This window comes from Lujinxingia sediminis (assembly GCF_004005565.1).
Lineage (GTDB): Bacteria > Myxococcota_A > Bradymonadia > Bradymonadales > Bradymonadaceae > Lujinxingia > Lujinxingia sediminis.
Window position 1 is genome coordinate 1 of record NZ_SADD01000009.1, and the last position, 115,343, is coordinate 115,343.

At 63.8% G+C, this 115,343-nt stretch carries 88 protein-coding genes and 2 tRNA genes (1 of these 90 running past the window's edge); 39 read left to right on the forward strand and 51 right to left on the reverse strand.

Translation table 11 applies throughout. From position 1 onward, the window contains the following. Positions 1-1,079: 1,079 nt before the first annotated feature. From EA187_RS14360 to EA187_RS14405, 10 genes are all read right to left on the reverse strand, one after another. On the reverse strand, positions 1,080-2,786 hold the full coding sequence (locus EA187_RS14360; protein ID WP_127780725.1) for a hypothetical protein: 1,707 nt from the start codon (positions 2,784-2,786) through the stop codon (positions 1,080-1,082). Then, positions 2,783-5,038 (reverse strand): hypothetical protein, encoded by a 2,256-nt coding sequence (locus EA187_RS14365; RefSeq protein ID WP_127780726.1) that lies wholly within the window; start codon positions 5,036-5,038, stop codon positions 2,783-2,785. Before EA187_RS14365 ends, EA187_RS14360 begins: the two co-directional genes overlap by 4 nt. Position 5,039: 1 nt before the next feature. Further along, positions 5,040-5,918, reverse strand: a complete 879-nt coding sequence (locus tag EA187_RS14370) for a hypothetical protein (RefSeq protein ID WP_127780727.1) — start codon at positions 5,916-5,918, stop codon at positions 5,040-5,042. Position 5,919: 1 nt separating this feature from the next. Further along, complete coding sequence (locus EA187_RS14375; protein ID WP_127780728.1) at positions 5,920-8,577, reverse strand: hypothetical protein; 2,658 nt, start codon at positions 8,575-8,577, stop codon at positions 5,920-5,922. 213 nt (positions 8,578-8,790) lie between these two features. Next, positions 8,791-9,264 (reverse strand): hypothetical protein, encoded by a 474-nt coding sequence (locus EA187_RS14380; protein WP_115608475.1) that lies wholly within the window; start codon positions 9,262-9,264, stop codon positions 8,791-8,793. After that, on the reverse strand, positions 9,261-10,274 hold the full coding sequence (locus tag EA187_RS14385; protein WP_115608473.1) for a phage tail tube protein: 1,014 nt from the start codon (positions 10,272-10,274) through the stop codon (positions 9,261-9,263). Before EA187_RS14385 ends, EA187_RS14380 begins: the two co-directional genes overlap by 4 nt. A 259-nt stretch (positions 10,275-10,533) precedes the next feature. Further along, positions 10,534-10,800 carry a hypothetical protein gene (locus tag EA187_RS14390; RefSeq protein ID WP_127780729.1) on the reverse strand — a complete coding sequence of 89 codons (267 nt, stop codon included), beginning with the start codon at positions 10,798-10,800 and terminating at the stop codon, positions 10,534-10,536. Further along, the gene (locus EA187_RS14395) at positions 10,797-11,249 is read right to left on the reverse strand and encodes a hypothetical protein (RefSeq protein ID WP_115608470.1); all 453 of its coding nucleotides are present in this window, start codon (positions 11,247-11,249) and stop codon (positions 10,797-10,799) included. Before EA187_RS14395 ends, EA187_RS14390 begins: the two co-directional genes overlap by 4 nt. Before the next feature lie 48 nt (positions 11,250-11,297). Then, the gene (locus EA187_RS14400; RefSeq protein WP_127780730.1) at positions 11,298-11,567 is read right to left on the reverse strand and encodes a hypothetical protein; all 270 of its coding nucleotides are present in this window, start codon (positions 11,565-11,567) and stop codon (positions 11,298-11,300) included. Positions 11,568-11,684: 117 nt separating this feature from the next. Beyond that, on the reverse strand, positions 11,685-12,209 hold the full coding sequence (locus EA187_RS14405; protein ID WP_164856288.1) for a helix-turn-helix transcriptional regulator: 525 nt from the start codon (positions 12,207-12,209) through the stop codon (positions 11,685-11,687). Between the two features lie 198 nt (positions 12,210-12,407). On the opposite strand from EA187_RS14405, the gene EA187_RS14410 reads away from it, so the two are divergent. Both EA187_RS14410 and EA187_RS14415 read left to right on the forward strand, forming a co-directional pair. After that, positions 12,408-12,914 carry a helix-turn-helix transcriptional regulator gene (locus EA187_RS14410; RefSeq protein ID WP_241250204.1) on the forward strand — a complete coding sequence of 169 codons (507 nt, stop codon included), beginning with the start codon at positions 12,408-12,410 and terminating at the stop codon, positions 12,912-12,914. Positions 12,915-13,069: 155 nt separating this feature from the next. Beyond that, entirely contained in the window at positions 13,070-14,050 is a 981-nt protein-coding gene (locus tag EA187_RS14415) for a hypothetical protein (protein ID WP_127780733.1), read from the forward strand. Here the strand turns inward: EA187_RS14415 and EA187_RS14420 are convergent. Further along, entirely contained in the window at positions 14,041-15,141 is a 1,101-nt protein-coding gene (locus EA187_RS14420; protein WP_127780734.1) for a baseplate J/gp47 family protein, read from the reverse strand. The two genes, EA187_RS14415 and EA187_RS14420, sit on opposite strands and share 10 nt — an antisense overlap. 164 nt (positions 15,142-15,305) lie before the next feature. Here EA187_RS14420 and EA187_RS14425 point away from each other — a divergent pair, with 164 nt between their 5' ends. Together EA187_RS14425 and EA187_RS14430 are read left to right on the forward strand one after the other, a co-directional pair. Continuing rightward, positions 15,306-15,974, forward strand: coding sequence for a hypothetical protein (locus EA187_RS14425; RefSeq protein ID WP_115605813.1), 669 nt, complete (start codon positions 15,306-15,308; stop codon positions 15,972-15,974). Continuing rightward, positions 15,971-17,407 carry a golvesin C-terminal-like domain-containing protein gene (locus EA187_RS14430; protein WP_127780735.1) on the forward strand — a complete coding sequence of 479 codons (1,437 nt, stop codon included), beginning with the start codon at positions 15,971-15,973 and terminating at the stop codon, positions 17,405-17,407. The genes EA187_RS14425 and EA187_RS14430 overlap by 4 nt, the downstream gene beginning before the upstream one ends. Before the next feature lie 77 nt (positions 17,408-17,484). Here EA187_RS14430 and EA187_RS14435 read toward each other — a convergent pair. From EA187_RS14435 to EA187_RS14450, 4 genes are all read right to left on the reverse strand, one after another. Continuing rightward, positions 17,485-17,556 (reverse strand) — tRNA-Gly (locus EA187_RS14435). A gap of 60 nt (positions 17,557-17,616) precedes the next feature. Continuing rightward, the gene (locus EA187_RS14440) at positions 17,617-20,403 is read right to left on the reverse strand and encodes a tetratricopeptide repeat protein (RefSeq protein ID WP_127780736.1); all 2,787 of its coding nucleotides are present in this window, start codon (positions 20,401-20,403) and stop codon (positions 17,617-17,619) included. A 210-nt stretch (positions 20,404-20,613) separates the two neighbouring features. After that, a complete protein-coding gene (gene efp / locus EA187_RS14445) occupies positions 20,614-21,177 on the reverse strand; it encodes an elongation factor P (RefSeq protein ID WP_115605809.1) in 564 nt (187 codons plus the stop codon). 174 nt (positions 21,178-21,351) lie between these two features. After that, the gene (locus tag EA187_RS14450; protein ID WP_115605807.1) at positions 21,352-21,708 is read right to left on the reverse strand and encodes a roadblock/LC7 domain-containing protein; all 357 of its coding nucleotides are present in this window, start codon (positions 21,706-21,708) and stop codon (positions 21,352-21,354) included. A gap of 293 nt (positions 21,709-22,001) precedes the next feature. On the opposite strand from EA187_RS14450, the gene EA187_RS14455 reads away from it, so the two are divergent. After that, on the forward strand, positions 22,002-24,608 hold the full coding sequence (locus EA187_RS14455) for an ArnT family glycosyltransferase (RefSeq protein WP_127780737.1): 2,607 nt from the start codon (positions 22,002-22,004) through the stop codon (positions 24,606-24,608). Beyond that, positions 24,608-26,662, forward strand: coding sequence for a hypothetical protein (locus EA187_RS14460; protein WP_127780738.1), 2,055 nt, complete (start codon positions 24,608-24,610; stop codon positions 26,660-26,662). Before EA187_RS14455 ends, EA187_RS14460 begins: the two co-directional genes overlap by 1 nt. Before the next feature lie 42 nt (positions 26,663-26,704). Here EA187_RS14460 and EA187_RS14465 read toward each other — a convergent pair whose 3' ends face one another. From EA187_RS14465 to EA187_RS20660, 3 genes are all read right to left on the reverse strand, one after another. Further along, the gene (locus EA187_RS14465) at positions 26,705-27,577 is read right to left on the reverse strand and encodes a beta-keto acid cleavage family enzyme (protein ID WP_127780739.1); all 873 of its coding nucleotides are present in this window, start codon (positions 27,575-27,577) and stop codon (positions 26,705-26,707) included. Positions 27,578-27,896: 319 nt separating this feature from the next. Beyond that, complete coding sequence (gene ahcY / locus EA187_RS14470; RefSeq protein WP_115605837.1) at positions 27,897-29,378, reverse strand: adenosylhomocysteinase; 1,482 nt, start codon at positions 29,376-29,378, stop codon at positions 27,897-27,899. A gap of 322 nt (positions 29,379-29,700) precedes the next feature. Next, positions 29,701-30,252 carry a hypothetical protein gene (locus EA187_RS20660; protein WP_206524372.1) on the reverse strand — a complete coding sequence of 184 codons (552 nt, stop codon included), beginning with the start codon at positions 30,250-30,252 and terminating at the stop codon, positions 29,701-29,703. 380 nt (positions 30,253-30,632) lie between these two features. Here EA187_RS20660 and EA187_RS14480 point away from each other — a divergent pair, with 380 nt between their 5' ends. Genes EA187_RS14480 through EA187_RS14490 form a run of 3 tightly spaced genes read left to right on the forward strand, consistent with a single transcriptional unit; the run spans position 30,633 to position 35,628 of the window. Continuing rightward, complete coding sequence (locus tag EA187_RS14480; protein WP_127780740.1) at positions 30,633-32,555, forward strand: serine/threonine-protein kinase; 1,923 nt, start codon at positions 30,633-30,635, stop codon at positions 32,553-32,555. A gap of 49 nt (positions 32,556-32,604) precedes the next feature. Further along, positions 32,605-33,603, forward strand: a complete 999-nt coding sequence (locus EA187_RS14485; RefSeq protein ID WP_164856290.1) for a PEGA domain-containing protein — start codon at positions 32,605-32,607, stop codon at positions 33,601-33,603. A gap of 6 nt (positions 33,604-33,609) precedes the next feature. Further along, positions 33,610-35,628 carry an Eco57I restriction-modification methylase domain-containing protein gene (locus EA187_RS14490; RefSeq protein WP_115605795.1) on the forward strand — a complete coding sequence of 673 codons (2,019 nt, stop codon included), beginning with the start codon at positions 33,610-33,612 and terminating at the stop codon, positions 35,626-35,628. Between the two features lie 14 nt (positions 35,629-35,642). Here EA187_RS14490 and EA187_RS14495 read toward each other — a convergent pair whose 3' ends face one another. The 11 genes from EA187_RS14495 to EA187_RS14545 all read right to left on the reverse strand — a co-directional run bounded on the left by EA187_RS14495 (position 35,643) and on the right by EA187_RS14545 (position 47,465). Continuing rightward, the gene (locus EA187_RS14495; protein WP_115605793.1) at positions 35,643-36,383 is read right to left on the reverse strand and encodes a hypothetical protein; all 741 of its coding nucleotides are present in this window, start codon (positions 36,381-36,383) and stop codon (positions 35,643-35,645) included. 66 nt (positions 36,384-36,449) lie between these two features. Continuing rightward, entirely contained in the window at positions 36,450-37,289 is an 840-nt protein-coding gene (locus EA187_RS14500; RefSeq protein ID WP_115605791.1) for an OmpA/MotB family protein, read from the reverse strand. A 177-nt stretch (positions 37,290-37,466) separates the two neighbouring features. Next, the gene (locus EA187_RS14505; protein WP_115605789.1) at positions 37,467-38,885 is read right to left on the reverse strand and encodes an SDR family oxidoreductase; all 1,419 of its coding nucleotides are present in this window, start codon (positions 38,883-38,885) and stop codon (positions 37,467-37,469) included. Continuing rightward, complete coding sequence (locus EA187_RS14510) at positions 38,860-40,620, reverse strand: ATP-binding protein (protein ID WP_115605787.1); 1,761 nt, start codon at positions 40,618-40,620, stop codon at positions 38,860-38,862. The genes EA187_RS14505 and EA187_RS14510 overlap by 26 nt, the downstream gene beginning before the upstream one ends. Positions 40,621-40,780: 160 nt before the next feature. Next, positions 40,781-41,590 (reverse strand): CheR family methyltransferase, encoded by an 810-nt coding sequence (locus EA187_RS14515; RefSeq protein ID WP_115605786.1) that lies wholly within the window; start codon positions 41,588-41,590, stop codon positions 40,781-40,783. Beyond that, positions 41,590-43,239: an amidase gene (locus EA187_RS14520; RefSeq protein WP_115605784.1), complete on the reverse strand. Its 1,650-nt coding sequence runs from the start codon at positions 43,237-43,239 to the stop codon at positions 41,590-41,592. The genes EA187_RS14515 and EA187_RS14520 overlap by 1 nt, the downstream gene beginning before the upstream one ends. Further along, complete coding sequence (locus EA187_RS14525; protein WP_115605782.1) at positions 43,239-44,030, reverse strand: enoyl-CoA hydratase-related protein; 792 nt, start codon at positions 44,028-44,030, stop codon at positions 43,239-43,241. The genes EA187_RS14520 and EA187_RS14525 overlap by 1 nt, the downstream gene beginning before the upstream one ends. Before the next feature lie 106 nt (positions 44,031-44,136). Continuing rightward, positions 44,137-45,246: a tRNA-queuosine alpha-mannosyltransferase domain-containing protein gene (locus tag EA187_RS14530; protein ID WP_127780741.1), complete on the reverse strand. Its 1,110-nt coding sequence runs from the start codon at positions 45,244-45,246 to the stop codon at positions 44,137-44,139. A 6-nt stretch (positions 45,247-45,252) separates the two neighbouring features. After that, positions 45,253-45,822, reverse strand: a complete 570-nt coding sequence (locus tag EA187_RS14535) for a hypothetical protein (RefSeq protein ID WP_127780742.1) — start codon at positions 45,820-45,822, stop codon at positions 45,253-45,255. Positions 45,823-45,941: 119 nt separating this feature from the next. Continuing rightward, on the reverse strand, positions 45,942-46,553 hold the full coding sequence (rpsD, locus tag EA187_RS14540) for a 30S ribosomal protein S4 (RefSeq protein WP_115605776.1): 612 nt from the start codon (positions 46,551-46,553) through the stop codon (positions 45,942-45,944). Positions 46,554-46,808: 255 nt separating this feature from the next. Then, positions 46,809-47,465, reverse strand: coding sequence for an SDR family oxidoreductase (locus tag EA187_RS14545; RefSeq protein ID WP_127780743.1), 657 nt, complete (start codon positions 47,463-47,465; stop codon positions 46,809-46,811). A gap of 199 nt (positions 47,466-47,664) precedes the next feature. Between EA187_RS14545 and EA187_RS14550 the strand changes: the two genes are divergently transcribed. The 4 genes from EA187_RS14550 (at position 47,665) to EA187_RS14565 (ending at position 59,397) form a co-directional block, all read left to right on the forward strand. Then, positions 47,665-49,065: an NERD domain-containing protein kinase family protein gene (locus EA187_RS14550; protein WP_115605772.1), complete on the forward strand. Its 1,401-nt coding sequence runs from the start codon at positions 47,665-47,667 to the stop codon at positions 49,063-49,065. Between the two features lie 517 nt (positions 49,066-49,582). Beyond that, on the forward strand, positions 49,583-53,800 hold the full coding sequence (gene rpoB / locus EA187_RS14555) for a DNA-directed RNA polymerase subunit beta (protein ID WP_127780744.1): 4,218 nt from the start codon (positions 49,583-49,585) through the stop codon (positions 53,798-53,800). 90 nt (positions 53,801-53,890) lie between these two features. Next, positions 53,891-58,051 carry a DNA-directed RNA polymerase subunit beta' gene (gene rpoC, locus EA187_RS14560; protein ID WP_115605768.1) on the forward strand — a complete coding sequence of 1,387 codons (4,161 nt, stop codon included), beginning with the start codon at positions 53,891-53,893 and terminating at the stop codon, positions 58,049-58,051. Between the two features lie 275 nt (positions 58,052-58,326). Next, positions 58,327-59,397 carry a hypothetical protein gene (locus EA187_RS14565; protein ID WP_115605766.1) on the forward strand — a complete coding sequence of 357 codons (1,071 nt, stop codon included), beginning with the start codon at positions 58,327-58,329 and terminating at the stop codon, positions 59,395-59,397. 74 nt (positions 59,398-59,471) lie between these two features. Here the strand turns inward: EA187_RS14565 and mtnC are convergent, their stop codons facing one another. Both mtnC and EA187_RS14575 read right to left on the reverse strand, forming a co-directional pair. Beyond that, a complete protein-coding gene (gene mtnC / locus EA187_RS14570) occupies positions 59,472-60,218 on the reverse strand; it encodes an acireductone synthase (protein ID WP_115605764.1) in 747 nt (248 codons plus the stop codon). A 53-nt stretch (positions 60,219-60,271) separates the two neighbouring features. Continuing rightward, positions 60,272-60,529, reverse strand: a complete 258-nt coding sequence (locus tag EA187_RS14575) for a hypothetical protein (protein WP_115605762.1) — start codon at positions 60,527-60,529, stop codon at positions 60,272-60,274. 164 nt (positions 60,530-60,693) lie between these two features. Here EA187_RS14575 and EA187_RS14580 point away from each other — a divergent pair, with 164 nt between their 5' ends. Further along, positions 60,694-61,554 carry a class II glutamine amidotransferase gene (locus EA187_RS14580; RefSeq protein WP_115605761.1) on the forward strand — a complete coding sequence of 287 codons (861 nt, stop codon included), beginning with the start codon at positions 60,694-60,696 and terminating at the stop codon, positions 61,552-61,554. Between the two features lie 52 nt (positions 61,555-61,606). Here the strand turns inward: EA187_RS14580 and EA187_RS14585 are convergent, their stop codons facing one another. Both EA187_RS14585 and murI read right to left on the reverse strand, forming a co-directional pair. Next, positions 61,607-62,749 (reverse strand): PEGA domain-containing protein, encoded by a 1,143-nt coding sequence (locus EA187_RS14585; RefSeq protein WP_115605759.1) that lies wholly within the window; start codon positions 62,747-62,749, stop codon positions 61,607-61,609. Positions 62,750-62,752: 3 nt separating this feature from the next. Beyond that, entirely contained in the window at positions 62,753-63,601 is an 849-nt protein-coding gene (gene murI, locus EA187_RS14590; protein ID WP_115605757.1) for a glutamate racemase, read from the reverse strand. A gap of 294 nt (positions 63,602-63,895) precedes the next feature. Here murI and EA187_RS14595 point away from each other — a divergent pair, with 294 nt between their 5' ends. The 7 genes from EA187_RS14595 (at position 63,896) to EA187_RS14625 (ending at position 71,949) form a co-directional block, all read left to right on the forward strand. Further along, on the forward strand, positions 63,896-66,244 hold the full coding sequence (locus EA187_RS14595) for a LemA family protein (RefSeq protein ID WP_115605756.1): 2,349 nt from the start codon (positions 63,896-63,898) through the stop codon (positions 66,242-66,244). 130 nt (positions 66,245-66,374) lie between these two features. Then, positions 66,375-67,100 (forward strand): RomY N-terminal domain-containing regulatory protein, encoded by a 726-nt coding sequence (locus EA187_RS14600; RefSeq protein WP_115605754.1) that lies wholly within the window; start codon positions 66,375-66,377, stop codon positions 67,098-67,100. A gap of 53 nt (positions 67,101-67,153) precedes the next feature. Next, the gene (locus EA187_RS14605) at positions 67,154-67,813 is read left to right on the forward strand and encodes an ATP-binding cassette domain-containing protein (protein ID WP_164856291.1); all 660 of its coding nucleotides are present in this window, start codon (positions 67,154-67,156) and stop codon (positions 67,811-67,813) included. Then, positions 67,807-68,718, forward strand: coding sequence for a cell division protein FtsX (locus EA187_RS14610; protein WP_115605751.1), 912 nt, complete (start codon positions 67,807-67,809; stop codon positions 68,716-68,718). The genes EA187_RS14605 and EA187_RS14610 overlap by 7 nt, the downstream gene beginning before the upstream one ends. Then, a complete protein-coding gene (locus tag EA187_RS14615; protein ID WP_115605750.1) occupies positions 68,715-69,788 on the forward strand; it encodes a murein hydrolase activator EnvC family protein in 1,074 nt (357 codons plus the stop codon). Before EA187_RS14610 ends, EA187_RS14615 begins: the two co-directional genes overlap by 4 nt. Before the next feature lie 94 nt (positions 69,789-69,882). Then, the gene (locus EA187_RS14620) at positions 69,883-70,719 is read left to right on the forward strand and encodes a glycosyltransferase family 2 protein (protein ID WP_115605748.1); all 837 of its coding nucleotides are present in this window, start codon (positions 69,883-69,885) and stop codon (positions 70,717-70,719) included. Between the two features lie 6 nt (positions 70,720-70,725). Then, positions 70,726-71,949, forward strand: coding sequence for a glycosyltransferase (locus EA187_RS14625; protein WP_115605746.1), 1,224 nt, complete (start codon positions 70,726-70,728; stop codon positions 71,947-71,949). Positions 71,950-71,966: 17 nt separating this feature from the next. Here the strand turns inward: EA187_RS14625 and EA187_RS14630 are convergent, their stop codons facing one another. Beyond that, on the reverse strand, positions 71,967-72,524 hold the full coding sequence (locus EA187_RS14630) for an isochorismatase family protein (RefSeq protein WP_115605745.1): 558 nt from the start codon (positions 72,522-72,524) through the stop codon (positions 71,967-71,969). Between the two features lie 209 nt (positions 72,525-72,733). On the opposite strand from EA187_RS14630, the gene EA187_RS14635 reads away from it, so the two are divergent. Next, positions 72,734-74,974 (forward strand): L,D-transpeptidase family protein, encoded by a 2,241-nt coding sequence (locus tag EA187_RS14635; RefSeq protein ID WP_115605743.1) that lies wholly within the window; start codon positions 72,734-72,736, stop codon positions 74,972-74,974. 70 nt (positions 74,975-75,044) lie between these two features. Further along, positions 75,045-75,118: transfer RNA gene (locus EA187_RS14640), tRNA-Arg, on the forward strand. A gap of 93 nt (positions 75,119-75,211) precedes the next feature. Here the strand turns inward: EA187_RS14640 and EA187_RS14645 are convergent. After that, a complete protein-coding gene (locus tag EA187_RS14645; protein WP_164856292.1) occupies positions 75,212-75,475 on the reverse strand; it encodes a site-specific integrase in 264 nt (87 codons plus the stop codon). A gap of 439 nt (positions 75,476-75,914) precedes the next feature. On the opposite strand from EA187_RS14645, the gene EA187_RS14650 reads away from it, so the two are divergent. Continuing rightward, positions 75,915-76,829 (forward strand): hypothetical protein, encoded by a 915-nt coding sequence (locus EA187_RS14650; protein ID WP_115605740.1) that lies wholly within the window; start codon positions 75,915-75,917, stop codon positions 76,827-76,829. Between the two features lie 787 nt (positions 76,830-77,616). On the opposite strand, the gene EA187_RS14655 is transcribed toward EA187_RS14650, so the two are convergent. Further along, the gene (locus EA187_RS14655; protein ID WP_115605737.1) at positions 77,617-79,167 is read right to left on the reverse strand and encodes an FAD-dependent oxidoreductase; all 1,551 of its coding nucleotides are present in this window, start codon (positions 79,165-79,167) and stop codon (positions 77,617-77,619) included. Between the two features lie 358 nt (positions 79,168-79,525). On the opposite strand from EA187_RS14655, the gene EA187_RS21155 reads away from it, so the two are divergent. The 6 genes from EA187_RS21155 (at position 79,526) to EA187_RS14685 (ending at position 85,768) form a co-directional block, all read left to right on the forward strand. Beyond that, the gene (locus EA187_RS21155; RefSeq protein ID WP_283808555.1) at positions 79,526-80,953 is read left to right on the forward strand and encodes a YecA family protein; all 1,428 of its coding nucleotides are present in this window, start codon (positions 79,526-79,528) and stop codon (positions 80,951-80,953) included. A 147-nt stretch (positions 80,954-81,100) separates the two neighbouring features. After that, positions 81,101-81,988, forward strand: a complete 888-nt coding sequence (locus tag EA187_RS14665) for a CE1 family esterase (RefSeq protein ID WP_115605735.1) — start codon at positions 81,101-81,103, stop codon at positions 81,986-81,988. A 142-nt stretch (positions 81,989-82,130) separates the two neighbouring features. Then, positions 82,131-82,886 carry a PAQR family membrane homeostasis protein TrhA gene (trhA, locus tag EA187_RS14670; RefSeq protein WP_206524377.1) on the forward strand — a complete coding sequence of 252 codons (756 nt, stop codon included), beginning with the start codon at positions 82,131-82,133 and terminating at the stop codon, positions 82,884-82,886. A gap of 426 nt (positions 82,887-83,312) precedes the next feature. Then, the gene (locus EA187_RS14675; protein WP_115605733.1) at positions 83,313-83,753 is read left to right on the forward strand and encodes a hypothetical protein; all 441 of its coding nucleotides are present in this window, start codon (positions 83,313-83,315) and stop codon (positions 83,751-83,753) included. Positions 83,754-84,113: 360 nt separating this feature from the next. Then, positions 84,114-85,220, forward strand: a complete 1,107-nt coding sequence (locus EA187_RS14680; RefSeq protein ID WP_115605731.1) for a hypothetical protein — start codon at positions 84,114-84,116, stop codon at positions 85,218-85,220. Between the two features lie 59 nt (positions 85,221-85,279). Further along, complete coding sequence (locus EA187_RS14685) at positions 85,280-85,768, forward strand: tetratricopeptide repeat protein (protein ID WP_115605730.1); 489 nt, start codon at positions 85,280-85,282, stop codon at positions 85,766-85,768. On the opposite strand, the gene ccoS is transcribed toward EA187_RS14685, so the two are convergent. The 7 genes from ccoS to ccoN form a co-directional block, all read right to left on the reverse strand. After that, positions 85,765-85,923 (reverse strand): cbb3-type cytochrome oxidase assembly protein CcoS, encoded by a 159-nt coding sequence (ccoS, locus tag EA187_RS14690; protein WP_115605728.1) that lies wholly within the window; start codon positions 85,921-85,923, stop codon positions 85,765-85,767. The genes EA187_RS14685 and ccoS overlap by 4 nt on opposite strands. After that, positions 85,920-88,508, reverse strand: coding sequence for a heavy metal translocating P-type ATPase (locus tag EA187_RS14695; RefSeq protein ID WP_127780745.1), 2,589 nt, complete (start codon positions 88,506-88,508; stop codon positions 85,920-85,922). The genes ccoS and EA187_RS14695 overlap by 4 nt, the downstream gene beginning before the upstream one ends. Beyond that, positions 88,505-88,978: a FixH family protein gene (locus EA187_RS14700; protein WP_164856293.1), complete on the reverse strand. Its 474-nt coding sequence runs from the start codon at positions 88,976-88,978 to the stop codon at positions 88,505-88,507. The genes EA187_RS14695 and EA187_RS14700 overlap by 4 nt, the downstream gene beginning before the upstream one ends. A 1-nt stretch (position 88,979) precedes the next feature. After that, on the reverse strand, positions 88,980-90,413 hold the full coding sequence (gene ccoG / locus EA187_RS14705; RefSeq protein ID WP_164856294.1) for a cytochrome c oxidase accessory protein CcoG: 1,434 nt from the start codon (positions 90,411-90,413) through the stop codon (positions 88,980-88,982). 73 nt (positions 90,414-90,486) lie between these two features. Beyond that, entirely contained in the window at positions 90,487-91,023 is a 537-nt protein-coding gene (locus EA187_RS14710) for a cbb3-type cytochrome c oxidase N-terminal domain-containing protein (RefSeq protein ID WP_115605721.1), read from the reverse strand. Next, positions 91,020-91,205 carry a hypothetical protein gene (locus EA187_RS14715; RefSeq protein WP_115605719.1) on the reverse strand — a complete coding sequence of 62 codons (186 nt, stop codon included), beginning with the start codon at positions 91,203-91,205 and terminating at the stop codon, positions 91,020-91,022. Before EA187_RS14715 ends, EA187_RS14710 begins: the two co-directional genes overlap by 4 nt. After that, on the reverse strand, positions 91,205-93,457 hold the full coding sequence (gene ccoN, locus EA187_RS14720) for a cytochrome-c oxidase, cbb3-type subunit I (RefSeq protein ID WP_206524387.1): 2,253 nt from the start codon (positions 93,455-93,457) through the stop codon (positions 91,205-91,207). Before ccoN ends, EA187_RS14715 begins: the two co-directional genes overlap by 1 nt. A gap of 395 nt (positions 93,458-93,852) precedes the next feature. On the opposite strand from ccoN, the gene EA187_RS14725 reads away from it, so the two are divergent. From EA187_RS14725 to EA187_RS14735, 3 genes are all read left to right on the forward strand, one after another. Continuing rightward, a complete protein-coding gene (locus EA187_RS14725; RefSeq protein WP_115605717.1) occupies positions 93,853-94,659 on the forward strand; it encodes a sulfite exporter TauE/SafE family protein in 807 nt (268 codons plus the stop codon). A gap of 123 nt (positions 94,660-94,782) precedes the next feature. Continuing rightward, positions 94,783-95,397: a PNPOx family protein gene (locus EA187_RS14730; RefSeq protein WP_164856295.1), complete on the forward strand. Its 615-nt coding sequence runs from the start codon at positions 94,783-94,785 to the stop codon at positions 95,395-95,397. A 15-nt stretch (positions 95,398-95,412) separates the two neighbouring features. After that, positions 95,413-95,991, forward strand: coding sequence for a DNA-3-methyladenine glycosylase (locus EA187_RS14735; protein ID WP_164856296.1), 579 nt, complete (start codon positions 95,413-95,415; stop codon positions 95,989-95,991). A 26-nt stretch (positions 95,992-96,017) separates the two neighbouring features. On the opposite strand, the gene EA187_RS20665 is transcribed toward EA187_RS14735, so the two are convergent. The 3 genes from EA187_RS20665 to EA187_RS14750 all read right to left on the reverse strand — a co-directional run bounded on the left by EA187_RS20665 (position 96,018) and on the right by EA187_RS14750 (position 99,792). Then, positions 96,018-97,556, reverse strand: a complete 1,539-nt coding sequence (locus EA187_RS20665; RefSeq protein WP_206524389.1) for a hypothetical protein — start codon at positions 97,554-97,556, stop codon at positions 96,018-96,020. A 91-nt stretch (positions 97,557-97,647) separates the two neighbouring features. Continuing rightward, positions 97,648-98,940 carry a HEAT repeat domain-containing protein gene (locus tag EA187_RS14745; protein ID WP_127780748.1) on the reverse strand — a complete coding sequence of 431 codons (1,293 nt, stop codon included), beginning with the start codon at positions 98,938-98,940 and terminating at the stop codon, positions 97,648-97,650. Between the two features lie 87 nt (positions 98,941-99,027). Then, complete coding sequence (locus EA187_RS14750; protein WP_115605707.1) at positions 99,028-99,792, reverse strand: SDR family NAD(P)-dependent oxidoreductase; 765 nt, start codon at positions 99,790-99,792, stop codon at positions 99,028-99,030. Between the two features lie 214 nt (positions 99,793-100,006). Here EA187_RS14750 and EA187_RS14755 point away from each other — a divergent pair, with 214 nt between their 5' ends. Next, entirely contained in the window at positions 100,007-102,028 is a 2,022-nt protein-coding gene (locus tag EA187_RS14755) for a cation:proton antiporter domain-containing protein (protein ID WP_115605705.1), read from the forward strand. Here the strand turns inward: EA187_RS14755 and EA187_RS14760 are convergent. Then, positions 101,971-103,821 carry a hypothetical protein gene (locus tag EA187_RS14760; RefSeq protein ID WP_127780749.1) on the reverse strand — a complete coding sequence of 617 codons (1,851 nt, stop codon included), beginning with the start codon at positions 103,819-103,821 and terminating at the stop codon, positions 101,971-101,973. The two genes, EA187_RS14755 and EA187_RS14760, sit on opposite strands and share 58 nt — an antisense overlap. A 496-nt stretch (positions 103,822-104,317) precedes the next feature. On the opposite strand from EA187_RS14760, the gene EA187_RS14765 reads away from it, so the two are divergent. The 5 genes from EA187_RS14765 (at position 104,318) to EA187_RS14785 (ending at position 110,339) form a co-directional block, all read left to right on the forward strand. Continuing rightward, positions 104,318-105,847, forward strand: a complete 1,530-nt coding sequence (locus EA187_RS14765; RefSeq protein WP_127780750.1) for a hypothetical protein — start codon at positions 104,318-104,320, stop codon at positions 105,845-105,847. Positions 105,848-106,169: 322 nt separating this feature from the next. Beyond that, positions 106,170-107,252, forward strand: a complete 1,083-nt coding sequence (locus tag EA187_RS14770; protein WP_164856297.1) for an endonuclease/exonuclease/phosphatase family protein — start codon at positions 106,170-106,172, stop codon at positions 107,250-107,252. Then, positions 107,249-108,094 carry a hypothetical protein gene (locus EA187_RS14775; protein ID WP_127780752.1) on the forward strand — a complete coding sequence of 282 codons (846 nt, stop codon included), beginning with the start codon at positions 107,249-107,251 and terminating at the stop codon, positions 108,092-108,094. The genes EA187_RS14770 and EA187_RS14775 overlap by 4 nt, the downstream gene beginning before the upstream one ends. A gap of 69 nt (positions 108,095-108,163) precedes the next feature. After that, positions 108,164-109,264 (forward strand): pectin acetylesterase-family hydrolase, encoded by a 1,101-nt coding sequence (locus EA187_RS14780; protein ID WP_164856298.1) that lies wholly within the window; start codon positions 108,164-108,166, stop codon positions 109,262-109,264. Then, positions 109,245-110,339, forward strand: coding sequence for a pectin acetylesterase-family hydrolase (locus tag EA187_RS14785; RefSeq protein WP_127780753.1), 1,095 nt, complete (start codon positions 109,245-109,247; stop codon positions 110,337-110,339). Before EA187_RS14780 ends, EA187_RS14785 begins: the two co-directional genes overlap by 20 nt. A gap of 440 nt (positions 110,340-110,779) precedes the next feature. Here EA187_RS14785 and EA187_RS14790 read toward each other — a convergent pair whose 3' ends face one another. The 4 genes from EA187_RS14790 to EA187_RS14805 all read right to left on the reverse strand — a co-directional run. Beyond that, the gene (locus EA187_RS14790; protein WP_127780754.1) at positions 110,780-112,489 is read right to left on the reverse strand and encodes a bifunctional metallophosphatase/5'-nucleotidase; all 1,710 of its coding nucleotides are present in this window, start codon (positions 112,487-112,489) and stop codon (positions 110,780-110,782) included. 651 nt (positions 112,490-113,140) lie between these two features. Beyond that, positions 113,141-114,280 (reverse strand): acyl-CoA desaturase, encoded by a 1,140-nt coding sequence (locus EA187_RS14795; protein ID WP_115605689.1) that lies wholly within the window; start codon positions 114,278-114,280, stop codon positions 113,141-113,143. Positions 114,281-114,386: 106 nt separating this feature from the next. Further along, positions 114,387-115,148 (reverse strand): DNA repair protein RecO, encoded by a 762-nt coding sequence (gene recO, locus EA187_RS14800; RefSeq protein ID WP_115605687.1) that lies wholly within the window; start codon positions 115,146-115,148, stop codon positions 114,387-114,389. A 12-nt stretch (positions 115,149-115,160) separates the two neighbouring features. Then, positions 115,161-115,343: the 3' end of a DUF6918 family protein gene (locus EA187_RS14805; RefSeq protein WP_115605685.1), read on the reverse strand. It continues 270 nt past the right edge of the window; 183 of the gene's 453 nt are visible here — the last part of the coding sequence; its start codon lies beyond the right edge, outside the window — the gene reads right to left on this strand; the stop codon is at positions 115,161-115,163.

A 115,343-nucleotide genomic window follows, 5' to 3' on the forward strand; every position in this document is an offset into this window, starting at 1 on the left:
GGCAGCTCCTTGCCCTGCTGCTTGTTCCAGTTCCAGAAGCCCGGGTCGAGAACATCTGGCGAGACGTACGAGCGCATCGCAACAACCAGATAATCCCAGCGCCCGGCGGTGCCCGGATCGGGATGATTCAAGCCGCGGTGGTCATCGCATAAAGACACCGAACGCGGTATATGTTGCGAGGCAAAGGGTGGACGACTCCCCCTACGTTTAGGTAGGGTCTGCGCGATCAACGCCGGTACCCACGGGGACACACAGGAGCTTTAAATGCGCACACTCATAGCACTACTCGCAGTCGTTACTCTCACCGCCTGCGGTGCCGACGAAGACGTCGAGCAGCGTGACCCGCGTTGCGATTACGAGGATGATCGGGAGTGGGTGCTTCTGAAAGCCGACGATAATTCGGGCGCGTCATGTATGTACCCTTACCTACCAGATGAATGCAGCGGGACAGGATGCCCTGTAAGGTGCGGCGGCTTCCGTCCTGATGAACGTCAGACAGTAGGTGGTCTTGTTGATGTATTAGCCGCCCCAAACATGACCATTTATGTCGAGTGTGCCGACGACAACGGCGAGGTAGTTCGGTTCGCCTGCAAAGAAAGTGCAGTGGTCCTTGTGGGTCCGGAGGGTTGCGCCATATCAAGCTACTTCGTACCGACGGCACCCAGGGATCTAAGCACCCAGTCAGTACCAGGCCCACACAGCAAGGTTTGGAAGGTTCCCGCGCAATAGCTCACACACCTACCTCCACATTTTTTAGCGTCAAATAGTCCATATATGAGTCCATCGTGTTCACCGCGGCAGCGGGTGTTTTTGTGGGCTTTATTGGGGTATTTTTACCAAAACGGTACCGGATGACTTCCACATGCTTTAAATAACCGTCGCGTTCCGGTGCACATTTTTAGCGACCACCATCGTTTATTCTTGGTGTCGTTTGTGGTGAGCCACGCGAAACGGCGGGGGGAGAGGAAAGACGTTCCCGCCTTTTTATAGGTGTCCAGCCGCCACCCCAAGAGCGTCTCGTCTCTATAAGTGCGGACCGTGTTGTGTTGTGTCCGGGCATAGGGCGTGTGTGTCGCGAATTATGCAGCTACCCCCTGGGAATCATTCCAGATAGAGTAGCCGAGGACGTGGAGACTGCAGTGTTCACGTTTGGGTATGCGATTTGACCCGTTTTGTTCGCCGGGCCTGTCGGAGCCCGAGCCGTCCAACCACTCTAGCTCAGCCTCTGCGGGGATCGTAATTTCGATACGCCGCATGTCCCATGGAAGTTCGATCTCCACCAGGTCCCAGCACTTGCCGTCGCGAGCGTGTGAACCGAAGTCGAGCATGCCCTCACGAAAGCACTGCTCAGTGCCATTTGGTCCTGTCGGATCTATATCACCGGGAAAGTTGTGATACTGGCGATGTTTCATTTCCAGCATATGTGAGCCACCCACACAATAGGGCACAAACACGATCTCGTGTTCCTCCCCGTTCACCAGGATGGTGCCTCGCGCGCCGGCCTGTCGAGCCTCCTCGTAGTCGGCGTAAGTCGTGGCGGTGTTGCGGTAGAGCCCCGCGATCATGATGCGCGCGATACGCCTCTGCGGCACTGCCGGAGCAATAGAAGGGGCGGGCAACTCCAGCGTTACCGGATCGTCGGCGAGTACCTCAATATGCGGGTGATGCTGCCGGTAGTTTCGATCGGAATACCAGTTGCTGTAGGTCGGTGCCTGAACGCCCGGCGTGCCCGCCCACAACAGACGTGGGCGCCGCGCCGTGGACTCCATCGACTGACGTATGGATTGAAGCGCTCGCGCGTCGGGAGACTTCCGTGCCTGCAGCGCCTCTCGCCGCACACTCTCCAGTCTCCCGTATTTCTCTCGTACCCCGATGCTACGGAACTGCGCGTAGCTGCACCACACCTTGGCCACGTAGCGGATGTAGCTGTTGCCATCCTGCCCGGTGAGCTCGGGCACGTGGGGGTAAATGCGCATCACCCGGGGTAAAAACGCCCCGACGTGGTCGACGACCTGCACACCCTGAGCATACCACCGGGGAATCTCGTTGGTGGTGATGAGCGCTGCGCACGTGGTGTGGTTGGCGTCGGGATCAAACTCAGGGCCTCCGCTCTCGCCATAAATGGGATCGGTCTCCTGCACCACGACCTGGTCAGGTCGGCGAGTCTGTTGGATGCCGTATACTTTATCGTCGATGCTCGGCAGGTCCTCCCCCAGCTGCTTATTCCAATTCCACCGGTTCGTATTGAGAACCTCTGGCGAGACGTACGAGCGCATCGCAACAACCAGATAATCCCAGCGCCCGGCGGTGCCCACGGACTCCCGGCAGTCCCAGGTGTGGTTTACGCGTTGCCAGACGTGGTCGAATTTGCCTGGCTTGGCACCTTCGCCGCGTTTCGGGTAGACATCAAACACGCCTCCTTGAGTGGGATTGCTCGCGAAGCAATAGCGTAAACTTACAGGTGAGGGGATGCCGATTTTATCATATGGGCCGTGTCCCACCCGGATGTTGAGACTGATTAGAAGCTCGTGCAATCCGGGGTTAACATAATAAGGGATCACCATGACGGTGGCCCAGCTCGCAACCGAGGCAAACGCCCGGTGATTCCCATACGCGTTATCATCCACGCCGGATCCGGAGAAAAACGAGTGGGTATGCGATGTGCCCCCGTACATATGTAATTGTTCGGCGTTATCGAACATCGTCTGGAGGCTGTACTGGCCATAAGGCCGACCGGGCTGGCGTCCCTCAGTCGATTGAAGGCGAAATTGGCGTTTATTGGTCATGACGTTGTCCAGGAGTCGGGAGAGGGGTCAGCATCCCAATACGTCCAAATACGGTAGCGGTTATCAGGTTTCTGCAAGGGTGAGGATTGGCCGGTAAGGCTATTCCACCAGTCGTTTTTATAGTCGCCGAGGTCAGCGAGTTTGAGCACGACGCCGCGCCCGTACTCACCCATATATGCGTCCAGCAGGTCGGCATCTTCGTCTTGTAGCGAAGGGAATAATGCTACGTCCGAAGTCGACACAGGCTTAAGTACTTTATACACCGTTGAGCTTATGGGCTGGTTGTCGCGGTCGTAGAACTGGACCTGGTCACCGACCATAAACATGTTTTCTTCGAGACTCCCCCGCACTTCAACAACCTGTTTTTCAGGCCTATCATTGTAGACCTTCACTACCATCTCCGGCGCGATGACTCGGGGTAGTACGTCGTCGCCGTACCAGTTGCTCATCATCAGCTCGACCTCGGCGGTGTGCCGCACGCGGTCGAGCCTGATAGCGGTAACCAGGCCGATGAATCGCACATCATCTTCATCGGGCAGGATACGTGTGCCTTCTGGACCAATGACGCCCGTCTCAGGCCCGCCCTCGATGCGCAGCCACTCCCCAACCGGGGGAAGCTGTCGATGGTCCGCGGCGCTGAAATCGTCGAGAGGTACCTCTACCGTCATCGTTGGTGCGCGACTCAGCGCTGACTGTGCTTCTACGAGTAGCAGCGACACAAAATCACGCCGCCCACGGCTGAACGCCCGGAAGTCAAAGCGCCGCTCCGAGCTGGTGTAGCGAGGAGCCGGATCCGTCGGAGCTCGCCGTCGACGAACTTCAATCACATCGGGCTCGATGCGCGAGACCACGCCGCCCACTTCCGCCACGTAGGTAGCCTCGATGGCGCGCACCGGGTCGCTGATATCGATACGCGAGGGGAGCATCGCCAGTCGGTGCGCCGGCGTCTTTGGGTCAGCACCGTAGACATTTAAAAGGTCAAAGGGCGTTAGAAAGCGTCTGCGAGCGACGCCCAGCGCTCCGTCGTTGCGCAGACGCAAGAAATAGCCCTGGGGAGAGAGCGCCCAACCTGCGAGCTCCGACAGGCCCATCTCCACATCGATTAGCGAATGGTCCAGCTGCTCGGCAGTCTCTTCAAGCGTGTCGAACTCTTCGATGGCAATCAGGTCCTTCCACGGCGAGCCATCGTAGGTGATCAGTCCGCCTACGATTTTGGGCGACTGCTGAAAGAATCGCAGCCAGTCGCGTACAAGCCCCAGGCCTGTGCGCTGCGCGATCGTTTGCGTGCCCAGCAGTCCGCTTTGATCGTGCGCGTAAACGACCCTGGCGCGTCCGTCGACCACACCAACCTCGTCATCACTGGCCAGCATAGACGGGGTGTTAATGAGCCCGTTTCCGATAAAAACACCGCCCTGCCCGGGCACGAGTACGACGTCGTCGAGCTCCACGACGGGACGTCCCGGAGGATCGTTTCCAGACGGGGGCGGCGTTATGGCCTCACCCGTCTCAAGCTGCACGGTGCCGATCCAGCGGCCAAAGGGCTGTAGTGCGGCCTGAACGTGTGCGTATCGCCTCTCGTCGACCAATCCCTCCAGGGGGCGCATCGGGTCGACTGCGGTGATCTCCACCTCGTTTTGCTGCGCGCTGTAGGCGCGGCGCTCAATAAACTGCCGCCACACCCAGCGTACCTTGCCGCCAACGTAGTCGATGATCAGCATACGGCGCCCGGCGAGCGGGGGAGAGCCGACGTAGGCGACGACCTCGGTCGCGTTTTTAAAGGGCAGAGGGAGGCTTGCCATAAGGTTGTACTCTCCACCTCCCAGGTCCTTTACCGCATAGGTCGTTGTGGAGGTGTGAAACTCGGAATGCGGCGGAGCCTCGCCAGAGACCCGGTAAACGTAACGCCCGGGCGCAGCGACAAACCCTTCCACCTCGGAGAGCCCGGGCATGGTCCACTGGAACGCCTCGCCATAGTCCTGCACCGCGCGTGCCTGCTCGATGGCCTGGCAGACGCGCTCAGACGCCACAAAGGTCGCCGTCTGCTGCGAGATGGTCATCGAGCCCGTTACCATGTCGACTCCCGTGCTGGGGTCGCTCGGAGGCCCCACAAGCTGCGCCACGTCGCCGAGATCCAAATCAGCCGGCACATCACCATAAGTGCCGATGAGCGAGACATTACCCGTGCCCGCGCGCACGCCTTCCAGGACAACGACGCAGCCTTTGTTCAATCCTTTGTAGCGTCTCAACGTCATGTTAACCCCATGTGTCATTGCCGCCGATCACCCGCATGGCAAACTCGACGTCGTAATACTCTGCGGATCTGCTCGCGCGGCTGATGCAGCTCTCGAACTCATCGGCAAACTGGCTGCCCTGGGGTGACTGCAAGACCTCCCAGCGCGCGGCGGTGGTGATGTCCGTGGGCATCGTCCTAAGGTTGTAGGCGGCGTACACCGGCTGGTAGCGGCTGATGCCCCGGTCCCACAGGTCGCAAAATTGATTCTGCGTCCAGCGGGTGCCGAGGTTGGCCACGTCGGCATAGGCCGGGATGTTGGCGCGCCCCTCAATCACGTGGGCGGCTGCCACATTGCGATAGGTGACCGAGCGAACGCGGTCAGTTCCCCACCGGGTGAGGTGCAGACCCTGCCCGCGCCCACCGCTCACATACTGCTCCGCGATGGTATTGAGCGGGCGCCTCGCCGGAGCCCGAAGAGAGCGCCAGCAACCCCCGAAGGGCTCGTCGGGAGAGACAACCCAGCCATAGCCGGTGTCGACGGCATCCCGGGTCTCAAAGTCCATCCCGAGGAGCTTTGTCAACATCGGCGTAGAGCTCGCCGCATCTACGCGAAACGATGCGTCGCTGGTGAGCTGCACTCCCCACCCCGGCATGAGCACGTCGTTGACAACGTATCCGATGGGACTCCAGCCCCACGACTGCCCGGGAAATGTAGTGTCAAGCAAATCAACAATATACGAAAACAACGAGGGATACTCGGTGCCCTCACACATCGCATACAAATCGGGCTCAACCGTGATCCCGAAAGAGTTCCAATTATCGTCGCGAACATAGAGTTGTTCACCTCCCATCTCCAGGGGGTAAAAATACGCATCAAAACCTGTATCCAAGTGGGTCATATCAACCTCTCAAAGCGCTACCGCCAATGGTGAGTTGCGCAGCCCGCTCTAGCTCGCTGGCGACGCGCTGGGTGCTGGCCGTCTGACGCTCGAAGAAGTTGGCGCCCTGGTTGTTGACGTTGATGACGATCTGCTGCCCCTCGCGGTCATACTCGCGCAGGGCCTCCAGATAGGCCTGGGTCTGGTACTCCTTGAGCTCCTGCGGATCGGGAGTGTGGATCGGACCGCCGCTACTCGATCCCCCACCGGAAAGGGCTGCAGACGACGTGCCAGCCGAAGAGCCTCCTCCGCTTCCAGCCCCGGCTGCGACTGCCCCATACATGGTCGCGGCCACCCCGTGAGCGATGGCGCCAGGGATGTTGCCCGTCGCACCGGCTGCTACAGCCGCAGCAGCCTCAAACGCTGCCTGAATGCCCGCCGTCTCCTGCACACCCAGCCCCAGCGCTTCCATCGCCCCTTTGGCTGCTGCCGATCCCGCGGTCAAAGACCCCTCCAGGGCGACAGCGGACTTTTTCCCGGCGTCCCGCAGCGTAAAGAACTCATCGCTCATGCCGGAGAGCGCATCGACTGTTTCGCCGATACCGCTGACACCCAACGCATCGAAGGCGCCCGCAAGAGAGCCTCCAAGTTTGTCGGCATACTTGAAGTGCTCCTGCAGCGCTTTCCTTGCCTTTTTGCGCTCCTCCTCTGCTTTTACTCGTTCCTCGTCTGCCTTCTTACGTTCGGAGTCTTTGATCTCGGCCAGCGTCTCTTCGTAGCCGATCTCAATGCGCGCGTACTCCAGCCTGCGCTCCTCGTCGCTCATTTCCTGCTGTGCGACACGCATCAGGGCCAACTCGCGCTCGGCACTGGCGCGCTGCAACTCGTCGCGTGTGTTAAGGATCTCCAGCTCTTGGTTCGCAAGGTCGATGGCATTTTGTTTGGTCTTCGCCTCCTCCTCGGCCTCTTTCTTGCGCTTCTCACGCTGCTCATCCATCTGAGCTGTGGCGACGTCGATCGCCAGCTCTTCTTCGGCGTCGCTCAGGCCGCGGTGCTTAATCTCGGCGATCGAGCGCTTAAGCTCGATATTCTCGCGCTCCTCATCTGTCGTGGCTTGCAGCGCCTCCAACTCCAGATTCATCAGAGCGATGCGCTGCTCGCTCTGTTTACGTTCTTCGGCGGCGCGTTCTCTGCGCTCCCTCGCTCGATCAGCGGCACGTTCGCGTTCTATGCGTTCGCGTTCTTCCGCCGCACGTGCGTCTTGATCGTTGAGCGTGTTATTCAGTTTAAACTGTGCATCACTCGGCGCCGGCGACTCGACGAAGTCCTTCATCATACGTTGCACATTGTCTGGGATAAATAATCCGGCAAAACCATCCCAGATGCTTTCGAGCTCTTCGCGGCTTCCTTGCTCTCGATCTGCACGCGCTTTGGCACGGCGCTCGTGTTCCTCCGCTTCCGCCTTGGTCATCAAACCCTGGCCATCGGCATAATAAGAGGCCATCGTGTCACCGATAAACTGCCATGGAGTAGTATATTTAAAGACAAGGTCGAGAACGCTTTCATTCGCAGTTTTGCCAATTTGTTCGAAGGCGAATCCGAAATGATCGACCATGTTTTTGGTGCGTTTTTCATCGTCTCCGAAAAAGTTATATAGCGCTTGCGTGCCAGTATTGAGATTGTTCGCAAACGTGCTGAGATGACTCGCCCCTTCCTCCAAATCACTACCCAGTGATATTACGGCAGCGCCACCTTCTAGAAGCGCCAACGCCAGCCCGCCTAGCGCCTGTCTGGCGTCTCCAAAATCGTTCTCCAGCTGAGCGACCTTTTGGAGCGTCGGATCGATGCTTTCAGCGGCCCCCTCGGTGCGCTCGCGCACGATGTCCATCGCGATGCTGGCCCGGATGCTCGCGTCTTCCACCCGCGTCAATTTTTCTGCTTCTTCCTTACGAAGCAGATTCATCTCTTTGAGCTTTTTGATGTCGCCGGTCATGGCTTGACCGATGGCCACCGAGACTTTTTCGAGATCGCTTCCGCTATGTTGCGCAGCGTCGAGTGCCGTGCCTAATGTAGCGTAGGCCGACTCGGTATTTCCAGTGATGTTAATCAGGTTGGTAAGGGCCGCGGCCTGGGCCTCATCACCGAACACGGTGCGACTCTGCGCATCTGCGAAGAGGGCGTTGGCCTGGCTCATGCGCTGAGCAACCTCTTCCGCAGTGGCACCGGTAGACTCCAACGAGGAGCGCAATCGGGCGTCAATGGCGAGTTGCTCTCGTTGTTCGTTAACCATGGCTTTGATGGTATCACCCGCAAAACCATAGGTCTTGTAAACAGCTGTCATTGCCGGTTTGACGTTTCTTTCCACCGCATTTATAGCCTTTTTAAGATAGGCGTTAGCTTTGCTAAGCTTCCCGACCTTATCTGCCGCATCCTCAGCTTCGTCGCCCGCCTTCTTGACGCCTTCCGCTTGAGCCTCGGCAGCGCGCGCGCCGCTCTCCGAGTTTGCTTGGAGATGTTCAAGAGGAGGCGTCAAGGCTGCGGTGGCAGCAGCCGTATGTACCGCGGCACGTTCTAGTTCGTTTGAACTCTGGGAGAGTGCCTTTGTAGCTTCCGTGATCAGGAGGAGCTCGTCGGCCCGCGCCTCGAGCTCCTCCTGAGTTATGTAGACGTTATCTGACATCGCTTCACCTCACTCCGATGCGCTCCAACAACTGACGTTGTTTTTTGCGCTCATAGGATTTGTTGCTTTGTTTGGCCGCACCCAACGCGCGCCAATAGCGAATCCGTTGCCCCACGGTGGCAACCCAACGTGGTAGCGCAGTGAGGGGCACGTTTCCGTGCTGCACATATGTAAAGTATGTGGCGACCAGCCCGTCGACCTCGCCGTACCCGCTTAGCTGGCACTCCCCGTGTTCGAATCCTCCGCATCGCTCGCATCTGCAGGGGGGCTCGCAGTAGATTCGCTGGAGGTACGCGTCGAGGATTTTCCCAACGACGGGGGCAGCTCTCCGTGCCGAATGGCGTAGTAAAGATCCAGCTGTTGCGAGCGTGAGAGCGAGTTGAGCACGCGGCTGCGCATCGCTTCGCTCAAGTCCACCCAGGGGTTGCCGCCGACCTCGACGAGGTGAGCATCGATCACCGACATGATCTTCTTGAGCTCATCAGGCTTCAGAAAGGGATCTTCGCCGCGCTCTTCGCGCTCGCGACGAGTCGCTTCTACCTCCAGGCCGAAGCGGGCGAGTTCGAGGTAGGTCGCGTGACCCGCGACGTTGTGGCGAATCTCAACGGGTTGGCCTCGCAGCTCGAGCGTCATGGAGCGGTCAGCGCCCCCGTTGAGAAGGTGTTCCAGATCGATGGCGTTGTTCATGCGCTCCTCCCGAAGTTCAGAGTCAGTTCGTTTTCACCGGCATCGGTGCCATTGCAGTGGATGGGCACATCGAAGGTCATCGCCCCGTCACCGCCGCGTCCAAACGATCCGAACTGCATCGAGGGGGCCGTGATCGTCAGGGTGTCGCCGTTGCTGTTCTCCAGGCTCACCACAAGCTCAAACGCCGTGCCGGCCTCAATGGCGGGTAGAAGCGTATTGAGAGCCGCTGAACGCCCCTTAAGCGTCATGCTTCCGGTGACGCGGTCCCCGGGAGAACGCTCAAGATGAACGTAGGAGAGGGTGGTATCGGCGGTGGTGCCGTCGCGGTCTTCACGCACCTGCCAGTTGGTGCTGAAGTTCACACTTTCGACGGGATAGCTGACCGCATCCGCGGTGAGTTCTGCACCGACCATGATGAAGCGGTTTTCCTCTCCGCTGTAGACCGCAGGGGTGGCCGGTTTTGGCGTTGCCGAGGAGGGGAAGCTGGCGAACTTGCCCGTGAACTCGCCAGAGAGCCGAACCGGCTGTCCCATCTCGAGCGTGAGCGTCGAGTTGCCGCGCATGCCGGTGTAAACAACTTTTCGGGCGTTCTCTCCGTCATGCTCGATGAGGTATTCAACGAAGGTGCAGCTCGGCACCTTCGTCATGTTGTCGCCGGTGACGAGGTTGTGCTCGTACGAGGGCGGCGGCCCAACGATGGCTTGCTGCGCCCAGTTGCTGGCGAGCAGCAGAGGGGTGACGGGCAGCGCCGGAGTTCCATTTGGATCCACGATGCCGGTCAGCGCGATTTCCCAGCTCACCGAAGCGCCGCCCTGGAACACGTCGTGCGATCTGCCGCTGTGCGTGGCGCGCATGCCTGCATCGGGCACAATCTCGTTGGTGGTGGTCGGGTTAAAGCTCAGAAATGCCAGAAACTCGGCGGGGTCACTCCCGACAAACGCGTCGTCTCCGTAGCTGCTTTCAGAGGCCACTGCCGTCAGGCGATTGACCAGGCTCAAGGTGCCTTCCATACGTCTCCTTGTGGGGCAAATCCCCACGGGTTGATGGTGACGTGTTCGCTATAGAACGCCGTCACCGTGTTATGGGCCCCATGGCCCGGTTGTCAGAAACTCAACGCTGCTTCACGCTGCGATCACCTGCGCTTTGTGTTGCGTCGTTGTGTGTTCCCTTCACAATGAGTCGGGAGCTGCACGTTTGAGCAGGTGTCGATCGGCGTTCGACCTGGTTTTATGCGGGTGATCAAGGGTGGGACAGGGGCCAAAACGTCGTCTAATGGTGCGACGACACCGCCCGCTCCAGGAGTTTTGCGGCGCGCATGGTGGCGCGAAGCTCGCGGACCTCTTCCTCGCGCTCCTGCAACCGGCGCTCGATCCAGCGCGCGCCGTCGGGCATCGCGCGTAACTCGCGCACCCGCTCGTAGAGGCGCAGCGCCGTGGAAGGGGGGCGCCCCCCGGCGTAACCCGCCTGACGGGCGGCCTCGCGGCTTCCGGCGCCGTTGAGCTTTGCGAGCACGTAACGTTCCGCCTTGCTGCTCATGCGCCCTCCTTGATGTTCGCGGCGTGCTCCATACGGTGGCGGGCCAGCATCCGACGCTCGGCCAGGGCCTCCTCCACTCGCCCGTCCACCCGCTCGACCTTGCGGCCGACGGTGGTCTTCGACCATCCCTGGATCTCGCGGTAGGAGCGGTGGTGGATGCGCACCTCGCACCACACCGTCCAGTCCTCTTCCAGGCTGCGGTCGCGCGCCTGGGAAAACGCCGCCTCAAGCTCCCAGCGGGTGCTTAAGTCACGGATATGGCCGGGCTCCGGGGGAGGGGCGTGTTGAATGAAGAGGCCCACGCTGCGGTAGTCCAGCGCCGAGAGCCCGCCGCATTGCAGCGCCAGGCGCAGGTAATGGTCGACGGCGTGCTCGGCGCTCACATAGCGGGGGAGGCGCTCTTCGCGCAGGGCGTCGGTGGAGAGGGTGAGGCTATTTTCAATAAACATGCGCATGCTCCTATGCGTCGAAGTTGAACTGAGGAGCTGAACATGTTGTCAGTGTCTGCGGGGCTCGTCACGCGAAGTAACGTTACTTGAGTCGTTCGAATTCGAATCGCCTTCCGCAAGCAAGAGCTGGCGCGCTGCCTGCAGGTGGGCGATTGGAGTTCGCCTCAGGCTGGCGATCTCATGAAGATCGAGCGTGCGCAGGAGCTCGGGCTGCCCCAGCCAGGGCAGAAGCCCCACCAGCGCCAGACGCACCTCCGCCGAGAGGTCGCCGGTGAGCAGGCGGGTTGCGAGCGCAGTCTGTGTGGAATCCCCGGACATCATCACCTCAGTCATCTAAACAGGTGAGCAGTATGCGGGGACGATAAACCCGGGGTCAACGCCTGGAAAGGTGTCAGGATCATCGTATAGCGATAAATAAAGCCTAAGGCGCTGACATTAAAGCGGGTTTTTCTGCAGAAATTCGGGGGGAAAGGTCAATGTGAAGACCCATTCGACCCGGCCGATGCGATCGACCCAGGGGCTGTCTACGACCGCTGGAAGATGGGTTTGAACCCACTCGGGAGGCAGATTGGCGCGTTCATAGAGCTCGGCGGTGGTGACCACGACCACGCCGGTCTCCGCGTCTAGAAATGCCGGCAATGTCGCCAGGATCAACGCGACGTGCGGATCCAGACCGGCCAGCGCGATGGCGTTTCGCCAGGCGTTGATTCCGGCGTCGCTGCGCACGAAGGTGGTGGTCTCGGCCTGCGCCTGAGCCCGGGTGTTGAGCCCTGCCGCCAGGCGGCGTAGATGGGTCACGCTGATCTCCAGCGCCCCGGCGATCTCGCTGACGCGATTGTCGGGAGGATCGCTGGCCTCCCACCGCGAGATCGTCATCTTCGAGACACCCAGCCGATCGCCGAGTTCTTCCTGGCTGTAACCCTTCTCCGTTCGAAGCTGGCGTATCGCGAGGCTAAGCATGGGGGGCTCGGGGCGGGATGGATGAGTATCAACGCGGGAATCGCGCATCTCGGATAGTACCGATTCGAGAGAATTGCAATCCGCTCTTGCTGTGTAACGTGGCTAACGGTACATGTGTTCAGGTTGCTATGACGAGGCCGGATGAGCTGGCCTTGCTGGCGACGTCCTGATGCACGAGAGATAGGAGGTGCCATCGTGATGCATTCAAGCGTGAGCAGGGAGCAAGGGCCACAGGAGCTGTCGGATCTGCGGGCCCGCGAGGGCTGGACCCAGAGGGAGCTGGCAAAGAGGCTCGGGGTGAGTCACACCACGGTCAGCTACTGGGAGCGCCACGGTTTACCCCGGGGGCGACGAGGAGATATCGCGCGCGTTTTCGGCCTCAACGCTACGCAGATTCGGTGCCTGACAGCTTCCGCTGAGGTTTCGGGAGCTGGCCGAGAATCCCTCGTCCCGCTCGGCCAGCTGGAGCTCGCTCGTCTTGAGCGTGACGCCGCCCGCCGCGCCTACGACGAGCTGGCCGATGACCTGAACACCACCATCCGCGAGCTTGTCGATGCCCTGGAGTTTTACGCCGACTACGCCACCTACATGATCCCGGACGAGTCCCGACTGAGGATCGTCAAGGCCGGCTACCGTCGCCCCATACTCGCCGACGGGGGCTGCAGAGCGCGTGTAGCGCTGGGGGAGGAGGGGGGAGGGAATTGAGCAGGAGACCTGACTCCGTATGTGTGTAGGCTGAGTTTTGACCACACACCTCGAAGGTGAAGACATATTCTGCTAAGAATCTCAGCGCTCTCTAAACGTTGTCTGATTTCCAAAAAAAGACATGATTCGACCTCACCCGAACCCGGGGTTTCACCATGCTTCTCCGCGTCCTGATGCTCACGCTACTCGCCCTCTCGCTCGCCTGCGGAGACTCCGAGCCCGGCACCCAATCGCAACCTCGCGACACCGGAAGCGACATCTCCGAGCCCGATACGGATACTTCGCCCGACGCTGACACGGGCGAGGAGCTTGACGCGGGCGAGGAGCCTGACGCGGGCGAGGAGCCTGACGCGGGCGAGGAGCTTGACGCGGGCGAGGACACCGACACGAGCGATGAACCCGACGCGGATGCCGATGTCGACGCCCCTGACTGCACCTGCGACGCCGCCACCGAGTGCTGCGACGGCTGCGACCCCATCAACGCCGGCACCTCCTGCGACGATGGCCTGGAATGCACCCTGGGCACCACCTGCCAGCCCAACGGCACCTGCGGCGAACCCACCGGCTCCCCATGCGACGCGCTGATCGACCACCCGGAATGCCAGAGCGTGAGCTGCGACGAGGTTACGGGCTGCAGCGCCGTGCTCCCCGCACGCAACGGGTTCGCCTGCGAGACCGACACAGAAGATCTCCGCGTCATCGACGGCACCTGCCAGGCCGGCGAGTGCGTCGGCCGAGTCTGCACCTGCGATGAAGAGAGCTCATGCTGCAACGGCTGCGAGCCGATCGCAGAGGACGAAGCCTGTGACGACGGCAACCCTGACACCGGTGGAGATAGCTGCCAGGCCGGGGCGTGTGTGGGTGAGCCTTGCAATTGTGATGAGGAGACGGCGTGTTGCGATGGGTGCTTTTTGGAGCCGGCTGGAACGCAGTGTGGGGAGGAGATGTTGGACTGGTTCTATGAATGCGCCAGCCACAACACGCGTTACCGATTCCAGCGTTATGCGGGCTGCACCGGCGACTCACCGATATGTTCCGAAGAGCCAGAGCATAGGGTGGCAATCCAACAACCTTATGAGCGTGACTGTCCACTTGGTGAGGTTTGTTATCCCCATGGCGGTTGCGGTTATCCCTGAATGACGGTTGCGCCACTTTGCGCAGCGAGCTGGTAAGGCTCGACGGCGACATCATCAGGCTGACCGTCGAAGAGCACCTCGACACCCGTGATCCCTTCAATCTTTGCAATCTCCACGATCAGGGGCAGACGTCGAGCAGTGTCACCCACTCCCAATGACTCAAAATACTTTTCGACGGTGCTCTCTACTTCTTCACTCACGCTCGCTGCCGTCACACCTTCAACTTCCACCGTCACATCGACGGTGACTGCCTCGGCATAGCTCCACTGCACCACGGTCTGGGCCCCGTCGGCGGTGGTCACCGTCCATTTCTCGTCGTTGCCAGCGGTGCGCACGCCTGCGGTCAGCGCGTGATATAACAGCTTGGCCACCTCCTCTGTTTGGGTGGAGTTCTCCAACGCCCCGTCGATACCCTGCCCGTAGATGTAGACCACTGCGCTATGCGGCGGCGCCTCTACCCCGGCAACCATCCTGGTGCTGTTGGTGGGGTTGTCGAAGACCTGGGCGCTGGTGATGAAGCTGAACTCCAAGAGCTTCCCGCGAATCACCGCACAACTCGACCCGCCCTGAATCTGCAGCGAGAACGCCCGACGCTGCCGAAGCTGGGCATCAGTCTCCCGGTCGATGCCCCGGGTAGCAGCCTGCGGGTTGGTGACGCTGAGCCAGCCCGCCACCGGGGTGACGATCTTGGTGATGGTGCCGGGTTCTGCGCCGAGCTCGCCCACCACTTCCGAGCGCGCGGCCACCAGCGCCACGCCCTGTCCGGTTCCATCGTCGGTAAGGGGGGCGGCCTTGGTGGTGCGCCAGCGCTGGCGAGCGGTGTCCTCGACAATCTGCCCGGCTGGCACCGTCACACCGCTATCACCTGTGAGCTTGAGCTCCACGGTCGCTGGCTGGGCTTGCCGGCGAATCACTCGCGTCAGCGCACAGCGCTTGTCCAGATGAATGCCCGACGCCGTGGCCGGGTCCTGCGCGTCGTAAACGGCATGCAGAAGCTGCGCGTTCTGGTCGAGCTGCTGGGCCATCAACGCGGTGATGTTGCCCAGGAAGGTGTCGCGTCCCCGGTCGATGTGAAGACGGGGCTCAGCCACCTTCCCAAACAACCCCGCCGGGGCTTATGCTTAAGCTCGGGGTTTCTCCACCCCACTCCGATACACCTCTGGCGCTGCTTTGTATCAAAATGCTCCGGCCGACCTTGCACCTGTCCGACTGACCTCGCCAGGGCACCGCCGGCCCCCCCGACTCGGGAGTTTGAATGGATGTTGCTACTCGCCACCGCGATCCCCGGCTGCGATATGCCTTCTCTGGCACTGTCAGCACACTGGCCATGAGCGTTGTCTGCACCCTCGGCGTGGGCTGCGCCGAACCCGGGACCGAGACGTCGCCAGCGCATGCCTCATCCCAACCCCTCGTCACCCTGGAGCGCTCCGAGCCCCGGGCTGAGGCTGCGGCCGACGCGTCATTCAAAACCATCGAGCCTGACCGGGAGGCCGCCGCCCGGGCCGAACGCCTCTCCCCCGAGCGCGTCTCGGAGGACGTGCTCAAACTCGCCGTCGCCTCACCGGTGCCGGTGCTGCTCCCCGACCATGACGCGCTCCTGGCCACCCTGCAGCTGACCACCGGCCCCACCTGGTATGGTGCGTCCATGCGCGGCGAGGATTTTGGGGTGGTGATCCACGGCACCAACGCCCGGCACAGCCTGCCGGGAAGCGGCCTCAAAGAACATCCGGACGCGCAGGCCGGCCGCCCCGTCTTAAGCCGCACCCACGCCATCGTCACTGTAAGTTTTGAGAGCTTCGACGTGGCCTATTCGCTGGATATCGACTGCCAGGACCCGCTCAAGAACCCGCGCTGCGCCGAAGACGCGTTTGCCTGGGAGTTGGTCGAAGGGCTGAAGCTACTCGGAGCGGAGGCCACACGATGAAGTCAATGACGTTGAAGACCTTTAAGACGTTCGTATCTGGCGCCATCTTCGGCCTGGGCGCGGCACTCGTTGCGATGCCGGCGCAGGCCGAAGAGTTCACCTACCAGCCTCCCGGTCAGCTCGTGGATGGCAGCGGCACCGGGCGCGTCGACTACACGGTCCACGTGCCCGGAATGCGTTTTCCGATCGAGCAGGCCCCGGCCTACCCCAACTCCCAGGTCTGGGGACACGGGGGCATGAACGGCCCCGGCGGCGGCCAGTGCGACCCGGGCAACTACAGCTACCCCTGGTGGGATAACTACTGTGAGACGCGCTCCTGGGATATGCCCCTTTGTCCGGGAGGCCAGGGCCACCAGGGGCAGGACATTCGCGCGGCGACCTGCGATAACAAGACCCACTGGACCGTGGCCGCCGAGGCCGGCACGATCACCAACGTCGGCACCTACTCGGTCTACCTGATGACGGCCGACGGCACCCTGCACCGCTACCTGCATATGGACCCGGCCACCCTGGCCGTCTCCACGGGCGATACGGTTGCGGCCGGCGACAGGTTGGGGCTTGTCTCCAACGCCTTCGGTGGCACGCCCACAACCATTCATCTTCACTATGACATCCGCCGCAATGTCAGCCCGCACGGCCAGGTCTACATCCCCGCCTACATGTCGCTGGTGACCTCCTACCAGGAACTCATCGGGCAGCCCGCCGAGCCCTGCGGCCTCATCGGTGCTGAGGGCGGGGTGATCGACAATGACGACGCCTGCTTTCAACTTCTGGGCAATGCCGGGACCTGGCGCACCGAAGAGGTCGGCCACGGTGGAAGTCTCAACTGGACCTATGCCTGGGACTCCCCGGACCCCGATGGCTACGCCCGCTGGAGCCTGCACGTCGAAGAGCCCGGCGACTATGAGCTGGAGGTCTACATCGAGCCGACCATCGCCAGCAGCGCTCGGGCGCGCTACAGCCTCTTTGCCGATGGTCAGCAGCACGATCTTCGTCTCGACCAGGGCGCGGCCAGCGGGTGGACCTCCCTCGGAACCTTTCGCTTGAGCGGGGAGAGCGGCGAACGCCTGGAGATCTACGACAACAGTGGCGAGGCCTTTGCGGATCGTCTGCAGTTCGTGGCGGACGCGTTGCGGCTGACGCGTCAGGGCGTTGAGGAGCCCGAGGTTGACGCTGGCGAGACCGACGCGGATCAACCTGATGCCGGCCAGAGCGATGCGGGGCAGGGCGATGGAGGAAGCGGGGATTCCGACGCCGGCGCTCAACCCGACGCCGGCGCTCAACCCGATGCCGGCGACGGGTCCGACGAGCGCATGCTCGACGAGAACTCCTGCGTGGGCTGCTCCTCCACCGACGCCGGCGGAACCTCGGTTCTGATGCTCGTGGTGATGGTCGGGCTGCTCGCCAGGCGGCGCGTACTGCGTACGCGCTGAGCGCGTACAAGGCCTTCCCAAATGAAAAACCCCCGACGCCGGAAGGCGTCGGGGGTTTTTCGTTTACGCTCTGTGTAAGCGGGTGATGGGATTTGAACCCACGACCTTCAGCTTGGGAAGCTGACACTCTACCGCTGAGTTACACCCGCAGATCGTCCGATTAGATTAGGCAGTTGTGCGGAAGCGTCAAGCCTAAAGTGCGTTGGCCCTCAGGTCTGTGCCCCGAGGGCTTCGAGTTGCTCCTCTACCGTCCGGCGCATATCGGCGCTGAGTCCCTGGCGTGCATGAAGTTCGGTGAGGGTATGACGAGCCTCTTCGGTCAGCCCCAGCTCCAGCTCGCAGAGGGCGATCTGGTAGGCGGCGGCGTCCCGGGCATCGGGGTCGTCGGCGGCCTGGCGGAACTCGTCGAGGGCCTCGTTGAGAAGCCCCATCTCGCGGTAGGCCACACCCAACTCGAGGTTGGAGTTGACGACTTCTCCGAAGTTCGGAGCGGGGACCTTGCTGGTCGCGTTGGCCGCGTTGGGATTGAACTTCTGGGAGAGGCTGCGCGCGCCGAAGGGGTTGTCGGCTGCGCCCAGGCCGCCGCGCACCTGCATCAGCTGCGCGCGTCGCTTGGCCAGACCCGGATGGTTGGGGTGCTGGTCTTCAAAGGTGTTGATCGCCTCGGATGCCTCTTCGGTCAGCCCCTGCTGAATGAAGAAGTCGATCTCGGCCATTTCACCCATCGGATCGTCGCCGCCGATGTTGACGTCGCCGCCGGAGAACATGTCGCCGAAGAGGTCGTCGAAGAGGTCGTCGGCTTCCACGTCGGCAAAGAGCGCGTTGACGCTGGGAGCTTCACCGCTGGCCGGCGCGTCATCGAGCGCCGAGAAGTCCATCTCGACCATCCCTGCGACATCCTGACTCAGATCCATATCAACGACGTCGTTGGTATCGAAGGCCAGCTCATCGTCGGAAACCACGCTGGAGGCGAAGTCCAGCCCGTCCATCAGATCCGACGCATCGACGCTCTCAAAGGCGGCGATGTCGGCCACGTTGATGTCATCGAAGTCGGCGATCTCCTCGATCGACTCGATGTCACCCAGGGAGAGAGGTTCGGCCTCGGTGGCCTGCGCCAGGCTGCTCTCGGGCGCGTCGCCAAAGGCGTCGAAGGCCGAGTCGAGGGTCTCCAGCGCGGCGTGCACCGCTTCGTCGGCTTCAAACTCCTCGGAGGGAGGCAGAAAGTCGACGACCGCCTCATCGAGAAAGTCCAGAGAATCGGAGACGGGGTCGGGCTCTACGCTTACGAAATCGTCGATGGCATCGACATCGACCTGCATCGTGCCCGGCTCGTCGCTGACCTCGACCACCTCAATGGCGTCGATTGAAATCTCGGCGATGCCCTCGGTGGGGGGCGGGCCGTTGAGATCGATCCCGAGCGCCTGCGCGCGCACATGCACCGCCTGCGGGTTGGGAGCCACCTCCAGCGCCTCGATCAAAAACTCATAGGCCCGAAGAGGCGTCTCGGCGGTAAGCTCGGCCAACGTGATCAGCATGCGGTAGGCACCGGTCTGATCGCGGGTGGCACGCGCAAGATCCAACTTCTGCTGATGGGCCACGACGCTCTTAGGAGAGCGTTCCAGGGCGGCCTCAATGGCCGCCACAGCCTTGTCGTAAAGGCCGTATTTTAAGAAGACCTGGCATTCGCTGAGCATCTGCCGGATCTCGTTCTCGCTGGCCGGCGCGGCTTCGACCGCCTCGATCTCAATGAGCCCTGAGGAGGTCCCATCGTCGAGAAACTCCACTTCGTTGGTGATGTCGACAAAGGCTTCCACCGATTCGGCCACCGGCACCTTCGGCTGATGCTGATGGGGCTGCGGAGCGCTCGGACGGGCGGGCGGCACCTGCGGCGCTGGCGAGCGGTGGGGCGCCGACGGTGCTGCAGCCGCGCTGGTTGTGGCCGGCGCGAGCGCCACTTCCAGATCGTCGTCGAGAAACTCAATGTCGTCGTCGAGGAACTCCACGTCGCCGAGATTGTCGGCCGGAGCCGGCGTGCTCTGGCGAGCGCGCAGCGCGTCGGTGGAGGGCGCAGCGGCCAGCACGCCGCTGTCTTCGGTGGAGCTGGCGAGCCCCAGTGCCTCTTGCGCCTGTGCGTTCTTCGGGTCGAGGCGAGCGATACGCCGCCAGGCGTTCTCGGCGTCGGCGCGTCGGCCCGCCGCGCTGTAGAGCGGCGGCAGGGAGAGCAGCACCATCACCGCTTTATCGTCGCGCCCGAGTCGCTCAAAGGTGTCGCTCAGAAGTTCCAGCGTCTCCACATCTTCGGGGGTCTCCCGAAAGAGGATCTGAAGATGCTGCAAGGCGGTCTGCTCGTCGCGACGCTCCAGATGCAGGCGCACCACCTGCTTGCGCAGATCGTGGCGCTGCGGCGTCAAAAAGAGCACGCGCTCCAGCACCTGCAAAAGCTCATCGTGGCGCCCTTCCTCCTCAAGCTTCGCAGCGCAGAAGCTAAAGGCTTCGATGGCCTGGGCGTTGAGCCCGTCGCGGGTGTAGCGCTCGGCGAGCTGGATGCGCAGACCGACGTCCTCGGGGTCGATGCGCGCCATCTGTTCGAGCATCTGGCGCTGGCGCTCGCCATCGCCCAGCTCTTTGTACATGCGCTGGGCGTGATGGAAGGAGCGCACCGCGTCTTTGAGGCGCCCCAGCCGGAAGTAGCACTCCCCGATGGCGTGGTGCAGAGCGACATCGCTGTCGTCGAGGCGCTGGGCCTGCTTGTAGACGGCGATGGCCTTCTCGTACATGTCTTGCTGGGCGTAGCGGTCGGCTACCGTCTTGTAGGCCGAGAGCGCCTCATCGACACGATCGAGCTTGACGTAGAGGTCGCCGCACTTAAGCAGCGTGCGCAGATCGGAGGGATCGTCTTCGGCCAGGAGAATATACTCCTTGAGGGCCTTATCCCAGTTGCCTTTGCGGATGTGTTTCTGAGCCGCGTTGAGCACTTTGTTGCGGTTGATCGCCACGGAGTTCCCTGCGCGTCGCAAGACGATGAAGCCGGGGGACGGGACGGCAATGGGTGCGGCCGCCCGGCGAGAGTTTCAATAGGCTTCGGGGGGGGTAAAGGCCGATGATACGTTGGCCCTTTCGAGAGCGTCAAGGTGGCCGGTGAGCGCACGCTCACCGGCCCGAAGCCGGGGATAGAATGCATAACCTCGGCTCTTTATTTTCAACGCTTACTTGTTGACGCGCTCCACAAACTCGCCGGTGCGCGTATCGACTTTCACCATCTGGCCGATCTCCATGTAGAGGGGCACCTGCACAGTCAGGCCCGTCTCCAGGGTCGCCGGCTTGGTGGCACCCTGGGCGGTGTCGCCCTTAAAGCCCGGATCGGTCTGGGTGACTTCCAGCACCAAAAAGGTCGGCGGTTCCACGCTGATAGGCTTGTTGTTGTGGAAGAGCACGTCCACCTCAAGGTTGTCTTTGAGGTAGGGGAGCACGTCTTCAACCGCGTCTTTGGACAGGCGAATCTGCTCGTAGGTCGAGGTGTCCATAAAGACGTAAAACGTGTCTTCGGGGTAGAGGTACTGCATGGTGCGAGACTCGAGGTTGGGCGCCTCGACCTTATCGCCAGAGCGGTAGTTCTGGTCGAGTACTCGCCCCGAGATCAGGCTCTTGATGCGGGTTTTGACAAAGGCCACCCCTTTGCCCGGCTTGACGTGCTGGCAGTCGATGATGACGTAGGGCTCACCATCGATCTCGATCTTAAGGTTTTTACGAAAGTCCTGGGTGCTGATCATGGCTCGCTCTCAAAAGGTAGGCGTGCCCCGGCCGGGGGCGTCGTCGGGTGTGGATGAGGCAGGGCAGGCTGGCCACGCGTGTCGGCAGCGCCGCGCGCCGCGTCTCAAAGCAAGCCCCTTCACTTCATTCCGGTTTAGGTGGCCCGCTGCGGGCCTGACTGCTGCGCCATAACTTCAGCGCATCTCGCGCTCAACAAATGGCGAGATCAGACGCAACATCGTCTGACCCCGGTTGACGTCTCCCTCAGCGGTGAGGGCAAGAATAAGCAGATATTCTTCGGCGACCACCTTGGCCAGCGCCGTAATCGATCCGGCGGTGATACTGACCTCGTTGACCTCGCCGACGTCGTAGATCTGCAGGCGGCGAAACTTGTCCAGGAGGTTGCTCAGCTCGATGGCGACTGCGCTCATCTGCGGCAGCTCTTCGTCTTTGTAGACGCTGTCGATGGGAATGCCGTCAAAGCCAATGAGCAGGCAGCCGATGGCGCCCTCGACGTTGTTGACCACGCTGGTCAACTTCTGCTTGAACATGAAACCTCCAAATCTGGCAAACCCCCGGTCTTTGCCGCGGGGCTTTTACGGCGGTGCAGCCGGGCAACTCTCCAACAGAGCGGTGTTCAAGGTCAAGAGCCTACCGCGTCAAATAGGAGCCTGTACAGCGCATTAGCAGGCGGTGACCGCCCCTCAATTGCTTGAGCCTTGCCCGCTATGATACCACCGGCGCCCCCGGCCACACCCCGCGCGCGCGAGGATCGCGCTCGGGCGCCGGCAGGCAACGACTACTGAGACGTAAAGACGCGGCGCGCAGCCGCGATGAGGATAGCATGATGGCGAGAATCGCAGCCGCACTTGTGGTGGCCTTGAGCGCGGTGTTGGTCTTCTGGAGCGCGGGAAACCTCGGGATCTGGGAGCCCTGGGAGTCCGGCGCGCTGCGCCTGGCCATTGAGGTCAGCGAGCCTCCGAGTTCCGCCGCCGGCGATGTCTCCGACGCGTCGGAGGAGGAGCCCGGGGGAGCCGAAGAGGTCGTGGAGAAAGAGGCCTCCGAAGTCTCAGGCAGCCAGGGGCTTGATGCCCGCGCCCGGGCGGTGCTCGGCGAGGAGGAGGGGCGTTTTTCGGGATTGCGTCTGTGGTGGCTCACCCAGACGGTGGATGATGAGCCGGTGGTGGAGTCGGGCGAGGTCGGCCAGGCGGAGCGCGGTGTGCGCGCGTTGATGATGCTCATGGCGCTCTTGCTCGTGGTGGGTGTGGGCCTGTGGGCTCGACGTTATCTGGGGGAGCGGGCCGCGTTGCTCAGCGCAGTGGTGCTGGCGACGACGCCGGCGGTGCTCCTGGGCGCGGTCTTCGTGTCGGGTCCTGTCGCGATGATGTTCAGCTCGGCTCTGGCACTGCTCGGCGTTGTCGGCGCAGCGCTCGAAGAAGCCCGCCGTCGCGAGCGGGGCGAGCTGGCGAGGAGTCGCCCGGCCTCGGTCCTGCTCGGTGTGGGAACGCTGGGGCTTGTGCTCTCGGCCTGGGAAGGTGGCGTCTTCGGCGCGCTGGTGCCCGTGCTCACCGCGCTGGTGGTTGCGCTTCTGGAGTGGCGCAGCCCGCAGGCGGACCGCCCTCTGGTCAGAACGCTCATCGGTTGGCGCGGCGCCCTCTGGGCGGGGGCCGGTCTGATCACCCTGGTGGTACTCGCCGGTCAGACCGGCTGGGCCCACCTGCTCACGCAACACGGCTTTGCCGACAATGTGGACTTCTCCAGCCGCTTTGGCTGGTGGTTGCGCCAGATTGGCTTTGGCTTCTTCCCCTGGTTTGCGCTGGCCTTTGCAGGTTACGGCTACATGAGTCAGCGCCTGGCCGCGAGCGCGCCCGTTGAGGGGAGCGCCACACACTCGGATGCCGACGCTTCGACCGTCTTGATGGCGCGGGTGTTGATGCTCTGGCCGGCGCTTGCCTTTGTTGTGATGGCGGTGGCCGGGCGTTTGGGTCACGCCACCTTTGCGGCCTTTGTACCGCTGGCGCTCGGCGTGGCCTGGGCGCTCTCCGATAAAGACTACTGGGCCAAACTTCGGTTGAAGCCGCAGCTCTATCTTCTGATCGCTCTCAGCGCGATCTTCGTCGTGATGATGCTCGGCAAAGATATCGAGCGCTTCCCGCCGCGCCTGATCGAGCTTGTGACCGCCGGTCAGGACGAGCTGGGCCTGGGTGAAGACTATGAGTACGGCCGCGCGCTCAAGCTCTGGAAGTATGGCTATGTCGCGCTGCTCGCGGCGTATTTTGCCGGGGCCATCAGCTGGCTGGTCTTCTTCTGGCGCGATCTCAAGGTCTTCTGGGGATGGCTCAAGCGGACCTGGCGCGCCTGGCGAAACAAAGGTGAAGGCAGCGCGTCCGATGCGGAGGCGCATCGCGCCGTGGCGGCTGGCGCGGAGATGTCCGACGCGATGTCTTCAACCTCAGCCACACCGATGAGCCCGGGGGAGGCTCGCGCCGCCGAGCGCGAGGCCTACCGCCAGGAAGATGGCAAGCTGGCGAGGCTCGCCGCCTTTGCCGAGGGGTATACTGGTCTGCTCATTGTGGCGACGCTCGGCGCGGTGAGCTGGGCGGTGATTATGATGGGAGTGTTCTTGCCGGACCTCGATTCCAACCTCTCCAACCGCAAGATCGTGGCGAGCTATCTGGAGGCTCGTCAGGATGATGAGCCCCTGCTGCGCTACGGGTATGACACCAGCGACTCCGACTTTTATCTGCGCGGGCTCGAGTCGATCGCGCACGCCCGGGCGTTCAACGCGCGTTTTGAGGATGAGGAGCGCTTCTTTGCGCTGATTCCGCGCGACCGCCTGGCGGCAGTTCACTCCGATGTGCGACGCGCGCATAAGGCCGACCTTGTGGTGGTCGACAACAGCTCGGCCTCCATGGTGCTGGTCAGCAACATGCTCGGGGAGGGCGAAGAGGATCAGAGCCCCCTTGCCGGAGCGCTCCTCGACGAGCTGCCCGACTCGGCCACCCCCCTGAGCGTGAAGGGCGACCCGCAGAGTTCCCCGGCGTTCAACCGTCAGATCGAACTGATTGGCTACGAGCTCAACAAAAAGGCCGAGGGCGATGGGCGACCGCGCTACAGCTGGGGCGAAGAGCTGACGATGACGCTCTACTTCAAGAGCCTGCGACGAGTGACGAGTGAGCAGGAGATCTTCGTGCATATCGATACGCCTGGAAATCGTATCGGCGCTGACCACGATCCGGTGGGTGGCAACTACCCCACCAGCCGCTGGCTTCCCGGCGACATCGTGCGCGACGAACACACGTTGACCATCGATCGCTACTCGACGCCGGGGACCTACACCATCTGGATGGGCTTCTATAAAGGTTCCAACCGCATGGAGGTCTCACCCGACAAGGGTCACGACGGGGAGAATCGGGTGAAGGTGGCGGAGATTGAGATCGAGGCGTTTTGATGCGGCGATTGCATCAGGTGTACGTGGGTTGCCTGGCTCTGGTGATGGTCCTCTGGACCGCTTCTGCTGCGGCTGAAGCGCAGGTTGATGAGGAGGCCATTGAGGCTGATGCTGCGTCTGGCCCCTGTGTGCTGGAGGCGGTCGAGGGGGGCGTGCGCTGCATGGTCGGCGCGCGCGAGGTGGTGGAGCTTGAGCACCCCACGCTCTACGGCGATCCCACGCGCTATCGCGAGCGCCAGGGTGGGCTCCTCCCGGTGGGGCCGGTGCGTCTTGGCGAGCGTTATTATTACGGGGTGCGCGCCGAGCTTTTGGTCTTTGATCCGCACGAAGGCGCGGTGGTCGAGCGCGTGGCGCTGCCCACCACCCTGCGCGAGATCGAGGCGGTGCGGGAGGGTGATACTCCCTATCTGCGACTGCACCTCCAACGTGATCCCGCCCTCGCGCTCCGATACACCCCCGGCACCACCTCCACCGCCGCGGCCTACGGCGGCCCCTGGTCCTGGCCGGAGACGCTCGGCGCGATGCAGGACGCCCTCTGGCGCGAAGAGGTCGCGCTCGGCCGTGAGCCCGGAGCCGTGGAGACCCCCGATCCCGAGCTTGAATCGCAAGAATCCGACGACGCCGCGCTGCTCGAAGCGATGAGCGCGCGCGCCGAGCGCGACCGCACCAACATCTACTACGCGCTCTACCGCGCCGAGGCCTTGCTGCGACTTGCCCGGGGTGAGGAGGCCGAAAGCACCGCATGGCAGGCCGCTGAGCGCGATGCGCCCTGGTACGATCTTCTGCGCGCCAGCGCCCGACTGCATTACCTCGGGCTGGATGCGGCCGCCGACCTGGCGATGGGGCGCGGCATCGACGCGATGCATGAGGCCGGTGTGCGCTCCGGGGCGATCACCAGCCCGGTCGCGGCGAGTTTTATGTTCATCTGGTTGCGCGAGGCCCTGGATCGTATCGCGGGCGCGCCACGTGGCGAGGGCGACGATGCGGTGGCCGCAGCGGCCGAGGTGTTGAACCGGGCCGAAGAAGCCATGCCCAACGCCGAGGGGTTGCGCGCGGCATGGCGGGCGCTTGACGCCGAGAGCGTCGCGCATCTGACGCGCCCCGGTCTCGGCGCGATGGTGGAGGAGGCGGTCGACGACGTTGATACTCACCTGGTCATCGGTCTGGGGCTTTTGCTGGCGATGCTCGGTGGTGGCGCGGTGGTGGGGCTGGGCCGCGGTCGCGGCCGCTGGGTGGCAGCCGATGTGGTGGTGTTAGCCTCATTGCTGGCGATCAGCGCCTGGAATCTTGGCGAGTTGGGGAGGGCGGCGCAGCGTGCGGCCGTTGTGTGGGAGGCGCCGGTTGAGATCGGCAGCGACGCGCTCAACGCGCCCGGGGCCCGGGCCTGGATCGACGGGTTGGCTGACTCCGGCGCGAGCTCCCAGCTCCGAGAGATCATTGGCGCGCAAGAACTCGCCATGACCCGGGGGCGACCCTTTGATGAGGGCATCGAGGACACGACCCTGGTGCGCCTGCTCGAAGACGCCCTCCACGCTCACCTTGACGTCTACGCCATCGATTCGCCGGCGGAGCTCGAGGTGTCGCCGGCGTTGCGTGAGGAGTTCGGGTGGCTCGATGCGGTGCGCGCCATCGATCTTCGGGGCGCACGAGGACTGCTTGTGGCTGGCGGACTCGTGCTCAACGCCTTGATGCTGGGCGGACTTGTCTGGGTGCTTCTGGGTCGATCGCCAGCGCTGGGTCGCAGGTTGCGGGGGTGGTGGCCCGGAGCGCCGGCGGCGCTGGGACCGGCGCGCGTGGGCGTGTGGGCGGCCTTTTGTGTGGGCCTGGTCGGGGTGACGCCGCTCGCCAGCGCGGTGCACGGGGTCTGCGGAGAGGTGTGGGCCGGCTACTACGGGCTGGCTCCTCTGGCCGAGGCCCCCGGGCCTCAGTCCTGGGCGGTGATGCTTCTGGTCGGCGCGCTGGGTCTGCACCTGGGGGCGGTGGTCTGGGAGCGGAGCAATGAGGCTCGCCGGGCTCGCCGGATGCCCTCCGAAGCCCCTGTTGACGCGACCTGAGGCAGGTCGACGTCGTTTGCGCTGAGCGTTGCTCCCCGACGCTCAGCGTTCTTGGATGCCCAGAATCTCGCGGGCCTCAGCCGGGGTGGCCGGCTCCCGACCCACCTCCCGGGCCAGCTGCGCCATCGCCTCAATGAGCGGGCCGTTGCCGTCGACCTTGCCGCCATCGGGCAGGTAGAAGGTGTCTTCGACGCCGGTGCGCAGGTTACCCCCGAGCTCGGCGGTGCGCCGGTGAATCGGCCAGACCTCCTGACGCCCGATCACGATCGACTGCCAGGGGCGCTCTCCGGGCATCTCATCGAGAAGGATCGGTAAAAGATCGACGCGGGCGGGCATGCCGCTTGCTACCCCCTGCACCAGGCTCACGGTGTAGGGGGGCTCTAAGATGCCGTGGGCCTCAAACATCGCCAGCGAGCGCAGAATCCCGGTATCAAAACACTCGCACTCGGGAACGATGTTGTGGATGTGCATCACCTCCAGAAAGGCGCTGATCTTGGAGACCGGGTTGTCAAAGAGCATCGGCGCCCAGGCCCATTGCCCGTCGCTGCGTACCTTGAGGTAGTTGAGTGAGCCGGCGTTGAGCGCCGCCATCTCCGGCTCAATGGCCTCCAGGCAGGCGCGCGGTCCGTTGATCTCGTCGCCCACCACCCCGGTCGTCAGGTTAAGGATCAGGTCGGGCGCGGCCTCTTTGATCGCGTCGACCACCTCTCGGGCAAGCTCAACCTCCCAGGAGGGAAGCCGCCCGCTGGCCTGATCGCGAAGATGCAGGTGCACCACCGATGCCCCGGCGTTGTAGGCCGCGCGCGCCTCGGCGGCCATCTGCGCCGGGGTGTAGGGCACCGGGTGCTGCGCCGGGTCGGTGAGCACGCCGTTGAGCGCGCAGGTGATCACAACGGTGTCGGGGCTCGCTGCCATATCAGGTGCTCCGCAAATCAGGCCAAGACGTCGGCGTGCTCTAAGGTGGAGGATGCGCGATCGTTTTTATCGAAGAACGTCATGCTGCGGTAGGGGGGGAGGGCATCTCGATGCAGGCATCATTGAGTGCGTACTCTTTAAACTCCGGTGAGAATTCGCTTTTCGCGCACGTCATCCTCTCCGCGAAGCGCGCGATGTGAAAGACGCAAGCGGGATCGTTTCAGGCAAAAAACAACGGCCTCCCCGAAGGGAGGCCGTTGTTCATGACGCTATGTCGAAGCTGCAACGCATCGCGAAGACGCGATGCGTTGCCCGCCGATCAGTAGCGGTAGTAGTCGGGCTTGAAGGGGCCCTCGATGTCCACGCCGATGTACTCGGCCTGGGAGTCGTTGAGTTTGGTCAGCGTGGCGCCGAGCTTGTCGAGGTGCAACTTCGCGACCATTTCATCGAGGTGCTTCGGAAGGGTGACAACATCCTTACCGTAGCTCTCGGCGTTGGCGTGAAGCTCCATCTGCGCAAGCACCTGGTTGGTGAACGAAGCGCTCATCACGAAGCTGGGGTGGCCGGTGGCGCAGCCCAGGTTCACCAGGCGGCCTTCGGCCAGGATGATGATGGAGTTGCCCGTTTCCTTGAACTTCCACTCGTGGACCTGCGGCTTGATCTGGATCTTTTCGACTTCGCCGCGCTCGCGCATCGCTTCGAGACCGGCCATGTCGATCTCGTTATCGAAGTGGCCGATGTTGCAGACGATCGCGTTATGCTTCATCCGCTTCATATGGTCGGCGGTGATGACGTTGAAGTTGCCGGTGGCGGTCACGTAGATGTCGTAGCCCAGCTCCAGAGCCTGCTCCATCGTGATGACGTCGAGGCCGTGCATGCAGGCCTGCAGCGCGCAGATCGGGTCGATCTCGGTGACGGCCACGCGAGCCTTCTGGCTGGAGAGCGACTGCGCCGAGCCTTTGCCCACATCGCCGTAACCGGCGACCAGGGCGCGCTTGCCGGCGAGCATCACGTCGGTGGCGCGCATGATGGCGTCGACCAGGGAGTGACGGCAGCCGTAGACGTTGTCGAACTTGCTCTTGGTGACCGAGTCATTGACGTTGATCGCCGGGAAGAGCAGCGTGCCGTCCTTTTGCGACTGGTAGAGACGATGCACGCCGGTGGTGGTTTCCTCGCTCACGCCACGGACGTTGGGCGCGGTGCGGCTCCAGTAGCCCTTATCGAGGGTCTGAAGCTCCTTGAGCACCGAGAGCACCACGCGGAACTCCGCGTTGTCGGTGGAGGAGGGGTCGGCGCTGATGTTGTTCTGCTCAAACTCATAGCCTTTGTGCACGAGCAGAGTGGCGTCGCCGCCGTCGTCGAGGATGAGGTTGGGGCCCTTGCCATCCGGCCAGTTCAGGGCCTGGAAGGTGCACCACCAGTACTCTTCGAGCGTCTCACCCTTCCAGGCGAAGACGGGCACGCCCTGAGGGTTATCGACGGTGCCTTCGGGGCCGATGGCCACGGCGGCAGCAGCGTGATCTTGCGTCGAGTAGATGTTGCAGGAGGCCCAGCGCACGTCGGCACCCAGCGCGACCAGCGTCTCGATGAGCACGGCGGTCTGAATGGTCATGTGCAACGAGCCCATGATGCGCGCACCTTTAAGAGGCTGCTCGGCACTGTGCTGCTCGCGAAGGGCCATCAGACCGGGCATCTCAGCTTCGGCCAACTCGATCTCTTTACGGCCAAAGGCCACCGTTTCGGGGCTGAGGTCGGCGACCACAAAGGGGTCGTCGCTCAGGAGCGGGCGGCCGGTGTTCATGAAAGGGGGGATGGCATCGACGGGCGAGCTGGTCATGTGAAGCTCCCTGCAAAGAGGTGGGTATAGTGTAAGACGCGCCGGGGCGCGGAAGTTCTGAGGGCTCTGGTCTCGCGGATCAGGGGCCGGTGCTCTTCGCGAAAGTGCAAGGCACCGCAAAGCTGTGCAGCAACTCGCCGAAGTCAACACCTTTCGCGAAAGCGGCCAGCGACTCTGGCCAAAGGGTTGACCAAAAGTGCTTATTCCTGTCAAGCACGCGCCTCAGATCACTGCGTTGACGGCGGCCTGAGTAAGATCGGAGACCGGGTTGGCATCGCGATGAAGATCACCGGTTGCCGGCGTGCTGACAGGTGCCCACATTCTCGCCGACCTCTTTGAAACAGACCTGTAATTCGGTGCAGTTATGCTCCGAGAGGCACCCTCCGCTGCACTGCCCGAAGTAGTCGCTGGAGCAGTACTGGGAGGGGTGGCAGATCGCAAAGCGTGAGGGGTTATCCGGGTTGCCGCAGGCGGTATAGCCCGGCTCTAGATCTTCGCCGCGGCGCCGCTCCTCATAGGTGGTGTGGTCGATGCAAGTGCCCACGCGCTGGCTGCCTGTCTTCAGGCAAAACTGCTCGTGGCTGCAGTTATCCTGTGAGAGGCATCCGTTGTGGCAGATGCCCAGAATCTGCGAGCTGCAGTACTGAGAGGGGTGGCAGATGACCCCGCGGCTCGGCTCGGGGAAGTCGTTGCAGGGGGTGTAGCCCTGGGCCAGCGCGCGGCGCTCGTTTCCCGGGCCGGACTCGGCGTCCATCAGGGGGCCGCAACCGCCTGAAAGCAGTGCGATCCACGAGCTCGTCAGCAGCAGGGCGAAGTTAGAGCGCAGGAGGGTGAGCATCATTGACTCAGTGCGAAATTCGCCAGGGGCGAAGTGAATAGGGGGCAAGGTGTCATCGTTGGTATGTGCGCATCAGACGGTGTGTCACACCCGGGCATTCAATGCTCCGGCATCTCGGTCACAATGCCCACGAACGAGGGATGGCTCCGGGCCGTCGAAACTCCGATCGTGCGCGGGCTGGCAGACGTCGCGAACGTTGACCCTGAGCGGGCCTCACCATAAAGTGGATCGATGTGCCCGACGATCGATGGAGCTCAATCCCGCCCGACTTCCATGAGGTGTCTGGCTGGCCACACCCCGGCGCTTTGACGACGCATAAAAAGAACCACGCGGAACGCGCGCTCTCTCCCGGTCGAGATGCGCGCGGGACCGAGGCATCAATGACCCTTTATTGTCCACAATGTCAGCAGCGCTTTGATGGCGATCTGGAGATCTGTCCCTCCGACGGCAGCCGCCTTTTTCATCTGGATTCGCCGGACGCTGTTCCCGATCCGCTCCTGGGGCAGGTGATTGATGAGCGCTTCCGCATTGAGCGGTTGCTTGGCGTGGGCGGCATGGGCGCGGTCTACGCCGGGGTGCAACTCTCGGTGAATCGCGAGGTCGCTATCAAGGTGCTGCGTCCCGAGGTGAGTGACCGTGAGAAGGCGCTTGAGCGCTTCTTTCGCGAGGCCAAAGTGGTCTCGGAGCTCAGCCACGCCAACATCGTCAGCCTTTTTGATTTTGGTCAGGACCGTCAGCGCGACCTTCTCTACCTGGTCATGGAGCTTGTGCGGGGTATCAGTCTGGGCGACCTGTTGGAGCGCGGGCGCTTTCGCGTCAACATGGCGTTGGAGGTCGTCTACCAGGTCTGCGGCGCACTGACCGAGCCCCACGCACGCGGAATCATTCACCGCGACTTAAAGCCCGATAACCTGGTGATGCTGCCCGTCTCCGATGGCACGGTGCAGGTCAAGGTGCTCGACTTCGGGATTGCGCGTGCGCTGGAGCAGAGCACGCAGATCACCAAGACCGGTATGATCTGCGGCACGCCCGCCTACATGGCACCGGAGCAGGCGCAGAACCATGCGATCGACGGTCGAACCGACCTCTACGCGCTGGGCATCATTCTCTATGAGATGCTCAGCGGCATGGTGCCTTTTACCGGCGACACCAGCCTTCAGATTCTGTTCAGCCACGTGCAGAAGAGCCCGCCTTCGTTGCGTCATATGCTCCCGGCGGGCAGCCTCCCCGACGACATTGAGGCGCTTTGCTACCGTATGCTGAGCAAGGATCCGGTTGAGCGCCCGGGCTCCGCGCGCGAGGTGCGCGATGAGATCGATCAGCTGCGGATGCGCCATCAGCTTCGTCCGGTGCGTCTGGATGTCGATCGGCAGGATCTGGGGGCCTTTGAGCCCTGGTTGATGCCTCACCTTGAGGGGGCTGGACGCGGCGGTCTTAGCGCGACGGAGGCGCGGCGTCAGGTGCCGCAGACCGGCGGCTTTGGGGTGGCTCCGAGGACGGGGGAGCTGGAGTCGATGCCGACGATCGAACGCCACACCCCGACCGACATCGACCGGGTGCGGGTGGGCGCCGACGCCCGGGCGTTTAGCAGCACTCAGCCTCAGTTTCAGGCCTCGCCGGCGGCAGAAGCGCCCAAACAGCCACGCATCGATACGATCACCGGAGAGTCGGGGATCCAGGGGCCTCTGGCGGTGATCGGCGGGGACGGCTCCAACACGCTGACGATGGACGTCAAAGGCCAGGGGCGAGCGCGCCTGGGGCTTATCGTGGCGTTCATCGTGGTGTTGGTCGGCGGTGGGGCGGTGGCCGCCTTGACGCTCGGCGATGATACCGCTGTTGAGGCGGATGTTGAGGTTGTGGCCCGGGCGGAAACGCCGGCTGCAACCGAATCTGCTCCGGTGCCCGGGCCTTCCGAAGATGTCCTTCATGCCGAGAGTGCGGGTGCTCAGGTGGGGCTGGAGGCGGTGATCGCCGCGCGAATCTTCACCGCTGAGACGGCCGCTGTGGCCCACATCGCCGAGCAGACCGCGCGCAAGAAGGCGATCTCGAGTCAAGAGCAGCGGAAGCGCCCGCGGGTCAGCGCCAGTGCGGCCGCTGAGGCCCGCGCCGCCGAGCGTCAGCGGGCCATCGACGAGGCCCGAGCCGCCGAGGAGGCTCGCCAGGCTGCCGCCCGGGAGGCCGCCGCTGAGCGCGAGGCCCGCGCTGCTGAGCGCGCCCGCAAGGCCGCCAAGGCCCAGGAAGATTCGTCGAGTACCGACTCCGCCCTGCGAGACAGATTGCGCCGGTTGCGCTCCGGGGAGTAACACCGTCGCTTTGGGTGCGTCTCGGTGATTCAGTGACAGGATGATGTTCATGAAGATGCGAGTGTGTGGGGCGGTGCTGGCCGCGATGGTGGTCTGGCTTTGCAGTGCGACGGCCTTTGCTGCTGATCCCGACCAGATCTTTGACGAGTTGAGTGAGGCGGAGAAGGTCGAACTCATCGAACTCATCGATGCGGGGAGCGCTGCCTATGATGACGGGCTGTTTCAACAGGCCGCAGACAGCTTCCATCAGGCCTACGAGCTGGTGCCCCTCCCGGACTTTCTCTACCGCCTGGGACTTGCCTACGAGCGCCTGGGCGAAGATGCCCGCGCCGTCGAGTATTACCGAAGTTTTCTCAACCAGGTGCCGCAGGCCGAGGAGCGCGGGCGCATTGAGAGCACCATCGAGGTCATTGAGCGTCGGTTGGCTGCGCGGGCCAAGACCGCCGTTGAGGTGATCACGCGCCCCGAAGGGGCGCGCGTCTACGTCGACTCCAAAGAGTCGGGCATGCGCGGGGTCACCCCGATCGATCTCAACGTGGAGGCCGGGAGCTACACCCTCTTTATTGAGCTCGAAGGTTATGAGTCCGTCGAGGAGCGCGTGCAGGTGCCCGAGGGGCAGACCGTGGTACTGCGCCTGGGGCTGGAGCCCGAGGGCGTAGTCGGCCCGGCGGAGTCATCATTTATGCGCTCGGCCTGGGTGCCAGCCAGCCTGGCGGTGGCGGGTGTGGGAGCTTTGGCGCTGATGCCTGTTTTCAGAAGCCAGGCGGAGGCAGCCGGTCGAGAGAGCGAAGAGATTCGGCAGAGACCCGAGGGACGCACCGCTGCCAACAACGCCGCCAAAGAGGCCGCTGACCGCCGCGAAGCAACCTACAACGGCCTGGCCATCGCCTCGCCCATCATCGGCGCCCTAGCGTTGACCTCGGCCGGGGCGATCCTGATGTGGCAGCTCCTCTCCGATGATCCGGCGGAAGAGCGCGGCGTTAGCGCGATGGGCGTCGGTCCGATGGGCGAAGATGGCATGGGCGTAGGAATTCAGGGGCGCTTTTAACTCGCTGTGACTCGTCCTCCTTCTACCCAAGAGAGTGCCCGCGCCGCCGAAGTGATCGCGCGCACCGAAGCCTTATTGAGCGGCGCGCTGGCGCGCGGCGAGTCGGTCGATAATGCCGCCTGGCACCGCGCTCTTATCGTGGCGGCGGCCGGCCGCCGTGCACGCCTGCTTGAGGTGAGTGAGGCGGGCCTGGAGGCCGGTGATGCCCTGAGCGCCGCATCCCGGGCCGACCTCCTGGAGTGGCCGGCGGGGCTCTTTGGCGATGCTCATGTGCTCGGATGGATTCACCAGGGGTGGTCCGCGCTGGGGCGGCTCAAGAGTTTTGAAGCCCACGTCCAGCGGGGGGAGCGCCACGGCTCGGCGACGGTCTCGACGCAACTCTATACGCCGCGCTGGGTGGCCGATGCGCTCGCAAGGGGCGCGCTCAAAGGCGCCGATCTTAGCTGCGTGCGTGTGCTCGACCCGGCGGTGGGGGGCGGGCAGATGCTGCTCTCCGCACTCGCTGCACTCATCGATAAGGGTCTGGAGCCCGCCGAGGCCGCCACTCGCCTGTGGGGGTGGGAGCTCGATCCGCGAGCGGCCGAGGTGGCGCGCTGGACCCTGAAACTGGAGGTGGCGGGTCGGCTGGGCGGTCGTGACCGTCTGCTTGAAGCGCGGCTTGATGCGCAGGTGGTGTGCCGCGACGCGCTGCGCGGCGACGCCCCATCCTATGAGGTGGTGCTGACCAACCCGCCTTATATGGGCTGGCGCTCTATGCCGGCGGAGCTGCGCGAGCATCTCAAGGCCCACTATACTCCCTTTGAGCGCGATCTTTACGCCGCCTTTATCAAGCGTTGTCAGGACCTGGCGACGCACGCGGTGGGGCTGCTCGTGCAGCAGGGCATCTTTTATCTCAAGCGTTTTGAGGCCGCGCGCGCCGAGTTGATGTCGGCCGGAGCGCTCACCGACTTTTTGCACCTGGGCCCGGGGGCCTTCTGGGGCTTGAGCGGGGAGAAGGCCAGCGTGGTCGCGTTTGTGCAGCGCCTGAATGCCGACAGCGACGCGCCCACGCGGGTGTGGGATCTGCGTCAGGCGCACGACCCTTCAGCCAAGGCGCAGCTTTTTGCCCGGACCACGCCCCGGGCTTTTGTGGCACGTCGGGCCGCCTCGGTGCCCGGCCGTCCCTTTTGCTATGAGCTGCCCGAGGGGCTCTTGCGTTGGTTTGACGAGGCTTCTCCGCTCTCGACGATCGCCGAGGTGCCCGGGAGTCAGAACAAGACCGGTGCCAACCGCAGCTATGTGCGTCCCTGGGCCGAGGTCAATGCCGCCGAGATCGCCTCTGCTCCCGGGCTTTTTGAGCCGCCTTCGAACGCCAATACTGAGCAGCCGGGACGCTGGCGTTTCTACAGCAAAGGCGGACGTTTTGCCCCCTGGTGGGGCAACTGGGATTGGGTTGTGGACTGGTCCGATACGGCGCGTGATTTTTATGCGACCAACCGCACCTCCAACCTGCTCAGTGAGCGCTACGTGGGGCGCGAAGGCATCTGTTATACCGACTTTGCCGGGGGGCGATTTAACGCCCGCTGGATGCCTCCCGGGTGTGTCTTCGATATGACCGGGCCGGCGGTCTTTGTGCGTGAGCAGTGGTTGGCGGGGTTGAGCTTTGAGGAGCGCAACGCGGCTCTGCTGGGCATCCTCAACAGCGCGCCGGCGCGGCGTTTGCTCAAGGCGCTCAACCCCACGCTTCACTTTCAGGCCCGGGACGTGCGCGCGCTGCCTATCCCGCAGGTCGACGAGGCCTGGGCGCGTCATATTGCCGGCCTGGTCCTGGAGATCGTCGATGGCGTGCGGGTGCTGCACCGAGGGGTGCAGGGCGATATTCTCGCTTCAGCGCCGGGGCTCTCCAGGGCGCAGGCCCGGGCGTTGCTCGCACATCTGGGCGAGCTGGAGACCGCACTGGAGGCCGAGATCGCCGCGCTCTATCAGGTTGCGGTGAGACCGCTGGAGCGGACCTCGCTGATGCACCACCACGCTCTTGTGCCCTGAGCGAGGCGGTGGATTCAACCCATGCGGGTGAGGCGAAAGTAGACGGCGGTGACCAGGGTGTCGACGCGTTCCGGCCAGTCAGGATAGGCGGCGGTGAGCTCGTCGAGGCGCGCGTCAAACTGGCGCAAAAGACTGCGTTGGTCGCTTAAGACCTGGTTGACCTGAGACCATCCCGCCGCGCTGAAGAGGGTGCGGCGGCGGGCGAAGTCGGCCTCGATCTGGCGCACGTTGGTGCGGCTGGAGGCGATGAATTCGCGGTGGTCGGCGATCTGGTCGGGCATCGCCGCCAGGCGCATACGCAGGCTGCCTTTGAGCTGGCGAATCTGGTCGATGAGAAAGAGCAGGCGCAGCGCGTCGTTGCGTGCCTCCAGGGGCATCAACGCGATCTCGGCGTTGAGGCGATCGAGGTGCGCCGGTCGGCAGGTCAGGGGTACGGCGCTGCCGGGTATCGGCGCGGCGCGTTCGTTGCCGCTGTACTCGGTGTTGAGGCAGGCCACCGCCACCAGCCGAAAGAGATCGATGGGAAACGCCTCGTCGTGCTCGCGCCTGGTCAGCGTGGAGAGCGAGAGGAGCAGGCTGTCCAGGCGCTCAATATCCTGGATGATCGCCGACTCGGCCTCGTGCACCGAGGCCAGGCGCGTGACCGTCGCGTTGCGATCGAGCTCCAGGTCGGGGGGAGGCGGGTCGGGGACGCTGGCGCAGGAGACAAAAAGCAGCCCGGTCAGTGCGATAAAAAGCAGCGAGGCAAAACGCATGAGGTGTCTCGGTGCAGCGAGCGCCGGCGGCGAAGGGCCGGCGCTCGCTCGCTGCGAGGGTGAGGCTCAGGAGCCCTCAAAAACATCGTCGGGCACCGAGGGCAGCTCTTCGATGTTGGGCATCAGGATAATCTCAATGCGGCGGTTGAGCGCGCGGGCGTCACGATCTTCGTTATCGGCCACCGGGTCAAACTCCCCGTAGCCGGCCGCCGCCAGGTTGGTGGGATCGACGCCCTGCTCCTGCAAAAATTTAACGACTTCCACCGCGCGGGCCGTCGAGAGCTCCCAGTTCGAGGAGAAACGTCCCGAGCTGATCGGCACATTGTCGGTATGGCCGGCCACCAGAAAGTTGCGATCGTCGACCTCTTGCAGGACCGCGGCAAGTTCCTGGAGCGCCAGGCGACCGTCGTCTTTGATATCGGTGCGACCCGAGTCGAAGAGGATGTTGTCGGCCAGTTCAATGACCATGCGACCCTCGCGAATCTTCACGGTGAGCTGACCGGATTCAACCATCGAGGCCAGGCGGCTGGCCAGATTGCGATACTCTTTGAGGCGTTCCTCGGTCTGGGCGCGGGCCCGACGTAGCTCGTCGAGCTCGGTGCGGGAGGCCTCCAGGGCTTCTTCCAGGCCGCCTGCGCGCGACTCGTAGAGGTCGAGGTCGCCGCGGGCCTCGCTGAGCTCGGTCTCCAGGGCGAGCTTGTCGTTCTCGAGCCTGGCGATGCGGGCCTCCAGCGTCTCGATCTGGCCGCGCAGCTCTTCTTCCACCTCGGCCTTCTCGCGCTCGGTGGTGGCCAGCGCGACCTTGGTGTTCTCCATATCGCGCAGCATCGCTTCGTGTTCATCTTTGGGGACACCGCAACCAACAAGCAACGAGGCGGCGATCAGGGCGATAAACGTCTTTTGCATGACGTACTCCTGGCAAGTTGTACCATCGACGTGCAGAGTTCCTCTGGCCGCGCGAGCTCGCCCGCTGAGGTGGGACGTCATCTTCATCAGCGCTGGCAAGGGGAGGGACATAGCGGCAAGGGTAGCGTCAACCGGGGGTGGGGGAGAAGGGTGTCAACGCTGGTTTTACGTTCTTTTTCACGCCGTGGTTGCGCTTAAGCGCTCCAGGTGGCGTTTGAAGCGCTCGACGACCCAGAGGTGAAAGATGGCCTGGGTGAAGCGGTAGAGCACCCAGGGGAGGCGAGGCTCGAAGTCGTGAATGGCGACGATGATGCGGTCGGTGTGGGCGATCTGGCGAAACTCCAGGCGTCCCTGCCGGGTTTGGCGCGCGAGCAGACCGCCGGTGATCCAGAAGAGCTGGCGGTCGGAAGCGCTGACTTCGGGAGCCAGGGTCAGCTCGAGGATGGGCCAGGGGAGAGGACCGATGAAAAATCGCGCCACCGAGCCGCCCTCATTGTCGTGGGTATGTGTGGCACGGATCAGAAAGCGCAACGCGGTTGGGAGCCAGCGCACGTATTCGTGGGCGGTCCAGCGGGCGTCACGCCCGGCAGGCAGCGGAAGTCGTTGTACGGAGCGCACCAGCGAGGGCAAGGGCGGCAGAGATGCGGCACCTCTGGCGGGCACATTGGCGTCTTCGTCGGGTTGAAGGCAGGCATCGAGTGCATCGTCAAGCGCCGTAAGGGGACGGTGGCAGACGTTCTCAAAGGGGAAGTCGCGGGAGTGGCGAGTGGGGGTCTGCAGAAGTTCCTGGAGGATGTCGAGCCACTCTTCGCCTACCGGAGAGGGAGAGGGGGCGAGTGAGGCCACCATGCCGGGCGCTCGCCAGGTGAGTGATTGCTCCTGGCGCGCAGCGAGTGCTTCGACGAGGTCTTTGAAGCTGAGTGCCCGGGGGCCGTGAAGGGCGTAGCTACCCTTGAAGGCGTCGGGATTGGCCAGGATGGCGAGGCAAGCATCGACCGTATCGCGCATGGCGATCGGGGCGACCTCGGCACGATAATAGGGTTTGAGAGTGGGGCGGGCGTGGCTTGCCAGGGCCAGCATCTGGTGGGTCAGGGCGCTGCGAGGGTCGAGGATGATGGGCAGGCGAAGGGTGATGACGGGCACGCCGTGGGCGCCGAGCGCGTCGGTGATCTCGCGGGTGCGGCCCAGATCGTGGGCGGCGTTGGGTGGGGTGTCACAGCCCACGTAGAGGATGTGCGAGAGGCGGTGATGGGCGGCCGCGCGTCCGAAGTTGTCGGCGCAGAGGACGTCGAGGTCTTCGAGGCGAGCCTGGGTCAGGCGCGCGCGAAAGCGCGACTGATGGATGGCGTAGACCGCAAGTTCGGTGTCGCGGAGTCCCTCGAAGGTTTCTTTGCGGGAGAAGAGGTCGACCTGGCGCGTGATATCGACTTCGGGAAGCGTTTGGTCGGGGCGACGAGTCAGGCCGATGGTGTTGTAGTGGTGCGGGAGCCGGGCAATCAGCGCGCGGCCGAGCGCGCCGCGTGCGCCGGCGATCGCCAGCCGGCGGCGCTTGGAGTCTGCGGGAGGCGTCTCATCCGGGGGGAGGGGTGTGATCACTGCTGGGGTCAAAGCTCGGCGTGGGGGCGTTGAGGGGCGGTTCGATCAGGGCGGAGACAATCTCGACGAGCCGCTCCGGCGTAAAGGGCTTTTCTAAGAATGGAGCGTCGAGGTCGATTCCGCGCTCCCGACATACCGACTCGTGATCGTGGCCTGAGATATAGAGTACGTGGGTGTTGGGATGGGTCTTAAGGACCCGTTCGGCCAGCTGGCGTCCGTTCATCCCGGGCATCGTCACATCGGTGAGGATAAGATCGAGTGCGCCGGGGTGAAGCTCGGCGATCTCGACACCTTCGGCCGGAGAGCTCGCGCTGAGCACGCGGTAGCCGGCGGTGCTCAGCACCATGGTGGCCAACTGGCGAAGATCGGTCTGATCTTCGACCAGCAATATGGTCGGCGTAGGCGCCGGGCTCTCCTCGGCTCGAGCTGCGTCGATACGCGGGGCGTAGATCAAGAACGAGGTGCCTTTATCGCTCTGGCTGACCACGTCGATCACACCCCGGTGTTGGCGAAGAATACCCTGGGAGGTGGCCAGTCCGAAGCCGTGGGTCTTGTCGGAGCTTTTGGTCGTGAAGTTCGAATCGAAGACCCGGGAGACGACTTCCTCCGGGATGCCATAGCCGGTGTCTTCGACCTCGACGAGGACAAAGGGGCCGGGCTCAATGTTGAGCCGGGCTGCGGCGCGCTCATGCAGCTGAATGTTGCGGGTGCGCACGGTGAGTCGGCCGCCCTGGGGCATGGCCTCACAGGCGTTGATGACGAGGTTCATGAGAACCTGTTTAAACTGAGCGGCATCAAAACATGTTTCGCCCAGGGCTTCGTCGAGCGAGAGGTTGAACTCGATGTCGTCGCCGGTGACCCGGCGCAACATCGACTCGATGTCGCGTATCGTCTCGTTGAGCACCATGCGGGTGGGCGAGGGCGCGCGCTCGCGACTGAACGCCAGAAGCTGGTCGATGAGTTCGGAGGCGTGATGGCCCGCCTTATTAATCTGCTGGGCGTGGGCGAAGAAGGGGTTGGAAGAGGGGAGCTGGTTCATCGCCAGCTTGGAGTAGCCGATGATCAGCGTGAGCAGATTATTGAAGTCGTGGGCGATACCGCTGACCAGCCGTCCGAGCGCCTCCATTTTATGGGCCTGGCGGAGCTGGTCCTGAAGTGCGACGCGCTCGCGTTCCGCGTGTTGCTCATCGTTGATGTCCATCACGATGGTGCGGCTACGCGCGGGGGTGTCCTCATTCCCTTTAACCATCACGCTGGTCAGACGAAGGTGGGTCTGCCCCCCATCGGGAAGGCGAGCAACCACGTCGCATTTTTGCAGCTCGCCGGAGCTGAAGGTGCGCGCCAGGTGAGCCTGAAAGCGCTCGCGGCTTGAGGGCGTGAGCAATTCCCCGAATGAGGCGTGAAGGAGTTCCTGGCGGGTCAGCTCCAGATGGTCGGCGGCCATGAAGTTTAGCTCATCGATCGATCCCTCTGCGGTCAGCGAGGCGTAGCCGATCGGGGCGTGAAAGTAGAGATCAATGTAGCGCTCGCGCGTCGATTCCAGCTGGGATTGGCAGCGCTTGAGTTCCTTATTTTGAAGTTCGAGCTCGATATGATGGAGCTTTAGCTCACGAATCAGCTCTTGAGGATCGCGCGCGGATATGCCCTTCTCATCGCCCTTGCTCAGCAACGCCTCGGCCTGTGCACGAAGGTCGAGTTGAGAGAAGCCTGCGATGCCGCTTTCATTTGGATTCATAGCGTTACCGTGGGCAAACAAAAAAGGTCAGCCAGAGGGTGGACGCTCCCCGCCACGAGATTCAACGCGGTACAGACGGCGCTTGTTTAAGAAGACCCCCAGATTATGACAGAAAACGTTGACGTGCAACCGTCTTAGCTTCTCTGCACCCGGGCTTTTGTTAGTGTCGGCGGGAGTAGATGCTATGTTTGGCGTCAACCAGTGCGAAGAGGGCTGGCAGCGAGGCGGCGGACTCGTAGGCGCCCAGAAAGAGCAGCCCTTCGGGGTGGAGCGCGTCGTGAAGGCTTTGCAGCAGGTGCAGCTGCGCCGGGGGCTTGAGGTAGATGAGCAGGTTGCGACAGCAGATCAGATCGAAACGCCTCGGCGGCAGCCCCTGCAACACGTCGCTCACCTGGTAGTGAATGCGCTGCTGGTAGTGATCCAAAAGGTAAAAGCCGTGGGGAGAGGGCCCGAAGAACTGGCGGCGGATCGAAGCGGAGAGGTCTCGGAGTTGCTCGGTGGTGTAGACGCCTTCACGCGCTGCGTTGATGGCATGGGGGTTTATGTCGGTGGCGAGCAGGGGCTCAGGCCGGGGGAGAGCAAGCGCCTGGCAGAGCCGCTCCAGGAGAATAAAGATCGAGAGGGCTTCCTGGCCGGTGGAGCAGGCCGCTACGTAGACGCGCAGCGGATCGGAGCGTTGGCGAAAGCGTCGGGCAAGCTGGTGGGCGAGCGCTTCAAAGGCCTCCGCATCGCGAAAGAATCGGGTCACGCCTACAAAGGCCTCATTGAGCGTTGCGCAGGCCTCCAGGGGCTCAACGTCCAGATAAGCGAGGTAGGCCTCAAAGGAGGGCAGGTTTAGCGCCTGCAAGCGACGCTCAATGGCCTCACGGATGTGCTCAGTGCGATAGGGGGCCAGATATTCTCCCGAGAGGTTTGCGACGCGGGAGATGATCTGGCCGAGGGGGTCATGTCCAATGCGAAGGGTGTGCATCAGGCCAGCTTCAGGTAGTCGGCGGGAGCGGGGAGGTGGTTTAAGCCCATGCGTTCGCCATGGGCGAGGGCGGCGATGACGGAGGCCTCGTCGAAGGCCGCACCGACGAACTGCAGGCCAAAGGGAAGTTCCTTGTGGCGGCCAATGGGGAGGCTGCCGGCGGGAAGTCCGCTGATGTTGGCCAGAAAGGTAAAGCGGCACATGTCGCGGGTGCCCTGATCGTCGAGCAGCTCCGCGCCGGTGAGGCTTAAGTCGTAGGGGAGTGCGGTGGTGCGTGTGGTGGGCAGTGCCAGCAGGTCGACGTCGTCGAGATGGTCGCGCAGGTGCTCCTTGAGACGTTCGCGGGTGCGCTGGGCGGCAAAAAACTCATCGGTGGTGATGGTGCGTAGCGAGGCCATCATCACGCGCACTTCCTCCGAGAAGTCATCGGGGTGCATGATGAGGTGGTCGGCGAGGTTGGCCATGGTTTCCAGGCCGATGGCGAGGACGCCGATGGCCAGGGCGTGTGCGGCCAGGGGGAAGTCGATCTCGACCAGGGTGGCCCCTTCGGCGGCGAAGCTACGGAGTGCCTCGAGGGTGGGTTGCTGGAGTGCCGGGTCGAGTGCGTCGAGTTCTTCGGGGATGTAGCCGATGCGGCAGCCACGCACGCCGCGCCCCAGCGCGGCGCGCCACTGCGAGGTTCGCTCCGGGTTATGCGGTGCCCAGCGGTTGGCCGGATCGCGGGGATCGGGGGCGCAGGCCGCGCATAGAAATTCGACGAGATCCGCGGTGGACTGACCCAGGGGGCCCATCGATGAGACGGTGCCCGCGCCGAAGGCGTCGCCGCTGCGGCTGATGCGGCCGAAGGTGGGTTTGATGCCCAGAAGCCCGTTAAGCGCCGAGGGGATGCGGATCGATCCGCCACCGTCGGAGCCCAGTGCTACCGGCGAAAGCCCCAGGGCGACGGCGACCGCCGAACCTGTCGATGAGCCCCCGGCGCCATGCTGCGAGCTGTAGACGTTGCGTGGCATCGCAAAATGTGGCGAGAAGCCCGAGGGGTTCATGCCCCACTCGGTGGTGTGGGTGCGGCCGTAGAGCAGGGCACCCTCCTGGCGTAAGGCATCCACCACAAAGGCGTCGCGCCGGGCGACTTCGCTGAAGTAGCGGGTGCCACAGCGCAGGGGCAAGCCCTCCATCTCGACCTGATCTTTCACCGGTACCGGGATGCCGTCGAGGGCACCCCGGGGCTCGCCGCGCTGCCAGCGCTCCTGACTTGCGCGAGCAGCCTCCATCGCCCGTTCAAAGTCAGTGCAGACAAAGGGGGAATGCGTGGCACGGCCCAGACGCCGCGCGCCGAGCTGGTGTTGGATGTTCTGGAGTACCTCCACGGGAGAGGTGGCGCCCGTTTTGAAGGCGTCGCCAAGCATCGCGGTGGTGGTGCGCCCCGGAGCAGCGGGGGGAGCTCCGCGCTGCTGATCCTGCCAGCCGCGTTTTCGGGTGGGGTGGAGTGGTTGGGGATCAAAGCGCAGCCGGCCACGCTCGCTCGGCGGAAGATCGAGGAGGTGGTCGATGCCAAAGTCGCTCAGCGCCTGGCGGCGTAGCAGGTGCGCGCCGGCCGGGGTCTCGGCGGCGCGTCGGGCAAGCGTGAGTGCGGGTCCGGTCAGGCGCATTACGACTCCTTGCGGCTGTGGATGGTGTTGAGGAGGGCGTCGACGGCGTCTTCATGCTCCTGAGTGCTCTGAATCAGCCCCTGCAGGGCGGCGGTGATGTGCAGTGCGCTCTCCAGGTCGCGGTTGACGCTGCGGTAGAGGGCGGTCTTGGCCATGCGCACCGCCTTGGGGGGCAGCGCGGCGATCTCACTGGCGAGCGCGTCGACGCGGGCCTGAAGTTGGTCGCTGGCAACGACCTCGTGGACCATGTCGATCTTGAGTGCGGTCTCGGCGTCGATAACGCGCGCGGTGAGAATCAGCTCCAGGGCTTTGCTGAAACCGACGGTGCGCGTGAGCAGGTAGGCGCCACCATCGCCCGGGATCAGCCCCACCTTTGCGAAGGTCGAGCCGAATTTGGCGCGCTCTGCGCTCACCCGAAGATCGCACATCAGCGCCAGTCCGAGACCGGCGCCGATGGCCGCCCCGTTGATCTGGGCGATGGTCGGCTTCTCAAAGCTGTCGAAGCGCCGCGGAAGGGTTTGCATTCCGCGCAGGTAGCGCTGGCGAAGCTCCACCGGATCGCCGGAGAACATCCCGCTATGATCGCGCATGGCCTTCAGGTCGCCTCCGGCACAGAAGGCCGAACCTTCGCCGCGGATCACCACGACGCGTACCTCGGGGTCGAATTCGGCCTTATCGAGGCTCTCGGTGATGCCCTTGATCATGGCGTCGGAGAAGGCGTTGCGGGCCTCGGGGCGGTTGAGCGTAATGCGGGCGATCGATCCATCTACAGCGTAGAGCACATCCGACATGGCAGACCTGATTTCAAAAGGGGAGAACGCAGCACGGCAAAGGCCGGCAGAACAGAGTCCATCTACAGAGTGGCACAATGGTGTGCACCACGGGCTGCAAAGAAAGTCAGTTAAGAGCATTTAATAGTCTGGCATAATCCCATTTTTGCCGTTCCCAGCGCAAGATTGAAAGATCGGGTGGCGATGATTTGCGCAGGCCTTCGGGATTGATCAGGAGGCGTTTAAGCGCCTCAATAAGCACCTGAACCTGGGTCTGATGGTCCTCGTGGGAGGGGTAGAGCCAGCGCTCCTCAAAGAAGTCCGGGTAGGCCTGGCGAGCCGGCAAGAGGGGCCGGCAGCCCAGCGCGACGGCTTCCTGAACGGCAAGACCTTGAAACTCGTGTCGGGCAGTCGAGACAACGACATCGCAGCGCCGGAGCCAGCCCAGGTAGTCGGCGCGAGTCTCGGCGTAGCCGAAGTGGTCGATGCGGTGAGCAAGCTGATGGCGGGCCTGAGCGAAGATCGGTGGGGCGTTGCGGAAACGCGGGCCGAGCACCACCAGGCGGAAGTCCACGTTTTGAGCGTCGAGCGCGAAGAGGGCTTCAAAGAAGGCGCGCGGATCTTTGTCGTGCTCCCAGCGGTGGTTCCACACCAGGCGCAGCGGGCGATGGGGATCGCGCTCCGGCGTCGGGATCCCCTCGCCGCCTGCGACTTCGAAGAGGGCGTCGGGTAGTGGAACGGGGAGCACACTCGCGCGCTCTCTCAACGCCTCAAGAGTCGTTGAGGGCACGCCATCGGGCATCTTTTTAAGGAAGGCTGCGGTACCCTCAAAAAAAGTGCGCAGGTTAAAGGGGGAGTTAAAGATCACCCGGTCGGCGGCCATCGCCGTATACAGGTTGGTGATGATGTAATGGGCGCGATCGCGGTCTTCTTTGAGCGGGTAGACGGCCTGGTTTTCGTGAAAGTAGACCGCGGTGGGAAGTCGGCAGAGCTCGGGGCGAAGTCCGCGCAACGTGGCCAGATCGACCATCGAGGTGACCAGCAACGCCTCGTATTCAGCCGCATCCAGGGAGAGGTCGGCCGCGAAACTCAGTGCGTTGCCGCGCATCCGCCAGGGAAAGTGGCGCGGGGGCAGTGTGCGGATGTCGACCTCGATGCCCTCGAGGTTCTCCGCCAGGCCGCGCGCCCACTGGGCGTGGCTGTGCGCATGGTACGCCGATAGGAGCAGAACCTTCACGCGCGCTCAGGGGGCCGGGGTGATGTGAAGCTCAACGGGCACGGTCGCCTCGGCAACCACGCGCCCGACCGCCGCAAAAAGCAGATCGAAGCGCTGCGGTATGGGCGGTGACGCGATGAGGATGCGCAGACGATCGGCCGGCTCAAGGCCCTTGAGGGCCTCGGTGAGAGCAGCGACCAGCGCATCCTGATGCTCGGTGTCGCTGGCTGCCTCGGGGGAGCCTGGGAGATCGGCGTTTTCTGCCCCGGCGAAGGTCAGCGCGACGGGTTGGCCGTCGATCAGCAGGCGCCCCTCGTCGTCAAAGTTCAGTCGGAGCTCCGCGGTGGAGGTTGCCATGACCCCCTCGCTGTGGTGCGCCTGAATATCCTCTGCCTGAGCCTCGGCAGGGGCTTCGCTCGAAGCGTAGATCACCCCTTGCTGGCCTGCGCGGGTGCGCTCGGCGGCAGTGCGCGCGGTGGCCTCCGCGCTGAGCTGCTCCCGGGTGTCGACAGGGCGGGGGACAGGTCCTGTGCCGCAGGCCACAGGGGCGAAGACGAGCAGGGCGACCAGCAGGCCACCGAGAGGCATCAGGCGCATAGCAGCTCCTCCAAAACGCCAGAGCGCGAGGCGTCCCCGAATAAGGGGTCGCGCTCGCGCCTGGTCGTGTGTCCAAAAACAAACGCCCCGCCGTGAAGCGGGGCGGGATGCTGCGAGAATCAGAGGCGCGGCGAGTAGTACTCGACGACCAGGTTCTCCTGAACCTGCACCGGGATATCTTCGCGGCTGGGCAGAGCCAGCATCTTGCCGGTGAGGGTCTTGGAGTCAAAGCTCAGGTAGCCGGGCATACGCAGGGTGGGCTGGGCCACCGATTCCTGAACGATGTTCAGCTCGCGGCTCTTGGCGCGGACCGAGATCTCGCGGCCGGGCTCGACGCGGTAGCTGGGGCGGTCGACCTTTTTGCCGTCGACGACCACGTGGCCGTGGACCACAAGCTGGCGGGCGGCCGGGATGGTCGGAGCCAGACCCAGGCGGAAGATCACGTTGTCGAGGCGCTGCTCGAGAAGACGCAGCAGCACAAGGCCGGCCGGGTCTTTGGAGCGCTGCGCTTCCACAAAGAGGTTACGAAGCTGGCCTTCGCTCAGGCCGTAGTTGTAGCGAAGTTTCTGCTTCTCATAGAGCTGCTTCTTGAACTCGCTGAAGCGCTGGCGGCCCTGGCCGTGTTGTCCCGGCGGGTAGGGGCGGCGGTCAGCAAGCTTACGGGTCAGACCCGGCAGGTCAGTGCCGAGGCGACGGGCGATACGAAGGCGCGGTCCAGTATAACGAGCCATAGTTGATTCTATCCACGGGTGCGTTGACGTTTTTTGGGTCGGCGTCGTGTTGACATCGGGCGACCCATCCAAAGGGGGTAAGGCTTTATAAGTGCGTCGAGCCAGCCACGCGCTGCTCGAATCGGCAGCAAAGGGCGCAAACCATAGGGTCGGCACCGCTCGAATGCAAGACCAGAGCGTGAGAGGGGCCTTGCGGTTGGGGCTTTTTGCATAAAGCGGCCCCGGGCGCAAGTCAAAGCGTCGAGCTCTGTTGGATCAGTGGGCCTGGGCGTAGAGAGCGTCTCCCAGGGAGGCGACCTCCGGAGCGTGGATTACGCCCCGGTGCTCGGGCTCCAGAGCCGCGCGCAATAAGGCGATGGCGGCCGTCTCCACGCGCATCGGAGGCGGGTAGTGCGCGGGGCGCAGGCTGGCGAAGAGCCCCACGATCGCCGCGCCGACCACGCTATCCGGGCGATCGCTCCCGTAGAGAAGGGGCAGGCGCAGGCTGACATGATCGGGGAAGCGCTCGTTGAGCATGGCCTCTGCGCGCCGGGTGCTCTCGATGTAGGCCGAAGGCACAAGAGGGGTGGGAGCGGCCGAGCGGTAGACCACGCGGCTGTGGACCAACCCCGGCGCTTCGATAAGCCCCTGCAAAGCCTTGACGTTGTGGCGTTCCAGCCGACCTTCTGCGTCGTCGAAATGGGTGGTGGCGCAGTAGATCAGTGCATGCGGCGCCGGGGTGGCCCCCGGGTGGTCCGGCCCGAAGGTGTCGGCCTGCACCCACTCGATCCCGGCCACCCATGGGGCATCAAGTCGGGGTGCTCCCCCCGGGGTTAGCGCAACAATACGATGACCGATCGCCCGTCCCAGCCGGGCGACCTCCATGCCCAGGTAGGTATGCGCGCCGAAAACCAGCAGTCTCAGGGGTTGCATGGGACTCCTCAGATCGTATTTCAATGTTGTTTCGTCATAGTTCGATCAAAAAGGGCTTTTGACATCTCCCCCCAAGGGGGCAAACTCTATCCCTCCTGAGCGACCGAGCGAATTCGCGTTGACGGAACCCTTAAAGGCGAATGAAGCCGCCCGATACTGCGTGTCGGGCTACGAGAGACCCATAGACGACCACTTGCGTATGGCAACTTATATCCCGATTGGCGCTCCGGCCAATGATGCCGAGACCGAGGGGATGCGGCTTCTGCGTGATCTGCTCCCGGAGCATTACGTGGTGATCGGTAATTTCGATCTTCGCCTTAAAGGGCGCCGCAACTCTCTGGAATTCGATGCAGTGGTCATTGGCGAGCACGGCATCTACGCGGTGGAGATCAAGGGGTGGAGCGGCCCGATTGAAGGGGCGGCAGGCCGTTGGAAGACGCCCTGGACAACGCTGGACAATCCGCTGACGCATCTGGAGCGCAAGACCAAGGCGTTGCGCCAGTTCATCTCCGAGGGGGTCGGGGGGCTTCAGGCCTCGATCTTTTGCTCGCCGGTGGTGCTTTTTCCTCGTCCGGTGGAGGGGCTGACCCTTCCCGAAGCGCAACGCCGCCATGTGGTGCAGCCCGACGAGATCTACGGCTACTTTGTCGATCTGGATCTTCTGCGCGAGCAGGGCCCCGGCCCCTTAAGCGACGTGCAGCTGCGCCAGGCTGTGGTCGATGCGATTGTGCCCCGGGCAAACGCCCTCAAGGATCGGGTGACGATCGAGGCCTATGAGATCGAAGAGGAGCTCGAAGTCGGCCACCGCCACTGGCGGGAGTACGTGGGGCATCATCGTTACGTAAAGAGCCGCGGCAAGGTGCGCATCAAGGCCTACACCATGGATCTGCTCGGTGAGGCTGAGCGCCAGCAGGCCGAGCTGGCCCGGGCGGTGCGCGACACCGAGGCGCTCTCGGTACTCGACGATAACCCTTACGTGGCGCGCTCCTACGATATGGTGCGCGACCAGGACGATGAGCTGATCTTCTACATGATCAGCGAATACGTCGGCTCTCGGACCCTGGGTGCTTATCTGGAGCGTGCGCGCGAGCATGGTTGGAAGCTCGATCGTCGTCTCAAGATTGCCTGCGCTCTGGTTGAAGCGGTGCAGAGCATTCATCAGGCAGGCATCATTCATCGCAACCTGCACCCGGGGGTGATCTACATGACCCGGGCCCACGCGCGGGTGCCTTTTAAGGTTGCCGACTTTGACTTCGCCCGAATTCAGCAGCTCGAGTCGATCTCCGATGAGCTCAACAGCATCGGCACCGAGGGCTACCGCGCCCCGGAGTTGTGGATGGGTGAGCCTTATGATCACCGGGTGGACATCTTCTCGCTCGGTGCGATCCTCTTTGAGCTGCTCACCCTGGAGCGCCTTTTTGAGGGGATGGGCGATCTCCTGCAGATCGACGAGATCTGGGCCAGGCGGCGCGAGGCGATCGTATGGCCGGAGCTGGTCGAGGCGATAGGCCAGATGCTCAGGACCAGCGCTGAGCAGCGCGTGGACAGCCTGGACGCCGTCGCCGACGCCCTCGACGCGATCGCTGCGCTTGCGGGTTAAGCGCCGGGGGAAATTTCCCTTGACAGATTCCTTCATTTGTTCTTGACACCCTCAAGGCGCGCTCATACTCTACGGCGCCTTACCCGCCCTGCGTCCGCGTGAGGTCCGTGCGGCATGGGTCGCCCCATAAACGTGGCCCGGGGATTATAAGGGTTGGACATTGTTAAATGCACAGACCGCTCGGCCTCCAACAGGCCGGCGGCGGTACACGTGATAAGAAGGTTCCGCATCGAGAGCTCCCAGCGTACACCCGGCACCCCGAAAGAGCTGGATCTCGAAGAAGGCGGAGCCTTTTTTGTACGTCAAAGAACAGGTTGGATGAGGTAGGGCGCGGTGAACCGCGACCCGCATTCGGTGAGTGAACTCACCGCGGCGGGATTTGGACATTTCAGGCAGGCAATTGATGTCACCGTCCTGCGGAACTCAAGGCTAACCCGAGCGCGTCAGGCGCTACTCGGGGCCGATGAGGTCTGCGAGGCGGTGGATCGCTATTCTGGCAGCACTCCAAGGAGAGACGATGGGTCTAACGATCAAGTCGAACTTCCGGGTCCGCAAAGACTACGGTTCGATTAAGAAGATTGTCGACATTCCGAATTTGATCGCAGTGCAGCGGCGCTCCTATGACGATTTCCTTCAGACCGACGTGCCTCACGAAGAGCGCACCGACACCGGTCTGCAGGGCGTCTTCAAAAGCGTCTTCCCGATCAAGGACTTCAACGAGACCTCGACTCTGGAGTTTATCAGCTACAACCTCGAGAAGCCCAAGTACGACATCGAAGAGTGCATCGCGCGCGGCATGACCTATGCGGCGCCGGTCAAGGTGGTGATCCGCCTGGTCGTCTGGGATGTGGATGAAGACACCGAGATGCGCAGCATCCGCGACGTCAAAGAGAAAGAGGTCTTCTTTGGCGACATCCCGCTGATGACCGAGAAGGGTACCTTCATCATCAACGGTACCGAGCGGGTCATCGTCAGCCAGCTGCACCGCTCTCCCGGCTCCTTCTTCGACCACGATAAGGGCAAGAGCCACTCCTCGGGTAAGTTCCTCTACTCGGCGCGGGTGATCCCCTACCGCGGCTCCTGGCTCGACTTTGAGTTCGACGCCAAGGACATCGTGCACGTGCGCATCGACCGTAAGCGTAAGATGCCGGCCACCGTCCTGCTTCGCGCTCTGGGCTACTCCACCGAGGAGCTGCTCAACTACTATTACGACACCGAGCAGATCTTTTTGGAGGGGACCAACTTCTACAAGACGGTCAACCTCGATCTTCTGCCCGGGCAGGTCGCCTCGCGCGAGGTGCTCGATGATGAGGGCAACGTCCTCGTCAAGAAGGGTAAGAAGTTCACCCGTGGCTCCACTCGCCGCATCTCCAAGGCCGGCCTGACGCGTATTCCGATCGCGCTCGAAGAGGTGCTCGGTAAGGTCGCCGCCGAAGATATCTTCGATATGGAGACCGGCGAGATCCTGGTGGAGTGCAACGAGGAGCTCACCGAGGCCAAGCTCGAAGAGCTGCTCACGCGTGGCATTGAGTCGATCAACGTGCTCTTCATCGACAACGTCAATGTCGGCCCCTACCTGCGTAACACGCTTCTGGTGGACAAGATCACCAACGCCGAAGACGCGATCCTCGAGATCTACCAGCGCCTTCGCCCCGGCGATCCCCCCACTCAGGAGCAGGCGCAGAACCTCTTCGACAACCTCTTCTTCAACCCGGAGCGCTACGACCTCTCGGACGTGGGTCGTCTGAAGCTGAACTACAAGTTCCACCGCGAGATCGTGGTGCCGCTTGAGGAGCGCGAAAAAGCGCTGCTGGAGAAGATCGAGTCGGCGTCGAGCAAGAAGGCCCGCGAAGAGGCCGAGGCCGAGCTGGCCGAGGTCACCGACGAGCTGGATCGCTGGCGCGTTCAGACGCTTCGCGAGGAGGATATCCTCGAGACGATGCGCTACCTCATCGAGCTGCGTAACGGCCGCGGCACCGTCGATGATATCGACCACCTGGGTAACCGTCGCGTGCGTACCGTTGGCGAGCTGCTGGAGAACCAGTACCGCATCGGCCTTGTGCGTATGGAGCGCGGTATCAAGGAGCGCATGAGCATCTCGCAGGACATCGAGACGCTGATGCCCGACGACCTGATCAACGCCAAGCCGGTGAGCGCGGTGATCAAGGAGTACTTCGGCTCCAGCCAGCTCTCGCAGTTCATGGACCAGAACAACCCGCTCTCGGAGGTTACGCATAAGCGTCGCCTCTCGGCTCTGGGACCGGGTGGTCTGACCCGCGATCGCGCCGGCTTTGAGGTGCGCGACGTTCACGTCACCCACTACGGTCGTATCTGCCCGATTGAGACCCCTGAAGGACCGAACATCGGTCTGATCGCGTCGCTCTCGACCTACGCCCGTATCAACAAGTTCGGGTTTGTGGAGACGCCGTATCGCAAGGTGGTCGATGGCAAAGCCACGACCGACGTGCGCTACTACTCGGCACTTGAAGAAGAGAATAACGTCATCGCCCAGGCCAACGCCGAGCTCAACGACGATGGCAGCTTCGTCAACGAGCAGGTCGCCGCGCGTGATGCCGGTGAGCCGACCTTTGTCACTCCCGACAAGGTCACGCTGATGGACGTCTCGCCCAACCAGCTTGTGAGCGTGGGCGCCGGCCTGATTCCCTTCCTGGAAAACGATGACGCCAACCGCGCGCTGATGGGCTCGAACATGCAGCGTCAGGCGGTGCCGCTGATGCGCTCGCGTTCCCCTCTCGTCGGTACCGGCATTGAAGGGACGGTGGCGCGTGACTCCGGCATCACCATTGTGGCCCGGCACGCCGGCGTGGTGGAGAGCTGCGGTGCCGACCGCATCGTGGTGCGCCCCGATGACATCGGTGACCAGCTCTTTGTGAAGCCGGACATCTACAACCTGCTCAAGTTCACCCGCTCCAACCAGGGCACCTGCTTTAACCAGCGTCCGCTGGTCGATGTGGGCGACCGGGTTGAGGCCGGCGAAATCCTGGCCGACGGCCCCTCCACCGAGCGTGGGGAGCTGGCGCTGGGCCAGAACTGCGTCGTTGCTTTCATGCCCTGGAACGGGTTCAACTTCGAGGACTCCATCCTTCTGAGCGAGCGCCTGGTCAAAGAAGACTGGTTCACCTCGCTGCATATCGAGGAGTACGAGGCCACCGCCCGCGACACCAAGCTGGGGCCCGAAGAGATCACCCGCGACATTCCCAACGTGGGTGAAGAGGCGCTGGCCGATCTTGATGAGGCCGGTATCGTGCGCATCGGCGCGGAAGTGGCCGCTGACGACATCCTCGTCGGTAAGATCACGCCCAAGGGTGAGTCGCAGCTCTCGCCGGAAGAGAAGCTGCTTCGCGCGATCTTCGGTGAGAAGGCCGGTGATGTTCGCGACACCTCGCTGCGCATGCCCCCGGGTACCTCCGGCACCGTCATCGGTGCGCAGGTCTTCTACCGTGAAGGTGCTGAGAAGGACGAGCGCACCATCGCGATTGAAGATGCCGAAGAGGCCAAGCTGCTCAAGGATCAGAACGACGAGATCCGCATCCTGCGCGATGCTGCGTATCGCAAGATGCGCGACATTCTCGGCGGCAAGAAGACCCGCAGCGATCTGGTCGACGAGTCGCGTCAGGTGCTGGTCTCCGGTGGCACCAAGCTCACCGAGAAGGTGCTTAACGAAGTGCCGCGCCGCTACTGGGCAGACTTCGACATCGATGAGGATACCTCCTCGAAGCTCATGCAGATCCTGGGCGACGTCGAAGACCAGATCCTTGTTATCCGCACCAACTACGGCGACAAGATCGCCAAGGCGCGTAAGGGCGACGATCTGCCTCCGGGCGTCATCAAGATGGTCAAGGTCTACGTGGCCGTGAAGCGCAAGCTTCAGGTCGGCGATAAGATGGCCGGTCGCCACGGTAATAAGGGTGTTATCAGCCGCATCCTCCCGGAAGAGGACCTTCCCTTCCTGGAAGACGGTACGCCGGTGGACGTGGTGCTCAACCCGCTGGGTGTTCCCAGCCGTATGAACATCGGTCAGATCCTTGAGACGCACCTGGGCTGGGCTGCCCGCGGGCTGGGCGTGCGCATCACCGAGATGCTCGAGGAGATGCAGAAGCCGGAGAACCTGCGCGAGTATCTTCTCAGTGCGTTCAAAGACGAGGAGACTCGCCAGATCATCAAGGATGTGGATGACGACAACCTCCTTGAGTTCGCCCGCTCCATGAAGGGTGGCGTGCACATGGCGACGCCTGTCTTCGACGGGGCTCCGGAGACGGAAATCCGTGAGATGTTGGAGCTGGCCGACCTCGATGTCAGTGGTCAGTCGATCCTCTACGACGGTCGCACCGGCGAGGCGTTTGATAGCCCGGTGACCGTGGGTGTGATGTACGTGCTCAAGCTGCACCACCTTGTTGACGATAAGATTCACGCCCGCTCGATTGGGCCCTACAGCCTTGTGACTCAGCAGCCGCTCGGTGGTAAGGCGCAGTTCGGTGGTCAGCGTCTGGGTGAGATGGAGGTCTGGGCCATTGAGGCTTACGGCGCCGCCTACACCCTCCAGGAATTCTTGACGGTGAAGAGCGATGATGTGCAGGGCCGCACGCGCATCTACGAGTCGATCGTCAAGGGTGACTTCTCGCTGGATCCGGGTCTGCCGGAGAGCTTCAACGTGTTGATCAAAGAACTCCACTCGCTCTGCCTCAACGTCGAACTTCTCGAAGACGTGGCGTAAGTGCCGAGCGCAGGATCGCCGGGAGCCTGAGCTCCCGGCGCTCAACGACGATGATCGTATGTACCTCTTGAGTCCCTGAAGGAGGGTACCTTGAAAGATATCTTCAGCTTCTTCGAAAAGCCCAAAGACCCGTTAAGCTTCAGCGCGATCCGGGTTGGAATCGCCAGCCCGGAGAAGATCCGCGAGTGGAGTCACGGCGAAGTTAAAAAGCCCGAGACGATCAACTACCGCACCTTTAAGCCGGAGCGCGACGGCCTCTTCTGCGCCAAGATTTTCGGTCCGGTCAAAGATTACGAGTGCATCTGCGGCAAGTACAAGCGCATGAAGCACCGCGGGGTGGTCTGCGAGAAGTGTGGTGTGGAGGTGATCCAGTCGAAGGTGCGTCGTGAGCGCCTGGGACACATCAACCTGGCCACGCCGACGGCGCATATCTGGTTCTTGAAGAGCCTTCCCTCGCGTATCGGTAACCTGCTCGACATCACGCTTAAGGATCTGGAGAAGGTCCTTTACTGCGTGGCGTACATCGTCACCGACCCGGGCTTTACGCCGCTGACCAAGGGTGAGGTGCTCTCCGAGCAGAAGTACATGCAGTACCTCGAAGAGTACGGTGATGTGTTTGAGGCGCGCATGGGCGCCGACGCCATCAAGGATCTGCTGGCCGAGCTCGACATCCTGCGCATCGCCGAAGAGCTTCGCGCGGAGATGAAAGAAGCGACCAGCCAGGCCAAGCGCAAGCGGATCGCCAAGCGCCTGAAGATCGTCGAAGCGGTGCGTGACTCGCAGAACCTGGCCGAGTGGCTGATTCTCGACGTTATCCCGGTGCTTCCTCCCGATCTTCGCCCGCTGGTGCCGCTGGACGGGGGCCGCTTTGCGACCTCCGATCTCAACGATTTGTACCGCCGGGTGATCAACCGCAACAACCGTCTCAAGCGCCTGCTCGACCTGCACGCCCCGGAGATCATCATCCGCAACGAGAAGCGGATGCTCCAGGAAGCGGTCGACGCGCTCTTTGATAACGGTCGCCGCGGCAAGACGATCACCGGTCCGAACAAGCGTCCGCTCAAGTCGCTCTCGGACATGATCAAGGGCAAGCAGGGCCGCTTCCGTCAGAACCTTCTCGGAAAGCGCGTCGACTACTCGGGTCGTTCGGTTATCGTGGCCGGCCCCACGTTGAAGCTTCACCAGTGCGGTCTTCCTAAGAAGATGGCGCTCGAGCTCTTCAAGCCCTTCATCTACAACCGCCTCGAAGAGAAGGGTTACGTCACCACGATCAAGAGCGCCAAGAAGATGGTCGAGCAGGAGCGCTCGGAGGTCTGGGACGTGCTCGATGAGGTGATCAAAGAGCACCCGGTGCTGCTTAACCGTGCGCCGACCCTGCACCGTCTGGGGATCCAGGCGTTTGAGCCGGTGCTTATTGAAGGTAAGGCCATTCAGATTCACCCGCTGGTCTGCGTTGCGTACAACGCCGACTTCGACGGTGACCAGATGGCCGTGCACGTGCCGCTTTCGCTCGAAGCACAGATGGAAGCGCGCGTGCTCCTTTTGAGCACCAACAACATTCTCTCGCCGGCCAACGGCGGGCCGATCATCGTGCCGACGCAGGATATCGTCCTGGGTTGCTACTACATGACCAGCGAGCGTCCCTTTGCGCGCGGTTGCTACCGCGAAGATGAAAAGGGCCGCCCGATCGCCGGTCTGTATGCGAACCTCGAAGAGGTGCGCATGGCCCATGACGCTGATCAGCTCGACCTGCTCGCCAAGATTCGCGTGCGTCATGAGGGTGAGATCGTGGAGACGACCTGTGGTCGTGTGCTCTTCTACGAGATCATTCCCGATGAGCTTCCCTTCTCGCTGGTGAACCGCTCGCTGACCAAGAAGGCTTTGGCCAACGTCGTGGACACTTGCTACCGGCTGTCGGGCAACAAGATGACGGTCCTGTTGGCCGACGCCATCCGTACGATCGGCTACACCTACGCGACGAGGGCGGGGATCTCCGTCTCGATCGGGGATATGGAGATCCCGGGCAACAAGTGGACGGTGGTCGACGCGGCGCGCGAAGAGGTCAACGAGATCCAGGCGCAGTACACCGAGGGTCTGATCACCGACGGTGAGCGCTACAACAAGGTCGTCGATATCTGGGCCAACGCCACCGAAGAGGTCGCCAGCCAGATGTCGCAGGAGATCTCGACGCAGAAGTTCGTCGATAAGGTCACCGGGGCGGAAGAGGTCAGCAAGTCCTTTAACCCGGTCTTCATTATGGCGGACAGCGGGGCGCGTGGTTCCGCCCAGCAGATGCGTCAGCTCTCCGGGATGCGTGGTCTTATGGCCAAGCCCTCCGGTGCGATCATTGAGACGCCGATTACGGCGAACTTCCGTGAAGGTCTGACGGTGCTCGAGTACTTCATCTCGACGCACGGTGCCCGTAAGGGTCTGGCCGATACGGCGCTTAAAACGGCGAACTCCGGTTACCTGACCCGTCGTCTGGTCGACGTGGCCAACGACTGCGTGGTCATCGAGTTTGACTGCGGCACGCTCGACGGCATCGACCTGACCGCGCTCTATGAGGGCGGCGAGGTGATCGAGTCGCTCAAAGACCGCCTTCTGGGCCGTGTTGCGCTGGAGCCGATCTGGGATCATAACGACGAGATGCTCGTCGACGCGAACGATACGATCGAAGAAGAGGTGGCCGAGGCGATTGAGAACGCGGGCATCGAGAAGGTGCGCGTGCGCTCCACGCTGACCTGTCAGTCTGAGAATGGCGTGTGCGTGCGCTGCTACGGCCGCGACCTCGCACGTGGTCGCCTGGTCAACGTCGGTGAGGCGGTGGGTACGATCGCCGCGCAGTCGATTGGTGAGCCGGGTACCCAGCTGACGATGCGTACCTTCCACATCGGTGGTATTAGCTCGCTTCGCGTTGAGCAGTCCGCCCACGAAGTTCGCTTCAGCGGTAAGGTGAAGTTGGTCAACGTGCGTCTGGTCGAGCGCGATGAGAACGGCACCCGAGTCAACATCGTGATGACCCGTAACGGGGAAGTCTCGATTGTGGATGATGAGGGCCGTGAGCGTGAGCGCTACCCGCTGGTTTACGGTGCGCGCCTCTACTTCAGCGACGGCGAAGTGATCGAGCAGGGCGCGACGCTTGCCGAGTGGGAACCCTTCGCAACGCCGGTGATCACCGATGTGGCCGGTCTGGTGCGTTACGAAGACATCATCGAAGGCGTCTCCATGGAGGAGCGCGTCGATGCGGACACCGGTCTCTCGCGTAAGGTCATCATTGAGAGCCGTGACTCCAGCGTGCGCCCGAAGATCGTCGTTCGCGAAGATAAGAAGGGCGGTAAGGTTCTCTCCACGCAGTTCTTGACCGCCGGCGCGGCGCTCTTCGTCAACGAAGGACAGCCGGTGGAACCGGGTCAGATTCTGGCGAAGGTTCCGCGCGAAACCACCAAGAACAAAGATATTACCGGTGGTCTGCCGCGTGTTGCCGAGCTCTTTGAAGCCCGTAAGCCGAAAGAGCAGGCGATCATCAGCGAGATCGACGGCATCGTCTCCTTCGGTCGTGAGACCAAGGGCAAGCGCACCGTCATCGTCACCCCGGACGTGGGTGAGGAGAAGGCGTACAAGATTCCCAAGAACAAGCACATCACCGTGCTTGAAGGGGACCGCGTGCGTGCCGGTGAGGCGCTGATGGAGGGTTCGGAGAACCCCCACGACATCCTCAAGGTCAAGGGCCGCAAGGATCTGGCGAAGTACATCGTCGATGAGATCCAGGAGGTCTACCGACTGCAGGGCGTCGGCATCAACGATAAGCACATCGAAGTGATCGTGCGTCAGATGCTGCGTAAGGTCCGCATTGTGGAAGTTGGCGACAGCGACTTCCTGACCGATGAGCAGGTGGAGCGCTCGGAGTTTGAAGCGGTCAACCGTAAGCTGGTTGAGAAGGGCGGTCGCCCGGCGGTCGGTCAGGATCTTCTGCTGGGGATCACCAAGGCCTCGCTCTCGACCGAGAGCTTCATCTCGGCCTCGAGTTTCCAGGAGACCACCAAGGTGCTCACCGAGGCCTCGCTTGCGAGCAAGGTCGACTACCTGCGCGGTCTTAAAGAGAACGTCATCATGGGTCGCCTGGTTCCGGCCGGTACCGGCGCCACCCAGTACCAGAAGCTTCGCCACAAGGTGGATTCGCCCGAGGAGCTTCCGGATGATATTCGCCGTCGCTTCGGAACGCTTGATGAAGAGATGGCCGCCGGGGAGTGATTGCTCCCTGAGCTGCAACGCCCGGCCTTGAAGGGCCGGGTGCGATGAGCCTGATGCGCCGGCGGCGGACCTTGAGAGTAGAGGGCCGCCGCCGGCGTTTTTTGTTCAGGGTGGGACGGTGTGATGGAAGGGGGGACCTCGCCGCTTTGTTGAAGCGACGAGCTTTGGCGACGAGGACCCGGGCGCGAGTGTCCGGTTGATGCTGGCGAGAAGATCCGTAGTTTTGAAGGGGGCTGTGCCTTGTGGCGAGGGCCGAATGAAGCTGAGGAGCAACGATGAGCGATAAAGATCAAGAGTTGAACGAGGATGAGTACGCGGCGTTGCTGCGCGATCTGGAGGGGCGTGCGTCCTCGGGGGGCGACAAGGGGGCGAAGGCGCCGGCGGCGGAAGAGGCCGGAGGGAGCGATGAGGATCTGGAGGCTTTTTTAGCGTCGCTTGAAGAAGACGCGGAGTCGCGGGCCTCAGCGAAGGTGAAGACTGCCACGGCCGAGCGTGCCGAAGATCCTTTCGCGGCAGAGTTCGAGAAGCTGACCAAAGAGAGCGATCTGGTGCTGGCGGATGAGCCTGAAGAAGGCGGTGAGGGCGCGGCTCAAGAGCAGGAAGAAAAACTCAGCTGGAAGGAGCGTCGCGAGCAGAAGCGTCAGGCCAAAGAGGCGGAGCGCGCCGAGGCTGCGGCGGCCAAGGAGGCGGAGCGTCAGGCCGCGCAGGATGCGAAGGCTGCCGAGAAGCAGGCCAAAGCGGAAGCGAAGATGAAGGCCGAGGGCGAGCGTGGGGTGGGGCAGCGGGCCGCCCGGGCGCTGGGGCGTGTGGCGCTGTGGTACGGGCCGGCGATGATCTTCTGGTGGGTGCTCGGCGCATTTGCGGCGGCCTGGATCTCGGCCGGGTGGTTGATCGCGGCGGTGGTCACGATGTTTGTGTTCGGGATTCCGGCGATTATCAAAAATAAGGTGCAGCGCGGGGCGTACCGGCACTGGGTGCTGGGCATCTCGCTTCTGGGGGTGGTGGGGCTCGTGGCGCCGATGCCGAATCTGGCCGGAGAGACGCTTTCTCATTACGGGTACTGGCCTTCGGCGGCGGTGGCGGAGATCAGCGGTCAGCCCGTGGATAGCGGGCTTGTGCGGGCGCACGCGGGCGTCTCGGAGTTTGTGGGCGGGCTCCTGACTTCTGGCGAGGTGGCGTGGCAGGCCCGACGTCTGGGCACGGACCTGCCGCTGGGCACGTCCGCGCCGGCGACGGAGGTGCCGGCGGGTGATGCGCCGGCCAGCGATGCGCCCGCCGGTGAGACTCCTGGCGGTGAGACTCCTGGCGGTGCGGCTGAGAGTGGCGAAGCTCCTGCCGCGTTGTGACCCACTGTGGTGGGCTGAATGAAAAAACGCCGGGGGTGACCCCGGCGTTTTTTTATGCGGTGGCTTGAGCGCGCTCAGTCTTCGAAGAGGGCGTCGAAGCTCGTCAGGGTTTTGTGGTCGTGATCGGGCAGGGGGGCGTTGCCCGGACGCAGAGCGACGCGGGTTTGCATGCCGGCGTCGGCCGCAGCGTTGGCCTCGTCGAGGTTGTCGGTGACAAAGACCACGTCTTCGGGGTCCTGGTGAATCAGATGGGCGATGTCCAGGTAGCTCTGTGCGTTCTTTTTAGGGCCGGTGGTCGTATCGAAGTAGCCGGCGAGCTGTGGGCGGAGGTCGCCTTTTTCGGTGTGGCCGAAGAGGAGTTTCTGGGCGGGGATGCTGCCGGAGGAGTAGATGTAGGTGGGGATTTCGAGCTCGCTCCAGCGGCCCAGCGCGGTGAAGACATCGGGGTAGACCGAGGCGACGAGGGTGCCGGCGGCGTAGCCGTCTTTCCAGATCTTACCCTGGAGGGATTTGAGCGCGGTGGTCTTGCGATCGGCGTCCATCTGCCAGTGGATGTTGGCGACGGCGGCCTCGACCATCGCTTGCCCGGTGGCGTCGGCGGGGATCTGCGGGGCGTCGGGGAAGTCACCCTCGGCGTCGTTTTGCGCCTGCTCACGCAGAAGCTCAAGGTCGCGCTGAACCTCCGGATGTTCCAGGTTGGTGCTCAAAAACGCGGCGACACGTTCGCGGGCGTAGGGGAAGAGGACATCGTACACGAAGGTGACCGGGGTGGTGGTGCCTTCGATGTCGAGTACAACAGCGCGGTAGGGAAGCTGGGTCATGGGGAGGTTCCAACGTGGGTGGTTTCGCAATGAAGGAGAGCAAGGATGGCAGATCAGGGGGATGAAACTTCGGGTTCGGCTTCGGCGTGGGAGTTCTGGGGGCATTGCAGCGCGGGATCCCCGCTGCGCGCGGCCATCGCCTCAAAGGTCGCCAGATCCCCGCGGGCGCAGGCTTCACGGGCGATCTCGGCGGGGGGGCGTGCCTGATCGGAGGTGGTGTAGGGCTGTCCGCCGTTCACAAAGCAGCCGGCGAGCAGGGCCGCTGTGAGAGTGACGAGGATGGCGAGAGGAGGTGTGTATGCGGGGCGCATAGGAGGTTCCCGTCAAAAAAGAGGAGCGCGCGCTCGGGGGCGCGTGGAGGGGAGAATTCCACAGGGCGCGGACTTTGTCATCAGGTTCGGGCTGGGCAGCCCGGCTGTGATGCGCATCTTTAAAAGAGTGGCGAGTTGGCGGGGACGTAGCCCGGGAGCGAGCGATGGGACAACTTTTTGCGTACGTATGCAGCGACGACAGCCTCAGCGGGGAGTTGATGGCCGGATGTGAGGAGGTGCTCGGGCAGGTGGCCCCCTCAGAGCGGGCGGGTCTGGGGCTGGCCTGGGCGCAGGGAGGGCGCACGCTGGTACGCAAGCAGCCCGGCGCGCGCGCGGCGGGCGTGGCGTTGGAGGCGTTGCTCTCCGATGTGCCAAGTCGGGCTGTGGTGGCGCATGTGCGGGCGCGAGATGAGGGAAGGCTTGCGGCCAGCGCGTTGCAGCCTTTTCGGGCGGGAGCCTGGGTATGGACCCAGGAGGGCTTTGGCCCGGATGACGAGGGGGCGTATGCGGCGATGCGCGAGCAGGTGCCGGAGCATCTTCGCCAGCGGCTGGGGGGCAGGGCGCTGGCCGAGGTGATGTTCTTGTCGGCGTATGCGGCGATGGAGCGCGTCTGGAAGCGCGCCTCGGAGCGGGAGCGCTGGCGGCAGGCGGCCCGGGCGATGGCCGATGCGCTGGAGCGGGCCCGGGGCGTGGTGGAGGGAGCGTTGCCGCGAGGCGCGGAGGGAGGAGGAGGGGCAGCGGTGGCGGCACGAGACCGGGGGTTAATCGCGTTGGCCATCGACCAGCCGCTCTACGTGCGGGTGGTCCGGGGGTTGGAGGTGGGCGAGGAGCGCCGGACTCAGGAGCATGTCGAGCGCGTGGCGCGGGAGAGGTTTCGGGCGGTGCTGGTGACCAGCGCACCGACCTCCGGGGCGGGGCCGGGCTGGGAGCCCCTGGGCCGTGGTCAGGCGTTGTGGGTGGATGAGAGCTGGGAGGTGTTTCGCACCTCCCTCCAGGCGTTGCTCCCGGGTGGGACACGGGGCTGAGAAGGGAGGTTGTTGCGGAGTGTGTGGCGGAAATGCATGTAAAACCAGGGTGTTAGAAGCGTCCCCCGAAACGCACCCCGGCAAAGCCCCGGCCCAGGGCGGGGCCCACATTAAGGCTGACCGGTTCGGCTTCTTCGGCTTCGCCGGCGAGCAAGGGCCAGGTCAGCAGAACGGCGCCGGCGGCCATGGCGGTGGTGCCCAGAACGGTGAAGGTCACGCCCATCGCTGCGGTGTTGTAGAGGGTGGGGCAGCGGGAGTAGGCGGTGCCATCGGCACAGGTCGGATCGCCATCCTGGGCGATCAGCAGGATGCCAGCTACCGTCAAGAGGGCACCGGCGCCGACGCCGGCCCAGCCGTAGGCCAGGCGCTTGTCTTCGATATGGTCGACAAAACCGTCGCCGCGGGTGACCACCATGCGCTGGGGGGCGGGGGCTCCGCTTAAATGCACCCGCACCATGATGAGCTCCGGGGAGGATTCGCTGACGATGATCGTCTCGCGCAGGTCGCGGTGGGTCTCCGAGGCAAAGCGAAGCTCCTGCTGGCCGGGCTCCACCTCCAGGGTGACTTCGCCGCGGCCGACGTCCTCATCGTTGAGGAGGATGCGGGTGTCGGCGGGCACCACGCTGATGCGCAGGCGTTTCTGGCCGGGGGTGGCCGCCTGAGTCGAGCCGGTGTCCAGGGCCTCGGCGCGGGGCGGGGCGCCGCGATCGCTCAGGTTGAGTGTGGCCAGGTTGGCGATGATGGCGGTCCGCACCTGGTTGACGACTTCAGCACGGCCGCAGAGCTCGCAGACGCCGCGATCTTCGACGAGCGCGGTGCCCTCCTGCAATTCGAAGATGTCGAGCGACCAGTCATAGATCTGGCCCTCTTCGCGCACGCTCAGGCGCAGGCCGGCCTGGGCACCGGTGGCCTCTCCGGCGCGGATGAGGCAGTCGGCGGTGAAGCAGTCGCGCACCACCGGGTTGAGCTGGGAGCGTACGCGGTCGGCGCGAATGTAGCTGTAGAGGGAGTTCTGGTCGAAGGCATCGAGGATGCCCTCATTGAGGGCATCGCGCAGCGGGGCGTCGACGGTAGGACCGTAGTCGGTTTTGAGACCGGCGACGACCTGGGCGTGGGCGGTGGTGCCCGGGCCAAAGGTCAACGCGGTGGTGACGATGGCGGCGATGGCCAGCCAGAGAGGGCGAAGATGTGCCATAGCTTACCCGTGGGAAGTGGCGAAGGAGTCGATGATGTCGACGTGTTCGCAGCGCTCGGCCACGGAGTGGCCGAAGAAGCGCGAGGCGGTCTCGACAAAGCCTTCGGGCAGATCGGTGAGCAGGAAACGGTGGGAGCCCGGGTCGGTCGAAGGGGTGTGCAGGGAGAGGGCTGCCAGGGTCTCTCGGAGCGCGGTGGCGGTGGCCGAGGCGCTGTCGAGAAGTTCAAGCGGGCGGCGCATCACCTCGGCGGCGACCGAGGCGATGGCGTGGTGCAAGAGGGGGTAGTGGGTGCAGCCCAGGATCATGGTGTCGACCGGGGTGGAAGCCAGGGGCTCGAGGTAGTGGCGAAGCACCTGCTCGACGACCGGACCCTCGGTCCAGCCCTCCTCGGCCAGGGGCACGAGCAGCGGGCAGGCGATGGGGTGGACGTGGGCGTCGGGCCGAAGATTCATCAGCGCGCGTGTGTAGCTGTTGCTGCGCACAGTGGCTCGGGTGCCGATCATGGCGATGTGTCCACTGGCGGAGCGGCGCGCGGCCAGGGTTGCCACCGGGTCGACGACACCGAAGACGGGGATCTCCAGGGCGTCCTGGAGGGCCGGGAGGGCGTAGGCGGTGGCGGTGTTGCAGGCCACGACCAGGGCCTTGATGTTGCGGCCGACGAGCTGGCGAGCGGCGTTGAGCGCGTAGCGGCGGATGGTCTCGGCGCCGCGGTTTCCGTAGGGAACGCGCGCGGTATCTCCCAGATAGAGAAGATCCTCGTGGGGCAGCGCCTCGACCAGGGCGCGCATGACGGTGAGACCGCCGACGCCGCTGTCGAAGACGCCGATGGGGCGTTGGGCCTGTGGGTTCATGGGTGGGTTCCGCTCGTGAGTGGTCGGTAAAAGGCGACACGTCCTGGCGCGCACGATAAGCGGGGAGGGGGACGCTGACCAGCTTTTTCGGGAGGGAGGGGTGTCGGAGCGCTTTGCCGTGAGTTGCACCCGGCACAAAGCTCGGGCGTAGCGCGTGTGGGGGTTGATGGGGGCGATGGAGCGGGCTAGGTTGAGGCCCTGTCGAAGTGATCATGCATCTTTGTAGCCGCGCTGGTTGGACGAGGGCAGGTGCCAGTCCTCGTACTGCGCGATGAATGCGATTCAGGAGTACCCGTGAGTGACGATACGACGCCCCGCAGTGAACCCGGCGGCGTGAAGACAAAGCTGGTGATGCTGGTGCTGGGCCCGATCATGATCGGGCTCTCCGTGCTGGTGGCGCTCTCGAGTTTTTCGCAGCTGAAGACCGCCCGTGCGATCGACCGGATGGTGGAGCAGCGTCTGGGCGGTGCGCTCGAAGGGCCGGCGCGGCTGATGGGTGAGGTTGTGGCCGCCGGCAAGGTGTTCTCGGCGACCGGCTATGAGGGGCGCTGCGTCATCCATCGCACCGACACCTTTGAGCGGCGCGGTAGCGGGGACTCGAAAAAGGAGTGGCATCGCACCGGCTCGACGTTGCAGAAGGCGAACTTCTCGCTGCGCGATGCCAGCGGTGAGTTAAAGGTCGTGCCCGGTGACGCGCCGCAGTACGTCTTGCCCAGGGTCTATCAGGAGCAGCGGGGCAAAAAGCGCGTCGAGGAGTACTGCCTGGAGGTGGGCTCGGAGGCGCTGGTGGAAGGGGTGGTCAAGCGCTCGGGGAACGCGTTGCAGGTGATCTTTGAAGGCGGGGAGGAACTGCCGATGCGGGTGGTCGGTGGCGGTGCCAGCGTTGCGCGTGAGCTGGCCACGGGGGGCAGTTTTGCGCTGCTTATGGTGAGTCTGCTGCTGCTTGTGCTGGGACTGTGGAGCCTCTTCAACAGCATCGGGCTGGTCTCGGTGGGCGGGTTTATGGTGGTGCTCACCCTGGGGGTGCTCCTCTCGTTGCTGGGCTTTGGCGCGCGGCTGACCGTTGGAGAGCTGGAGGCCAACGCCGCTCAGGTGGCGCGGGCGAAGACGTCGGCGGAGACCTCGATCCGCAAGATGATGGGGAGCTCGGCCAGGGGCTGGGAGCCGGTGTGGGAGGAGCCCTGGAATTTGAGCGCGGGCCCCTTTGAGGGGCTTAACCGCGCTGAGCGCGCGCGGGTGGAGTTGATGCGCGTCAATGTGAGCTCAACGATCGATGAGGCGCGGCGCTATCAGCGTCGCCCGCCGGAGGTCTTTTTCTCGATCGCGCTGGGTTACCCCTGGTTTAAGGAGGTCGCGCTGAGCGAAGCCGAGGAGGCGCTTAAGCCCGAGGTGGAGCGGGGCTGGCGTCGTGGGCTGGGCTTTGGGGCCGGGCTGGGCGGTGGCGCGTTGAGCGCGATTCTCATGATGCTCTTCAGCTTTATCGGCCTGAGGGAACTCACACGGTTGCGGATCTCGCGTAACCTGCCCACGCCACCGGTTGCGGGCGTCAGCTATGGTCCCACCGAAGTGAAGGGGCGAGTGGTGCTGCATCCGGACTACGGCACGATTGTGTCGCCGGTGAAGAATCGCCCCTGTGTGGCGTGGGCCATCGACGGGCAGACCTACGACAGCTCCATCGATCATAAGGGCAAGATCAAGAAGGGCTTTGAGACGAAAACCTACGAGGCGGTGCCCTTCTACTGCGTGGATGAGAGTGGGCAGGTGCTCGTGGAAGTGCATGGGGCCGAGATCCTCTCCGACCATGTGGAGACGCAAAAGCGCGGCAAAGACGAGACGCACTACCACCGCATCGACGAGGGCGACACGATCTATGTGCTGGGGACGGCGACCATCGATCCCGAGACGCATACCTCGTTGCGCATGGGGGTGGGCGAGAAGGACGTGCCTTATATTCTGAGCAACTGGAGTGAGCGTCGGGTGCAGCGCTCGAAGTTCCGCCGGGCGACGGCTTTTGTGGCGGTGGGACTTGTGGCCTTGATGGGCATGGCGCTCAGCGCGCTGGGGCTGGTCACGATCTTCTCACCGCTGATGCTGGTGGGGGTGGCCGCGGCGGTATTTGCCTGGGCGCTGATCATGCCGGTGATCTTCTTGTACAATGATCTGATCTTTATGCGTCTTCGCGTCGACCGGGCCTGGGCCAATATTGAGGTGGCGCTCAAGAAGCGTTTTGACCTGATATCGAAGCTCGAAGAGGTGGTGCGCGGGCATATGGAGCATGAGCGTGGGTTGCTCGAAGCGGTGAGCTCGGCGCGTGCTCGCCGCGAAAAGCTGGGTAAAAGCCGCGAGGGTCTGGAGGCTGTGGCCGAAGAGGAAGAGGTGCTCTCGCAGCGGGTCATGGGCCTCGTGGAGGCGTATCCCGAGCTCAAGAGCCAGGAGCTCGTCGACCAGTTCAGCCAGAGCCTCACCGAGGTGGAGAATGAGCTCGGCCTGATGCGCCAGGGCTACAACGATGCGGTGACCTTCTACAATACGCGTCGGGAGAGCTTCCCGCAGAAGGTGGTGGCCGGGCCCCTGGGCTTTACGCCCCGTCTGCTCTGGGAAGGGCGCGAGGGTCAGGCAGCGGGCCATGAGACGGCTGCGTGAGGTGTGTTGCCCCGAAGCGAGGGCCGGGGCGCGGTGGTGGTTTGCAGCGCCCGGGGCCTGTGTTAATTTTCCCGAGTTAACCCGTGCCGCGCTCGTCGTGGCAAAGCCCTCATGAAGGTCGGAGTCCTGCATGCTGATTGGTTATAATAACGACGTGGAGCACCGCGGGAAGACGTTCCACATTCAGACCGAAGATCGCGGGGCGAGTACCGACACGATTGAGACGCAGCTCTTTCATGGCGGGGCGATCCTCGATACGCGCATCACGAACTACAGCGAGCTGGTGGAGGGGTTGAGCGGGAAGACGCGCGACAAGAAGGTCAAGAGCGCGATGCAGGCCAGCCACCGCACCCTCTACAAGAAGCTGCTCTCCGGCGAATACGACCATATGGTGGGGCTGGAGCCTCTCTCTGATGCCGGTGCGGAGGATGTGGAGGCCAAGACCGAGGTCTTTAATCCCTCCCAGGAGCGGGTGCCGGCCTCGGCGCTGGCGGTGGAGGAAGGCGAGGTTGAGACGTTCGAGGGGCTCGGCGGGGAGAGTCATGTGGGGCTCTCGCAGCTCAAAGACAAGCTGGCCAACCTCAAAGAGGCCAGCACGGCGGCGGCCGATGGTGGTGAGGTCTCGGAGATTCTGGATCAGGCCGAGGTGGCTAAGGCTCCGGCTGCGGCGAAGCCTCAGGCCAGGCGAGGTCGTGAGCTCTCGGGGCGTTTTAACGTCAGCGAGCTCAAAGCCGGGCTTGCGCGGGCGCGCGGTAGCGAGATTCCGTCGACGGGAGTCAATGCCTACGACGGGCTTGAGCCGATCGATGAAGACCTTTCTCTGACCGAGCTAGTGGAGGCGTTCATCGGGGGATGAGCGCGAGCAGACGCGCGGCATCGTCGGGTGGCACCCGGGGAAAGATTCAAGAAATGATTGCATTGTATGACGTGAAAGTTCCCACCTGTGGTGCGGGGCGCGCAGACGCGCGTGCGCTCAGCTGGCGTGTGGAGCGGGGGCAGTGGGCTGAGGTTGTGGGTGGAGCCGGCAGCGGCAAGAGCGCGCTCTTTGAGGTGATCACGTTGATGAGCCAGCCGCTCTCGGGCCGACTGGTCGTGGCAGGACGTAACCTGGAGCGGGTGGGGCGAGGGGGGCTGAGTGCGGTACGGCAAGAGATCGGTGCGTGTGCGCAGTGGCCGCAGGTGTTGGTCGGGCGTACGGTGGTGGAACATGCGGTGTTGCCGATGGTCGCGCGTGGTGGGGCCTCGGGGGCGCTTGCTGCCGCCGAGGCGGTGCTGGAGGGGCTGGGGCTTGAGCACCTGCGCGACGTGCCCGGGAGCCAGCTTAGCGCCCAGGATCGCATGCTTGTCGGCGTGATGATGGCCACGGTCGGGAGCCCGAAACTTGTGGTGATCGACGCGGTGCATGAGGCGCTGGAGGCGGCCTGGCGAGGACGCGTGCTCTCCTGGTTGTGGCAGCTCAAAGAGCGGGGCAGCACCGTGGTGGTCCTGGGTCGCCGGCCGACGAGTCGGTCCTCGGGAGGTGAGATCTTGCGTCTGGATGCGGTGGCACCGGAGGCGGCGCTATGTTGAGAAGTCCGCTTGTGGCGCTGAGTCAGAGGCGCGTCTGGACGGCGTGTGTGCTTCTGGGATTGGCCGCCACGTTGAGCCTGGGAGGAGTGCTCGCGCTGGGGGGCTGGCAGCTGGAGCGCGCGCAGCAGAGCGCGGCGACGCAGTACTGGCCGGCTATTTACGTGGAGGGCCAGCCGGAGAGCGCGCAGCTCGACGTGCTCATCGCCGAGGTCGAGGGGTGGTCGCGGGTCGACCAGGTGCATCGACGCTCGCCAGAAGAGAGTTTGGATCTTTTGCGCGAGCGCCTCGGCGAGGAGGAGGTGCGTCGGATGGGGCTCGATGCCTCGCTTCTGCCGGTGGTGTTGGAGGTGGAGCCTTCGATGCTTGGGCAGGGCAGTGAGGCGCTGGCGGCCCGGGTTGCGGCGCTGGAGGTGCGGGAGGAGGTGGTGGCCGTGGATCTTCCCGAGTCGCAGGCGTTGGAGGCGCTGGCCGCCTGGCGGGCGATTCGCGCCGGGGTGTGGTTGTCCTGGGCGCTGGCGCTGATGGGGGCGTTGATGGGACTGGGCGGCCTGGTGTGGCGACTTCGTGAAGAGGAGCGCGCCGAACAGACGATGCTGGAGCAGTTTGGAGCTTCGCGCGTGGCGCTGGGCCGCCCCACGTTGATTCGCGGGCTGGTGCTGGGCGGGGCGGCCGGCGTGCTGGCCGCCCCGGCCACTCTTATGCTCTTCAGTGGGTTTCGCGCCGCGCTCCAGCCCCTGCTCGTCGATGCGACGCTGAGCGCGGCGGCGGCCGTGCCGGTCATGCTCGCTCAGGTGGTCGGCGGCGCGCTCCTGGGCACGCTGATCGGGTGGGTGCTGCGCCGCCCCCGTCAGTCCGACACGGCTCCAGGCGCGCTGCGCCCCCTGCTGGACTGGAGGCTTCCATGACGACCCGACGCTCCGGTGCTCGCCGGCTTGCCGGCGCTGTGCTTCTGGCGCTTTTTCTAAGCTCACCGGCCGGCGCCGAGGTTCCGGCGGCCGAAGGCCCGAATGCGCCCGGGTGGCTCAAGGGGCTTGATGCCCGTGAGCGCGACGCAATCGCGCTTGATGAAGAGCTCGAACGCCAGCTTGCGCAGGCCCGCGCGCTCGACGCCAGCGGCGACCTTGTGATGGCCGATGAGCACGCCGTCTGGCGTGCTACCCGGGGGATGCGACGCGAGATCAGCACTCGCCGGGCCGCATGGGACGCGGCCACGCGCAAGGTCGCCCGTCAGCCAGTGTGGCAGCCGCCGGCGCGCGCCGACCGCGTTAAACGCCTGCTTGAGCTGAGTGAGCTGGCGGCGATGGCCACGCTCCACGATGAGCTCGATACGCTCGGGGAGCTGGCCCGCGGGGTGGAGCGGGGGGCCGAGCTTTTGACCTGGCGCACCCGACTCGATGTGAGCATCGCCGAGCAGCAGGCGCTGATCGCCGCGCGAAAGCGCGAGCGCGCGCTGTGGATCGAGCAGGCGCTTCATCAGGGGGGCTCCGGGCTTCATCTGGCCTACGTGCAGGCCGCCCAGGCGCTGGAAGAGGCCGAGGCGTCGATGCCCGAAAACCCCTCGACGGCGGACTTTCACCGAAAGAAGGGGGCATTGGTGCCGCCGGTGAGCGCGCCGGTGACCCATCCCTTCGGGCCGCGAAAACTCAAGGGCACCCAGAGTACGGTGCGCCATACCGGCCTGACCTTTGAGGTGGAGGTGGGCACCGATGTGCGGCCGGTCTCCGAGGGGTTGGTGGTCTATGCCGAGCGTTTTGTGGGCTACGGGCTGGTGGTGATCGTGGACCACGGAGGCGACTACCACTCGCTCTACGCTCACCTTGAGCGCATCGAGGTGGAGGTGGGCCAGCGGGTGGGGCGCGCCGATGTGCTGGGGACCTCCGGGGAGAGCGGTCGGCTGGAGGGGCCGGGGCTTTATTTTGAGTTGCGGGAGCGCGGGCGCCCGGTGGATCCCGCGCCCTGGTTTGTGACCCGTTAAGAGAGCTGGCAAGCGTTGCTCGGGCAAGTGACCCCGATGAGCGCCCGGATTCTGGCCGCGAGACGCCTCTGGTGGCGCGGCTATTGAGGTTGAGATGTTGGAAGGAAAACGCATCGCCGTGGTGGTGCCGGCCTATTGCGAAGAGGCGATCTTGCCCCGCACTCTGGCGGGGCTCCCGGACTTTGTAGACCAGGTGATCGTGGTCGATGATGGCTCCCCGGATCGCACCTTTGAGGTGGCCCGGGCGCTGGCCCGTGATGAGGCGCGGGTGGAGGTGGTGCGCCTGGGCTTTAATCAGGGTGTGGGCCGCGCCATTGTGTGTGGCTATGAGCGCGCGCTGGCGATGGGGGCCGATGTTGTCGTTGTGATGGCTGCAGACGATCAGATGGATCCGGCCGATCTTCCCGCCGTGCTCGCTCCGCTTCTGCAGGGATGCGCGGACTACGTCAAAGGCAACCGCCTTCGCCATCCCGAGATCGGACGCATGCCTCCTCTTCGGCGTGCCGGGACCGCGGTGCTGGCTCGAATGACCAGCCTGGTCAGTGGGCTTGAGGGCCTGGAGGATACCCAGTGTGGCTACACCGCGATCAGCCGCCAGATGCTCAAGGCGTTGCCGCTGCGCGAGCTCTATCCGCGCTATGGATACCCCAACGATATGTTGATTCGCCTGGCGGAGCAGGGCGCCCGGGTGGTTCAACCGGTGGTGCGTCCGGTGTACGCCGATGAGGTCTCCGGGTTGAAGATCTCCCGGGTGGTGGGGCCGATCAGCGGCATTCTGTTGCGGGGGGCGGTGCGGCGAGTGCGTCGTCTCAAGGTCAGCGGGTCGGTGCGCGGAGAAGTTGTCACGCTGCGCGCGGGTGCAGCGTGTGAAGGGGCAGGCGCCCTCGCCGGAGCGCAGTCGTGGGACGATGCGCTCGCTGCGGCCGAGTAACTGTCGATGAACCTTCTGGTGTTGACCAGCAGCTACCCGCGTTTTGAGGGCGACGGGGCCGGCGCCTTTGTGGCGCGCTGGTGTGAGAGCCTGGCCGCGCGGGGGCACCGCGTGCGGGTGTTATGCTTTCGTGGCGAGGGAGCTCCACCCGGTTCGCCGCGGGAGGTGGGCGGGGTCCGCGTGCGTTTTGTGCCCTATGCGCCGCGCGCGCAGGAGCGCCTGTTCTTTGGTGCCGGCGGCCCGGAGAATCTGGAGAAGACGCCGGCGCTGGCCGCTCTGATGGTGCCGGCTGCAGCGGCGATGCTGGCTGCGGGGTTGCAGGAGCTGCGCGCCGAGCGTGCCGATCGCATCGTGGGGCATTGGGTGCTTCCCGGCGGGGTGCTGGCCCGGGCGCTGGGTCGGCTCACCGGGGTGCCCTCGGTGGTGGTGGGGCATTCGGGCGGGGTGCATGCGCTGGGTCGGCTGCCGCGCGGGGTGGCGCGTGTGGTGGCCGGTGAGATGCTGGCCGGGCCGGTGACGATGAGCAGCGGGGTGCTCGCCGGCAGGCTCTGTGATCTGGCGGCCCGACCCGGGGCGCTGGCCTCGGTGGTGGTGGCACCGATGGGCTACGATACGCCGGGTGAGGGTGGCGAGGGCAAACCTCCGGGGGCACGACACACGTTGAGGGTGGGGTTTATGGGCAGGCTGGTCCCGATCAAGGGCGTGGACCGGGCCATTGAGGTGGTCGGCGAGCTGCGGTCGGCGGGCGTTGATGTCACGCTGGAGATCGCCGGCGATGGGCCGGAGCGCCGGGGGTTGGAGGCGCGTTCCGGCAAGGGCATCGCTTTTCTGGGGCATGTAAGCGGAGCGAAGAAGTCGGCATTTCTCAAGGGGATCGACGTATTTCTTCTGCCCTCGCGCCGCCTCAACGGGGGCCGTCATGAGGGGATGCCTGTCTCGCTGCTTGAGGCTGCGGGGTGTGGTGCGGTGCCGGTGGTCGGGGAGGTGCCCGGGGTGGAGCGCTGGCTGGCCGAGCCCGGCTGGCAGATGGCGCATGACGACGCCGGGCTGCGCGCGGCGTTGCAGCGCGCAGCCCGGCTGAAGGCAGGCGATCCCGAGGGGTTTGAAGCATTGCGCAAGGCCAGCCGCCGGTGCGTGGCGACGCTGCGCTGGCCGGAGTACGGCCTGCGCTGGGAGCGCTGGCTGGAGGAGCCGGCGTGCCTTTTCTGGGATGGTGATCCCGGAGGTTAAGCCGTGCTCCCGGGGGTTCAGCGCACCATTTTGGAGAAGCGCTTGAAGGCGGGGTGCTCTGCACTGCGCAGCGCATCGAAGACCACTGTCTCGTAGTTGGTGATGACGGCGCCGGCCTGCTCCATCACCCGCAGGCCGTTGTCGCGGTTCTCCAGACGGCGGCTGATCACCGCGTCGAAGGGCACGAAGACTCGGTGGCGGTGTTCGAGCAGCGCGCGCACCGTAGCCTGCACACAGATATGGGCCTCCATGCCGCAGACGACGATGCGTTTGGGAAGTTCGATCAGGAAGCGGTGAAACTCCGGAGCGGCACAGGCATCAAAGGTCATCTTTTCGACGCGTTCTGCGCCGGCGTCGTTGAGCGACTGGAGGAGTGAGGCTTCGGTAGGCCCCAGGCCCCGGGGGTACTGCTCGGTGTAGACGATCTGGGCGCCCACCTCCTGGGCTAGCTCCACCAGTGTTTTGGTGGCATGGAGGCAGCGCTCCATCTCGGGCTCGGGCATCGCCTTGAGCAGACGCTCCTGGACGTCGACCACCAGCAGCGCGGATTTTGAACCAAGGTAGATGTCAGTCATGGTAAGTTCCTGGAAATAATATGCTTTCAGGTTCTGATGTTCTGGCGAGGTAGAGGCACGAGCACCCGAGGGAGGCGGCGCTGATTTCTTGGGTGAAGCCCCGGCCTCTGATAGGGTCCGCTCGTTAAGAGGGGGGGCGAGGCAAGGCTAGAGGTTAGAGAGGCGGCGGACAAGTCCGGCCGCTCGGGCAGCAGCGAAGGAACTCGGTCATGAAGCGAGTGGATATTCTGGGGCGATGGCAAAAGAGGCTGGCAGTGGCGAGCTGCGCCTGGGTGCTGGCGAGCTGTGGCACGGAGGGCAGTGAGGCTCCCGGGCCGCTGCCGGCGCCGGTGGAGGCGGTCCGTCAGTTGGTGGAGTCGCGTGTGGGGGAGCTGGCACCGGTGCTGGAAGAGGCCGCCCGCGAGAAGGCGCTGCGCGGAGCCGTGGAGGCGTTGGTAGCGAATGAGGCGGCCCGGCCTTTTGCCGCCCGGGTTCAGTCGGGGCTGCGCTATTCGACGGTGTATCAGCGCGAGTACGTGGATGGAGAGCGCTGGCCCTTTTTGACCGAGGAAGGAGGGCTCAATGAGGTGGGGCTTGCTGTGTTGGAGGAGGTGCGAAAGGCCCCCTTGCATGGCATCGACCCGACGCTCTTTGGGGTGGAGCGCATTGAGAAACTCCAGGCGCGCATCGCGGCGTTGAGTCCCGATGAGCCCGCCGGCGAGGAGAGCGCCTTTAAGCTCCAGCCTCAGGAAGTGGAGTCGCTGGTCGTGGCGGTCAGTGCGTTTGCTGAGACTCATGGGGGGCTGGAGGGGCCGGTGGTTGAGCGTACGCTGATCCGCGGGGGCACAGGGCTGGAGCGGGTACAGGAGTACGTGCGGGAGCGGGGCCGGGCGTTTGCCGAGCGCTCGGCGTTGCGCGCCGAGCTGGAGCTCTACGTGGCGGACGCCGCGCTGCGATACGCCCGGGAGATGCGTCACGCCAACCTCAATCGCCTGGGCTGGCGAGAATTGCGCGATGCTGGCGGTTCCACCGAACTTATTCTGGGGCGGATGCAGCACACGTTGGAAGCGCTGAATAAGGCCGGCGGAGCCGACGATGTACAGGAAGTGTTCCGGGGGTTGGAGCCCGATCATCCCCAGTACCGGGCGCTCTTTGAGGCCACGCAGCGCTATCGGGAGTGGGTAGCAGAAGGTGGGTGGCCGGAGGTGCGTCCGGTGTCGCTTCGCGAGGGGACGCGCAGCCCACGGGTGGGCGTCTTGCGCGAGCGGCTGCGGCGAGAGGGCTATCTCTCGCCGGTGGAGCCCGACGAGGAAGTTGTCGAGCCCGGTGATGAGGTCGAAGAGGCGTCGGCGGAGTTGGTCGCGCGTGCCGATGTGCTGGATCCGGATGGGGAGGTCGCGCGTAGCGATGCGGCGGGTGCGGACGAGGTGCCGGCGGAGGAGGTGGTGCCCGAGGTCGATGCGGCAGGTGCGGACGAGGTGCCGGCGGAGGAGGTGGTGCCCGAGGTCGATCCTGACGTCGTCGATGCCGCGCTCATCGAAGCGATGCGGCTGTATCGCCAGACCCATCAGTTCCAGGAGCGTGGCGAGCCCGGCGCCGGGGTGTGGCGAAGTCTCAACGTGAGCGCCGAGAGAAGGCTCGCGCAGATGGAGCTGACGCTGGGACGCTGGCGAGAGAGTCATATGGATGGAGACGAGGACTTCGTCTTTGTGAACATCCCTGACTTTCACGCCGAAGTCTTTGTGGAAGGGGAGCGGCAGATGCGCTTTCGGGTGGTTGTGGGCAACAACAAGCGGGTCTGCGACCGCGATACGGGGCGCTGGGTGTATCCCAACGCCACGCCGGTGCAGTGGGCGCCGATGGAGCATATGATCCTCAACCCGTCCTGGTATGTGCCGCCGCGTCTGGTGCGTGAGTCGCTGGCACCCAAGGCGGCAAACAACCCGAACTACTACGAGGAGAATGGCTACGAGGTTCTTCAGCTGGGAAGCGGAGAGGCCGTGCGCCAGAAGCCCGGGCCCGACAACGCGCTGGGGGTGGCGAAGTTCATCTTCCCCAATGAGCAAAACATCTACCTGCATGATACCCCCCAGAAGCATTATTTTGACTACCCGGTGCGCGGGTTCAGCTCCGGATGTGTGCGCGTGCATCAACCGGTGGAGTTGGCGCGTTTTCTGGCCGAGTATCAGGGGCGGGAGGAACTCAATATCGATGAGCTGATCGACTCGGGTCGCACGCGAAAGATCGATTTTGAGCGTCAGCTGCCGGTGTTCATCGAATACTACACCGTGTGGATCGATGAAGCCGGGCACGCCAATTTCCTGGCCGACATCTATCGCGATGACGCGCGCCGAAGTTCCGAGGACCCGGAGGCCTTTGATGACTGCTCCGCGCGTCTTGCCCCGAAAGAGGTCGATGTGGAGGGAAGCGACGAGCAACCCGCGGGCGTGAGCAGTGATCTAGGGCCTTGAGCCGCGGAGGCGTTTGAGGTTGACGCTGGGCCGGGATTCACCTAGTTTGCGCCTGTTCGAAGGTTGAATTGCGCGAGTAGCTCAGCTGGATAGAGCGCTGGCCTCCGGAGCCAGAGGTCGTGGGTTCGAATCCCGCCTTGCGCATTAGCAATATCCGCATCAACCAAGGGGTATCCAGCGTGATCGCATCGGTAGAGTCCCAAGCTCGCCGATGCGGTCCCACGCCGGTGTCCCAAGTCATGCCAGCCCCATCGCACGGTCGATCATCGCGGCGTCGACGCCTTCGAGCGCGTCATCGGCCAGATCGTGCAGGGTGTCCAACGCGGCATGCTTCGATTCCATCCTCACTCCAGAATAGCGCTGCGTCATTGCCACCGAGCTGTGACCCACCATCGACCAGATCGTGATCAGGTCGATGCCGGCGGCCACCAGCATGGTGATGTGCGTGCGACGCAGCACCTGGGGCGTGACGCGTTGCCCCGGCTTGAGGTGCTTCGCCACCAGCGCCATCGGCTTGCTAATGCTCGACGGATGGCGCCAGTTGCCGTTGTCCGCAGGCGTTGTGAAGAAGCCTCTCTGCTCGCGGACGACTTGAGCGCGGATTCCTCACAGGGCACTGTGCCATCTGGTGCGCGCCGAGCTGCTCGCCCGTACCGTGCCCGGGGTTGCCGGCGGCCTTGAGCAGAGCGCGATCCGCATAGCGATAGCTAAGGGGGGGACGTGGGAACCCAATAAAAGGCCGAACGATATCGCCACACTGGCTCTTCGGGGGCTGGCAGATGTTGCGGGTGGTGAAGTGGCTGACTATGGCCTGCTTCGTGTTGATGTTGCCATGTCGAATCTCACAGTTGTTTCGGGGTGATTTGCTAATATGAGGTCGAGGGTGGTAGTGATATAAGATATAATCAAACCCCGATCGTGGGAGCTAAAGGAGATGTGAATGGTTGAATTAGCAATTCCAATCGCTGCGTTTATTGCCCTGGTAATGGCGTTTAAGGAGATGAGAAAGTCGTGGGGTGACGCTATGGCTGCCGGGGCCATGGTCGGGGGGATGATGAGTGTTTTTTTGATTCCCTTTGGGGTGTTTTTTGTGATTCCAGCTGCGATCTGGTTGTATCAGGCAGCTACCCAGGACCGGCTTCGTCGACTTGCTGAAAGCGAAGGTGATGAAAGTATTGATCTTTTGAAAGCACAACCACCTCAATGGAAAAATTGGTTTTGGGTGGTTGTTTTGATTTTGATTTTGTTCTCATTGGTAAGGCTTTTTGCTAGTGTATTTGCGTCCGATTTGATGGGTGTCGACGATTTTGTAGAAGAAGGCGAAGTAGAAGAAGATGCTTTTTTTCATGGCTTTAAAGGGGTGATGTGGGGGACATCAATAAAAGATGTTCAAAATGATTTGTCGGATTTTGAGTTGATTGAAGAAAAGCTTGGATTTGTTACTCTTGTGTCAAGGGGGGAGTTGGGTAGAACGCCGGCTTTTGTTAGTTATGGCTTTGACCCGTCTGGCCAATTGTGTGCGGGGGCGTATGGCGTTAATAAGGTTAAGTTTCAATATGTTAATGGTGGGGAGGTTGATGTTGATTCGTTGGAGGAAGGCGCGCTTTATGATTTCAATATGGGCGTTGTCAAGGAGCAGACTGTAGATGGATTGATTTCGAAATATGGGGCTGCCAGCGAAGTGCGAGAAAATATCGTCTTTTGGGATGTTTCGGAAGGGCTTTTGATTGTGTTTGTGGATGTGTCTGAGTTTGCTTTTGCGCTGAACTATGTTCACCCTGATTGTGCTGGAAGCTTTCTGGGTGAGGGGTATGCTCACAGGCGAGGTGATGAGACAATCATGGAAGATCTTTGATGATGATTGGCCTGGGAGTTGTTTGTTGTCGCTCCCGGGGGGTTGTTGCAAGTGAAGTTTAGCAAGCAGGTTTGGATGGTCGTTTCGCAGATGCTATCGGCAGTGGATATACGACTATGTTTATGTTTCGTTCGGCATCGGTTATGGTAAATGATCCGCTCATAATCACCACCACGCGCCTCGAGCTCGAAACATTCATGGTCCGCTGCTCGGGACGCTGCGCCCCCTCCATCCAAAAAAACCATCGCAACACGGTGTGCCGAAAGCTCACACCCATCGGATGGCACAAGGGGGCACTCCCCGGCGGTGCAGGCGCTTCCAAAGGCAGCGTCGTCGGTGAGTGTGTCCATCGTTGATGGTGTGTGGCAGTCGTTGCAGCATGTTGACCCGGTGTCGCATTCGTACGCGGTGCTTACGCACTTCCCGTACTGGCAGCTCGCATCAAAGATGTCTTTGGCCTCGCAGCTCAGCCCCCGCGCATGTTCTGGACGCGACGGTCCGCCACTTTGTCGAAGGTGACAACCTGGCCATCAAATGCCCATGGAACGCGTCGCAGCGCTCGGTGGCGGCGTCGCAGTCGCCAGCGGGCTCATCGGGCTCCGAACCATCCAGAATGTCTGGATCGTTGGAGTCGAGCTCGGAGGTGTCTGAAACGTCGGTGTCGGGAAGCGGCAAACTCGTGCCGGGTTCGTCGGAGCCGCAGGAGGTAGGGAGAGCGAAGTTGCCTGGTGAGCGACAGCGCAAATAGTCTTATTGTGTGCCCCGGGGCGTGCGGGGGTGTTTTTGTTTAGTCAAGCCGTAGCAGCGCCCTGAGTGTTGCCTGGTCGTTGACGGCAAAGGCTTGCTCGGCGCGCAGGCTCTCTCGGGCGCGGCCGAGAGTCACGACTGCTTCGACACGTCCCTTCTTGAGGTAGCCGACGGTCGCGTCGCGCTCCTGAAGATCGCCGCGGATCACGACATCGTCGTAGTCGGTGCTGTGGCCGACGTATTTAAGATTCAGGTCGAAATGTCGGCTCCAGAAGAAGGGGACGAGCAGGAGGGGCTCGACCGGAAGGTCGAGCATCACACGGGCAGCGCGCTGGGCCAGGCGTTGGGCGAGCACCCAGTGTTCCACGCGTGCCGGTGCGTTGGAGGAAGGCTCGGGGAAGCGGGCTACATCGCCGACCGCAAGGATCGCGGGATCGCTGGTGCGCAGGTTCTCGTCGACGACCACGCCATCGTCGACCTTGAGGCCGGCCTTTTCGGCCAGAGCAACGCGGGGGCGTACGCCGGTGCCGAGCACCACGAAGTCGAAGTCGAGGTCGTTTCCGTCGCTCAGGAGTGCTTTGCCTCCGGCGAAGCGCTCCACAGTGTGGCCGAGGTGGAAGGTGACGCCGTGGGTCTCGTGGGTCTTCTGAACGAGGCGTCCGAGCTCCCGGCCGAGGATCTTCTCCAGCGGCACCTTTTCCGGGGCGACCACGGTGACGTCGAGCTCGCGCTTGCGCAATGAGGCGGCGACTTCCAGGCCGATGAAGCCGGCGCCGACGACCAGTGCGCGCTTGCCTGCTTCGGCCGCCTCGATGATGCGGGAAGCATCCTGGAGCGAGCGCAGCGTGAAGTGGTGGACGGTGGCGAGGCCCTCCATCGGTGGCAGCACAGGTTCAGCGCCGGTGGCGAAGAGCAGCGCGTCGTAGGCGAACTCCTGGCCGTCGGACGTGCGCACCTTCCGGGCACCGCGATCGATCGCGTCGACCTCCACACCCTTGAGAAGTTGTACGTTGAGCTCCTCCCAGCGCTCGTCGCCTCCCAGCGGAATCCATGCTTCAGGAGCCTTCCCAGCCAGATAGTCTTTGGAGAGGTTGGGGCGGTCGACAGGGCCGGTCTCCTCGGCACCGATCATGATGATGGTGCCGCGATAGCCCTCGTGGCGAAGCAACTCGGAGGCGGCCGCGGCGGCCGCGCCGGCACCGACCATCACGATGGTCTGCAACGCCGCGCCCCGGGACTCGGGCCTGGGTGTGTCTTTTCTGGGACCAACGCGCACTGTGCCCCCGCTCAGGGTCACCGGATAGCACCCGGTTCCGCGGAGCGCAGGCGCGCTGATGGACGCGCCGGTGCGCAGGCTGAAGGCGCCGTGGTGCCAGGGGCAGTGGATGGAGTCGCCCACCACCAGGCCCTTCTCAAGTGGCCCACCATAGTGTGAGCAGCGTGCGCCAATGGCAAAGACCTCCTCGCCGCGGCGTACCACGACGACCGCGTCGTCGCCGACATGACCGACGAGTGGCGAGTCCTGTTGGAGATCGGCAAGAGCGATGCCCCGCGTGAGATCGGGGCCTGAGACGTCGCTTTGTTCAGCCATCACGTACTCCTTCGCACTCGGTGGTCACCGGCATCGTCCGGGCACAGAGGGCAGCCACCGGGGGACGACGAAGACGTCGCCCGCCACCGGCGAACTGGCTCCTGCGGCGTGAGGGGGAACCTTAGGCCGATGATTGGCGCGTCAAGCATGCTGAGAAAAATATTGCACACCTATTCAGGGTGCACATGTTCAGCGTCATGGCGTGGCATGTCAGGAGTGGGGCTGAGGCCCGGTCGCGTTGCCGGGGTGCATCGCGCATCGATCTCGGTGGCGAGTCGGCGCGATTTGTCAGCGACGATCGTCGGGGGTAAGGTGAGCGCACAACTCATAACAAGCAGTCGTTGCAGCGGAGGGCAATATGATGAACCACGCCGGTCATCAGGTGCATTTTCTGGAGCGGTTGGATCGTGTCGATGGCGAGGAGCAGGAACTGGCATTGAAGCTCTACTACGACTCCGAATTTGTGTGTGCCTATCTCGATGGCATGCACATCCCGGCGGAGTTTGATCGTGTCGCGCTGGCGCTCTCCGATGAGCCCGATGGCCCCCATGTGGTGGTCACCCGCGGGGGCATCTTTGTGACGTGTCTGGGGGCCGGGATGACGCCGCGGGGGCTCTACGTGCTGGAGCGGGCACGAACGGTAGGGCTGCACGGGTATCTGGAGCAGATGCGCGCAGCCTGCGACAAGGTAGTGAACTCCGATCTGGTCCCGATGCGGGTGTTTCGCTCGGCCCGCAAGGCGGCGCATTGCCTGTCTCGGGAGGCGTTTGAGGAGTTTCGTCTTGTCGCGGCGTTGTGCAGCGAAGAGATGTATCCCTCGCTGACCAAATGCTCGGGCAGAGTGGCAAGAGGTTTTCAGGGAATCTCCCTGCGCCTGGGCTCGAAGGCTCGCCGCATTCGGAAGATGTCTCCGGTGTTGGAGAAGCGTCTGCGTGACTATTGGGAAGATCTCTTTTATTTAAGCCATCTTACGGTGGTGCACGCGGCGAATGCCGCCGAGTTGGAGATGGTGTTTAAGGAGACGCGACGAGCTGAAGAGCTGGTCGAGTTGAATCTCTTTGTGCTCTACGCGGAGATGCTCTTCGGGGTGTCGTTGCGCGCGCTCTGGTGCGCGGCCGCCTACGCAGACGTGCTCGCCCCTCACCTGATGAAGGCGATGCGTTGGGAGGACACGGGAAAAAAGGGGTATTACACCATGGTGATGGCGCTGATCGCATTGCGTCATCCCGAGTACCATCATGCGCTTGTGGCGTTGTTGCGTTCGTGGGAATCCGCCGCCTGCAACGCTGGCGAGAAGATCAGCAGCAATCAAGGGGTCGAGCTGATTCTCAGCCGGCTTCTTTTGCCGGTATTGGAAGCTCCTGAAGAGGCGCGCGAGGAGCATCTGAGGAGAGCGCGTTGTCAGTACGAGCAAGCCTGGAAGGATGATGAGTTTAAGGGCCTGGGCTTCGCGCCAGACGATCTCAGCGATGGGCAGGTGATTTCGATCTATCATCTGATGCTCTTCGATCGTCAGGGCGGGCAGACCACGATCTACCACCTTGCCCATGCGCTTCCCTTCCTCGCCCAGGCCAGCGCGGCGGATCTCTACCCGCCCGCAATGCTTCTGGGCAACGAGCCTTCCTGGGCGCCGTTTATCGGGTTGGCCTGGCTGGAGCACCTGGGGGCGCGCCTCTCCACGCGAACTCCGGTGAAGGCGACTCAGACGCCGGGGCGAAACGATCCCTGCCCCTGTGCCAGCGGGCGCAAATACAAACAATGCTGTGCTCGTGTCGCGCTGACTTAAGGTGACGCTCAGGGGGAATGGGCTCCGAAAGTGGAAGCGCTCGTGCGGGTGCGCTATGTCTTCTACGACATCGTTTTGAGGTTGAAGGTCGGTCGACATGAGTGAGGATGCAGAGTGAACGTGAGAGCGACGTGGTGGTGGGGGGTCATGCTGGCGTGTGTGATCGGGGTTGGATGTGGGACGAAAGACAGCGCCGATCCCCAGGTGATCGAGGAGCAGGGCCCCCCCTACGCTCCAGAATGGGACGGAAGCGAGCCGCTGGGAGGAGAGCGAGCGGCCACGGTGGTGCTCCCGCAGAGCTATTCGGTGGAGCGCCGCTGGCCGCTGGTGATTGCGCTGCATGGGTTTTCGGCATCACCGCGATGGATTGATGGGTTTCTGGGGCTGAGCGCGATGGTCGACGATCGCGAGTTCATTGCGGTGCTGCCACCGGGAACGGTCGGGGCAGGCGACCTTAGCTTCTGGAACGCCACCGACGCCTGTTGCGACTTTGGCGGCAGCGGGGTTGATGATGTGGCCTACCTCAGCGCCCTTATCGATGAGGCCACCGAGCGGCTGGCCGTGGACCCGGAGCGGATCTATTTTATGGGACACTCCAACGGTGGATTTATGTCGTACCGGCTGGTCTGTGAGCTCAGTGAGCGCATCCGAGCGGTGGCGGTGGTGGCGGGCTCGGTCGATGCTGATCCCCAGGCCTGTCAGCCCACCCATCCCGTCAGCGTGCTGCATGTGCATGGCGATGAGGATGAGGTGATTCCCTATGAGGGCGGCGCGCTCAGTGGGGAGCGTTTTCCGGGGGCGGAGGAGGTCGCCGCGCGTTGGGCGGCTCTTCAGGGCTGCGAGGAGGCTGTGGCCGGTGATTCGATCGATGTGGTGCTGGGCCTGAGCGGCGCGGAAACCGAGGTGCAACGCTGGCAGGGCTGCCAGGCCGGTGCGGCCGTTGAGCTTTGGTCGATGCGTGGCGGGGAACATAACCCGACGTTGAGCACGGTGGGTAAGCGCGCGATGGTCGACTTTTTGCTCGAGCAGCGCTGAGATAAGGGCAAGGCGACAGGGGCTGAAGCGCGGATGAGGCCTGAGCACCCGGCGAGCGCGCCGGGACGTTCGAGGGGATATTTGCGCGTCGGGGAGATGATGTGGGAGCCTCGGCATGGAGTTCGAGAGGGGGGGGCAGGCGATGAGCAAACATCCGTACGACAGGAATATCATGGGCGTGAATGTCGGGAGAGATTCGAAACAGGGTGAATCGCAGCTCGACGAGCTTGCAGACAAGATCAGTGATGCGCGTGAGCGCATCGCCCATACCGAGATCTTCAGCGCGGAGGACATCGCCAACAGTGTAAGCCACGGGGTGGGTCTGGGGGCTGCGATCGTTGGCTTTGTCGTGCTGATGGTCACCGCCTGGGCAACCGGCGCGTTGCTTCAGATCGTCAGTGCGTTGATCTACGGACTCACTCTGGTTGCACTCTTTGCCGCCTCCACGATCTACCACAGCGTGACACAACCACGGGTGCGGCGCGCGCTGCAGGTGCTCGATCATTGCGCGGTATTTTTTTTGATCGCGGGTACCTATACCCCTTTTGCGCTGGTGACGCTGGAGGGGACGCTGGGCTGGACGATTCTGGCCGTGATCTGGTCGTTGGCCTTGCTGGGGGTAACGATCAAGCTCTTCTGGTTCGGGCGTTTTGAGGGGTTGAGCCTGGCGCTCTACCTGCTGATGGGCTGGACGATCGTCGTTGCGATCAAGCCTCTGTGGCTGGGACTGGAGCCGGGCGGAGTGTTTTTGCTCTTCGGCGGGGGACTGTTTTACACCGCGGGGGTGGCGTTTTTTGTGTGGGAGCGGCTCTTTTTAAACCACGCCATCTGGCACCTCTTTGTGCTGGGGGGGAGTGTGTGCCACTTCCTCGCGATTCTTTTCTATGTGCTCGGATAGCGGGCTCCAGGCGTGTGGCGGATGGGACGTTTAAAAAGACTCCTTCACGCCCTTCATAAAACGCAATGAAGAGGGGGCATCGGGTAGTCTGAGCGCAGTCGTGGAGATGGGCCTTGAGCAGCCTGGCGCGCGGGGAATGCCGGAGGGGGCGAGTTCCGTACCGGTCGGCAAAGTTGACAATATTCATTGATTATGTATACTCAGGCGTCTTGATCAGGCCATTGATGATCGGACGACGAGCGGCGCGCTTCGCGCGCTTATTCGCTATGCCAGCGTCGAGAGACGGCGGCGTGAAAAAAGCTCACCTTTCGTTAGGTCCAGTTCTTCTTGAGCGGAGGAAGATGTTGGGCGCCCGGGGCGGCGCATCCTCTTGGTGAAAGCGGTTGTGTCCGTCGGGCGACGTTGACGTAGAACCCTGGAGAGCGTTTGGACACCTTAGACGTGGTCAAGAAGGCAGAGGAGCGGGGAGGCAGTGAGCGACGTAAGGCGATTGAGCAGGTGCTCATCGGTGCGCGGCAGCTTGGCTGCGATATGCACGTCGGCGGCGGTCGCGCCGGCGGTATGAACCTGCGCTACGGCGCGATCGGCTATGCCATCCTCGACGTGAATACCAGAGGGGTGGTCAAGCTCTATGCGTCTCCCCATCCAGGCAAAGATGCTACCGAGGAGCATCGCGAGGCGCTCAACGCCTTTATCGAAGCGCGTGAGGCGTTGGAGCCGAAATCCTTTCCGGTCAATACCTACGGGCACCTCGAAGACCCCATTGAAGAGATCGGGCCTGGGCCGCTGGTGGCCTTTGTGGAGCGTGCCGTGCAGCTGATTCGCAAGAGCTATTATGAGCCCTGGCGCGAGCTGCATGAGGCCTGAGCCTGCGTGCAAAGTTCAGTGAGGCGGGCATCGCGGCCAACGTCGGGATGTCTGACTCAGGATGGGGGAGCAACGCTTCAGCCCGGTGCCCCCTGTGAGATTGAATCTCGCAGGGGGCATCGTTGTATCTGCGCGCAGAGAAAGTGCTGCTCGCGGTATTGCGACGGGAGCTAGCGTTGACGCCGTGTCTGCAACTTCTGCTCACGGCGTAGTACTGAAAAGAGAGCACCTGCTGAAAAAAGTTGAGGGGAGGACGCAAGATCGTCGCGGAGCGCTCGATAACAAAAGGGCAGGGGCGACGGTGAGCTGTTGAGAGAGGAGTACGGCGCCCGAGGGATGATGGTCTGATGAGGGCTGACGATGAATATTATGAACGTGTTGAGCAACGCGGCCGACGCGATCAGCGATATTGGCAAGGCCGCCGCATCGGTTGTGGATGTCGTGAGCGATGTGGGGGGAGACGGGATTGAGGCCCTGGGGGGGCTCTTTGATAGCGACAGCGTGGAGATCGGAGGGAAGGAGGAATCCGGCGGTTTTTTTGATCTGATCGGGGATGTTTTTAAGGGGAAGATGAGCATCGGCACCGCTGCGAACAACGCGCTCGACAGCCTGGGCCTGCCAGACTGGGTGGGGGATGTGGCCGGGACGGTGGTGTCGTTGGGGACCATGGATATTGCCGGCAGCATTGAGAATGGCCTTAAGGTGGCCGGGCAGATTGCCGAGGCCTGCGGGGGGGAGGAGATCGCTGGATTCTGCCGTTCGGCGAGCGATGCGGTGGGGATGTTTCATGAGGTGGTGGGGCCGATCGTTGTTAAAGCTCAGCTAGCGGTGGCGACCGGTGGCGCGGGCAGCGCGGGGTTGCTGGCCGGGGGAGGCGGTGCGGGCGTGCTGGGGAGTCTGGGGAGCCTGGGAGGCGGCGCGGGGATCTTCGCCAACCTCGGTCAACTTGGCGGGCTGGCCAGTCAGGCCAGCTCGGTGATGGAGTACGGTCGCACGGCGATGGATGTGGTCAACGCGGTGAAGACCGGGGCGGGGCTACTGCAGAACATTCCCCAGGTGGTCGGCCTCTTCGACGGGGCCTTTGATACCCTGGGGGATCTGACCGGTGGTCTGGAAGCGGCCAACGGGGAGGTTCGCGAGGCGCTGAGCCAGGCGCTCGACCAGGTGATGCGCGAGATGGGCGACGCCCACGGCGACGTGAGATCGCTGGGCACGCAGATCTTTGAGCAGGCTCACGCCATGCTGATGGAGCAGGCTCAGAGCTTAAGCAGTGGTCTGACGGATGCGGCCCAGACGCAGCTGCAGCAGGTCACCCACGAGGCCCTGGAGACGATGCGCGGTCTGCTCGATATGGGCGGGCTCGATCAGGGGGTGCTCGGGGATGTGATGGGCCTGTTGGGGCAGCTTGATGGACTCAACCTCTCGCGCACCGTCTCGGACATGATGGGCGCGTTTTTGCGGGCGTAAGGCGTTTCAGCGCGATTACCCCTTTACCTTTGCATGTCGATTTCAGAGGAGAACTCAACATGAGTGAGCAGCAGACGAGCAAGAGTGATGCGGAGCAGGCCTGGGAGGCCGCTCCTGATCTGGTGGCGGCGCAGACCCAGGAGCTGGCCCGGCGCTTTTATAAAAAGGGTGAGCTCGGGCGGGCCGAAGAGGTGCTCGGGAAGTTGATCAAGATGCGCCCGGCGATGGCCTGGGCTCACGCTCTGCTGGGGGTTGTGTACCGGCGTCAGGGCAGGCTGCTCAAGGCATTGGAGTCGTTGCAGCGGGCCGCTGAGATCGACAGCAGCGATCGCAATACACTGGTCAACCTCGGCGAGTGCCTGGTGCTTGCGGGTAAAGTACCGGAGGGGGTGGATGTGCTGCGGGCGGTCTTTGAGATGGGCTACGATCCGACCAAATCGCCCGAGGAGCATGATACGCTCACGCGTCGGGCCGGGGCGCAGCTTGAGGTGATTCAGCGGGCGGCGCGCAAGGTTGAGGCCGACCTCCGGGCGAAGTTGGAGGGTTAACGCCGGGGCGGTTCGGGCTCGTCGTCGAGTAGCGGTCGGAGCGCGGGGGTGTCGAGGTCATCAAGCTGGCCTCGACGCACCGCCCAGACAAAGGCTGCCACGGAGCTCAGCGTAAGTAAGAGCGCCATGGGAATGAGCAGGTAGAGGATGTTCATGCGGCGGACTCCCGGGCATGAGAAGAGGGGGCGCGTGGTGATGGCGAGGCATGTGATGCTCCGCCCGACGCTGTGGTTTCGCTTTTGGGGGGGCGCGGCTCAAAGGAGCGCTGTGAGAGCGAAGACGCGACGACCGCCAGCGAGCTGATCGGCATGAGCAGCGCGGCCACAAGGGGAGAGACCAGCCCGAGGGCGGCCAGACTCACACCGAAGACGTTGTAGATGGCCGAGCCCAGAAGGTTGCGGCGCACCGTGCGCATGATGGTTTTTGAGCCGTCGAGGAGATCTTCGACAGGGGTGAGTCCCTGGCGCATCAGGAAGATATCCGCGGCCTGGAGGCTGGCTTCGGAGCCTCCATAGACGGCCACACCGACGTGGGCGGCCTGGAGGGCGGCGGCGTCGTTGACGCCGTCGCCGATCATGGCGACGGTGGCATCGGGGTGAACGTCTCGAAGGGTTTTGATGAACGCGACTTTATCTTCGGGGCTTGCGCCTCCGCGGATATGCGAGGGTTCAATTCCGAGGTCTTCGCCGACACGGGCCACAAGCTCCGGGTGATCGCCGGAGACCAGATGCACGCGCACGCCACGTTGACCCAGGCGGCTGACCAGTTCGCCTGCGCCCGGGCGCAGGCGGTCGCCCAGCCCCAGGAGCAGACGCGGCTCCTCGTCGACCATGACCACCAGGGGGGTAAGTCCCCGGGCGGCCAGCTCGTCGGCGCGCACGCACCAGGGGTGCTCCTCGGGAAGTTGCCAGTCGGGGCGGCCCACGGCCACGCGCTGCGTGCCGACCCGGCCTGTGATACCGCGCCCGGTATGCTCTTCGACCTCCGAGGTCGGCAAGGGAGCAAAGCCTGCCTGTGGAGGCACCGCCGCCACAAGCGCACGGGCCAGCGGGTGGCTGGAGTGCGATTCCAGCGCGCTGGCCAGGCTCAATGCCTCTTCGTCGCCCTCCATCGCGGCGATGGTGGGCTGGCCGACGGTGAGGGTGCCGGTCTTGTCGAAGATCAGGTCGGTGAGGTGGTCGAGGGCCTCAATGACGTCGTCGTTTTTAATGTGCACGCCGCGGCGCGCGGCGCGACCGGCCCCCACGCTCATGGCCAGCGGCGTGGCCATGCCCAGCGCGCAGGGGCAGGAGATGACCAGGAGCGCCACGGCGTTGGGGATGGCGCGGGAGGGTTCAATCAACGCCCAGATGATCGAGGTGACCAGGGCGGCACCGAGCACCGCGAGCACGAAGATGCCACCCAGACGGTCGGCGAGTTGGACGATGGGCGCGCGCTGGCTTTTGTGATCTTCGATCCAGCGCAGAAGTTTGCCCACGCGGGTCTCTTCGGCGGTGGCGCGCACCTCGACGTGGAGGAGGGCGCCGAGGTTGGTGACCCCGGCCTCAATCACCTGCCCCGGGGCGATCTTCTCCGGCCGCGACTCGCCGGTGAGCAGCGCGCGCAGAACTTCGCTGCGGCCAAGCATCACGATGCCGTCGGCGGCCACCACATCGCCGGTGCGCACTTCGATGAGGTCGCCCGGACGCAGGGAGGTTGCGAGGATGGCTTCGGCGCGCTCTCGGAGCTGGGAGGTGGGCTCGTCGGCGCGACGCAAGAGGCGCGCGCTGCGCGGGAGCAGCGAGTAGAGGCGCTCGGCGGCATCGGCGGCGCGCGCGTTACCCCGGAGTTGCAGGTAGCGCGCGCTGAGCAGGGCGGCGATGAGCACGGTGAGCGAGTCAAACCACACATCGCCCTGGCCCCAGACGGTGTTGTACATCGAGTGGACCCAGCCTACGCCAATCCCCAGGGCGATGGGCACGTCGATGGAGAGGTGGGTTAGTCCCGCGCTCAACTTCTGCGAAAACGCGGTACGCAAGGAGGCCCAGGCGCGCCGAAAGAAGATCGAGCCGCCCACCACCAGCGCGACCATGCTCAGGCCTAAGCTGAGCCAGCGCATCGTGGTGTGCAGCCCGGCGTCGGCGAGCGCGCTCAAGCCCGCGTACTCGGCGATGGCGAAGATCATGGTGTTCATCGCCACCGCCCAGCTGATGCCCACGCGGGTGAGCAGGCGGCCCAGTCCCTCGTTGCGGACCTGGCGCTGATCGGCGCGTAGCGGGTGGGCGCGGTAGCCAAAACGCGCCAGCGCCTGACCGATCTCCGAGAGACGAACTTTCGCCGGATCCCAGCGCAGCGAGAGCAGTCCGCGCGTCAAATCCAGGCGCGCGTTGAGCACGCCCTCCATCAGCTCGGGAAGGCGCTCAATCAGCCAGACGCAGCCGGCACAATGCACCCCTTCGAGGTGCAGCCGGGCGCTGAGACTTCCGTCATCGTGCGTTTTGGCGTGCTCGTTTAAGAAAGCTTCGGAGTCGAGCAGCGGTGCAAGCTCGGCGGCCACCTCGGGGGCCTGGGCTGGCTGCGGGTCGCTGCTCCAGGTGTTGCGAAGCTGGTAGAAGCTGTCGAGCCCGGACTCGTGCAAGGCCAGGTAGACGGAGTGGCAGCCCACGCAACAAAAGCTCGGGGCGTCTTCGGGCGCATCGGCCGGGGGCGGCGGTGCCGGCAGCCCGCAGTGCGCGCAGGGGACCGACGAAGGTTGGGTCATGGGGACCTCTCCACCCGATGGGTGCGCTCGTAGGTGGTCTCACCGCCCTGAAGATGCAGGGTCACATCCCAGACGCCCGGCTCCAGCGGGGCGCCTTCCAGGATGTAGTGGCCGGGTTGGCCATCGGCGCGAGCGATGAGCGGAACCGTGGCGCGGGGCTCAACGTCGGAGGCCAGGCGAAAGCTCGCGCTGCCGCTGAGGGTCAGCGGCTGGCCCATGGCGTCGCGCACGGCGACCTCGGCGCGTTCATCATTGATGCTTAAGGCCACCGTCCAGCCCAGCTCGCGGGAGGCTTCGTCAATGGCCACCGACTCATCCCAGGCGACCGCCCGCTCGTAATAGTCGGGCACGATGCGCGGGCCACCGTCGGAGGCCGAGGCCAGGATGATCGACATGCCCGAGCCCATGCAGATGCCCAGGATCGCGATGATAAAACCCGGCCAGAAGATGTGTGAGGGGATCGAGAGCATGTCATTCTCCAGGGGAGGTGGGTCCCAGTAGCGGGAAGCTCGAGGTGGCCCAGGGCTCACCTTCGATAAGGATCTCAAAGGTGGCTGTGGCCGAGCCATCGGGCAGGGATGAAGGCGGGGCGGTCGTCCAGACCTCGACGCGCGTCAGCGCGCCGGCCTCCAGCGCGATGGTCTGCGGGCCGACCACACGCACGCTCGCACCTTCAGGCTCGGTGACGCGCAGGGTGGCCTGGCGATCCTCGCCGGTGCGGTTGCGCAGGCGAATGCGCAGGCGGTTGGCGATCTGACCGTCTGCAAGCTCGGTAAAGGCCGGTCCGGGCATGCGCCCGATGTCGACCTCCAGAGGCTCGCGCTGGCCGATCAGCGCCACAAAGAGCGTGCTGAGCACCACCAGAGCCACACCGTAGGCCATAAGGCGGGGGCGCAGCACGCGGGTGGGTTTGTTCTCAATGGCGTTCTCGGAGGTGTAGCGAATCAACCCGCGGGGTTTGTCGATGGCGTCCATGATGGCGTCGCAGGCGTCGACGCACTGGGTGCACGAGACGCACTCCATCTGCAGGCCGTCGCGGATGTCGATGCCGGTGGGGCAGGTGCGCACACAGGCCCCGCAGTCGATGCAGTCGCCCAGGCGCGCCTGTGGGTTGTCCAGATCGATGGGACCTTTGGATTTAAGTCGTCGGCCGCGGGGCTCGCCGCGCCCCGGATCGTAGCTGACAATCAGCGAATCGCGGTCCATCAGCACCGACTGAAAGCGGGCGTAAGGGCAGGTGATGGTGCACATCTGCTCGCGGAAATAGCCGAAGTCAAAGAGCACCAGCGCGGTGGTGATGGCCATGGTCGCAAAATAGCCGGGGTGCTCGGCCGGGCTCAAGGTCATCCAGCGCAGAAGCTCCGGCCAGCTCACAAAGTAGGCGACAAAGGTGTGCGCCAGAAAGAGAGAGAGGAGCGAGAAGACGCCGAACTTGACCGCTTTGCGAGCGAACTTCTCCGGGGTCATGGGGCCGGCGTCGCGCCTTCGGCGCGCGCTTTCTTTGCCCTCAATGAGCCGCTCGATGGGGCGAAACACAAGCTCCAGATACACCGTCTGCGGGCAACCCCACCCACACCACACTCGCCCGAAAAGCGCCGTAAAGAAGAAGACGCTCAGCAGGACAATGAGCATAAAGAGCATCAAGAGCACAGTGTCGGTGGAGTGCAGGGTCAGCCCGAAGAAGGTGAATTCTCCACCGGTGATATTGAGGAAGATCGCCGGCTTGTCGGCGATCTTGACCCAGGGCAGCGCCACAAAAAACGCGATGAGCACAAAGCCCACCACGCGCCGGGCGTTGAGAAAGCGGCCCGGGCTTAAGGTGGGGTAGATCCAGCGGCGAGAGCCGTCTTTATCCATGGTGGAGAGGACGGCATCGGGGGATTCGAGAATGGGAGGGGTGCTCATCATAGACCTCGTCATCGACGAGAAGAGAGGAGGCCCGGCCCGCGGCTCTAAGGCCGCGGGCCGGGCTAAAGGGTTATTGCAGCGAGGCGATGTAGGCGGTCAGCGCGGCGACGTCTTCCTGACGCAGCACCGGCCCCCAGGGGGGCATGCCGTTTTCGGGCACACCGTCACGGATGGTGGCGTAGATCTCGGGGAGCGTGCTGCCGTGAATCCACTGGTCATCGGTGAGAATCGGCCCGACGCCGCCCTCGTGGTTGGCACCGTGGCAGGGAGCGCAGGTGCCGGAGTAGACCTCGGCGCCTCGGGCCAGCGCGTCGGAATCGTCGAGAAGGGCGGTGAGCATCTCCTCGTCGACCGGCGGCGTGGCCGCCGCAAAGGCGTTGCGCGTGGTCTCGAGCTGGCGCGAAGCCCGGGTAAGCTGCGCGTCGTAGCCATCGATGAAGTCCAGGCCTAAGGCGACCATGTAGAAGATCGACCAGACGATGGTCACGTAGAAGATCGCCAGCCACCAGCCGGGCATCGGGTTGTCGTACTCCTGGATGCCGTCGTAGTCGTGGTCCAGGAGCACATCCTGTTCAGGGGCAGAGCTCTGAGGGGTGATTTCACTCATGGGTGGGACTCCTGACCGTTGAGGGTGCCGTCCTCCAGGGGGAGGTTCTGAGCGTGGTGGATTTCTTCTTTTTGAGCGAAGAGGGCCCGCAGCACGATCAGCGCAAAGGCAATAAGGAAGAGGACGAGGCCGACCTCGGCAAAGGCTTCCAGGCCGGCGGCTTCCATGATCTCACGTCGCATCAGTCAGCTCCTTCGGCGTTGGAGATGTCGGTACCCAGGCGTTGCAGGTAGGCGATGAGCGCGATGAGGTCGCGGTCTTGAAGTCCGGCCGGTCCGCCCTGCTCATGGAGCTCCTGAGCGATCTGGGCGGCCTGGGTGCGGGCGTCTTCGACGGCGCTTTCAGCCTGCTCGGGGGTGTAGGGCACGCCCAAAAAGATCATGGTTTCGATCTTCTTCTGGGTCTGGGAGAGGTCGAGCTCGTCGGTCTCAAGCCAGGGGTAAGCCGGCATGATCGAGCGGGTGTTGGTCGAACGCGGGTCGATCATGTGGCGGTAGTGCCAGAAGTGGTTGTACTTGCCGCCCACCCGCGCCAGATCCGGCCCGGTACGCTTGGAGCCCCAGAGGAAGGGGTGGTCGTAGACGCCTTCGCCGGGCTTGGAGTACTCGCCATAGCGCTCGATCTCATCGACCATCGGACGAATCTGCTGGGAGTGGCAGGTGTGGCAGCCCTCGGCGATGTAGAGATCTCGCCCCTCAAGCTCCAGCGGGGTGTAGGGCTGGACGGCGGCGATGGTCGGGACCGAGGAGCGGATGAGCAGCATCGGTACGATCTCGATGATCGTGCCCACCAGAATGGCCACGGTGGTCAGGATGGTGAAGACAAGCGGCCAGCCTTCAAGGAGGCGGTGCCAGCCGCCCTTGAACTTCTCCTGCAGGCTGAAGAGGGCTTCGTCGATGTTGGCCTGTTCGCCAGCGGCGCGGGCTTTGACAGGGCTGCTCTTGGTCTTCGGCGCGGGCAGCGCGGCGGGCACAATCGCCTCGGGGTCTTCGAGGGTTTTGGGCGCGGTGCGCGCGGTCATGATCAGGTTGTAGCCGCCCAGGCAGGTGGCGATCAGGTAGATCGAGCCGCCAATCAGTCGCACCCAGTACATGGGCACAATCGCCACAACCGTCTCCATGAAGTCCGGGTACATCAGGCGTCCGGTCTCATCGAAGGCGCGCCACATAAGCCCCTGGGTGATGCCGGCGCTGTACATCGCCACGATGTAGAGCAGGATGCCGACGGTCGCCATCCAGAAGTGGGCGTTGGCAAGACGGGTGGAGTAGAGCTTGGTCTGCCAGAGGCGAGGGGCCAGCCAGTAGATCATCCCGAAGGTCATAAAGCCGTTCCAGCCCAGCGCGGCGGCGTGAACGTGGGCGATCGTCCAGTCGGTGTAGTGGCTCAGGGAGTTGACGAGCTTCACGCTCATCAGCGGGCCCTCAAAGGTGGCCATGCCGTAGAAGGTGATACCCACCACAAAGAACTTCAGAACCGGGTCGGTACGCACCTTGTCCCAGGCGCCGCGCAGGGTGAAAAGCCCGTTGATCATGCCGCCCCAGCTGGGCATCCAGAGCATGATCGAGAAGACCATCCCCAGGGTGGAGGCCCACTGCGGAAGCGAGGTGTAGTGGAGGTGGTGCGGGCCGGCCCAGATGTAGATGAAGACCAGCGACCAGAAGTGCAAAATGGAGAGCTTGTAGGAGTAGATCGGGCGGTTGGCCGCCTTGGGCAGGAAGTAGTACATCAGGCCCAGGAAGGGGGTCGTGAGCACGAACGCCACCGCGTTGTGGCCGTACCACCACTGGATCATCGCGTCCTGAACGCCGGCAAACACCGAGTAGCTCTTAAAGAGCCCCACCGGGATGGCCAGGTTGTTGACGATGTGCAGCACCGCCACGGTGACGATGGTGGCGATGTAGAACCAGATCGCCACGTAGAGATGTTTTTCGCGGCGATGTTTGAGCGTGAGAAAGAAGTTCGCCGCAAAGATCACCCACACCACCGTAATGGCCAGGGCGATGGGCCACTCCAGCTCGGCGTATTCTTTGGTCTGGGTAAAGCCCATCGGTAGCGTGATGGCGGCGGCCACAATAATGGCCTGCCAGCCCCAGAAGTGGAGCTTGCTCATCATGTCGCTGAACATGCGAGCTTTCACCAGTCGCTGGGTCGAATAGTAGACCGCTGCGAAGATGGCGTTTCCGGCAAAGGCAAAGATCACCGCATTGGTATGCAGCGGGCGTAGCCTTCCGAAGGTGAAGTACTTGCCGAGCTCGTTGGCCGGGAAGTAGGCCAGCTGCAGGGCTAAGATGACGCCGACGAGCATCCCGATGATGCCCCAGGCGACGGTGGCGATGACGAACATCCGCACGATGCGATCATCGTAGCGGATGCGCTCGGTGGCTGCCGGGGCGAGCACTTGAGCGGGGTGTTGGGGGGATGGCGCTCGAGTCACGGGACCTCCTGGGACTCAACATAAAAGGGGGGAAAGGCATCTCGTCGTTGCCACGGAATCAGAACCGGGCGTGTGGAAGACCCGGCGGGTACGTGCGCAGGGCTTATCAAGTTGCGTGCCAGTGTGGCCATGTGGCGAAAAGACGCGGCGAAAAAGGTGCGGAGCGGACCTTGAGAGCTGCAAAGCGGCGAAGTGGTGTGCAAAAAATGCGTGGCACTCAGGCTATGCGCAGAAAATGCGCAATGCAAAGAGCAAGGCGTAGGGATTTGTAAGGGAGGGCTCAGGGTTAAGCAGGCGGACGGCGCGAAGGGTGCGTGTGGCGCGTGCTTTGCAATGCGCTCAGACGTGGGCCGGAGCTCGGACTTCGGCAGTGATGTGCGCATGAAGGAGTGAGTGTGAGCGAGGTGGCAGAGGTTGGAGCGTGGGCGCAGGTCGCGCCCTATTATGCGCAGGTGCTGGGCGTCGGCGTGATCTGGGTGAGCCTGCATTGCGCGGGGATGTGCGGGCCGATCCTGGCGAGTCTGACGGCGACGACCGGGGCGTGGTCGGAGCCGACGCCGGCCCGGCGGGTGATGAAGGCCTCGGCCGGGGTGCTCAGCTATCAAGGCGGGCGAGCGCTTACCTATGCGGCGATGGGGGCGGGGGCCGGCGCGCTGGGAGCGATGGCGCAGGGCTGGGTGCGGGGGATGACGCAGACCGCCGGGCTTGTGGTGGCGGCGGTGCTGGTGGCCGCCGGGCTGTGGAAGCTCTTGCCGGCGCGCTATCGGAGTGCGGGGGTGGGAGGCCGGCTCGGCGCAAAGGTTGCGGCGTTGAGCGGGGGGCTTTTGCAGCGGGCGATGCGCCTGGCACCGAAGAATCGCTGGCTGAAGATGGGGGTGATGGGGCTGATGATGGGGCTTTTGCCCTGCATGCTCATGTTCTGGGTGTTGAGCATCGCCGCGGCCACCGCCAGCCCCTGGCATGGCGCCGGGGTGATGGTGGTACTGGTAGCGATGACCACGCCGGTGTTGATGGCTGCGGCCAGCGGATCGAGCCTTTTAGGTGGACGGCTGCGCGCGGCTTCGGCGTGGCTTGTGGCGCTCGGCCTGATCCTCTCGGGGGTGTGGATGGGGCTTATCGGCGCGGCAGCCAACGGCTGGATCGATCATATCTACCTGGCCTTTGAGCTCTTTGGAGAGGCCTGGACGATGATGCTGTGGTGAGTGTGTTGGGGGGATGCAAAAGATGCGCGTGTGCCGGAGGGCTTTGTCCTATGCGGGGATGGCGCGTAGGTTAGGATGAGGAGTGAGACTGTGGACGGACCGATGCATGCGGATGGAGCACTTATGAAGGATCGTGAGGATGCGTTGATGGCCGAGCCGATGCCCCGGCTGGAGACTCTGGAGGAGGTGCTGGAGCACCTCTGGGCCTATGCCGAGCGCGGGGCGCACCGGCGAGATAACGCGATGGCGACGCCGATCTTTGTGACGACCCGCCAGGATGGGGCTCCGGGGGCGCGCACGGTGATTTTGAGGGACGTGGAGCCGGGGCGCGCGCTGCTCTGCCATACCGATCATCGCTCCGGCAAAGTGCAGGATGTGCAGGCCGAGCCGCGTACCATCTGGGTATGTTACGACCGGGAGCTTCACCAGCAGTTTCAGTTCATCGGGCGCACCACGATTCATAGCGACGACGCGCTGGCCGACCGGATGTGGGCCGAGGAGTCGCCGGATGAGCTGGTTTTTTATTATAAGAAGCCCCGACCCTCCGAACATGCCGATTCGCCGAGCTCCGCCCAGGATTTTGAAGAGGTCAGTGAGGCTGAGGCCCGGGCGAATTTTGCGGTGGTGCGCACCGAGATCGACGCCATTTTATGGCAACACGTTCACCCGGAGGGGGAGTACCGCGCCGGGTTTAAGCGTCAGGGCGACGGGTTTGTGGGCGAGTGGCTGGTGCCCTGACGTGAGGGGATTGGGGTGAGGTGGCGAGAGGAGGTTGTGGGGCGCGCGTTTTTTGCGCGCGAGATTCACGAGGTGGCGCGCGATCTTCTCGGTCGTGAGCTCTGGGTGGGGGAGCAGGGCGCGCGAATCGTCGAGGTGGAGGTCTACGAGGGGGCCAACGACGCGGCCAGCCACGCTCGCAGCGGGGTGCCCGGCGCGCGCACCTGGCCGATGTTTGCCGAGCCGGGTCGGATCTATGTGTACCGAATCTACGGGATGCACCGCTGTGTGAACCTGCGCGCGCCGAGTCGGGTGGGACCGGGCGCGATTTTGGTGCGGGCGGCCGAGCCGCTGGCAGGTTTTGAGGCGCGGGTCTGGCAGAAGCGGCGGCTGAGTGGGCCGGCGCTTCTGTGCAAAGAGATGGGAATCGACGAGCGCTTCAGCGGTGCCTGGGTGGGGCAGGGGATCGTCGTGCGTAAGGGAATGCCGGTGGCCGACGCGGAGGTGGGGCGGAGCGCGCGCGTCGGGCTCAACGCGGAGCGCTGCGGGGAGGCAGCGCGCTGGCGCTGGCGTTACGCCATCAAAGACTCGCCATGGTTCTCGCGTCCGCTCTGAGGATGCGTTGAGTGTCGCGAGGGAGCTTAGAAAATCGCGACGAGCAGGGCGATGATCAGGATCACCAGCGCCAGCGCGATCAACGCCCCTGCGCCACCCGGGAGGCGTTTGAGCGGCGATTGCTCGGGAGGGGGCGGTGAAAGATCAAAGGTGTGTGTGATGCGGTAGCCGCTCTTTTTGGGGGCGGGACGAGGAAGGCGGCGGTCGCGTTCGGCCTCCGAGAGGGTGGAGCGCACGATGCCCGCGTCGAGAAGCGCCTGTGAGGGGGCGATCGCAACGGGCAACGCCATGGCGTAACCCGAGGAGACGAAGTCGAGGTTCTGGCGGCGTTTGGCCTTCGCGACGGGGATCTCTTCGAGGTCGGCCTCGTCAAGGTCGGCCTCGTCGAGACTGGCTTCGGAGCGTTCGCGGGCGGCGGCTGCGGCGTCTTCCAGATCGTCGATGGCCTGGTCGAGTGCATCTTCATCAAGTTCGAGATCGGGGCCGATGGCCTGGGCGACGATGAGTTTTTCGTCGGGGTCGGACTCGTTCTCGGACTCGGACTCGGACTCGGACTCGGACTCGGACTCGGACTCGGACTCGGTCTCGTTCTCGTTCTCGTTCTCGTTCTCGTTCTCGTTCTCGTTCTCGTTCTCGGACTCGGGCTCGTTCTCGGACTCGAACTCGTTCTCGAACTCGGACTCGGACTCGGACTCGTTCTCGTTCTCGGACTCGAACTCGTCGGGGGGGGAGTTCAGCGAGATGTTCCAGCGGGCGCGGGACTCGGAGGTTTCCTCGGAGAAGGGGTCATCGAGGTAGAGGGGAGGAAGTTCGCGCAGGGCGGTGACTTCGTCGGGTCCGGCGGTATCGGGATCGTCGGGTGAATCGCCGTCGAGATCAGCCAGGTCGTCGATGCGAGGGACGTCATCGAACTCCGGTTTGGAGAGTTCGGCGGTGGCGAAGAGGTCTTCGGGAAGATCGTGGCGACCGAGGCGGCGCAGAGGGAATTCGGCGGTCTCGTCGCTGGAGGCATCTTCGGGAGGCGCCTCGCTGGCGTCGCTGTCGGAGGTCGCATCGTCCCCGGTTTCGGTGGGGCTGTCGGATGCGTCGTCGGCCGAGAGCAGCTCCATGGTGCGCTCGGTCATCATCGTGATTTCGCCCGAGTCGCGCACCGGGTCGACCACACCTTCGGGGGGCTCGGGAGGGGCGGGGAAGTCGTCGGGGTCGGGCGTGGGATCGGGTTTGAGCCGGCGTGCGCTGCGGGCGGGGCGCAGCATACCGAGCGCCGGGGTGGGCATCGCGTCGCGGTTGGGGCGGTTGATGGCCGGCGGTGGCGAGGCATCGTCGGTCGAAGGCCCGGTGCGTTCGCGGGTGGTGACGACGGTGTCCGGGGTGTTCTGGTGTGCCTCCTCTAGGGTGGAAAAGAGGGGCGCGAAGCTGGGATGATCGCCAATCGGCGCCCAGCTCTCCGAGCTCGGATCGAGCAAAAGATCAGCCGGACGGATCACCCAGTTTCGGATGAGCTTTTCGACCTTCTCCCGGGAGTCACATTTGTAGTGACGGATGTCAGTCTTGATGCGGAACATTCAAGCGTCGGCGGAGGGTCCGGTGAGTATCGTCGCAAAAAGTTCAGGTGGAGCGGAGCTTAGTGCGGGCGGGCGCTAAACTCAACCGGCATCAGCGCTGAACGCGGCGCATCTGCCGTAAGATTTCGTCGGCTACATCGCGGGTGCGTACGTCTTCTTCGGGGTCGTTGACCAGACGCACCATCCAGTCTTCGTGGGAAAAGGGGTCGGTGTTGCCCACGACCTTCAGCCACTTCAGACGCACCGACTCGCCCCAGACCACATGATGGATGTTTTCGTCAGGTTCCTCAAAGGTGAGGGGCTCGCAGTAGAGCTCGGGATCGACGCGCTGGAAGTGACGGCGTGCCGAGATGGTGTCTTCTTTGGTGGAGACCATCTTAAAGGCCTCCAGCGCCGCGCAGCGGCGGGGGCCGTGGGGCAGTGTGTCGACGCGGGCTTTGACCTGGTCGCGGGCATCGGCGGAGCCGATGCGTGCGAGTGCCCAGTAAGCGTAGGCGGCGACGGTCTCATCGGGATCGTCAATCTGCGTGAGGATTGTGGGCACGGCATAGGCGTCGGCCATGGCGGCCAGGCCGCGGAAGGCGCCCAGGCGGAGCTCCAGAGGTTGGTCGGCGGTGATGAGACGCTCCAGGGTGAGGCGGTGCTCTTCGGCCGGGGGAAGTTTGCCCAGGGCATGGGCGGCCCGGGCGCGAGTCTGCGGATCGGGGTCGTCGGTGGCCATGGCGGAGAGTGTTTTATCGGCGCGGCGTACCAGCAGGGCGCCGGCGGTCCAGGCCGCGCGCTGACGCACGCTGGTTTCAGGGTCGCCCAGCCCCTCAAGGATCATCTCCTGGAGGGCGGGACGCTCCCAGATCTGGTTGTTGAGCGGGTCGGCCAGCATGGTCAATGAGGCCAGACGCTCCTCGGGATCGTCGGAGCGCATACGCACCTGGAAAAACGCCTCATTATGGTAGGCGTCAAAGAATCCGCCGATGACCTGGTTGATGGCAAAGCCGTTGACGAAGAGCGCGATGGCGATGATGGCGATGAACTCCGCGTTGTGGTCGTGGACGGCGAGGAGGTCATCGCTCAGGGAACTCCTGGAGGCAGGCTTCTCCCCCAGGAGCACGCGCTGGCGCCACCCCGGCGAGAAGAAAAACTCGCCGATGAGCGCGGCCTGCAGAAAGGCGGTGACGAGCAGCAGAAAAAGATTCGCGGTGATCAGCACCAGGTTGAGCATCACGGAGGCGCTGGTGTTGAGGATGTAGTCCGCGCTGATAAAGGCGCAGGCCGTCGCCAGCGCAATAAAGGCAAGGGACGTGATGACCAGGCGGGCGCGGGTTCGCGCCGGCCAGCGCATCAGTCCCCACTCGGAGACGTCCGTGACGAGTTTGGGGCGTTTCACAGGCGACCTGTCGCAGCGGGAGAACACGGCTCGTTATGCGGGTCAAAGAGAGCCGGTGGGGAGAACGGAGAAGGTATTCGGCGCATTTCAACCGTAGATCCGCTCGGTGGCGCGGATGGCCAGCTGGCGCGGTAAGAAGCGGGTGAGCAGGATGAAGGCCTTGATGCTCAGCCCGTAGACGGAGTTGAGGTGATGTCGCTCCGCGTCTTTGATGGCGCGGGCTACCACGTGCTCCGGGTCGGCCATCACGCCATCGGGCCCGGCTTTGGTGCCCCCCTGGCTTGCGGCGACGTCAAAAAACTCCGTCTGCACCGGCCCGGGGCAGACCGCGGTCACGCCGATGCCGCGGGGTTTGAGCTCGCGGGAGAGGGCATTGGAGAAGTTGACGACAAAGGCCTTGGAGGCGGCGTAGACGGCGAAGTGAGTGATCGGCAAAAAGCCCGCCGAGGAGGCCACCTGCACGATGTGCGAGCCTTTCTGGCAGAAGGGCAGCGCGCGCTGGGTGATTTCGGTGAGCGCGCGGATGTTCAGATCGATCATCTGCAGGTTGGTCGCCACGGGCACCTGGTCAAAGCGGCCGATTTTTCCGAAGCCGGCGTTGTTAATCAGCCAGGTGACGGTAGGCGTCTCCTGCGCCAGAGTGGCGAAGAAGGCGTTGAGGGCGTCGTCATCGCATAAATCCACAGCGAAGACGCGTCCTCGGGCGTGCTTTAACTCCCCGGCCAGCGCTTCGAGGCGCTCTTTGCGGCGAGCCACGAGCCAGATCTCGTCGATGTCAGCGCGGCCGTCGAGCTGCAGGGCGAAATGGCGGCCCATGCCGGCGGAGGCTCCGGTGATGATGGCGATGTTCATGGTGAATCCTTCCGAAGAAAGGGGGGCATCCCGACAGGTCGCGGGAGTGTAATAGCGAGGTTGTGGGTTGTCGAACCGCGCGTGTCTCCGATCGTCGCCTGACGCGGGTGGCGAAAATGCGCGTGAATGCGGTACATAATCCGTGTTGAGTGTGAGAACCGACGGCTGGCTGACCGATGAAAGGTCCGCCGGGCGGTGCGTCTTTGAGGTGTTTTTGGAATTTGGACCCAGCGTAACGTTTCCTTTCAGCAACCCGGTTTTGATCTTTGCGACGCTGATGGCGCTGATTTTTTTAGCGCCGCAGCTGGTGACGCGTTTGAAGATCCCGGGGATGGTCGGCCTGATCCTGGGTGGGGCGCTGGCCGGGCCTTCGGCGTTAAATCTGCTGGAACGCGATGCGACGATCGTGCTTCTGGGCACCGTCGGCCTGCTTTATTTGATGTTTCAGGCGGGGCTCTCGCTGGATCTGGGGCGTTTTAATACGCTCAAGGGTCGCAGTGTGGTCTTCGGGCTCATCTCGTTTTTCCTCCCGCAGCTGCTCACGCTGTGGGTGGCGCTTAATGTGCTGGGATATTCGCTGGAGGCCTCGCTCTTGCTGGGGTCCATTATCGGCTCGCACACGCTGATCGCCTACCCGATCGTGGCGCGGCTGGGGCTGATGAAGAACACCGCGGTGACGATGACCCTGGGGGGCACGCTGGTAACGGACACGCTTTCGCTGGCGATTCTGGCGATTGTGATGGCGTCTTTGAGCGGGGATGTGGCTGCTATTGACTGGGCGATCTTTGGCGGGGCGGTGGCGCTGTACGCGGCCGCGGCGATTCTCGGTCTCCCCCGGCTGGGGTATGCGTTCTTTCGCACAGTGCGCAACAGCCCGGAGATGGAGTTCGGGTTTTTGATGACGGTGCTCTTCATCACCGCCTGGCTGGCCGAGGCGGTGGGACTGGCGCCGATCATCGGGGCCTTTATCGGGGGGCTTGCGCTCAACAGCCTGGTGCCGGAGCAGAGCACGTTGATGGCGCGTATTCGCTTTAATGGCGAGGCGCTCTTTGTGCCCTTCTTTTTGATCTCGGTGGGACTTCTCATCGATTTCCGGGTGCTCTTTAGCAGCCTGGAGTTGTGGAAGCTGGCCGCGGTGTTGGTGGGCCTTGTGAGCATCGGGAAGTTGGCCGCGACGCTGATTGTGCGCCAGATCTTCGGCTATACCTGGGCGGAGGGCTGGACGATCTACGGGTTGAGTGTGCCCCAGGCTGCGGCCACCCTGGCGGTGACCCTGATCGGTTTTGAGGCCGGGATCTTTGACGGGACGCTGGTCAACGCTGTGGTCGTCATGATCCTTGCGACCTGCATCCTGGGGCCGGCGCTGGTGGAGAAGTACGGATTGGAGATGGCGCATCGCGCCGAGGCAGCGCCGGTCGAGCAGCACCGGGTGCGCGAACGTCTGCTGGTGCCGGTGGCCAACCCGAAGACCTCCGATGATCTCTTCGATCTGGCGCTTTATATGCGCGACCCGAAGTGTCGGGAGCCGGTCTACCCGCTGATGGTGGTTACCGATGGGCAGGACGCCGAGGAGCGTCTGCAGACCAAGCGCAAGATGCTCGATCATTTTGTGGATAAGGGGGCCGAGGCCCAGGTTCAGGTGCGTCCACTGGCGCGCATCGCGATGAACGTGGCTAACGGTATTGCCCGTGTCGCTCGTGAGGAGCATGCCTCAATGGTGCTCATCGGTTGGAGCGGGCACGTCTCCACGCGTGAGCGCATCTTCGGTACCGTGCTCGATCAACTTCTCGAAGAGACCCGCCAACTTCTCTTTGTGAACCGAATCTGCGAGCCGCTCGCGACGACGGAGCGCGTGGTGCTGGCGGTGCCGCCTTTTGCGGAGCGCTCACCGGGCTTCTTTGAGGCGGTGCATTCGGTCAAGCAGCTGGCCTCCCGTCTCGACGCCGAGCTGATGGTGGTATGCGACGAGCGTTACATCGAACAGGACCGGGAGCTGGTCGACTCGCTGGAGCCGCAGATGGACGCGAAGTACGTGCCGGTGCAGGCCTGGTCGACGCTGGTGCAAACGCTCGATGAGGTCGTGGATCGAGGCGCGATGATCTTTGCATTGAGCGCCCGGCCTCGCTCGGCACCCTGGATTCCCGAGCTCGATCGTCTGCCGCGGGTGCTCGGGGAGCGTTATCCGGACAATTCGCTCTCGGTGGTCTTCCTCTCGGAGTATGGCGGCGCCGGTTGAGCTTCGGGGGGGCGCACGCTCATCTGACGCAGGCGGCCGGTGAGGATTGCGGCCAGTGGGTCGTCCTCGTCGGTGGCCGCCAGCAGGGTGAGCAGCGCGTCGAGGTTGGGATCGAGCTTCAGGGAGAGGCGCAGCGTGGCGTTGGCCTCATCGATGTGGACCTGGATTCCGGGAAGCGCGCTCCGGGCGTCGGTGCTTAAGAGCTCATCGAGCGATGCACTGAGCAGAAGGGTGCGAAGCAGGGCGCGATGATGCGGAGCGCGTCCCGATGAAGAGAGCCAGTCGGCCAGGGGGCGAAGATCGACGCGGGCACCTTCGCGGTGCAAAAGGCCGCAGTCGCGCACCGACGCCAGGGCAAGCGCCATAAGACGGAGCGTCTCTTCAAGGTCCAACTTCTGGAAGATGTCGTGGCCGATCAGGTGAAGATCGCGCGCCATATTGGCCAGGGCATCCGCCGAGGCGTCGGCGTTCTCCAGAGCCTTGCGGGCCAGCTCGACGCTCGGGGCGTCGAGGCGAGGGCTTGCCCCGAGGGGACCGGGGGCCTCGCCGTGGACCCAGGCGCCGGTCAGCCTGGCGAGGCGGTCGGCCAGGGCGGCGCGCGGGCCTTCGGCCCGCCAGCGCGCTTGCTCAAAGCGGGCCAGATCGGCCTGCTGATCGCTTAAGCCCTGGCGCTGGCCCAGGAGCACAAGCTCGCGGAGCTCTTCTTCCCGGCTCATCAGCGAGCGGCGCAACGCGTCGCGCAACGTCAGCCCCGGGGTATCGGTCAGGTCGCAGAGGTTGAGCAGGTGCAGGCAGTAGTGGGCATAATGGGTAGCCTCGCGCAGCGAGATGTCGCGCGAATCGGCCAGTTCGGCGCAATCGCCGCGCAGAAATAGCGTCCAGGGTTTGAGCGCGCTTAAAGGAAGCGCTCCCTGAAGATGCAGAAGCATCCGATGGCGGGTTTCCATCAGCGCCTGGGTCAGCGCCAGCAGCGCCGGATCGTCGGCAAAGAGGGTAAATCCGGCCAGGTAATGGCGAAGTTCGCGCTGGGAGGGGGCCTCGTCGCCCGGGCGCGGGCCGAAGGCCAGGGCGGCGCGTACGGCCACCAGCAGGCCCTGGCTCTCCAGGTTCTGCGCCAGGCTCTTTTCGAAGTCGCGCGAGCGGGCTGTGAGCATGGCCAGCGCCGGCGGACACTCCTCGTCACAGGCGCGCTCAAGCTCATCGAGCAAACGCAGCCCCCCTCCGCTCCGATCGATCTCCCAGGGCGGCATCAAACGTTGAAGCTCGGCGACCGGGCTCTCCATCGCGCTGGCCAGAAGCCCGGCCTTCTCCATCAGACGATCCAGCGCGCGCACCGGCTCCAGGCTGGCGAGCGCTCGGAGCTGGCGATCGTGCTCGGCGGCCAGCTCCAGCGCCTGCCGACGCGGATCATCCTCGCTCGCATCGTCGTTGAGTGCGCGTGGGGTGCGGCGCACATGCGTCGACGCCGCCAGATGGTGAGCGCGCTCCAGACGACGGTGCAGCGCCTCGGTGCCCAGCGCGCTCAAGAGCCCCTGGGCCTGAAGGGCACGGGAAACCTCGGCCGGGCCGATATGCTCCTGGGCCCACCGATCGTAGAGGGCCACCAGCGGCAGCGCTTCGCCGGCCTCGATCAGCGCCTCGGCGCTGAGCTCTTCGGAGAGGTTAAGCGAGGCCAGCGCCAGATGACGAAGTGCGGCGCCCTGATCGGGACGTTGCAGATGTCGGGGATCGATCAGCGCCTGCAGCAGGGCGCAGGCCTGCTCGCGGCGGTGGGTACTGTCGGAGGAGCTCATTCGCGACCTTCCGTGGTGTTGAGTCCGCGCGCCTTCAACCCGGAGGATGCTTCCACAGCATCGCTCTTAAAGCCAGGCCTGGCGCGGCGTAACGCGAAGGGTGCGGGCGGTGATTCATCCATGAATCATCTTGATCATCAAAACAACGCACCCTGAATAGGCTTGCAGAAGATAGCCACAAAACCCACGCGCAGGCAACCAGGCTGTGTCGAAAAACTGTGGAAAACCAACCCTGTGGAAAAGCCTGTGGAAAACTCTCTCGCACGCGACGGGCTGGAGTGTCCTTCGTACAGATCGGCGAGGCGGTGGGAGTAAACGTTGGCCAGAAGATGAATCCAATGGCCCTTTTTGCGTCGATATTTGGCTGGCACGGGATCTGCTTAGCAGTGCAAGCGGAAGCTGTCCCGGAGTGACACCCTCTCCAAGAACCATGTAGCACGCACGCAGGTTTCTACTCGGCTCGTCATCATGGCGAGCGCTCAAAATGAGGTGAGTGATGCGCAACGATTTCTTGAAAGTACTCGGTCTGACGATGGCCGTCGGTGGTGTGGTGGCCTGTGGTCCCTCCGAAGATCCGCAGCTTGAGGAGCAGCCCGTCGACGCCCTCTCGGTGCGGCAGGCGGTGAGTGAGTCGGTGGGCAACTCGGCGGATGCGGTGGCCGAGGGCCTGGCGTTTCTTGGCGAGTCGAGCCTCTTTCATGACTACGTGTGGTCGAGCTCTGGCGATTCGGCCTGTGTGGGAGAGCCGGTGGAGCCGCCGATTCCCGGCGAAGAGCCTGGCGGCGAAGAGCCCATGCCCTGTGAGCCCGAGCCGGTGGCGCCTTTTGAGCCGGACTTCGACGAGGAGCGCGATGAGATTCGCCGCGTGCTCGAAGAGCGCATCTTCGCCGATGAGAATGTGGAGTCGGCCAGTGAGACCGAGGTCACCTACCTGCTTAAAGGGGAGGTGGTTTGCGCCGAAGAGGAGGAGCTCGATCGCGCCGAATGTGAAGAGGAGGTCGACGCGCTGGAGATTCGCCTCAAGGCCCGCTCCTTCGCTGAGGGTGAAGTTGACATCGACGTGATGGTCGGCCCCGACCGCCTCTCGCCATTGTCGATGGCCTTTGGTCCGGCGCGGGTTGCCGCGGACCTGGACCTGTCGATCTTGAAAGACGCCGCGGAGTTTGTGGCCGCCGAGATGGGCGAGGAGTTCGATGGGAGCTTCCCCCAGACGATGTCGGGGAGGCTGAGTGCAGAACTCTCGAAGTCGGGTGATGAGGTGGCGTTGAGCGTGGCCGTGGGTCAGGCCATTGCGCTGGCCGGGGAGATGTTCTCGGTCGATATCGCCGCAAGTCCCCGGGCGCTGGAGATTCGCTCCGATAGTGCAGCCCGCGAGCTCAGCTTTGAGGTCGATATGGACGCGCTGGCGCTGAACTTCCCCACCGGCGATGTGGAGGAGTGCTACGATGTGGAGGTGCCCGGCGAGCCTGGCAACTACGAGTTCAACTGCGAGGTGGTTGAGGAAGGTTACCAGATGGGCGCGGCGCTGGCCGGTATCAAGGGGGCGTTGAGCTTCCTGGCCGCCGAAGATCGCATGGAGCTTCGCGGCTTTGGCCTGGGCGCCTCCCCGGCCCAGGTCTTCGTCGAAGGCGAAGAGGTCGCCGCGCTGGATTTCAACGCCGACCACGGTCGAAGCCTCGATCTGGACCTGGCCAAAGATGGCGATGATATCGCTATCTCCATGTCTCCGGGCCTGGACCTGGAGCTGATGCTCGCGCTCTACCGGGCGCAGGACGTGATCAGCGACCTGGAAGCGTGGATGCTCGACGATGTGCTCAGCCTGGTCATCGACGGCGATGAGAGCCCGGCGCTGCGCATGGGTGAGGCCGGCGTGAAGGTGGAGCGTGGCCAGCTGATGATGAGCTCCGAGTCGGCGGACGTCGTCGTGGAGATCGAGGCTGGCATGTGCATCGGTGAGGTGGAGCCCGCCGAAGGCAGCGCCGAGCACCCGATGTCTGCCGTGGGTCCGGTGGCCTGTGAGCAGTAAGTTCGCCCGGCGCGGAGCGCCGCCATCGTGACCGCTTAGAAAAGAGCCGCGCCCTTTTGGGGCGCGGCTTTTTTTTTGCTCAGCCCGTCGATGTGCCAGACCCTGGCCCGGAGCGCGCCTCTCCTGCGAGCGGTGAGGCTTTGCAGTGAGCCCGAAAGCCGTTAGCGTTCCTGCGGTGAGCGCGATGATCGATGAAGCACCACAAGCCCCCTTCGGATGCGTGGGGGGCAATGCGCGCCGATGCAAAAGCGATGGATGATCGCCGGGCACTCGCCCGGGCCAAGGGAGGTGTCAGGTGTCGGGTCGAGCAACGAGGTGGATGATGCGAGTGGTTCTCACGCAGGCGCTGGCCACAGCCCTGTGGGGGTGTGACCCCTTTAACGCGACCTTCGATGAGGTCGAGGACGCGCAGTACTATGAGGCGCAGGAGCTGATCGCCACCGAGCCGCCCCGTGGCGAGCTGGTGGTGATGGACTGGAACATCAAGTTTGGCGGGGCGCGGATCGACTTCTGGTTCGACTGCCACGGCGATCGCGTCTTGATGGACGAAGACGAAGTTCTCGAAAATATGGAAGGGCTGGCCACCAAGATCCGTCAGGTCGACCCGGATGTGCTCCTGATGCAGGAGATCGACATCGACTCCAAACGCGTGGCCTACGTCGATCAGGTGCAGTGGCTTCTGGATAATACCGAGCTCAACTACGCCGTCTTTGCCTCGCAGTGGCGCGCCCACCACGTGCCCACCGACGGTATCGGCAGGGTGAATATGGGCAATGCGATTCTCTCGAAATACCCGATTCGGGATGCGCAGCGCATCGCCATGCCGCAGATCAGCACCAACGATGCGCTCACGAACTACTTCTATCTCAAGCGCCACATCCTCACCTCGATCGTGGAGGTGCCTGAGTACGGGGATCTGCACGTGCTCAACGTGCATACCGACGCCTTTGCGCAGGATGGCACCAAGGAGTTGCAGATCGATCTTTTTAAAGATGAGCTCGACCGCATCGACCGGGCCGGCGGCATCTTTGTGGCCGGCGGCGATCTGAACACGCTTCCGCCGGGCAGCGCGCAGCAGAATGGCTTTCCAGACTCGATCTGTGAGTCGGAGGACTTTCAGGCCGATGACTTCCGCGCCGAAGAAGACGCGCTCAGCGCGTATTACGAAGACTACACCCCGGCCATTCCGCTGGAAGACTACCAGGCCGACAACTCGCCATACTTCACCCACTCCACCCAGGGTGGGACCTTCTGGAATCGCAAGCTCGACTACCTCTTCACCAACGGCACCTTTGTGCCGGGCTCGGGGCTGACCCATCAGAACGCTTCCAGCGGCGGGATGGAGACGATGCCGCTCTCGGATCACGCGCCGATCACCGTGCGCTTTGCGCTGGAGGAGCGATGATGGCGACGCGATGGATGTGGATGGGTGTGGTGGCGATGCTGCTGATGCCGGCGCTGGCGAGCGCGCAGGACGCGGGGAGCGCGGAGGTTGAGGCCAGCGCGGAGGTTGAGGCGGAGAGGTCGGGCGGTGACGATGCAGACGCCGAGGGACGGGCGTTTGTGGGCGATACAGCCCTGTTGAGTGAGGTGGGGCGTTGGGAGGTGGGGCTCTTCGGGCCGCTTCGTTACGGGCTGAGCGAGGAGATGGAGCTTGCGGTGCACCCGCTGCTCTTCTTTGTGGCGCCCAACGCACAGCTTAAAGTCGGCCATGGTCAGCGCGGTGGGTGGCATGTGGCGAGCACCTATCAGCTGACCTACCCGACGCCGCTCCTGAGGCTGCTGGCACGGGAGGGCATCGGCGGAATTTTGCCCTCGGATCGGGCGGTGCCGCATATCGTCTCGTTGCAGGGCGAGCTTCGGGTCACGCGCGAGATGGGGGCGCATCTGTTGAGCCTGGGGCTCGGCGTGCAGGTTGCCCCGAGGGTGGGGGAGTCGCAGCTTGTGTCGATCGATCTTCCCTTTGTCTACCCGCGCACCGCGGCGATGTTCGGCTGGGCCACCGGGATTGCGTCGGTGCATATGCAGGGGCCCATCGCAGGCAAGCTCGGCTATGAGGCCGATGTGCGGGCGTTTACCTACCCCGGGGTCGACGGGGCGTTTGCCGTGGAGCAGGGTGCCTCACTGCGTTTTGACGCCAGCCAGGGGTTTATGGCGCAGCTGGGCTACCGCCTGAGCTACGCCGGCTATCCTTTTGGCACGATGTTCAACATCGTACCCACCCTCGAGTTGGCCTGGGGCTTCTAGCTCCGGGTGCAGCCCGGCAGATGGGGGGAGCCTGCGCCGCCATCAATGATCACGACTCAGGGAGCGAGGATGAGCACAGTCAGAGCACGCGTGATGCGCTGTCTGAGCGCGATGGTGGGGGCTGCGCTTCTTACCGGCTGTGTGATCGCGCCGGGCTTGAGCCGAGGTGAGAACCCCCGGGTCGAGGTGGAGGTCTGGCGCGAGGGCCGCCCCCTGCAACCTCAGCGCTGGTACTACGTCGAAGCCCCGGGCGCGCGCTGCGCCAACGGCTCGCCGGTGGGCGTGGGGGTCAACGCGGCACGCTCCAGCCGCGATCTTCTGGTGTACTTCAACGGCGGCGGTGCCTGCTGGAATGCGATGAGCTGCGGTATCCTGGAGACCGCCGCCAACACCGAGATCCGCTACTCCAGCAACCAGCTTGGCAAGGAGGTCCACCCCCTGGCCGAAGCCGGCGTGCTCAGCCGCGATAAGGCGATCAACCCGCTCTCCTCCGCGAATTTTATGTTCGTGCCTTATTGCACCGGCGATCTTCATGCCGGATACACCCAGACCACCTACCCGGGCCTGGGGTTGGAGGGGCCGGTCTACCACCAGGGGCGGCGCAACGTGGAGCTCTTCATCGAGCGCGCCCGCCAGATCTTCCCCGAGGTCGAGAGGGTCTGGCTGATGGGCGTGAGCGCCGGTGGCTACGCGGTCGCCTTGAACTTCGAGCTCTTCAAATCATCCTTTGAGGGGGCCGAGATCCATGCCTACGCCGACGCCTCCCCCTGGCTCACCCTGGACGATGAGCGCTGGGAGGCGTGGCGCACCAACTGGGCGATGACCCTGCCTGAGGCCTGCGAGGGTTGTCTGGAGAACAGCGAGCTCATTCCCAGTCGCCTTGCCCGCGCCTACCCGGAGTCGCGCTTTGCGCTCTCGGTCTTTTCGCACGACACGGTGATCTCGACCTACTTCGGAGCGGTGCCCAACCGATTTGCGGAGCTGCTCGAAGAGCATTTAAGCTCGTATTATCAAGAACATCCCAACATGCGGGTGTTTGTGGCTGAGGGCGGCGATCACGAGACGCTCTTGCAGCTGCGCACGTTGACCGGCCGCGATTCGCGCAGGCTGGAGTCCTTTTATCGAGCGTGGGTCACGGGCGAGGTGAGTGATGAGCAGGCGTCAGAGTAGCGGGTGGCGAGTGCGTGTCGGGCTCTATGTGCTGAGCGTGGGGCTGGCCGCCGGTTGTCTGCCCACCCCCGGGCAAAAGGGCGTCGGTGCCGACGATGATGCAGGTGCAGGCGACGTCAGCGCCGATGTCGACATCACACCCACCCCGGTGGAGGACGGTTGGGTCTACCAGCCTCTGGAAAACACCTTTTGTGGTGGTGGAGGGCCGGCCGGTCTCGGGCTCAACCTCAATGAAGCGTCGACTGACCTTGTGATCTTCCTCAACGGTGGCGGGGCCTGCTGGGACGCGGCCAGCTGCTACGTGCTCAACGCCGCCGTCAATATTGAGGGGGAGTACACCGCAGCGAAGTTCGCCTCGGAGGTGCGCCCGCTGATCGCCAGCGGACTCTTTGATCGCGAGGACGAGGCCAACCCCTGGCCCGACGCAAGCTATGCGTTTGTGCCCTATTGCACCGCAGATCTGCACAGCGGCGATGCGATCAAGAACCACGATGCCTTCCAGCCCGAGCGCATGGTGCATCATAAGGGCGCGGTCAATATGGCGCGCTACCTGGCGTACCTGAGCGAGGAGCTTCCGCGGATCGAGCGCGTCTGGATGCTCGGTGCCAGCGCCGGAGGCTACGGCGCGACGCTCAACTTCTGGCGGGTGGAGGAGGCGTTTCCCGGCGCGGAGGCCCATCTTCTGGCCGACTCCGCGCCCTTTGTGCAGCCCGGCGAGGGGCGCTGGGGCATCTGGCAAAACGTCTGGGAGATGACCTTGCCGCCCGAGTGCGAGGGGTGCGAGGCACGGGCCGACGCCATCCCCGCGGCGGTGGGGGCCGCTCATCCCGACTCCCGCATCGGGCTTCTGGCCTTTGAAGACGACGCGGTGATCGCGGTCTTCTTTGCCATCGGCCTCTTTGATATGGGCGCGCGCACCCGGGCCCTGGTCAACGACGCCTATCAGGGTGAGACGATGCGGGGTTTCTCGGTGGCGAGCAACGAGCACGTGATGCTCACCTCCTGGAAGAACCGTCGCGATAAAAATGGTGAGGCATTGCCGGAGTTCTTGAGGTGGTGGGTTGAGGGGCGCTGATGGGTGTGCGGTGTGGGGCGATTTGAGCGGCGGGCTGGCGGTTCGCGGGTTGTGGTTAGGTGGTTGTGTGGTTGAGGGCGTTGGGGGGTGTGCGTGGTGGGGAGGTTCGTGTGGGCGGCAGGTGGTTCGCGGGTTGTGGTTAGGTGGTTAGGTGGTTGTGTGGTTGAGGGGCGCTGAAGGGTGTGCGGTGTGGGGCGATTTGAGCGGCGGGCTGGCGGTTCGCGGGTTGTGGTTGTGTGGTTGTGTGGTTGAGGGCGTTGGGGGGCTTGCGGTGTGGGGCGATTCGAGTGGGCGTAGGGAATGGTTTGGGGTGGATGTCGAGAGATGAGAGAAGTTCAGTATCTATGCGGGTGATCGGGGGTTTAGGGAAGGGAAGATGGCATGAAAAAGGACGCCCGAAGGGGCGTCCTTTTTTGATGCGCTAAGATGTCGCGAGAGGCTTATTCGGCCGCGGCGGTCGCTTCGCCGATGACCATCACGCGCGCATCTTCGGGAGCTGTCAGCGGGGAGTTTTCTTCGACGTAGGTCACCAGGGCGTCGAGGTCGATGGGGCCCACCACGCGCTCTTTTCCTTCAGCGAGCACGGTGAAGCCGTCGCCGCCGGTGCTCAGGAAGGTGTTGACGGTGACGCGGTAGTTCGCCTCCTGGTCGATGACCTCACCGTTGAGCACGATGCTGCTCGCATCGACGCGCTCGCCAGTCGGGGCGTCGGCGTTCCAGGTGTAGCTAAAGCCCTCGGAGACGCCGAGCATGTGGGTGCGGTCCGGGTTGACCCACTGCTGCTCAAGCAGAGTGTGAATCTGCTGGCCGGTCAGCGTCATGGTGACCAGCGTATTGCCAAAGGGCTGGCAGGTGTGCAGGTCGGCAAAGGTGAGGTTGCCCTCGGCGTTGGGCTCCAGCGAGGAGCGGATGCCGCCGGGGTTCATAAAGGCGACCTGCGCGCCACCGATATCCTCGCCGGCGGTCGCGGCGAGCTGGGCGTCGGCGATGAGCTTGCCCAGCGGGGACTGACCCGTGGCGTCGCGCTCACGGCTGATGGGCGCGGTGAGGCTGCCGACGACGCGCTCGGCCAGGGGCGCCGAGATCTCGGCGTAGGTGTCGATCAGCGTGGCGATCTCGGGGTCGGGCTCCACATCGTGAGTCACCGCGCGCTGGCGCGCGCTGCGCTCAAGCACCTCGCCGGTCTGGCGATCGATGGTCATGTCGATGGCGGTGACCACGCGGCCAAAAGACTGCGCGGCGGTCACCAGCTTGCCCCCGAACTCACAGACGTAGGCGGCGTGGGTGTGGCCGGTCACAATCACCGAGACGAGCGGCGGCATCGCCTCGGCGATGGGAACGATCGCCCCCTGCACATCGGGGCACTCACCGATGTCGCGCTGTTCCCCGTGGATCACGCCGCCCTCGTGCAGAAGCACAATGGCGGTGGCGACGTCTTCGGCCTCAAGCTGTGGAAGCAGCGCTTTGACCGTCTCGACCTCATCGTAAAACTCCAACCCTTCGACCGCGGTGGGCACCACCGCAGACGGGGTATCTTCAAGCGTCATGCCGATGATGGCGACCTTCACCCCGTCGATATCGCGGATGATGTAGGGCGGAAGCAGCGTGTCTTCCTCGCCAGTGATACGCACGTTGGCGGCAAGGTAGCTGAAGGTGGGGCCTTCGTAGGTGTAGCCCTCGCGGCAGCCGGCGGTGGGGTGGCAGCCCCCCTCGGCGATGCGCAGAAGTTCCTGATAGCCCTCATCGAACTCGTGGTTTCCCACCGACGAGGCGACAAGCCCGATGGCGTTCATCACCTCAATGGTCGGCTCATCGTGGAGCAGCGCGGAGACCAGCGGGGAGGCACCGATCAGATCGCCGGCCGCCAGCACAAGGGCATGGTCGACGGCGTCGCGCTCCGCGTTGATATGCGCGGCCAGGTAGGCCGCGCCACCGGTTTCCACCTTCTCACCATCGACCCAGACCTTGCCGGAAGGGCCCTCAAGCGCGCCGTGGAGGTCATTGAACGCGAGCACGCGCAGGTTGACCGGATCGGCGTTTTCAGCGGCCTCAGGCGTCTCGATGGGAGGAGCGTCGGGGGCGGAGCCCGAGGAGCAGGCAACAAGCGCGAGCGAAGCGAGCGCGGCGACAACACGAGGGGTCCAGATCATACAAGCCTCCGAAAAGCGGCCAGGGTCAGCGATAGCGCCGAAGGTGTACCCTACTATATGGCCGCAGGCAAAACGCGTGTCGGTTAGGAGGTGTGCGTGTTGTGGTTAGGTGGTTGTGGGGTTGAGGGGTTGAGGGGCGCCGGGGTTCGCGGAGTGGGTCGATTCGTGAGGGCGGTGGGAGGTTCCCGCACAATAAAAAACCCGAGCGCATCCAGCGCTTTCGATAGCAAGGAGGCTGGGATGAAGCTGTAGCAGCGCTACCGCGAATCCCAGACGACGCAGCTAGCGGAGCGCTGGGGCGCTCGGCGTGTGGTTGTGGGGTTGAGGGGCGCCGGGGTTCGCGGAGTGGGTCGATTCGTGAGGGCGGTGGGGGGGGCCCGCACAATAAAAAACCCGAGCGCATCCAGCGCTTTCGATAGCAAGGAGGCTGGGATGAGCGCTACCGCGAATCCCAGACGACGCAGCTAGCGGAGCGCTGGTGCGCTCGGCGTGTGGTTGGGTGGTTGAGGGGCACCGGGGTTCGCGGAGTGGGTCGATTCGTGCGGACGTTGGGAGGGGCGCGTGGTGTGGTTGGGTGGCGATGGGGCAAGAAATTGAAAAACCCCGCAACATCAAAATGTTGCGGGGCTCCGAGGGGTGACGCAGGTTCGGTCAGGCGGCTGCCGGTGCCAGCTGGGGCATCTCATTGAGCAGGCGCTTGAACTCCCGGTACTCGGCAATGACGCGGCGTTCGGCCTCGCGACGCGCGTGGCGAAGCTCGCGGGCCGCCTCGGTGTGCAGCTCTTCGGCGCGGCGCGCGAAGTCGCGGTGCAGCGCGCGGGCCTCTTCGAGGGAGGCTTCGAAGCGGGCGCTGGCCTCGTCGAATTGGGCCTGAAGTTGCTCCTCCCACTCCTCGCGTTGCGCCTGGTAGCGCTCGTAGAGGTTGCTCCAGCGGCGGCGCAGTCGACGATCAAAGGAGCTGCGCTTGAGGTTGGTCGCAAGCCCCACCCGCTCCAGGCTCCAGATCAGCCATTTGGTCGGGTCGAACTGCCACCAGCGCACCCCGTTGCGGTAGTCGCCCGGGAAGGTGTGGTGGAAGTTATGGTAGCCCTCACCAAAGGTGAAAAACGCCAGGATCGCGTTGTCGCGCGCGGTGTGCTCCTGGGTCCAGGGGCGGCTCCCCCACATATGTGCCAGCGAGTTGATGAAGAAAGTCGCGTGGTGCACGCACACGATGCGCAAGAGCCCCGCCCACAAAAGCATCCCCAGGATGTTGTTGGTCAGCACGCCCAGGAGCAGGGGCACGCCCAGGTTAAAGCCCACGCTGATCAGGTTGTAGTTCTTGTGCTGCCACACACAGAGCGGGTCTTTCCAGAGGTCGGGCACGTTATCAAAATCGTCGTGACGGCTGCCCTTGATGATCACCCAGAGCATGTGCGCGTACCAGAAGCCGCGGGTGATGGTGTAGGGATCGTCGTCGGTGTCGACATCGCGGTGGTGGTAGCGGTGACCGGCCGACCAGGCGATGACGCTGTTTTGCCAGGCCGCCGCTCCAAAGATCAGAAGCAGCAGACGCACCGGTTTGGCCGCCCACCAGGCGCGGTGTGAGAACATGCGGTGGTAGCCCGCCGTGATGCCCAGGCCGGTGAAGATCCACAGCACGAACATCGCCACCACCTCGCTCCAGTGCACGCCGTTGGCGGCGATGTAGATCGGCGCGAGGATGGCGGCCAGAAGGGGCGTGCCGATCAAGAAGAGCGCGTTGACCCAGAGGATCTCAACGGGCTGGCGATCATTGGGATGGTTTTCCATCGATGGGGTCTCACAGAGGAGTCAGCGTGACGGGCGTTGAAGCGTCTCGGTCGTGCAAAATCAGCGCGCGCGAAGGTCGTTCTGGACACAGTCTGAGGGGTTTGTATCAGAGTGTGACCAGAGATCGAAGCATCTCTCGGGCGGGAAGCGCTCGGGTGACCAGCGAGTCAACGGAAGTATCGATGACCCGGCGAGCCTGCGCAAGGGCGTCCTCCAGCGGCAGGGGAGGGCGCGCGTTTCGGGGATCTTCCAGGTGCAAAAGCAGCGTCAGCGTGAGCGGGTGAATCACCCCCACCGCCTCGCCGGGATGGCGGCAGGACTCGCAGAGCAGGCCTTCGCCGCTGCGGGCAAAGCGCGCCCGGGGCAGGCTCTCGGCAGCCTTTCCGCAGCGAGCGCACTGCGCGATCGACGGCGCCATGCCGTAGAGGTTGAGCAGACTCAGCTCAAAATGATGGGTGAGGCAGAGGATCGCGAGGTTGTCGTCACAGCGAGGCAGAAACGCATAGAACTGGCGAAGCAGCTCAAAGATGGCCCGGGCATCTTCGCCCTCGCGCCAGGTCTCGCGCACAAGCTCGGTGGCGTAACTGGCCGCACTTAAGAGCTCTAAACGCTCTTCGATCCCCGGGTAATCCTCGCTGACCTCGAGCTCCTGCAGAGTGTGGAGGTCGCCGCGGGTCGGCCGGGTGTAGATCGCCTCGACCATGCGCAGGGGTTGGAGCGCGCCACCGAAACGCTTTCGGCTGGTTCGTGCGCTGCGCGCCAGGGCGGCAAAGCGCCCGGCATCTCGCCCCAGAAGCGTGACGATGACATCACGCTCCCCGTAGTCGACGGTGCGCAGAATGAAGCAGGGTGAGTGGCGCGAGGACATGCCGCTCCGAGTTCAGGCGTCTTTGGGGGCGTAGCGATCGATGAGGCGGCCCACGCCGGGCAGCGCTTCTTTGACGTGCTTTTCGGCCTGGCCGCGAAGCTTGCCGTAGGTCGACTTGAGGATCTTGTTGTCGGAGCGCTCCGCTTTGGCGTCGGTGATGCTCAGAAGATCGTTGGCCGCCCGATCGTCGTGCTT

Excerpts from the sequence above, each read along its gene's own strand:
- EA187_RS14360 (WP_127780725.1), bottom strand. The coding sequence starts at position 2,786 with ATGACCAATAAACGCCAATTTCGCCTTCAATCGACTGAGGGACGCCAG.
- EA187_RS14365 (WP_127780726.1), bottom strand. The coding sequence starts at position 5,038 with ATGACGTTGAGACGCTACAAAGGATTGAACAAAGGCTGCGTCGTTGTC.
- EA187_RS14370 (WP_127780727.1), bottom strand. The coding sequence starts at position 5,918 with ATGACCCACTTGGATACAGGTTTTGATGCGTATTTTTACCCCCTGGAG.
- EA187_RS14375 (WP_127780728.1), bottom strand. The coding sequence starts at position 8,577 with ATGTCAGATAACGTCTACATAACTCAGGAGGAGCTCGAGGCGCGGGCC.
- EA187_RS14380 (WP_115608475.1), bottom strand. The coding sequence starts at position 9,264 with ATGAACAACGCCATCGATCTGGAACACCTTCTCAACGGGGGCGCTGAC.
- EA187_RS14385 (WP_115608473.1), bottom strand. The coding sequence starts at position 10,274 with ATGGAAGGCACCTTGAGCCTGGTCAATCGCCTGACGGCAGTGGCCTCT.
- EA187_RS14390 (WP_127780729.1), bottom strand. The coding sequence starts at position 10,800 with ATGAGCAGCAAGGCGGAACGTTACGTGCTCGCAAAGCTCAACGGCGCC.
- EA187_RS14395 (WP_115608470.1), bottom strand. The coding sequence starts at position 11,249 with ATGTTTATTGAAAATAGCCTCACCCTCTCCACCGACGCCCTGCGCGAA.
- EA187_RS14400 (WP_127780730.1), bottom strand. The coding sequence starts at position 11,567 with ATGTCCGGGGATTCCACACAGACTGCGCTCGCAACCCGCCTGCTCACC.
- EA187_RS14405 (WP_164856288.1), bottom strand. The coding sequence starts at position 12,209 with ATGCTTAGCCTCGCGATACGCCAGCTTCGAACGGAGAAGGGTTACAGC.
- EA187_RS14410 (WP_241250204.1), top strand. The coding sequence starts at position 12,408 with ATGCATTCAAGCGTGAGCAGGGAGCAAGGGCCACAGGAGCTGTCGGAT.
- EA187_RS14415 (WP_127780733.1), top strand. The coding sequence starts at position 13,070 with ATGCTTCTCCGCGTCCTGATGCTCACGCTACTCGCCCTCTCGCTCGCC.
- EA187_RS14425 (WP_115605813.1), top strand. The coding sequence starts at position 15,306 with ATGGATGTTGCTACTCGCCACCGCGATCCCCGGCTGCGATATGCCTTC.
- EA187_RS14430 (WP_127780735.1), top strand. The coding sequence starts at position 15,971 with ATGAAGTCAATGACGTTGAAGACCTTTAAGACGTTCGTATCTGGCGCC.
- efp (WP_115605809.1), bottom strand. The coding sequence starts at position 21,177 with ATGATCAGCACCCAGGACTTTCGTAAAAACCTTAAGATCGAGATCGAT.
- EA187_RS14450 (WP_115605807.1), bottom strand. The coding sequence starts at position 21,708 with ATGTTCAAGCAGAAGTTGACCAGCGTGGTCAACAACGTCGAGGGCGCC.
- EA187_RS14455 (WP_127780737.1), top strand. The coding sequence starts at position 22,002 with ATGATGGCGAGAATCGCAGCCGCACTTGTGGTGGCCTTGAGCGCGGTG.
- EA187_RS14460 (WP_127780738.1), top strand. The coding sequence starts at position 24,608 with ATGCGGCGATTGCATCAGGTGTACGTGGGTTGCCTGGCTCTGGTGATG.
- EA187_RS14465 (WP_127780739.1), bottom strand. The coding sequence starts at position 27,577 with ATGGCAGCGAGCCCCGACACCGTTGTGATCACCTGCGCGCTCAACGGC.
- ahcY (WP_115605837.1), bottom strand. The coding sequence starts at position 29,378 with ATGAACACCGGCCGCCCGCTCCTGAGCGACGACCCCTTTGTGGTCGCC.
- EA187_RS20660 (WP_206524372.1), bottom strand. The coding sequence starts at position 30,252 with ATGCTCACCCTCCTGCGCTCTAACTTCGCCCTGCTGCTGACGAGCTCG.
- EA187_RS14480 (WP_127780740.1), top strand. The coding sequence starts at position 30,633 with ATGACCCTTTATTGTCCACAATGTCAGCAGCGCTTTGATGGCGATCTG.
- EA187_RS14485 (WP_164856290.1), top strand. The coding sequence starts at position 32,605 with ATGAAGATGCGAGTGTGTGGGGCGGTGCTGGCCGCGATGGTGGTCTGG.
- EA187_RS14495 (WP_115605793.1), bottom strand. The coding sequence starts at position 36,383 with ATGCGTTTTGCCTCGCTGCTTTTTATCGCACTGACCGGGCTGCTTTTT.
- EA187_RS14500 (WP_115605791.1), bottom strand. The coding sequence starts at position 37,289 with ATGCAAAAGACGTTTATCGCCCTGATCGCCGCCTCGTTGCTTGTTGGT.
- EA187_RS14510 (WP_115605787.1), bottom strand. The coding sequence starts at position 40,620 with ATGAATCCAAATGAAAGCGGCATCGCAGGCTTCTCTCAACTCGACCTT.
- EA187_RS14515 (WP_115605786.1), bottom strand. The coding sequence starts at position 41,590 with ATGCACACCCTTCGCATTGGACATGACCCCCTCGGCCAGATCATCTCC.
- EA187_RS14520 (WP_115605784.1), bottom strand. The coding sequence starts at position 43,239 with ATGCGCCTGACCGGACCCGCACTCACGCTTGCCCGACGCGCCGCCGAG.
- EA187_RS14525 (WP_115605782.1), bottom strand. The coding sequence starts at position 44,030 with ATGTCGGATGTGCTCTACGCTGTAGATGGATCGATCGCCCGCATTACG.
- EA187_RS14535 (WP_127780742.1), bottom strand. The coding sequence starts at position 45,822 with ATGCGCCTGATGCCTCTCGGTGGCCTGCTGGTCGCCCTGCTCGTCTTC.
- rpsD (WP_115605776.1), bottom strand. The coding sequence starts at position 46,553 with ATGGCTCGTTATACTGGACCGCGCCTTCGTATCGCCCGTCGCCTCGGC.
- EA187_RS14545 (WP_127780743.1), bottom strand. The coding sequence starts at position 47,465 with ATGCAACCCCTGAGACTGCTGGTTTTCGGCGCGCATACCTACCTGGGC.
- EA187_RS14550 (WP_115605772.1), top strand. The coding sequence starts at position 47,665 with ATGGCAACTTATATCCCGATTGGCGCTCCGGCCAATGATGCCGAGACC.
- rpoB (WP_127780744.1), top strand. The coding sequence starts at position 49,583 with ATGGGTCTAACGATCAAGTCGAACTTCCGGGTCCGCAAAGACTACGGT.
- EA187_RS14565 (WP_115605766.1), top strand. The coding sequence starts at position 58,327 with ATGAGCGATAAAGATCAAGAGTTGAACGAGGATGAGTACGCGGCGTTG.
- mtnC (WP_115605764.1), bottom strand. The coding sequence starts at position 60,218 with ATGACCCAGCTTCCCTACCGCGCTGTTGTACTCGACATCGAAGGCACC.
- EA187_RS14575 (WP_115605762.1), bottom strand. The coding sequence starts at position 60,529 with ATGCGCCCCGCATACACACCTCCTCTCGCCATCCTCGTCACTCTCACA.
- EA187_RS14580 (WP_115605761.1), top strand. The coding sequence starts at position 60,694 with ATGGGACAACTTTTTGCGTACGTATGCAGCGACGACAGCCTCAGCGGG.
- EA187_RS14585 (WP_115605759.1), bottom strand. The coding sequence starts at position 62,749 with ATGGCACATCTTCGCCCTCTCTGGCTGGCCATCGCCGCCATCGTCACC.
- murI (WP_115605757.1), bottom strand. The coding sequence starts at position 63,601 with ATGAACCCACAGGCCCAACGCCCCATCGGCGTCTTCGACAGCGGCGTC.
- EA187_RS14600 (WP_115605754.1), top strand. The coding sequence starts at position 66,375 with ATGCTGATTGGTTATAATAACGACGTGGAGCACCGCGGGAAGACGTTC.
- EA187_RS14605 (WP_164856291.1), top strand. The coding sequence starts at position 67,154 with ATGATTGCATTGTATGACGTGAAAGTTCCCACCTGTGGTGCGGGGCGC.
- EA187_RS14610 (WP_115605751.1), top strand. The coding sequence starts at position 67,807 with ATGTTGAGAAGTCCGCTTGTGGCGCTGAGTCAGAGGCGCGTCTGGACG.
- EA187_RS14615 (WP_115605750.1), top strand. The coding sequence starts at position 68,715 with ATGACGACCCGACGCTCCGGTGCTCGCCGGCTTGCCGGCGCTGTGCTT.
- EA187_RS14620 (WP_115605748.1), top strand. The coding sequence starts at position 69,883 with ATGTTGGAAGGAAAACGCATCGCCGTGGTGGTGCCGGCCTATTGCGAA.
- EA187_RS14625 (WP_115605746.1), top strand. The coding sequence starts at position 70,726 with ATGAACCTTCTGGTGTTGACCAGCAGCTACCCGCGTTTTGAGGGCGAC.
- EA187_RS14630 (WP_115605745.1), bottom strand. The coding sequence starts at position 72,524 with ATGACTGACATCTACCTTGGTTCAAAATCCGCGCTGCTGGTGGTCGAC.
- EA187_RS14635 (WP_115605743.1), top strand. The coding sequence starts at position 72,734 with ATGAAGCGAGTGGATATTCTGGGGCGATGGCAAAAGAGGCTGGCAGTG.
- EA187_RS14650 (WP_115605740.1), top strand. The coding sequence starts at position 75,915 with ATGGTTGAATTAGCAATTCCAATCGCTGCGTTTATTGCCCTGGTAATG.
- EA187_RS14655 (WP_115605737.1), bottom strand. The coding sequence starts at position 79,167 with ATGGCTGAACAAAGCGACGTCTCAGGCCCCGATCTCACGCGGGGCATC.
- EA187_RS21155 (WP_283808555.1), top strand. The coding sequence starts at position 79,526 with ATGATGAACCACGCCGGTCATCAGGTGCATTTTCTGGAGCGGTTGGAT.
- EA187_RS14665 (WP_115605735.1), top strand. The coding sequence starts at position 81,101 with ATGCTGGCGTGTGTGATCGGGGTTGGATGTGGGACGAAAGACAGCGCC.
- trhA (WP_206524377.1), top strand. The coding sequence starts at position 82,131 with ATGAGCAAACATCCGTACGACAGGAATATCATGGGCGTGAATGTCGGG.
- EA187_RS14680 (WP_115605731.1), top strand. The coding sequence starts at position 84,114 with ATGAATATTATGAACGTGTTGAGCAACGCGGCCGACGCGATCAGCGAT.
- EA187_RS14685 (WP_115605730.1), top strand. The coding sequence starts at position 85,280 with ATGAGTGAGCAGCAGACGAGCAAGAGTGATGCGGAGCAGGCCTGGGAG.
- ccoS (WP_115605728.1), bottom strand. The coding sequence starts at position 85,923 with ATGAACATCCTCTACCTGCTCATTCCCATGGCGCTCTTACTTACGCTG.
- EA187_RS14695 (WP_127780745.1), bottom strand. The coding sequence starts at position 88,508 with ATGACCCAACCTTCGTCGGTCCCCTGCGCGCACTGCGGGCTGCCGGCA.
- EA187_RS14700 (WP_164856293.1), bottom strand. The coding sequence starts at position 88,978 with ATGCTCTCGATCCCCTCACACATCTTCTGGCCGGGTTTTATCATCGCG.
- ccoG (WP_164856294.1), bottom strand. The coding sequence starts at position 90,413 with ATGAGCACCCCTCCCATTCTCGAATCCCCCGATGCCGTCCTCTCCACC.
- EA187_RS14710 (WP_115605721.1), bottom strand. The coding sequence starts at position 91,023 with ATGAGTGAAATCACCCCTCAGAGCTCTGCCCCTGAACAGGATGTGCTC.
- EA187_RS14715 (WP_115605719.1), bottom strand. The coding sequence starts at position 91,205 with ATGCGACGTGAGATCATGGAAGCCGCCGGCCTGGAAGCCTTTGCCGAG.
- EA187_RS14730 (WP_164856295.1), top strand. The coding sequence starts at position 94,783 with ATGAAGGATCGTGAGGATGCGTTGATGGCCGAGCCGATGCCCCGGCTG.
- EA187_RS20665 (WP_206524389.1), bottom strand. The coding sequence starts at position 97,556 with ATGTTCCGCATCAAGACTGACATCCGTCACTACAAATGTGACTCCCGG.
- EA187_RS14750 (WP_115605707.1), bottom strand. The coding sequence starts at position 99,792 with ATGAACATCGCCATCATCACCGGAGCCTCCGCCGGCATGGGCCGCCAT.
- EA187_RS14760 (WP_127780749.1), bottom strand. The coding sequence starts at position 103,821 with ATGAGCTCCTCCGACAGTACCCACCGCCGCGAGCAGGCCTGCGCCCTG.
- EA187_RS14765 (WP_127780750.1), top strand. The coding sequence starts at position 104,318 with ATGCGCAACGATTTCTTGAAAGTACTCGGTCTGACGATGGCCGTCGGT.
- EA187_RS14770 (WP_164856297.1), top strand. The coding sequence starts at position 106,170 with ATGCGAGTGGTTCTCACGCAGGCGCTGGCCACAGCCCTGTGGGGGTGT.
- EA187_RS14775 (WP_127780752.1), top strand. The coding sequence starts at position 107,249 with ATGATGGCGACGCGATGGATGTGGATGGGTGTGGTGGCGATGCTGCTG.
- EA187_RS14780 (WP_164856298.1), top strand. The coding sequence starts at position 108,164 with ATGAGCACAGTCAGAGCACGCGTGATGCGCTGTCTGAGCGCGATGGTG.
- EA187_RS14785 (WP_127780753.1), top strand. The coding sequence starts at position 109,245 with ATGAGCAGGCGTCAGAGTAGCGGGTGGCGAGTGCGTGTCGGGCTCTAT.
- EA187_RS14790 (WP_127780754.1), bottom strand. The coding sequence starts at position 112,489 with ATGATCTGGACCCCTCGTGTTGTCGCCGCGCTCGCTTCGCTCGCGCTT.
- EA187_RS14795 (WP_115605689.1), bottom strand. The coding sequence starts at position 114,280 with ATGGAAAACCATCCCAATGATCGCCAGCCCGTTGAGATCCTCTGGGTC.
- recO (WP_115605687.1), bottom strand. The coding sequence starts at position 115,148 with ATGTCCTCGCGCCACTCACCCTGCTTCATTCTGCGCACCGTCGACTAC.